This is a genomic window from Mongoliimonas terrestris, from assembly GCF_001927285.1.
GTDB classification, from domain to species: Bacteria; Pseudomonadota; Alphaproteobacteria; order Rhizobiales; family Pleomorphomonadaceae; genus Chthonobacter; species Chthonobacter terrestris.
The window spans coordinates 110,450-223,139 of the sequence record NZ_MSIG01000004.1 but is presented as its reverse complement, the minus strand read 5'-3'; the positions used below and the strand labels follow the sequence as shown (position 1 = coordinate 223,139).

The 112,690-nt window shown below is 70.1% G+C and carries 104 protein-coding genes and 1 other RNA gene (2 of these 105 cut by a window edge); 58 read left to right on the top strand and 47 right to left on the bottom strand.

From position 1 onward, the window contains the following. Nucleotides 1–858: the 3' portion of a ribose-phosphate pyrophosphokinase gene (locus BUQ68_RS07505; protein WP_075215323.1), read on the top strand. The gene continues 75 nt to the left of window position 1, outside the view; the window shows 858 of its 933 coding nt (coding positions 76–933); the start codon falls outside the window, past its left edge; it ends in the stop codon at nt 856–858. Between the two features lie 21 nt (nt 859–879). On the opposite strand, the gene BUQ68_RS07500 is transcribed toward BUQ68_RS07505, so the two are convergent. Then, the gene (locus BUQ68_RS07500) at nt 880–1,968 is read right to left on the bottom strand and encodes a class I SAM-dependent methyltransferase (RefSeq protein ID WP_075215322.1); all 1,089 of its coding nucleotides are present in this window, start codon (nt 1,966–1,968) and stop codon (nt 880–882) included. Between the two features lie 6 nt (nt 1,969–1,974). Next, nucleotides 1,975–2,820: a prolipoprotein diacylglyceryl transferase gene (gene lgt, locus BUQ68_RS07495; RefSeq protein ID WP_075215321.1), complete on the bottom strand. Its 846-nt coding sequence runs from the start codon at nt 2,818–2,820 to the stop codon at nt 1,975–1,977. Between the two features lie 296 nt (nt 2,821–3,116). Between lgt and BUQ68_RS07490 the strand changes: the two genes are divergently transcribed. Further along, the gene (locus BUQ68_RS07490) at nt 3,117–3,446 is read left to right on the top strand and encodes an accessory factor UbiK family protein (RefSeq protein ID WP_075215320.1); all 330 of its coding nucleotides are present in this window, start codon (nt 3,117–3,119) and stop codon (nt 3,444–3,446) included. Nucleotides 3,447–3,920: 474 nt separating this feature from the next. Further along, complete coding sequence (locus tag BUQ68_RS07485; RefSeq protein ID WP_075215319.1) at nt 3,921–4,421, top strand: type III secretion system chaperone family protein; 501 nt, start codon at nt 3,921–3,923, stop codon at nt 4,419–4,421. Nucleotides 4,422–4,674: 253 nt separating this feature from the next. Here BUQ68_RS07485 and fliJ read toward each other — a convergent pair whose 3' ends face one another. Both fliJ and fliI read right to left on the bottom strand, forming a co-directional pair. Next, the gene (gene fliJ / locus BUQ68_RS07480) at nt 4,675–5,088 is read right to left on the bottom strand and encodes a flagellar export protein FliJ (RefSeq protein ID WP_075215490.1); all 414 of its coding nucleotides are present in this window, start codon (nt 5,086–5,088) and stop codon (nt 4,675–4,677) included. Nucleotides 5,089–5,094: 6 nt separating this feature from the next. Further along, complete coding sequence (gene fliI / locus BUQ68_RS07475) at nt 5,095–6,441, bottom strand: flagellar protein export ATPase FliI (RefSeq protein WP_075215489.1); 1,347 nt, start codon at nt 6,439–6,441, stop codon at nt 5,095–5,097. A 437-nt stretch (nt 6,442–6,878) separates the two neighbouring features. Here fliI and ctrA point away from each other — a divergent pair, with 437 nt between their 5' ends. From ctrA to BUQ68_RS07455, 4 genes are all read left to right on the top strand, one after another. After that, on the top strand, nt 6,879–7,574 hold the full coding sequence (gene ctrA, locus BUQ68_RS07470) for a response regulator transcription factor CtrA (RefSeq protein ID WP_075215318.1): 696 nt from the start codon (nt 6,879–6,881) through the stop codon (nt 7,572–7,574). Nucleotides 7,575–7,766: 192 nt separating this feature from the next. Continuing rightward, nucleotides 7,767–8,393: a ParA family protein gene (locus BUQ68_RS07465; protein ID WP_175577759.1), complete on the top strand. Its 627-nt coding sequence runs from the start codon at nt 7,767–7,769 to the stop codon at nt 8,391–8,393. Nucleotides 8,394–8,566: 173 nt separating this feature from the next. Continuing rightward, entirely contained in the window at nt 8,567–9,352 is a 786-nt protein-coding gene (locus BUQ68_RS07460) for an NAD kinase (protein WP_075215316.1), read from the top strand. A 134-nt stretch (nt 9,353–9,486) separates the two neighbouring features. Next, nucleotides 9,487–10,020 (top strand): Hpt domain-containing protein, encoded by a 534-nt coding sequence (locus BUQ68_RS07455; protein ID WP_075215315.1) that lies wholly within the window; start codon nt 9,487–9,489, stop codon nt 10,018–10,020. Nucleotides 10,021–10,137: 117 nt separating this feature from the next. On the opposite strand, the gene BUQ68_RS07450 is transcribed toward BUQ68_RS07455, so the two are convergent. After that, nucleotides 10,138–11,334: a DUF2336 domain-containing protein gene (locus BUQ68_RS07450; RefSeq protein ID WP_075215314.1), complete on the bottom strand. Its 1,197-nt coding sequence runs from the start codon at nt 11,332–11,334 to the stop codon at nt 10,138–10,140. A gap of 203 nt (nt 11,335–11,537) precedes the next feature. After that, complete coding sequence (locus BUQ68_RS07445; RefSeq protein WP_210215596.1) at nt 11,538–12,617, bottom strand: lysozyme family protein; 1,080 nt, start codon at nt 12,615–12,617, stop codon at nt 11,538–11,540. 157 nt (nt 12,618–12,774) lie between these two features. On the opposite strand from BUQ68_RS07445, the gene BUQ68_RS07440 reads away from it, so the two are divergent. Beyond that, nucleotides 12,775–13,275 (top strand): hypothetical protein, encoded by a 501-nt coding sequence (locus tag BUQ68_RS07440; protein WP_139315175.1) that lies wholly within the window; start codon nt 12,775–12,777, stop codon nt 13,273–13,275. A gap of 54 nt (nt 13,276–13,329) precedes the next feature. Here BUQ68_RS07440 and BUQ68_RS07435 read toward each other — a convergent pair whose 3' ends face one another. Both BUQ68_RS07435 and BUQ68_RS07430 read right to left on the bottom strand, forming a co-directional pair. After that, complete coding sequence (locus BUQ68_RS07435) at nt 13,330–13,938, bottom strand: flavin reductase family protein (protein WP_075215312.1); 609 nt, start codon at nt 13,936–13,938, stop codon at nt 13,330–13,332. Between the two features lie 102 nt (nt 13,939–14,040). After that, nucleotides 14,041–14,613, bottom strand: coding sequence for a nitroreductase family protein (locus BUQ68_RS07430; RefSeq protein WP_075215311.1), 573 nt, complete (start codon nt 14,611–14,613; stop codon nt 14,041–14,043). 281 nt (nt 14,614–14,894) lie between these two features. On the opposite strand from BUQ68_RS07430, the gene BUQ68_RS07425 reads away from it, so the two are divergent. Next, nucleotides 14,895–16,040 (top strand): hypothetical protein, encoded by a 1,146-nt coding sequence (locus BUQ68_RS07425; protein WP_083656377.1) that lies wholly within the window; start codon nt 14,895–14,897, stop codon nt 16,038–16,040. Between the two features lie 84 nt (nt 16,041–16,124). Here the strand turns inward: BUQ68_RS07425 and BUQ68_RS07420 are convergent, their stop codons facing one another. The 7 genes from BUQ68_RS07420 to chpT all read right to left on the bottom strand — a co-directional run bounded on the left by BUQ68_RS07420 (nt 16,125) and on the right by chpT (nt 23,316). Beyond that, complete coding sequence (locus tag BUQ68_RS07420; protein ID WP_075215310.1) at nt 16,125–16,457, bottom strand: hypothetical protein; 333 nt, start codon at nt 16,455–16,457, stop codon at nt 16,125–16,127. A 280-nt stretch (nt 16,458–16,737) separates the two neighbouring features. Then, nucleotides 16,738–17,610 (bottom strand): CheR family methyltransferase, encoded by an 873-nt coding sequence (locus BUQ68_RS07415; protein ID WP_075215309.1) that lies wholly within the window; start codon nt 17,608–17,610, stop codon nt 16,738–16,740. After that, nucleotides 17,607–18,761: a protein-glutamate methylesterase/protein-glutamine glutaminase gene (locus BUQ68_RS07410; protein WP_075215308.1), complete on the bottom strand. Its 1,155-nt coding sequence runs from the start codon at nt 18,759–18,761 to the stop codon at nt 17,607–17,609. The genes BUQ68_RS07415 and BUQ68_RS07410 overlap by 4 nt, the downstream gene beginning before the upstream one ends. A gap of 29 nt (nt 18,762–18,790) precedes the next feature. Then, nucleotides 18,791–19,156, bottom strand: coding sequence for a response regulator (locus BUQ68_RS07405; RefSeq protein WP_075215307.1), 366 nt, complete (start codon nt 19,154–19,156; stop codon nt 18,791–18,793). A 43-nt stretch (nt 19,157–19,199) separates the two neighbouring features. Further along, complete coding sequence (locus tag BUQ68_RS07400) at nt 19,200–19,694, bottom strand: chemotaxis protein CheW (RefSeq protein WP_075215306.1); 495 nt, start codon at nt 19,692–19,694, stop codon at nt 19,200–19,202. After that, nucleotides 19,691–22,510, bottom strand: coding sequence for a hybrid sensor histidine kinase/response regulator (locus BUQ68_RS07395; protein WP_075215305.1), 2,820 nt, complete (start codon nt 22,508–22,510; stop codon nt 19,691–19,693). The genes BUQ68_RS07400 and BUQ68_RS07395 overlap by 4 nt, the downstream gene beginning before the upstream one ends. Before the next feature lie 155 nt (nt 22,511–22,665). Then, complete coding sequence (chpT, locus tag BUQ68_RS07390; protein WP_075215304.1) at nt 22,666–23,316, bottom strand: histidine phosphotransferase ChpT; 651 nt, start codon at nt 23,314–23,316, stop codon at nt 22,666–22,668. 342 nt (nt 23,317–23,658) lie between these two features. Here chpT and BUQ68_RS07385 point away from each other — a divergent pair, with 342 nt between their 5' ends. Beyond that, on the top strand, nt 23,659–25,326 hold the full coding sequence (locus BUQ68_RS07385) for a methyl-accepting chemotaxis protein (RefSeq protein WP_075215303.1): 1,668 nt from the start codon (nt 23,659–23,661) through the stop codon (nt 25,324–25,326). Nucleotides 25,327–25,381: 55 nt separating this feature from the next. On the opposite strand, the gene BUQ68_RS07380 is transcribed toward BUQ68_RS07385, so the two are convergent. Next, nucleotides 25,382–25,900, bottom strand: a complete 519-nt coding sequence (locus BUQ68_RS07380; protein ID WP_075215302.1) for a YHS domain-containing (seleno)protein — start codon at nt 25,898–25,900, stop codon at nt 25,382–25,384. Nucleotides 25,901–26,010: 110 nt separating this feature from the next. Between BUQ68_RS07380 and BUQ68_RS07375 the strand changes: the two genes are divergently transcribed. Both BUQ68_RS07375 and BUQ68_RS23620 read left to right on the top strand, forming a co-directional pair. Next, on the top strand, nt 26,011–26,640 hold the full coding sequence (locus BUQ68_RS07375; RefSeq protein ID WP_075215301.1) for a DUF1134 domain-containing protein: 630 nt from the start codon (nt 26,011–26,013) through the stop codon (nt 26,638–26,640). A 206-nt stretch (nt 26,641–26,846) separates the two neighbouring features. Then, nucleotides 26,847–27,983, top strand: coding sequence for a hypothetical protein (locus BUQ68_RS23620; RefSeq protein ID WP_075215300.1), 1,137 nt, complete (start codon nt 26,847–26,849; stop codon nt 27,981–27,983). 117 nt (nt 27,984–28,100) lie between these two features. Here the strand turns inward: BUQ68_RS23620 and BUQ68_RS07365 are convergent, their stop codons facing one another. The 4 genes from BUQ68_RS07365 to BUQ68_RS23230 are packed head-to-tail and all read right to left on the bottom strand — an operon-like array spanning nt 28,101 to nt 31,273. After that, on the bottom strand, nt 28,101–29,126 hold the full coding sequence (locus tag BUQ68_RS07365) for a metal ABC transporter substrate-binding protein (RefSeq protein WP_075215299.1): 1,026 nt from the start codon (nt 29,124–29,126) through the stop codon (nt 28,101–28,103). Between the two features lie 28 nt (nt 29,127–29,154). Beyond that, nucleotides 29,155–29,979 carry a metal ABC transporter permease gene (locus BUQ68_RS07360; protein WP_075215486.1) on the bottom strand — a complete coding sequence of 275 codons (825 nt, stop codon included), beginning with the start codon at nt 29,977–29,979 and terminating at the stop codon, nt 29,155–29,157. A 44-nt stretch (nt 29,980–30,023) separates the two neighbouring features. After that, a complete protein-coding gene (gene aztA, locus BUQ68_RS07355; RefSeq protein WP_075215298.1) occupies nt 30,024–30,863 on the bottom strand; it encodes a zinc ABC transporter ATP-binding protein AztA in 840 nt (279 codons plus the stop codon). Nucleotides 30,864–30,868: 5 nt separating this feature from the next. Next, nucleotides 30,869–31,273 carry a hypothetical protein gene (locus BUQ68_RS23230; RefSeq protein ID WP_139315173.1) on the bottom strand — a complete coding sequence of 135 codons (405 nt, stop codon included), beginning with the start codon at nt 31,271–31,273 and terminating at the stop codon, nt 30,869–30,871. A gap of 517 nt (nt 31,274–31,790) precedes the next feature. Here BUQ68_RS23230 and hpaR point away from each other — a divergent pair. Beyond that, nucleotides 31,791–32,303, top strand: coding sequence for a homoprotocatechuate degradation operon regulator HpaR (gene hpaR, locus BUQ68_RS07345; protein ID WP_075215296.1), 513 nt, complete (start codon nt 31,791–31,793; stop codon nt 32,301–32,303). A gap of 47 nt (nt 32,304–32,350) precedes the next feature. Here the strand turns inward: hpaR and BUQ68_RS07340 are convergent, their stop codons facing one another. Together BUQ68_RS07340 and BUQ68_RS07335 are read right to left on the bottom strand one after the other, a co-directional pair. Then, nucleotides 32,351–33,679 carry a hemolysin family protein gene (locus BUQ68_RS07340; RefSeq protein WP_210215595.1) on the bottom strand — a complete coding sequence of 443 codons (1,329 nt, stop codon included), beginning with the start codon at nt 33,677–33,679 and terminating at the stop codon, nt 32,351–32,353. Between the two features lie 8 nt (nt 33,680–33,687). Continuing rightward, nucleotides 33,688–34,311 carry an exopolysaccharide biosynthesis protein gene (locus BUQ68_RS07335; RefSeq protein WP_075215295.1) on the bottom strand — a complete coding sequence of 208 codons (624 nt, stop codon included), beginning with the start codon at nt 34,309–34,311 and terminating at the stop codon, nt 33,688–33,690. 254 nt (nt 34,312–34,565) lie between these two features. On the opposite strand from BUQ68_RS07335, the gene BUQ68_RS07330 reads away from it, so the two are divergent. The 5 genes from BUQ68_RS07330 (at nt 34,566) to cysW (ending at nt 39,720) form a co-directional block, all read left to right on the top strand. Next, complete coding sequence (locus tag BUQ68_RS07330; protein ID WP_075215294.1) at nt 34,566–35,237, top strand: response regulator transcription factor; 672 nt, start codon at nt 34,566–34,568, stop codon at nt 35,235–35,237. Continuing rightward, a complete protein-coding gene (locus BUQ68_RS07325; protein ID WP_083656374.1) occupies nt 35,230–36,702 on the top strand; it encodes a sensor histidine kinase in 1,473 nt (490 codons plus the stop codon). The genes BUQ68_RS07330 and BUQ68_RS07325 overlap by 8 nt, the downstream gene beginning before the upstream one ends. Nucleotides 36,703–36,882: 180 nt before the next feature. Continuing rightward, nucleotides 36,883–37,887: a thiosulfate ABC transporter substrate-binding protein CysP gene (gene cysP, locus BUQ68_RS07320; protein ID WP_075215293.1), complete on the top strand. Its 1,005-nt coding sequence runs from the start codon at nt 36,883–36,885 to the stop codon at nt 37,885–37,887. A 139-nt stretch (nt 37,888–38,026) separates the two neighbouring features. Beyond that, nucleotides 38,027–38,848, top strand: coding sequence for a sulfate ABC transporter permease subunit CysT (cysT, locus tag BUQ68_RS07315; protein WP_075215292.1), 822 nt, complete (start codon nt 38,027–38,029; stop codon nt 38,846–38,848). Further along, nucleotides 38,848–39,720, top strand: coding sequence for a sulfate ABC transporter permease subunit CysW (gene cysW, locus BUQ68_RS07310; RefSeq protein WP_075215291.1), 873 nt, complete (start codon nt 38,848–38,850; stop codon nt 39,718–39,720). Before cysT ends, cysW begins: the two co-directional genes overlap by 1 nt. Nucleotides 39,721–39,726: 6 nt before the next feature. Here the strand turns inward: cysW and BUQ68_RS07305 are convergent, their stop codons facing one another. Next, nucleotides 39,727–40,803 (bottom strand): DUF3616 domain-containing protein, encoded by a 1,077-nt coding sequence (locus tag BUQ68_RS07305; RefSeq protein WP_083656373.1) that lies wholly within the window; start codon nt 40,801–40,803, stop codon nt 39,727–39,729. Nucleotides 40,804–41,034: 231 nt separating this feature from the next. On the opposite strand from BUQ68_RS07305, the gene BUQ68_RS07300 reads away from it, so the two are divergent. Beyond that, on the top strand, nt 41,035–42,201 hold the full coding sequence (locus tag BUQ68_RS07300) for an MFS transporter (protein ID WP_075215290.1): 1,167 nt from the start codon (nt 41,035–41,037) through the stop codon (nt 42,199–42,201). Between the two features lie 91 nt (nt 42,202–42,292). Here BUQ68_RS07300 and BUQ68_RS22790 read toward each other — a convergent pair whose 3' ends face one another. The 6 genes from BUQ68_RS22790 to coxB form a co-directional block, all read right to left on the bottom strand. Then, a complete protein-coding gene (locus tag BUQ68_RS22790; protein ID WP_083656372.1) occupies nt 42,293–42,463 on the bottom strand; it encodes a DUF2934 domain-containing protein in 171 nt (56 codons plus the stop codon). Nucleotides 42,464–42,547: 84 nt separating this feature from the next. After that, complete coding sequence (locus tag BUQ68_RS07290; protein ID WP_075215289.1) at nt 42,548–43,693, bottom strand: c-type cytochrome; 1,146 nt, start codon at nt 43,691–43,693, stop codon at nt 42,548–42,550. After that, nucleotides 43,690–44,355, bottom strand: coding sequence for a cytochrome c oxidase assembly protein (locus tag BUQ68_RS07285; protein WP_245293189.1), 666 nt, complete (start codon nt 44,353–44,355; stop codon nt 43,690–43,692). The genes BUQ68_RS07290 and BUQ68_RS07285 overlap by 4 nt, the downstream gene beginning before the upstream one ends. Then, complete coding sequence (locus tag BUQ68_RS24190; protein ID WP_075215287.1) at nt 44,352–44,732, bottom strand: hypothetical protein; 381 nt, start codon at nt 44,730–44,732, stop codon at nt 44,352–44,354. Before BUQ68_RS24190 ends, BUQ68_RS07285 begins: the two co-directional genes overlap by 4 nt. Before the next feature lie 8 nt (nt 44,733–44,740). After that, entirely contained in the window at nt 44,741–47,290 is a 2,550-nt protein-coding gene (gene ctaD / locus BUQ68_RS07275) for a cytochrome c oxidase subunit I (protein WP_083656371.1), read from the bottom strand. After that, entirely contained in the window at nt 47,287–48,291 is a 1,005-nt protein-coding gene (gene coxB / locus BUQ68_RS07270; RefSeq protein ID WP_075215286.1) for a cytochrome c oxidase subunit II, read from the bottom strand. Before coxB ends, ctaD begins: the two co-directional genes overlap by 4 nt. A gap of 294 nt (nt 48,292–48,585) precedes the next feature. Between coxB and BUQ68_RS07265 the strand changes: the two genes are divergently transcribed. Together BUQ68_RS07265 and BUQ68_RS07260 are read left to right on the top strand one after the other, a co-directional pair. Continuing rightward, complete coding sequence (locus tag BUQ68_RS07265; RefSeq protein ID WP_075215285.1) at nt 48,586–49,467, top strand: manganese catalase family protein; 882 nt, start codon at nt 48,586–48,588, stop codon at nt 49,465–49,467. Nucleotides 49,468–50,156: 689 nt separating this feature from the next. Continuing rightward, nucleotides 50,157–50,411, top strand: a complete 255-nt coding sequence (locus tag BUQ68_RS07260) for a DUF3297 family protein (protein WP_075215284.1) — start codon at nt 50,157–50,159, stop codon at nt 50,409–50,411. 64 nt (nt 50,412–50,475) lie between these two features. Here the strand turns inward: BUQ68_RS07260 and BUQ68_RS07255 are convergent, their stop codons facing one another. Then, nucleotides 50,476–51,513, bottom strand: coding sequence for an LLM class flavin-dependent oxidoreductase (locus BUQ68_RS07255; RefSeq protein WP_075215283.1), 1,038 nt, complete (start codon nt 51,511–51,513; stop codon nt 50,476–50,478). A 546-nt stretch (nt 51,514–52,059) separates the two neighbouring features. Here BUQ68_RS07255 and BUQ68_RS07250 point away from each other — a divergent pair. Next, the gene (locus BUQ68_RS07250; protein ID WP_075215282.1) at nt 52,060–53,574 is read left to right on the top strand and encodes an MATE family efflux transporter; all 1,515 of its coding nucleotides are present in this window, start codon (nt 52,060–52,062) and stop codon (nt 53,572–53,574) included. Continuing rightward, nucleotides 53,571–54,824 (top strand): DMT family transporter, encoded by a 1,254-nt coding sequence (locus BUQ68_RS07245; RefSeq protein ID WP_075215281.1) that lies wholly within the window; start codon nt 53,571–53,573, stop codon nt 54,822–54,824. Before BUQ68_RS07250 ends, BUQ68_RS07245 begins: the two co-directional genes overlap by 4 nt. A gap of 239 nt (nt 54,825–55,063) precedes the next feature. Here BUQ68_RS07245 and BUQ68_RS07240 read toward each other — a convergent pair whose 3' ends face one another. Further along, complete coding sequence (locus BUQ68_RS07240) at nt 55,064–56,086, bottom strand: LysR family transcriptional regulator (protein WP_083656370.1); 1,023 nt, start codon at nt 56,084–56,086, stop codon at nt 55,064–55,066. A 411-nt stretch (nt 56,087–56,497) separates the two neighbouring features. On the opposite strand from BUQ68_RS07240, the gene BUQ68_RS07235 reads away from it, so the two are divergent. The 5 genes from BUQ68_RS07235 to BUQ68_RS07215 all read left to right on the top strand — a co-directional run bounded on the left by BUQ68_RS07235 (nt 56,498) and on the right by BUQ68_RS07215 (nt 61,520). Next, nucleotides 56,498–57,799 (top strand): NtaA/DmoA family FMN-dependent monooxygenase, encoded by a 1,302-nt coding sequence (locus BUQ68_RS07235; protein WP_075215280.1) that lies wholly within the window; start codon nt 56,498–56,500, stop codon nt 57,797–57,799. 93 nt (nt 57,800–57,892) lie between these two features. Beyond that, on the top strand, nt 57,893–59,200 hold the full coding sequence (locus BUQ68_RS07230; RefSeq protein ID WP_075215279.1) for an NtaA/DmoA family FMN-dependent monooxygenase: 1,308 nt from the start codon (nt 57,893–57,895) through the stop codon (nt 59,198–59,200). 276 nt (nt 59,201–59,476) lie between these two features. Then, nucleotides 59,477–60,019 (top strand): flavin reductase, encoded by a 543-nt coding sequence (locus BUQ68_RS07225; protein WP_245293188.1) that lies wholly within the window; start codon nt 59,477–59,479, stop codon nt 60,017–60,019. A gap of 167 nt (nt 60,020–60,186) precedes the next feature. Continuing rightward, nucleotides 60,187–60,858 (top strand): 3,4-dihydroxy-2-butanone-4-phosphate synthase, encoded by a 672-nt coding sequence (gene ribB / locus BUQ68_RS07220; RefSeq protein ID WP_083656369.1) that lies wholly within the window; start codon nt 60,187–60,189, stop codon nt 60,856–60,858. Nucleotides 60,859–61,001: 143 nt separating this feature from the next. After that, nucleotides 61,002–61,520: a flavin reductase family protein gene (locus BUQ68_RS07215; RefSeq protein ID WP_075215278.1), complete on the top strand. Its 519-nt coding sequence runs from the start codon at nt 61,002–61,004 to the stop codon at nt 61,518–61,520. An 838-nt stretch (nt 61,521–62,358) separates the two neighbouring features. On the opposite strand, the gene BUQ68_RS07210 is transcribed toward BUQ68_RS07215, so the two are convergent. The 5 genes from BUQ68_RS07210 to BUQ68_RS07190 form a co-directional block, all read right to left on the bottom strand. Then, nucleotides 62,359–63,138: an amino acid ABC transporter ATP-binding protein gene (locus BUQ68_RS07210; RefSeq protein ID WP_075215277.1), complete on the bottom strand. Its 780-nt coding sequence runs from the start codon at nt 63,136–63,138 to the stop codon at nt 62,359–62,361. Continuing rightward, nucleotides 63,135–64,004 carry an ABC transporter permease gene (locus BUQ68_RS07205; protein ID WP_075215276.1) on the bottom strand — a complete coding sequence of 290 codons (870 nt, stop codon included), beginning with the start codon at nt 64,002–64,004 and terminating at the stop codon, nt 63,135–63,137. The genes BUQ68_RS07210 and BUQ68_RS07205 overlap by 4 nt, the downstream gene beginning before the upstream one ends. After that, nucleotides 64,001–64,699, bottom strand: coding sequence for an ABC transporter permease (locus BUQ68_RS07200; protein ID WP_075215275.1), 699 nt, complete (start codon nt 64,697–64,699; stop codon nt 64,001–64,003). Before BUQ68_RS07200 ends, BUQ68_RS07205 begins: the two co-directional genes overlap by 4 nt. An 88-nt stretch (nt 64,700–64,787) precedes the next feature. Then, a complete protein-coding gene (locus BUQ68_RS07195; RefSeq protein ID WP_075215274.1) occupies nt 64,788–65,639 on the bottom strand; it encodes a transporter substrate-binding domain-containing protein in 852 nt (283 codons plus the stop codon). Between the two features lie 326 nt (nt 65,640–65,965). After that, complete coding sequence (locus BUQ68_RS07190) at nt 65,966–67,279, bottom strand: NtaA/DmoA family FMN-dependent monooxygenase (RefSeq protein WP_075215273.1); 1,314 nt, start codon at nt 67,277–67,279, stop codon at nt 65,966–65,968. 390 nt (nt 67,280–67,669) lie between these two features. On the opposite strand from BUQ68_RS07190, the gene BUQ68_RS07185 reads away from it, so the two are divergent. The 13 genes from BUQ68_RS07185 to BUQ68_RS07125 all read left to right on the top strand — a co-directional run bounded on the left by BUQ68_RS07185 (nt 67,670) and on the right by BUQ68_RS07125 (nt 82,363). Beyond that, the gene (locus BUQ68_RS07185) at nt 67,670–68,521 is read left to right on the top strand and encodes an alpha/beta fold hydrolase (RefSeq protein WP_075215272.1); all 852 of its coding nucleotides are present in this window, start codon (nt 67,670–67,672) and stop codon (nt 68,519–68,521) included. Between the two features lie 118 nt (nt 68,522–68,639). After that, entirely contained in the window at nt 68,640–68,987 is a 348-nt protein-coding gene (locus BUQ68_RS23045) for a hypothetical protein (protein WP_075215271.1), read from the top strand. Nucleotides 68,988–69,184: 197 nt separating this feature from the next. Continuing rightward, nucleotides 69,185–70,483, top strand: coding sequence for a glycosyltransferase (locus tag BUQ68_RS07175; RefSeq protein WP_075215270.1), 1,299 nt, complete (start codon nt 69,185–69,187; stop codon nt 70,481–70,483). Beyond that, nucleotides 70,480–71,670 carry a lycopene beta-cyclase CrtY gene (gene crtY, locus BUQ68_RS07170; RefSeq protein WP_075215269.1) on the top strand — a complete coding sequence of 397 codons (1,191 nt, stop codon included), beginning with the start codon at nt 70,480–70,482 and terminating at the stop codon, nt 71,668–71,670. The genes BUQ68_RS07175 and crtY overlap by 4 nt, the downstream gene beginning before the upstream one ends. Further along, nucleotides 71,667–73,277: a phytoene desaturase gene (locus BUQ68_RS07165; protein WP_083656366.1), complete on the top strand. Its 1,611-nt coding sequence runs from the start codon at nt 71,667–71,669 to the stop codon at nt 73,275–73,277. Before crtY ends, BUQ68_RS07165 begins: the two co-directional genes overlap by 4 nt. Beyond that, nucleotides 73,274–74,215 (top strand): phytoene/squalene synthase family protein, encoded by a 942-nt coding sequence (locus tag BUQ68_RS07160; RefSeq protein WP_075215268.1) that lies wholly within the window; start codon nt 73,274–73,276, stop codon nt 74,213–74,215. The genes BUQ68_RS07165 and BUQ68_RS07160 overlap by 4 nt, the downstream gene beginning before the upstream one ends. Nucleotides 74,216–74,435: 220 nt before the next feature. Continuing rightward, a complete protein-coding gene (locus BUQ68_RS07155) occupies nt 74,436–75,083 on the top strand; it encodes a thiamine phosphate synthase (protein WP_075215267.1) in 648 nt (215 codons plus the stop codon). Further along, a complete protein-coding gene (locus BUQ68_RS07150; RefSeq protein ID WP_075215266.1) occupies nt 75,080–76,183 on the top strand; it encodes a tetratricopeptide repeat protein in 1,104 nt (367 codons plus the stop codon). Before BUQ68_RS07155 ends, BUQ68_RS07150 begins: the two co-directional genes overlap by 4 nt. 164 nt (nt 76,184–76,347) lie before the next feature. Continuing rightward, entirely contained in the window at nt 76,348–77,142 is a 795-nt protein-coding gene (locus tag BUQ68_RS07145) for an inositol monophosphatase family protein (protein WP_075215265.1), read from the top strand. 250 nt (nt 77,143–77,392) lie between these two features. After that, the gene (locus BUQ68_RS07140) at nt 77,393–78,385 is read left to right on the top strand and encodes a flagellar motor protein MotA (protein WP_175577758.1); all 993 of its coding nucleotides are present in this window, start codon (nt 77,393–77,395) and stop codon (nt 78,383–78,385) included. Nucleotides 78,386–78,389: 4 nt separating this feature from the next. Continuing rightward, nucleotides 78,390–79,418, top strand: coding sequence for a peptidoglycan -binding protein (locus tag BUQ68_RS07135; protein ID WP_075215263.1), 1,029 nt, complete (start codon nt 78,390–78,392; stop codon nt 79,416–79,418). Between the two features lie 547 nt (nt 79,419–79,965). Then, entirely contained in the window at nt 79,966–81,312 is a 1,347-nt protein-coding gene (glmM, locus tag BUQ68_RS07130) for a phosphoglucosamine mutase (protein WP_075215262.1), read from the top strand. A gap of 298 nt (nt 81,313–81,610) precedes the next feature. Beyond that, nucleotides 81,611–82,363, top strand: a complete 753-nt coding sequence (locus tag BUQ68_RS07125) for an outer membrane protein (RefSeq protein WP_075215261.1) — start codon at nt 81,611–81,613, stop codon at nt 82,361–82,363. A gap of 118 nt (nt 82,364–82,481) precedes the next feature. Here the strand turns inward: BUQ68_RS07125 and BUQ68_RS07120 are convergent, their stop codons facing one another. From BUQ68_RS07120 to fni, 3 genes are all read right to left on the bottom strand, one after another. After that, nucleotides 82,482–83,495, bottom strand: a complete 1,014-nt coding sequence (locus tag BUQ68_RS07120; protein ID WP_075215260.1) for a sensor histidine kinase — start codon at nt 83,493–83,495, stop codon at nt 82,482–82,484. 86 nt (nt 83,496–83,581) lie between these two features. Beyond that, on the bottom strand, nt 83,582–84,169 hold the full coding sequence (locus tag BUQ68_RS07115; RefSeq protein WP_075215259.1) for a DUF2585 family protein: 588 nt from the start codon (nt 84,167–84,169) through the stop codon (nt 83,582–83,584). Between the two features lie 151 nt (nt 84,170–84,320). Then, nucleotides 84,321–85,451, bottom strand: a complete 1,131-nt coding sequence (gene fni, locus BUQ68_RS07110) for a type 2 isopentenyl-diphosphate Delta-isomerase (RefSeq protein ID WP_083656401.1) — start codon at nt 85,449–85,451, stop codon at nt 84,321–84,323. A gap of 139 nt (nt 85,452–85,590) precedes the next feature. On the opposite strand from fni, the gene BUQ68_RS07105 reads away from it, so the two are divergent. Next, nucleotides 85,591–86,562, top strand: a complete 972-nt coding sequence (locus BUQ68_RS07105) for a polyprenyl synthetase family protein (RefSeq protein WP_175577757.1) — start codon at nt 85,591–85,593, stop codon at nt 86,560–86,562. A gap of 240 nt (nt 86,563–86,802) precedes the next feature. Then, a complete protein-coding gene (locus tag BUQ68_RS07100) occupies nt 86,803–87,306 on the top strand; it encodes a sterol desaturase family protein (RefSeq protein WP_075215478.1) in 504 nt (167 codons plus the stop codon). Nucleotides 87,307–87,827: 521 nt separating this feature from the next. Here BUQ68_RS07100 and BUQ68_RS07095 read toward each other — a convergent pair. The 3 genes from BUQ68_RS07095 to tkt all read right to left on the bottom strand — a co-directional run bounded on the left by BUQ68_RS07095 (nt 87,828) and on the right by tkt (nt 92,635). Then, complete coding sequence (locus BUQ68_RS07095; RefSeq protein ID WP_075215258.1) at nt 87,828–89,024, bottom strand: phosphoglycerate kinase; 1,197 nt, start codon at nt 89,022–89,024, stop codon at nt 87,828–87,830. A 382-nt stretch (nt 89,025–89,406) separates the two neighbouring features. Continuing rightward, on the bottom strand, nt 89,407–90,414 hold the full coding sequence (gene gap / locus BUQ68_RS07090; RefSeq protein WP_075215257.1) for a type I glyceraldehyde-3-phosphate dehydrogenase: 1,008 nt from the start codon (nt 90,412–90,414) through the stop codon (nt 89,407–89,409). 229 nt (nt 90,415–90,643) lie between these two features. Then, nucleotides 90,644–92,635, bottom strand: coding sequence for a transketolase (gene tkt, locus BUQ68_RS07085; RefSeq protein WP_075215256.1), 1,992 nt, complete (start codon nt 92,633–92,635; stop codon nt 90,644–90,646). Nucleotides 92,636–93,000: 365 nt separating this feature from the next. On the opposite strand from tkt, the gene BUQ68_RS07080 reads away from it, so the two are divergent. From BUQ68_RS07080 to BUQ68_RS07055, 6 genes are all read left to right on the top strand, one after another. Further along, the gene (locus tag BUQ68_RS07080) at nt 93,001–93,282 is read left to right on the top strand and encodes a DUF4164 domain-containing protein (RefSeq protein WP_075215255.1); all 282 of its coding nucleotides are present in this window, start codon (nt 93,001–93,003) and stop codon (nt 93,280–93,282) included. A gap of 3 nt (nt 93,283–93,285) precedes the next feature. After that, nucleotides 93,286–93,657 carry a cell division protein ZapA gene (locus BUQ68_RS07075; protein ID WP_075215254.1) on the top strand — a complete coding sequence of 124 codons (372 nt, stop codon included), beginning with the start codon at nt 93,286–93,288 and terminating at the stop codon, nt 93,655–93,657. A gap of 464 nt (nt 93,658–94,121) precedes the next feature. Continuing rightward, a non-coding RNA gene (gene ssrS / locus BUQ68_RS07070) (6S RNA) lies at nt 94,122–94,278 on the top strand. 126 nt (nt 94,279–94,404) lie between these two features. Continuing rightward, entirely contained in the window at nt 94,405–95,028 is a 624-nt protein-coding gene (locus BUQ68_RS07065; RefSeq protein WP_075215253.1) for a 5-formyltetrahydrofolate cyclo-ligase, read from the top strand. 34 nt (nt 95,029–95,062) lie between these two features. Next, nucleotides 95,063–95,881, top strand: a complete 819-nt coding sequence (locus BUQ68_RS07060; protein WP_075215252.1) for a TIGR00282 family metallophosphoesterase — start codon at nt 95,063–95,065, stop codon at nt 95,879–95,881. 442 nt (nt 95,882–96,323) lie between these two features. Further along, nucleotides 96,324–97,073, top strand: a complete 750-nt coding sequence (locus BUQ68_RS07055) for a YebC/PmpR family DNA-binding transcriptional regulator (RefSeq protein WP_075215251.1) — start codon at nt 96,324–96,326, stop codon at nt 97,071–97,073. Between the two features lie 200 nt (nt 97,074–97,273). Here BUQ68_RS07055 and BUQ68_RS23615 read toward each other — a convergent pair whose 3' ends face one another. Then, the gene (locus BUQ68_RS23615) at nt 97,274–97,447 is read right to left on the bottom strand and encodes a hypothetical protein (protein ID WP_175577756.1); all 174 of its coding nucleotides are present in this window, start codon (nt 97,445–97,447) and stop codon (nt 97,274–97,276) included. A 219-nt stretch (nt 97,448–97,666) separates the two neighbouring features. Here BUQ68_RS23615 and BUQ68_RS07050 point away from each other — a divergent pair, with 219 nt between their 5' ends. Continuing rightward, entirely contained in the window at nt 97,667–99,145 is a 1,479-nt protein-coding gene (locus BUQ68_RS07050) for a methyl-accepting chemotaxis protein (RefSeq protein ID WP_075215250.1), read from the top strand. 1,249 nt (nt 99,146–100,394) lie between these two features. Here BUQ68_RS07050 and BUQ68_RS07045 read toward each other — a convergent pair. The 3 genes from BUQ68_RS07045 to BUQ68_RS07035 form a co-directional block, all read right to left on the bottom strand. Then, entirely contained in the window at nt 100,395–101,735 is a 1,341-nt protein-coding gene (locus tag BUQ68_RS07045; RefSeq protein ID WP_075215249.1) for a globin-coupled sensor protein, read from the bottom strand. 444 nt (nt 101,736–102,179) lie between these two features. After that, on the bottom strand, nt 102,180–103,211 hold the full coding sequence (locus tag BUQ68_RS07040; protein WP_075215248.1) for a PAS domain-containing protein: 1,032 nt from the start codon (nt 103,209–103,211) through the stop codon (nt 102,180–102,182). A gap of 413 nt (nt 103,212–103,624) precedes the next feature. Next, a complete protein-coding gene (locus tag BUQ68_RS07035) occupies nt 103,625–104,374 on the bottom strand; it encodes a sulfite exporter TauE/SafE family protein (RefSeq protein ID WP_075215247.1) in 750 nt (249 codons plus the stop codon). Between the two features lie 372 nt (nt 104,375–104,746). On the opposite strand from BUQ68_RS07035, the gene ruvC reads away from it, so the two are divergent. From ruvC to BUQ68_RS07020, 3 genes are all read left to right on the top strand, one after another. Beyond that, complete coding sequence (ruvC, locus tag BUQ68_RS07030) at nt 104,747–105,271, top strand: crossover junction endodeoxyribonuclease RuvC (protein ID WP_075215246.1); 525 nt, start codon at nt 104,747–104,749, stop codon at nt 105,269–105,271. Then, nucleotides 105,268–105,885 carry a Holliday junction branch migration protein RuvA gene (ruvA, locus tag BUQ68_RS07025; protein WP_075215245.1) on the top strand — a complete coding sequence of 206 codons (618 nt, stop codon included), beginning with the start codon at nt 105,268–105,270 and terminating at the stop codon, nt 105,883–105,885. Before ruvC ends, ruvA begins: the two co-directional genes overlap by 4 nt. A gap of 130 nt (nt 105,886–106,015) precedes the next feature. Further along, nucleotides 106,016–106,693, top strand: coding sequence for a hypothetical protein (locus tag BUQ68_RS07020; protein ID WP_139315172.1), 678 nt, complete (start codon nt 106,016–106,018; stop codon nt 106,691–106,693). Between the two features lie 5 nt (nt 106,694–106,698). Here the strand turns inward: BUQ68_RS07020 and BUQ68_RS07015 are convergent, their stop codons facing one another. Beyond that, nucleotides 106,699–107,715, bottom strand: coding sequence for an ELM1/GtrOC1 family putative glycosyltransferase (locus BUQ68_RS07015; RefSeq protein ID WP_075215477.1), 1,017 nt, complete (start codon nt 107,713–107,715; stop codon nt 106,699–106,701). 139 nt (nt 107,716–107,854) lie between these two features. Here BUQ68_RS07015 and BUQ68_RS07010 point away from each other — a divergent pair, with 139 nt between their 5' ends. The 5 genes from BUQ68_RS07010 to ybgC all read left to right on the top strand — a co-directional run. Beyond that, entirely contained in the window at nt 107,855–108,859 is a 1,005-nt protein-coding gene (locus BUQ68_RS07010; protein ID WP_175577755.1) for a polysaccharide pyruvyl transferase family protein, read from the top strand. 117 nt (nt 108,860–108,976) lie between these two features. Beyond that, on the top strand, nt 108,977–110,017 hold the full coding sequence (gene ruvB / locus BUQ68_RS07005; RefSeq protein ID WP_075215242.1) for a Holliday junction branch migration DNA helicase RuvB: 1,041 nt from the start codon (nt 108,977–108,979) through the stop codon (nt 110,015–110,017). Between the two features lie 102 nt (nt 110,018–110,119). Then, entirely contained in the window at nt 110,120–111,679 is a 1,560-nt protein-coding gene (locus BUQ68_RS24185) for a hypothetical protein (RefSeq protein WP_175577754.1), read from the top strand. After that, nucleotides 111,676–112,254, top strand: coding sequence for a methyl-accepting chemotaxis protein (locus BUQ68_RS07000; RefSeq protein WP_175577753.1), 579 nt, complete (start codon nt 111,676–111,678; stop codon nt 112,252–112,254). Before BUQ68_RS24185 ends, BUQ68_RS07000 begins: the two co-directional genes overlap by 4 nt. Nucleotides 112,255–112,319: 65 nt before the next feature. After that, nucleotides 112,320–112,690: the 5' portion of a tol-pal system-associated acyl-CoA thioesterase gene (gene ybgC, locus BUQ68_RS06995; protein ID WP_075215240.1), read on the top strand. 58 nt of this gene lie beyond the right edge of the window; the window shows 371 of its 429 coding nt (coding positions 1–371); its start codon is at nt 112,320–112,322; its stop codon lies off the right edge, out of view.

Below are 112,690 nucleotides of genomic sequence, written 5' to 3'. Positions count from 1 at the left end.
CGAACCTCCGTCAAGCGCTTCGCCGACCAGGAGATTTTCGTCGAGATCCAGGACAATGTGCGCGGCGAGGACGTGTTCGTCATCCAGCCGACGAGCTACCCGGCCAACGACAACCTGATGGAGCTCCTAATCATCACCGACGCGCTGCGCCGCTCCTCGGCCCGGCGCATCACGGCGGTGCTGCCCTACTTCGGCTACGCCCGGCAGGATCGCCGCGCCTCCGGCCGCACGCCCATCTCGGCCAAGCTGGTCGCCAACCTGATCACCCACGCGGGCGTCGACCGGGTGCTGACCCTCGACCTGCACGCCGGCCAGATCCAGGGCTTCTTCGACATCCCGACCGACAACCTGTTCGGCGCCCCGGTACTCGTGCGCGACATCAAGGAGCGCTACGCGGTGGACAACGTGGTGGTGGTGTCGCCGGACGTGGGCGGCGTGGTGCGCGCCCGCGCCCTTGCCAAGCGCATCGACGCGCCGCTCGCCATCGTGGACAAGCGGCGCGAGCGGGCCGGCGAGAGCGAGGTGATGAACATCATCGGCGCCGTGGAAGGCCGCGACTGCATCCTCGTCGACGACATCGTGGACAGTGGCGGCACGCTCTGCAACGCCGCCGACGCGCTCCTTACCAAGGGCGCCGCGTCGGTCACCGCCTACGCCACCCACGGGGTGCTCTCCGGTGGGGCGGTCGCCCGCATCACCGCCTCGCGGCTGAAGGAGATGGTGATCACGGATTCCATCCAGCCGACCGCCGCGGTGCTGGAAAGCCCGCGCCTGCGCGTCATCTCCATCGCGCCGCTGATGGGCGAGGCCATCGCCCGCACCGCCGCCGAGCAGTCGGTGTCGAGCCTGTTCGACTGAGCGGCACCGGGCGGCGGCGCGTCAGAAGCCCGGCACCGTGAGGCCCGGCCGCGTCACCGCCATCGCCTTGAAGAGCGTGCCCATCTGGTCGGGACCGGCGAGCCGGTCCACGGCGGCGACGATGGCGTCGCGGTCCGCCGCGCCCTTTTCTGCGCCGAGCCGGCCAGCGCGCTCCAGAAGGCCGAGCCGCACCAGGAAATCGCCCTGCCCCACCGGCCCGTGCACGGCCGCGCCCTCGGCCCGGGCCGCGGCGGCGAGCGCCTCGAAGTCCACCTGCACGGTGAGGTCCACGGCGCCCGGGTCGGCGAGCGCGTCGGCGAACCGGTGGCGGGCGACCGCCTGCAGGGTGTCGCCGGCGCCGGAGCGGTCGCTGCCATAGTCGATCGCCAGCACCACGCCGCCGTCGCGTACCACCCGGTGGGCGAGGTCGCCCATGACGGCGGCGGCGACGCGGGCGACCTCCACCACGGTGCCGAGGGGCGCCAGACGCGCGTGCGGCGGCACGAGGTCCGGGTCGACGCCGGCCGCGCCCGCCCCGAAGGCGAGCGACCCGTCGGGCCCGAGCCCCACCACGCGCTCCCGCCAGCCCTCCGCGGTCCGCACCAGCTGGCGCACCGGCAAGGCATCGAAGAACTCGTTGGCGATCACGATCAGCGGCCCCGCCGGCAGCGTGTCGAGCCGGTCGTGCCAAGTGGCCGGCACGCCGGCGCGGGCAAGGACGGCGGCCTGGGCGGCGCGAAGGCGCGGGCTCGTCTCCACCAGGTGGAGGTCGATGGCGCGGCGGAAGCCGGGGCGGACGGCGGCGACCCGAAGGAAATCCCCCATCAGGGTGCCGCGGCCGGGGCCGAGTTCGACGAGGCGCACCGGGTCCGGCGCGCCGAGATCCGCGTGCACCGCCACGGCGAAGGCGCCGACCAGTTCGCCAAACATCTGGCTGATCTCCGGCGCGGTGACGAAGTCGCCGGCGGCGCCGAAGGGATCGCGGGTGGTGTAGTAGCCGTGCTCCGGATCGCCGAGCGCCATCGCCATGAAGTCCGCCACCGAGAGCGGCCCGGTGGCGGCGATCAGGGCGCGGATGCGATCGAGAAGCGGACCGGCGGCGGCCGACATGGAGCGTCAGGCCTTGCGGAGCGCCGGCGCGCGCCAGACGGTGCGGCCGGTGCGGGCATAGAGCACGATGGCGATGCCGAGGATCACCAGCGGCAGCGACAGCACCATGCCCATGGTGAGCATGTCGAAGGCCAGATAGCCGACCTGCGGATCCGGGCTGCGGAAGAATTCCACCACGATGCGCGACAGGCCGTAGCCGATGCCGAACACGCCGGTGACGAGGCCCGGGCGGCGGAGCGCGCCGGCGCGCACCATCACGGTCAGCACCAGGAAGAGCACGAGGCCCTCCAGCGCCGCCTCGTAGAGCTGGCTCGGGTGGCGCGGCTGGTCGTCGGCGGTGGGGAAGACCACCGCCCAGGGCACGTCGGTCGGCCGGCCGTAGAGCTCGCCGTTGATGAAGTTGGCGATGCGGCCGAGGAAGAGGCCGACCGGAACGGCGGCGGCGGCGAGATCGTAGAGCGACCAGGTGTTGAGGCCGCGGCGGCGGGCGAACAGCGCCATGGCGATGGCGGCGCCCGCAAGGCCCCCGTGAAAGGCCATGCCGCCGTGCCAGACCATGAGGATTTCCCACGGATTCTGACTGTAGGCGCCGAAATTGTAGAAGAGCACGTAGCCGACGCGCCCACCGAGCACGACGCCGAGGGTGATCCAGACGAGCAGGTCGTCCACGTCGAGGGCGGAGGGGCGGCCGGCGCCGGTCCACAGGCCGTCGGTGGCGGCGAGCTGGCGCAGATACCACCAGCCGAACAGGAGGCCGGTGACGTAGGCGAGCGCGTACCAGCGGATCGCGAACGGCCCGATCTCGATGAGCACCGGGTCGATGGCCGGAAAGGGCAAGACGAACAGCGGCATCGCGGGTCCTCGTCGGTTGGCGCGCGCGGGACCGCTGGCGGTCGCGGCGGACCCGCGGACGTTTGCGGCAGCGCACGCGCCCCGTCAAGCGCCCGCAAGGCAGAGTCGGCCCGGAACGGGCGGAGCCCGCACGGCGTTCTTCCTTGCGCCGTCGCCCGGAGATCGCCACATGGGGGGTGCGGCGGCCGTTCAGGCCGGCTATGATCAAGCCGTCCGCATGCTATTCGTCAGACCGGCGGACCCGCCTCAGGCGCTTTTTCGCAAAGCGCCCGGCCCGCCATTCGTGGAGTATCGTCATGACCCAGTCCCAAGGCCGCCTGTTCGACGAGTTCGCCAAGCTCATGAACGATGCGGCGGGGGTGGCTCAATCGGCCCGCCGCGAGGTCGAGACGGTGTTCCGCTCCCAGGCCGACCGGGTCGCCTCCGAGATGGACCTGGTGCGCCGCGAGGATCTGGAGATTGCCCAGGATCTCGCAACGCGCGCCCTGTCCGAGGTGGAGCGCCTGTCCGCGCGGGTCGCCGCGCTGGAAGGCCAGATCGCCGCGCTGACCGCCGGGGCGGTCGGCCGGGACACGACGCCCGCGACGCCGCCGCACACGCCCGATGGGGCCTCGGGCGGCGCCTGATCAGCACCTTTCGTCATTGCCCGCGCCACGCGCCGGCCCGGCCGGTCGCGTGCCATTGACGTCTCTATTGTATACGCAAAGCCACTGCCGCTATTGTGACCATGATGCGCTGGAAGGCAGGGGGAACTGGCGCGAGGCTGAACGCCCTTGGGGGCGATCCGAAATCAGTCATTTCGCTGCTCACGATCCACCCTATACTTCAAGGCAGATGAGATTCGCCGCCCGCCCGCCAAGCCGGGTGCGCCGGCGGCGCCGAGGTGGCTTTGTTGAATTCCCGGGGGTTGCGTCGGCGCCCGCGGGTGATGAACCGGTTGGTCGTCCGCACCTCCTCCCGTGGGGCGGCCATCGGGGTGGAGAATGCTCCGACCGGAGCGGCACCGCCCGTTCGACACGAACGGATCGGCCCCGCTTCAGGGCGGGCGTTCTTGAGGAAGCTAGCGTGCTGGGGTCCAGCCGCAACCTTGGAGGTCGACCGTGACCCTCATCGATGTCTCTACCGAGCGACCGAGCAATCCCGTCGATTCGATCGAACTCATCGCCGCCCAGAACGACTGGTCGTTCGAGCGGTCCGGGGAGGACGAAATCACCGTTTCCGTGCAGGGGAACTGGTGCGACTATCACGTCTCCTTCTCCTGGATGGAGGATCTGGAGGCGCTGCATCTGGCCTGCGCGTTCGACATCAAGGTGCTGGAGACCCGCCGCACCGAGGTGGTGAAGCTCCTGTCCCTCGTCAACGAGCAGATGTGGGTCGGACATTTCGATCTCTGGCAGAAGGAGGGCGTGATCATGTACCGGCACGCTCTGCTTCTGGCCGGCAACGCCGAGGCGACGGACGAGCAGATCGCCGCCATGCTGGACAACGCCCTGGAGTCCTGCGAGCGCTTCTACCAGGCGTTCCAGTTCGTGGTGTGGGCCGGCAAGCCGGCGCGCGAGGCGCTGGACCACTCGCTGATCGAGACCGTCGGCGAGGCCTGAGCCGCGGCACGGCCCTTCGGCGGCTCGGACGGACGGACTTTGACGGCGCCCGGCTCCCTCCGGGCGCCGTTTTCCGTTGCGGCCGAGAGGGCGGCGCGGAGACGCACCCAATCTGCCCAATCCGCGCCGGGCGCGGAAAGGGACTATGCTCCGCGCGGCACGCGGGAAGAGACATGCTCCGCGCGGCGCACGAAAAACCCGGCGCCAGGCCGGCACCGGGACCCGTGGGACAGCAGCCTTTTGGCGAAACGCCTCAGGCGGTGCGGAAGGCGAGGCGCGAGGCGACCTCGTCCATCTGGTCCTGCTCGATCGCATCGGCGGTGACGCGATCGCGCATCTGGTCGCGCTCCTCGATGAGCTCTACCTTCTTCATGTCTTCCACGGCTTCCGACAGCGCCGCACGGGCCGCATCGAGCTGGCCCTTCAGGTCGCCGGCCGAGACGAGCAGATTGTCCCGCCGCTGCATGGCCGCCTTGGCGAAGGTCGGGTAGGCGAAATGGGTCACGTCGGTGATGCCGACGCGCTTCTGTTCCGCCAGAATCTGGTCGTCAAGCTCGGACGCCATGCGCTCGAACTCGGCGATCATCATTTCGATCTGGGTCACCTGCCGACGCTTCTCGTCGACCTGGAACCGCTTCAGCCGGATGAGACTGTTACGCGACTTCATCATTCGTTACTCCCCGGATGCTGGGAAGCTTAACCCAATGGTCGTTTCCAAAAGGTTGGCGAGGGAGCGATAACCATCATCACGTCCCGTCCGTTCCTCCTTCCTCTGGTTGAGGAAGGCCTCCAGCGGCCCGTTGAGCGCGATCGCCTCGTCCACCTCCGGGTTGGAGCCCTTGCGGTAGGCGCCGAGGCGGATGAGCTCCTCCATGTCGGCGAAGGTGGCCATCAGGCGGCGGCTTTCCTGGATCAGCGGCCGCCAGCGGGGCTCCACGCAGCCCGGCATGGTGCGGCTCACCGACTTCAGGACGTTCACCGCCGGATAGCGGCCGCGCTCGGCGATGGCCCGCTCCATCACGATATGGCCGTCGAGGATACCGCGAACGGCGTCCGCCACCGGCTCGTTGTGGTTGTCCCCCTCAACGAGCACGGTGAAGAGACCGGTGATGCTGCCCTCCCCCGCCCGGCCCGGCCCGGCGCGCTCCAGAAGCCGCGGAAGCTCGGTGAAGACGGTGGGCGTGTAGCCTTTGGACGTGGGCGGTTCGCCCGCCGCAAGGCCGATCTCCCGCTGGGCCATGGCGAAGCGGGTGACGCTGTCCATCAGGCAGAGCACGTCGCCGCCGCTGTCGCGGAAGTGCTCGGCCACCGTCATGGTCAGGTAGGCGGCCTGCCGGCGCATCAGCACGGATTCGTCGGAGGTCGCCACCACCACGACGGAGCGGGCGAGGCCTTCGGGCCCGAGGTCGTCCTCGATGAACTCCTGCACCTCGCGGCCGCGCTCGCCGATGAGGCCGATGACGGCCACGTCGCAGGCGGTGTAGCGGGCCAGCATGGAGAGGAGCACGGACTTGCCGACGCCGGAGCCTGCGAAAATTCCCATGCGTTGGCCGCGGCAACACGTCGCGTACGTGTTGAGGACGCGCACGCCGAGATCGATCGGCCCGCCGACCCGCGTCCGCTCCGAGGCGGCCGGCGGACTGGCCCGCAAAGGACGCTCCAGCGGGCCCTGTTCGAGCGGTCCCTTGCCGTCGATCGGTTCGCCCAAGGCGTTAACGACGCGGCCGAGCCAGCCTGCCGACGGGCGCATCGTGGCGGCGTTGGAAAGGATTGTGGCCTTGGCCCCGAGGCGCACCCCTTCCATCGAGCCGAACGGCAGGCAAAGCGCCCGTTCTCCGCGAAAACCGACCACCTCCACGCCCACCGTGCGGCCCGCGAACCCGGTGACGCCGAGACGAGCGCCGACGCTCATCTCCTGGACCGGTCCGGCGACCTCCACGAGGAGGCCCTGGACGGCGGCAACCCGGCCGTAGACCTGGCGTTCCGGGATGCCCTGAAGGGCTGCGACCAGTGCGTCCATGCGGGGCTCCATGGGGTCCTCTCCACCACCTGTGACCAGTTTGCGACACTCGCGATTCCGTGAATAAGAACCCCCTCCTGATTCGAGCAGTGTAACGGTTCGTTTACTCCCGGCGTTAATGATTTACCCGAGTGCGATGGACATCCGGATGGCCGGGTGGCCGACCGTGCTGTGGACAACCCGGATGGTTGAGTCGCAGGAGTCGGTTAAGCAGGTTTCTTGACGTGGTTTATGAGCGGTCCAGTGCCGGAATCAGGCTTGAGTCTGAGGGGTTTGGATAGCTTTTTGCAGACTCGGCGCCAATTCTCTTGCGAGGCGGAATCAGAGTTTGTTAACCATTTCGGGGTAGCCTGAACTTCGACGTCGACGGCCCGGCAATGCCGGACCCCGTTCCAGACAGAAGTCGGGACGGGGCCGAAAAACACGAGGGGATTGGCATGCGCGTTTTGCTGATCGAGGACGACAGCGCGACCGCACAGAGCATCGAGCTGATGCTGAAGTCCGAGAGCTTCAACGTCTACACGACGGACCTGGGCGAAGAAGGTATCGACCTGGGGAAGCTCTACGACTACGACATCATCCTGCTCGACCTCAACCTTCCGGACATGTCCGGTTATGAGGTGCTGCGGACGCTCCGTGTGTCGAAGGTGAAGACGCCCATCCTGATCCTGTCGGGTCTGGGCAACATCGAGGACAAGGTCCGCGGTCTCGGCTTCGGCGCCGACGACTACATGACCAAACCTTTCCACAAGGACGAGCTGATCGCCCGTATCCATGCGATCGTGCGCCGTTCCAAGGGCCATGCCCAGTCGGTGATCGTGACCGGCGACCTGATCGTGAACCTCGACACCAAGACGGTGGAGGTCAACGGCCAGCGCGTGCACCTGACCGGCAAGGAATACCAGATGCTGGAGCTTCTCTCGCTCCGCAAGGGGACGACCCTCACCAAGGAGATGTTCCTCAACCATCTCTACGGCGGCATGGACGAGCCCGAGCTGAAGATCATCGACGTCTTCATCTGCAAGCTGCGCAAGAAGCTCGCCAACGCCACCGACGGCAAGAACTACATCGAGACCGTGTGGGGCCGCGGCTATGTGCTGCGCGAGCCCGACGACATCCGCGAGATCGCCTGATCCGGGCCGGCCGCCCTCCCCTCGGCGGCCCGCCCGTTTCGGCCAGCCTTCCAGAACCCCGCTCCGGCGGGGTTTTTTCTTGTCTGCCGGCCGCCCTCAAGGCGCACGATGTGCGCTCGTTCTTGACGCGTGCGGCGGCAGCTTCGATAGTCGGTCCAACCGGGGCCCTCGCCGCCGGCAGGAACGATGCCCGTGCGTGTGATATCCGTGATCAACTCCAAGGGCGGCGTGGGCAAGACGACCCTCGCCACCAATCTCGCCTGCGCGATCGCCCGGACGGATGCGCGTCTCCTCCTGGCCGACGCCGACCACCAGAAGAGCCTGACCCGCTGGAACGCGGCCCGCACCGGCTACCCGGCCATCCTCGGCTGCGTGGACTTCCGCAAGCTCGACACCGGCGTCCTCAAGGGTCACAAGGCCGACGTGCTGCTGGTCGACGGCCGGGCGGGGCTGCGCAAGCAGGCCCTGCAGGATCTGATCACCCTGTCCGACGTGCTCGTGGTGCCGCTCTCCCCCTCCCCGCTCGACGTGGACGCCACCGGCACCCTCATGAAGGCGGTGGCGGAGAACAAGGGCGTGCGCAAGAACCGGATCGCCGTCCATTTCGTGCTCAACCGCATGCGCCGCAGCGCCGCCACGCCGCGTATCGTCGCCGAGCTGGAGGCGACCCTCGGCGCGCCGGTCGCCTGCGTGATCCCGGACAGCCAGGAATTCCAGCGCATGGTGCGCGAGGGCGCGGGCATCCGGGAGAGCCGCCACCCGAGCCGGGCCGCCATAGCCGCCGACCTGGACCGCCTCGCGGCGCTCTGTCTCGGCTGAGATCGGACCCACGCGCCGGCCGGAACCGGACGCACCGGCCGGGGCCTGCGACGGCGCGCGCCGCGCTCGCGCTCCGGTTCGTCGTTTCCTTTTCGAACCCGCCATGTTAGCGGATGAGTGCGGCAGACGACGGACCGCCGGAGACCCGTCCGGCGCTTGCCCCGAGAGGACCGATGGCGCATCGCGTGATCCCCTCCTTCGATCGGCTCGCCTTCGTGGCGAGCGACACGGAAGAGGCGCAGGAGGCGCACAAGCGGCTCGTCGAGCTCTATGGGCACGCCGAGCCGGAGGACGCGGACGTGATCATCACGCTCGGCGGCGACGGCCTGATGCTGACGACTCTCCACGCCTTCATGAACACCGACAAGCCGATCTACGGCATGAACCGCGGCTCGGTCGGCTTCCTCATGAACGAATTCCGCTACGACGCCCTTCGCGAGCGGCTGGCCAATTCGGTGGTCACCGCCATTCACCCGCTGATCATGACGGCGGTGGACGCGGCCGGCACCAGCCACGCGGCGCGCGCCATCAACGAGGTGTCGCTGCTCCGCCAGACCTATCAGGCGGCCAAGCTCCGGATCGCCATCGACGGCAAGGTGCGGCTGGAGGAGCTGATCTGCGACGGCGTGATGGTGGCGACCCCGACCGGATCAACCGCCTACAATCTCTCCGCCCACGGCCCCATCCTGCCGATCCACGCGCCGCTGCTCGCCCTGACGCCGATCAGCCCGTTCCGGCCGCGGCGGTGGCGCGGCGCGCTGATGCCGAACCGCTGCACCGTGGTGATCGAGGTGCTGGAGACGGAAAAGCGCCCGGTGAGCGCCGCGGCCGACTTCACCGAGATCCGCGACGTGGTGAAGGTCACCGTGCGGGAAGACCACAAGCAGCGCAGCCTCATCCTGTTCGACCGCGACCACAATTGGGATGAGCGCATCCTCGCCGAGCAGTTCCGCTACTGACCAAGGCCGGGGCGGAAGCCGGGCCGGATCACCCGCCGGGCCGGTACGGAGAACGCTTCGTTAACGACAGCGTGCCAGCATGCCTGCCAGCGGAGGCCCGCCCGTCGCGGGTCTCCCAGCCGGGACCTGCCCCAATGGCCGCACGCAACGGCGCACCGCCCACCGCTGAGCAGCAGCTCATCCAGCCCCACGTGGATCTCCGCCGCAAGGTGCGGGAGGTGAAGAGCCGTGGCGCGGGCGACGACCCGGTGGCGCGCGCCGAGGCGGCGCTGAAGATCCTCTCGTCCAACTTCGACACCTGGATGAAGGACGAGATCGAGGTGGTGGGCACCCGCTTCCAGGCCTGGGTCTCGGCCGAACGGCCGAACGGCGAGTTGCGCAACGCCTTCTTCCGGGCGGTGCACGACCTGAAGGGCCAGGCCACCACCCTCGGCTATCCCCTGGTCGCCGCGGCGGCCGGCAGCCTCTGCGCCTTGCTTGACCGTCTGCCGGACCGGGACACCCTGCCCTTCGACCTCGTCGACCAGCACGTCAAGGCCATCACGGCCATCTACCGGGAATCCGCCAAGGACGAAGGCGACCGGATCGGGTCGGCCCTCGTGGGCGCCCTCAACGATCTGTCCTACGCCTATCTCGCCGAGCACGCGCCCGAGCCGCCACTGGACTAACGCCAAGCGCGTAAAGTCCCGGCCTGTCGGCGCTCTAAAAGCGCAGGGGAAACCCGAACGGGCGCCGGCCGGTCAGGCTGTAACGGTCGGGCGAATCCGAACGTCACCAGCCAAGCATCAAGCCGCGATATCCACGTGCGGCGCCGCGCGGCCCGACCGCTCGCGGGCCTCGGCGGCCTTGGTGCGGGCAGCCTCCGCCTTGGCGCGGGCGGCCTCGCGGGCCGCGTCGGCGGCAAGCCGGCGCAGGAGCGCGAGGAGATCGTCCACATCGCCGGCGGCCATCCGCTGGTAGCGGGTCAGCACCCGTTCGATCATGCGGCGCGGAAAGGCCGGATCGCCTTCCGTGCATTCTTCCTTGGCAAGGTCGCGCCAGGCGGCGAGCGCCGCCAGGAGCGCCCCGTTCACCCGGTCCGGCAGGCCGGCGCGGGCGAAGAGCGCGGTGACGGCGGCGACGCGCCCGTCGACCAGGATGGCATAGACCCGCTCGGCCGGCAGGCCGGTCAGGCGGGCGATCACCGCCTCCAGGAAGCGGATGTTGCCGGTGCAGGCGGTGCGCACCACGAGCGCGGGGGTCAGCTGGCCGGTCGCCCGAAGATGCTCGACCAGATCCTCCAGCTCCTCCTCGCCGGCCCCGGCCGCCAGCACGACGGTGGCCTTCTCGCAGGCCTCCCGGACGACGTTGCCGGCCTTGCGCTCGCTCATCCAGTCGCGCGAGACCATCAGGCCGTTGAGGGCGAGCCCCAGGCGGGCGATCAGCGACTGGCGCACGGTGATCGGCAGGTCCGGGTGGCGGAAGAGGGCGTCGCGCACATCGGGCACGGTGCCGAACCGTTCCGCCGCGGCCGAGAAGGCCTCGTAGGAAAGGTCGGCGCCGCTGTTGGAGACGAGCGCCGCCACCGCCTCCTCGTCGGCTTCCGCCGCGATCACGTCGGCGACGGCGTAGCTCACCCACGGCCGGCAGGCGACGGCGGTCTGCACTCGCGCGACCCCGCCGCGCACCGCCTCGGCAAGTTCGGCGTCAAGGAGGCAAGGGGAGCGGCGCAGCACCGGTTCGGCCACGAACGGCAGGTCCTGGGCGAGCGCCACCACCAGATGGCGCGGCACCGCCTCGTGGATCGAAAGGGCCTCCGCAAGCGCGCGCCGCACCTCCGGCACCGGATCGTCGAGCAGCAGAGTCATGGCGATGTCGAGGTCGTCGCGGGCCTCGTCGGAGAGGGCCGCATGCACGTAGCTGTTGACGAGCGGCGCCACGGCACCGGCGCGCGCCGGGGCGGGTGCCTTGTCCAACCATGCCAGCAGACGGACCGCGACCATGAACAGCCTCCGAAGCGACCACGGGCCCTTGCCGCCGCGCGCGGAGCGGCAGGGCTTCCTGTCCGTCAGAATGCCAGGGGATGATTAACGAGCCGTTCACCACGCTCGCTAACCCGCTGTTCACCCTGATGAGGGCGAAGCCGCGCGGCAGCGGCGTCTAGCCGAACGGCCGGCGGGGGTGGAGGACGGCGAGGCCGGTCCGGTCAGGACTTGATGTTGAGGAAGCGCGTGAGGTCGAGCGGACCCTTGCGCTTCTGCCGCTCCGACGCCTCGAAGGCCGACGGGCCGGGGGTGGAGAGCGACAGGCCGTCCGGGGCCGTCTCGCCGAGGTCGGCAGTGTCGGCGGCCGCCGCCACGTCGAAGAGGCCGGGTGCGCGGGTGAAGGCGCTGAAGAAGGCGGCCGCGCCGTTGACGCGGGCGGCGGGCTGGTCGGTGCGGAACAGACCCTCGAAGGCGGTCTCCGCGTCGGCGGCGGTCCATCCGGCCTGCACCCGGTCGCCGGGATCGGCGTAACCGAGGGCGGTGCCCTCGCCGTCGCCGGTGCCGGCGGCGAACGGATCGTCCGACGCGGCGGGTGCGGCGGCCGTCATCACGGGGGTGGACAGGGCGGGCGCCGTGCCGCCGTGCAGGCGCACGAGCTCGCCATAGACCGCCTCCACCGTGCGGGGCGAACGGCCGTCGTAGAAGATGGACTTGTTGGCCGCCGCCTGGCGCGGGAAGACGTCGGCGGCGGTGGTGCCCGGTGCCTTCTCGGCAAGGCCGATCAGCGAGGCGGCGCCGCGGGCGCCGAGGAAGTGGGCGATGTAGAGCTCGCCCGCGTTCGCCTCGCGGCCGAGGCGCTCGGCGAGATAAGCGCCGTTGCGCCGGGTGAGGGCCCCGGCCATCATGGAGGCGATGTCGGGGTCGTAGCGAAGATCCAGGATCTCCTTGCGGAGCGCCGGATCCGCCACGCTGTAGCGGCCGTTCGCGCCGCGCTCGATGGCGTCGGCGTAGCGGCCGAGGCCGACGGCGCCGCCGGCGTCCTTCATGGTCTCCAGCCAGGTGCTCTCGATGAACTGGAAGAGACCGGCGGCCGACGAGGTCCGGGCATTGGCGTTGGTGTTGAGGGACGACTCGCGCTGGGCGGTTTTCAGGAGGTACTCGAAAGAGGTGCCGGTGGTGTCGCTCGCGGCGGCGAAGGCCTGTTCGATGCGGTTTTCCAGGCCGGCGGCGGACGGCTCCGTCGAAACCGGTCGGGCCGGCGCCGCGTGCGGCGTATAGACCCATTCGAAGGCCGTTTTCATGGATGCAACCCCGGTCGAAAGCCGATGGACGCACCGTGGAGCCGGTATGGTTAACAAGTGGTAAACTATGAATTATGCAATCGCACGCATATTGGAGGGGTCTTCGGTCTGGGCCGATCTTCCGGCCGGCGCGCCCGCCCCGGCAGGCCGGATCGCCGTGCGCGGCGATGACGGGCTGCCGGCGGATCTGGTCCGCGTGCCCCCCGGCCTCGGTGCGGCCGACCTGGAGGCCGCCGCCGCGCGGGCGCGGCTCGGTCTTCTCCTCACGCACCCGCGGACGACCGACGACATCGGCCGCACCGCCGCCGCGCTGGCGGTTGCCGAGGCGCGCCTCGACCGGCCGGAGGAGAGCCTGGGGCTGGCGGTGCTGGTCGGCGGGGCCGACGGCCTCGCGGCAGTCCTGCGGCTCGCCCCCCCGCGGCGGCTGATCGGCCTCGGGCTCGACACCCCGGCGCTGCTCGCCGCCCTCGGCCTCGATCCGGACGCCGACGCCGCGCCGCCGCTGGTGGTCGCGCGCGGCCAGGTGGTGCTCGCGGCGGCCGCCCTCGGCCTGCCGGCCTTCGAGCGGCAGCGCACCGCCGGACCCGCCGACGCGGAGGCGGCCCGGGCGGCGGGATTCACCGCCGTGCTTGCGCCGCCCGCCGTCATGGTGGCGTGACGGGGCGCCGCTTGACCGGGCCACCGGGAAATCGGCCCGGGGCAAGGGCCTGCCTCAGGCGGGCGGCTTCGGGCGGGCCATGTCGAACACCGTATCCACCACGGCGTAGTCCATGTAGCCGAGGCGGGCGAGCGGCCGCAGCTTGGCCGTATCCACCCGCCCGTCGGTGAGGATGCGCTCGTCCAGATGCACGCCCACCACCTCGCCGAGCACCAGGAAGGCGCCGGGCGCGCCGCCCGCAAGGCCAGTGATCGGCACGACGGCGGTGGTGCGGCACTCCAGGGCGGCGAGCGCCTCGCCGACCCGCGGCGCGTCCACGGCCGTGCCGGGCACGGCGGTGAGGCCGGCGATCGGGAATTCGTCCACCTCCGGCGCAACCGTGACCGAGGACGCGTTCATGGCGTCCTTCAGGTCGAAGGTCGCGATATTGACGATGAAGACGCCCGTCTCCTCGGCGTTCCGTACGCTATCCTTCCGGCCCGTGCTGGAGAAGCCCACCACGTGCGGGCGGGTGGAGAAGGCGTTGAAGAAGCTGTAGGGCGAGAGGTTCGCGATGCCCGCCGCCGATCGGGTGGAGATCCACCCGATCGGCCGCGGCGCGACCAGCGCCAGGAAGGGGTCGTGCGGCAGGCCGTGGTCGGGCTGCCGCGGATCGTAGAACATGCGCGTGGTTCCCTCATTCCCGCCACATGCAGGTCGGACGGGTCCGACCTGCATGTGCGCTACGGCCTCGCCGGCCGGCGCCCGTTCGGGCTAGTCCGTGTATCAGCCGGCCGACCATTCGGTGACGATGTCGGCAAGCGCCGGGCGGGGCCGGTCCTGCGGCGGGGCGGAGGGCGTGCCGATGTGGACGAGGCCGGCGATCCGCTCGCCCGCTTTGACGCCCACGATGGCGGCGGCCTCCGCGTCGTAGCTCACCCATTCGCTCAGCCACGAGGCCGCATAGCCCATGGCATGCGCGGCGGTGACGAGGTTCATGGCCGAGGCGCCGGCGGAGAGCTGCTGCTCCCACACGGGGATCTTCACGTGCTCGGCCGCCCGGCTGATCACCGCCACCACCAGCGGCGCACGGGCGAAGCGGCGGCGCTCGTCCTCCAGGCGCTGGGCGGAGGTGGCGGGGTCGCGGGCAAGCAGGAGATCCGCCAGCCGTTCGCCGAGCATGGTCCGCGCGTCCCCCCGGATCAGGATGAAGCGCCAGGGCGCCAGCTTGCCGTGGTCCGGCACGCGGGACGCGATGGTGAGAAGCGTGGTGATCTCGTCCGCCGAGGGGCCGGGCTCGGCGAGGAAGGCCGGCGGGATCGAGCGGCGGGTGGTCAGAAGCGTCAGGGCGTCGGTCATGTCTCTCTCAAGCGTCGGGCACATGCGTGCGGTGGACGGGACCGTCGGGTGGGGAGCCGTCAGCGATCCTGGGGCGAACCTGCCGTCCAATCCTTCTTAAAGGACGATTGGGCGCGGGAGAAAACCCCCTCCGGCCTTCATCAGACTTGAATTCGCCACGAAATTTCCCGATCAACAGAGACGCGGTTCGCCTGCCCGACGATAGTCCGACCTGCCTTGCCTGGACGACGCCCGCCCGCTGCACGACGCCTTTCCTGGACGATGCCTTTTCCTGGACGAAGATGGACCTGACGACGTTGTCCGCACGGCCGGCTTTCTCCCTCCTGCGCCTCGCGCGCACGGGTGTGACCGCTTTTCTCGTCCTCCTCGGGATCCTCTGCCCGGCGTTTGCCCAGTCGTTCGACGGCGGGCTGAACGGCCCCTTGCCGCCCGCCGACGTTCCCGGCCTCGACGGCGGTCCCGGCCAGCCGCTGGACCTGCCGGCGCTCGGCGCGCCCGCCATCCCAGGCCCGCCCCCGCTCGACGCGGTGCCGCCGCTCGATCCGGCACTGGGGCTCGGCGGCGGCACCGGCCTGCCCGAGGCGGCCGCCCCGTTCGCACCCGCCGACGACCTGCTGCCGCCCGCGTTCGGCCTCGACAAGCTGCGCGTGGGCGATCCGGAGATCATCCTCACCGCCCGGCTCACCGCCGACGGTCCGCCGCTCCGCAGCGGCCTCGTCTGGCGCCTGTTCGGCGCCGAGCCGGGTCCGGACGGCCGGCTGAAGCTGGTCGCCACGGCGGAGGGCGGCGACGCGGTCTTCCAGGTGCCGCCCGGGGCCTACCTCGTGCACTGCTGGTTCGGCTACGCCGACCGCACCGTGCGGGTGGAGGTGACGGGCCCGACGGTCACGGAGGCCGTGGTGCTGGAGGCCGGCGGCCTGCAGCTGACGGCGCTCGCCGACGACCAGCGCCTGCCGGACGCGGACGTACGCTTCGACATCCTCGACATGGAGACGGATGCGCGCGGCGAGCGCAAGATCGTGGCCGGCAACATCAAGCCCGGCGAGGTGGTGCGTCTGCCGGCGGACACCTACCACGTGGTCAGCCGCTACGGCCCGATCAACGCGGTCACCCGCGCCGACGTGGAGGTGACCCCCGGCAAGCTGACCGAGGTGACGCTCTACCAGCGTGCCGCGGAGGTGACCCTGAAGCTCGTCGGCGAACCGGGCGGCGAGGCGATCGCCGATACCCGCTGGTCGATCCTCACCCCTGGCGGCGACGTGGTGACCGAGGGCGTCGGCGCCTTCCCGTCCTTCATCCTGGCGGAAGGCGACTATACGGCCATCGCCAAGCATGAGGACACGGTGTTCCAGCGGGTGTTCGGCGTGGAGACCGGACGCGACACCGAGGTGGAGGTGATCGCCAACCGGGAGAGCATGCAGGAATAGGCGGTCGCCCGTCGTCCGCCCTCCCCTGCCCCGGCCAGGTCGCGGCCTTCCACCGATGCCGCACCCCGACGTCCGTCCGTCCCGTCAGTCGGGCGCCTTGGAGATGGCGATCATGCCGCCGCCGAGGCACGAGATGGTGCCGATGAAGTTCTGCGACGTGCCGAGCCGGTCGGACACCACCATCGGCACCAGCCAGGTCTCGTCCGCATAGGTGATGGCGGCCTCGTCGATCCGCGCGTCGTAGGCGTCGGGGATCTCAGGGTCGACCGGCGCCTGATCGCGCAATTCCTGCAGCATGATCTGCCGCACCTGGGCCGTTTCCCACCCGGCACAGGCGGTGTCCTTGCTGAGAACGTAGAACGCGGCGCCCGCGCCCGCGACAGCCAGGACGACACCGAACAGAGTGCTGGCTTTCATGATGGTCCTTCGGATCCCCGATCGCGATCCTTCCCGACAGCGCGTCGGCGCCCAGGGGACGGTCTACGACAGACGGATCGCTCGATTGCAATGGTTTGGAGAGTATCGGCCCGGGTGAAAGCCTGTCAAACGGGCGACGGGCGATTTCAGGGTGAAACGGCGAAGGCCCGCGGCGCCCAGGTCGACCGGAGCGCTGCGGGCCTTCGAACGTGTCGTCCTTGGCCCTTGAAGTCCCGACGGGTCGAAACTCTACGAGCCTGGTGTCGGATCGAGCCGGGGCCTAGAAGGCGCTGCCGGCCGCGAAGCGGGGCGCGGCGGCGGTGGCGCTGCCGGTCGCCATGCCGGCGGTCGGCGCATAGAGGCCGCGCCGGTCGGCCACCGGCTTGAAGGCGTCGGAGAGGCCCACCACGGTCTCGGCCGCGCCAAGCACCATGTAGCCGTCCGGCGCCATGGCCTTGCCGATCCGGTTCAGGATGTCGGCCTTGGTCGGCTGGTCGAAGTAGATCAGCACGTTGCGGCAGAACACGATGTCGAACTGGCCGAGGCTGGCGAAGCTGTCCAGCAGGTTGAACTTGCGCCACTGCACCATGGAGCGCAGTTCGGCGCTGATGGTCCACTGGTCGCCGGTCTGGGTGAAGTATTTCAGGAGGTTCTGGATCGGAAGCCCGCGCTGCACCTCGAACTGGGTGTAGACGCCGGCCTTGGCCCGGTCGAGCACCTCGTTGGAGATGTCGGTGCCGATGATCTCCACCCGCCAGCCGGCGAGCTTCGGACCCATCTCCTTCAGGCACATGGCGATGGAATAGGGCTCCTGGCCGGTGGAGGCGGCCGCGCACCAGATGCGCAGCTGCCGCCGCGCCGACCGACGCTCCAGCATCTGCGGCAGCATCAGCTGGTTGAAGTGGTCGAACGGCACCTTGTCGCGGAAGAAGAACGACTCGTTGGTCGTCATCGCCTCCACGACCGCGTCGGCGAGCAAGGTCTCGCGCGGGTCGCGCAGCTTGGACACCAGCGCCGCGATGGACGCGAGCCCGGCCTTGCGGGCCACCGGCAACAGGCGGCTTTCGATCAGGTACTGCTTTTCGTTGGAAAGGACGAGGCCGGAACGGGTCTTCAGGAATTGGCGGAGAAAGTCATACTCGGCAGGGCTCATGGACGACCTCCGAGCAGGATCTTCGACACCTTGCGGCCGATTTCCGGCAGCGGCAGCACGTCGGAGCACTGGCCGGTGTGCGCGGCGGCACCGGGCATGCCCCAGACCACGCTGGTCTCCTCGTCCTGGGCGATCACGCTGCCGCCCGCCTGCCCGATCTGCGTCACGCCCTGGGCACCGTCGGCGCCCATGCCGGTGAGCACCACCGCCAGGGTGGCGTTGCCGTAGATCTCGGCCACGGTCTTGAACAGCGGATCCACCGCCGGCTTGCAGAAGTTCACCGGCGCCGTGTCGGTGAGGCGGATCACCGTGTCGTTGCCCTGCTTGGCGAGGATCATGTGCTTGCCGCCCGGCGCCACGTAGATGCGGCCCGCCACGATGGTCTCGCCGTCCTTGCCCTCGGCGGCCGGCCGGCCGGCCGACTTGGAGAGATGTTCGGCCAGGATGGCGGTGAAGGTCGGCGGCATGTGCTGGGTGATCACCACGGGCACCTGGCCCATGGCGGAGCCGATTTCCCCGAAGAGGGCGTTCAGCGCCTGCGGTCCGCCGGTGGAACTGCCGATGGCGAGGATGCGCGGCCGGATGCTGGAATAGCTGCGGATGGTGAAGGCGGCCTTCGGCTTGGCGGCCGGGGACGGCCGGCCGATCACGGGCGGCATTGGCGCCGCGGCGGCGGCACCGGTGCGTCCGCTGCGGCTGCGGGCACGCTGGCCGAGGCTCGTCACCTTCTCCACGAGCTCGCGGCGGAAGTCGACCGACGTGGTGACGCCCGCGTTGGTCTCCGGCTTCGGCACATAGTCGGCGGCGCCGAGCTGCAGCGCCTTCAGGGAGATTTCGGCGTTGCGGCGGGTGAGCGTGGAGGCGACCACCACGACGAGGTCGCGCTTCTTCTCCAGAAGCAGCGGCAGCGCCGTCAGGCCGTCCATGTCGGGCATCTCGATGTCGAGAATGACCACGTCCGGATTGGACCGGTTGACGTCCTCCACCGCCAGTCGGCCGTTGCGGTGGCTCGCCACCACGGCAAGGTTTGGATCCTCGTCGATCCATCGACCGACCATGCCGCGGACGACGACGCTGTCGTCCACCACCATGACCCGGATCGGGTTGGTCACCGCGCCCGCGGCATTGGATTGCCGTGCCATCGCCGACATGTTTTATGCCCCCTCTTTATTCTATGTCGTCAGATCAGGCCGACTTCCTGGAACTTCGCTTCCACGATCTCGCGGTCGAACGGCTTCATGATGTACTCGTTGGCGCCAGCCCGGATCGCCTTGGCGATGTGGCTGACGTCGTTCTCGGTGGTGCAGAACACAACCTTGGGGGCATCGCCGCCGTCCAGCTTGCGCAACTGCGACAGGAACTCCAGGCCGTCCATGACCGGCATGTTCCAGTCCAGCAGGATGGCGTCGGGCATCTGCTGCTGGCAGCAGTCCAGAGCCTGCTGCCCGTCTTCGGCTTCGGTGATGGTGAAGGAAAGATCTTCCAGGATCCGCCTCGCCACCTTTCGGATGACGCTCGAGTCGTCGACCACGAGACAGTTCTTCATTGCATTCTCCCAGGTCCGGTCGGTTACCCCCCGCCGGTGATTGTCAGGCCGCGATCTGATCGAGCATCCGGCCAAGCACGCGTTCCACGTCGAGGATGACCATGAGTTGACCGGACAGGCGATGAACGCCGCCGGAGATCTCGGCCCAGCGGCGGTCGAGGTTGGCCGGGTTGGCCTCCCGGCCGTTGGTCTGCAGGTTCAGGACCTCGCCCACCTCGTCGATGATGAGGCCATAGGATTCGCCGCGGTACTCGATGCCCACCGCCATGATGGACGAGTTGCCCTCGCGCGGCGGCAGGCCGAGGCGGCGGCGCATGTTGATCGCCGTCACGATGCGGCCGCGCAGGTTGAGCACGCCGGCGATCTCGGGCGCCGACAGCGGCACCCGGGTCATGCTCTCGGGCACGAACACGTCGTGCACCTTGTGGATCGGCAGGCCGAACAGCTGGCCGCCGATGAGGACGGTCACATACTGGATGCTGTCCGTCAGGGCCTCGTTGGCGGCGGTGCCGGTGGCATTCACGGGGGTCTTGCTCATGCGGCGAGTCCAACTTCGTGGCTGGTGAGTTCCTTGAGGGAGGCGATGAGACCGGGCCGGTCGAACTTGGCCACGTAGTCGTCAAAGCCCGACTGGCGACCGCGCTCGATGGAGGCCGGCGTGCACAGCGCCGAGAGGGCGATGATGGGCGTGTGCCGGAAGCGCGGGTCGCGGCGGAGCATCTCGGCGAGCTCGAAGCCGTTCACGCCCGGCATCTCGATGTCCGACACGATGATGTCGAAGCGCTCGCCCTCGCCGAGCCGGCGCATCGCCTCCGTGGCGGACGCGCAGGTGGTGACGTCGAAGCCGGCGGCCTTCAGCACCGGACCCAGCATGTTGCGGAAGAACGGCGAGTCGTCGATGAAGAGCAGCGACCGGGTGAGCGCCGCCGAGGAGATCTCCTTGCGGGTGAACCAGTCCTCGAAGGCGAGCGGCAGGAAGTGGCCGATGTCGATGATCTCGGTCGCCTTGCCCTTGATGACCGCCGAGCCGAGCACGCCGGGCATTTCCGAGCCGACCTGGATGTCGAGCTGCTCCTCCACGATGTCGACGATCTCGTCGACGACGAGGCCCATGGAGCGGCCCGAGTCGGAGAACACCAGCATGGGCTGGGTGCCTTCCATGCGCCGCTGGACGCCGTGGTTGAGGTAGACCAGCGGCATCAGCGAGCCGCGGTACTGGACGAGATCGCGGCCGTTGGAGTGCTCGATCTTGTCGATGTCGAACTCTTCGAGGCGGGTGACCAGCGACAGCGGCACCGCCTTCGGCTCCGGGGAACCGGCGCGGAACAGCAGCATGGAGACCTTCGCCGGATCGTCGACGGAGCGCAGCTTGTCGCCGTCCTGCTTCTCGCTGACCTCGGCGGCCACCGCCGTGCCGATGGCGCTCGCCACCCCATTCGGGTCGACGATCATGATGACCGAGCCGTCGCCGAGGATGGTGTTGCCGGAGAACATGGTGATGTGGCGCAGCATCTTGGACATCGGCTTGACGACGATTTCCTCGGTGTGGAACACGCCGTCCACCACCATGCCGAAGGTCACGTTGCCGACCTGCATGACCACGATGAAGCCGTCGTCCTCGCTCTTCTCACCCTCCTCGGCGACGCCGAGGATGCGGGCGAGCGGCACGAGCGGCAGCAGCTTGTTGCGCAGGCGAAGGACCGGGGTGTCCTTGATGCGCTCGATCCGGTGCTCCGAGTTGGACTGCACGCGGACGAGTTCCACCACCGACAGCTGCGGGATGGCGAAGCGGTCGCCGGCGCTCTCCACGATGAGCGTCGACACGATGGCGAGCGTCAGCGGGATCTTGATGGTGAAGGTGGAGCCCTTGCCGGCCACCGACTTCAGGTCGATGGTGCCGCCGATCATCTCGATGTTGGTGCGCACCACGTCCATGCCAACGCCGCGGCCGGAGACGCTGGTGACCTTGGCGGCGGTGGAGAAGCCCGGCGCGAAGATGTACTTGAAGATCTGGCCTTCCGACATCTTCTCCAGTTCGGCCTCGGTGGCGAGGCCGTTCTCCACGACCTTCTGCTTGATGCGCTCCACGTTGAGGCCGCGACCGTCGTCGGCGATGTCGATGATGATGTGGCCGCCCTCGTGATAGGCGGACAGCTTGATGGTGCCCTTCTCCGGCTTGCCCGCGGTCTTGCGGTCTTCCGACTTCTCAAGGCCGTGGTCGGCGGAGTTGCGGACCATGTGGGTGAGCGGATCCTTGATCAGCTCCAGCACCTGGCGGTCGAGTTCGGTCTCGGCGCCGTGCATCTCCAGCTCGATCTGCTTGCCGAGTTCGCCGGCGAGATCGCGAACGATGCGGGGCAGCTTCTGCCAGGCGTTGCCGATCGGCTGCATGCGCGTCTTCATGACGCCCTCCTGCAGCTCGGCGGTGACGTTGGAGAGCCGCTGCAGCGGCACCTTGAACTCGCTGTCCTCGTGACGGCGGACGATCTCGAGCAGCTGGTTGCGGGTGAGCACCAGCTCCGACACCATGGTCATGAGGTGTTCCAGCGTCTCCACCGCGACGCGGATCGACTGGCTGGAGACGGAGCCCTTGCCGTCGCCCTTGGCTTCGGCGTCGGCTTCCTTGTCCTCGACCGACTTCTCGGCCTTCTCCGGCTTGCGCTCGGAGGCGAGGTTGAGACGGGCCTCGATCTCGGCCGCGACCTTGACGAGGTCGATGCCCTGCTGGCCGGTGCCGGCCGGGCTGACGGCGGCGCTGACCCGCTCGGCGACCGGCTCGGCGGCGACGGTGACGTCGGTCTCCACCTCCACCTCGGTCTCGCGGAAGGCGCGCTCCAGTTCGTCAAGGGAGACCTCGCCGATCCGCAGCTCGCGCTCCAGCACCTGGCTGACCAGGGTGCCGGTGGTCTCTTCCTTGGCCTTCTTGGATTCGGCCGGCTTCTTGGCGTCGGCCTTGGCTGCCGCCTTGGCAGCGTCGCCGGCCAGCGACATGGCCTCCAGCTGGGAGATCAGGTCGCCGTCCTCGCCTTTCGGCTCGTCGCCCTCCAGCGCCTCCAGCTCGGCCAGGATGCCCTTGATCCGGTCGATGGTCTGGAGAATGAGGCTCACCGCCTCCTTGGTGACGGGCGCTCCCTCGCGGAACTTGCCCATCAGGGTTTCGGCGGCATGGGCAAGCGCTTCCAGCCGCGGCAGCCCCAGGAACCCGCAGGTGCCCTTGATGGTATGGACCAACCGGAAGATGTTATCCAGAATCCGAGCGTTGTTCGGCTCTTGTTCGAACTTGACGAGTTCGACGTCGACCACGTCGAGAGACTCGTTGGTCTCCGTCAGGAATTCCCGAAGCAGGTCATCCATCTCGCACCCCCAGAAGGTCGACGCCCAATTACGCTGGGATCGACTGTTTCCACGACAGGCGCCACCTGTCGCACTCTGGGGAAGTGTCCCGTCAAACGGTTAAGATAGGTTGAAATCCGAAGGCGTCTTCCGACACACCAGCACTTTTCCGTATTTCAGCCTTCGGATTGCGGGCGCGCTTCGATGATAACTGTCTCTTCATCTTTACGAATAGTTACCACCAGGCCGGCTTCACGCGCCAAAGTGCCCGCATAATAAGGCTGAATGGCGTGGGCATCGAGGCCGTCCGCGATCTCCCCGTTGATGAGGTCGAGCACGCGCGGCGGAATGCGCGACGACGGCCCGGTCGCCTCGATGATCTGCGCCGGCTGCGGCATCGGGCCTTCCGTGCGCACGACGATCTTGCCGCCGCGCGGCACCGCGTGCAGCGACACGAGCAACAGGTTCAGCATCAGCTTCACCTGGTTCTTCGGCATCAGGCGCCGCTCGGCCTCCCAGACGAGGTCGGCCTTCTCGCCCTCCATGTAGCGCTTGGCGACGGTCTCGGCGTCGCCGAGGTCGACCTCCGCGCCGGCGGACCCGGCGGCCCCGAAGGCGAGGCGCGCGAACTGCAGCTTGGCGGACGCGGTCTTGGCGCTCTTGCGGATGAGGTCGAAGGCGAACGCCTTCATCTCGTCATTGTCTTCCTCGTCCAGCACCTCCAGGCCATTGATGATGGCACCGACCGGCGAGATGATGTCGTGGCAGACGCGGGAGCAGAGAAGGGCGGCGAAGTCGAGCGGTTCGATCTTGGTCGGCTCGGTCATGGCGTTCACGCTTCCGGGCGTTGATGTCGCAGGGAGGGACCGCTGCCCCGAATCGAAACATCGGCCGTTTGTTGTGAAATACAGGCCCCCAACCGGCCTGCCAACCGTTGAGTGCCGCCGCACGGCCGACGGGAAGCCTTTATGGCATCGCTCACCTTCGACGAAACCAGGCCGCAAGTTGCAACCAAAGCGGTCGAAAGCAACCGCCCTGATTGTCCTCTGCCGGCACTCAATCACATATTCTAATAGCATAGATTAGGTATTGAGATGCGGAATAGTCGGTCAATTAACGACTGTCGGCTAGTGTGCACGCGGAATTCGATCCGCGGAGTGACTTCCTTCATGACGATACGCCTGAAACTCAACATCGCTCTGGCCATGCTGGGAGCGGTCCTCCTCTCCGTCGCGGCCACCGGCTGGATTGCGTTGTCGCTCTCGTCGGAGCGCACGCGTGCCATCGTTGAGGATCGCGTGGTGCCGACCGCCGACCTGAAGGTGGTCGCCGACATGTATGCGGTGAATATCGTCGACGCGGCCCACAAGATCCGCTCCGGCGCCTTCGGTTGGGTGGAGGGCGACCAGGCGATGCGCATGGCGGCCGAGACGATCGAAGAGAAGTGGAGCGGCTATCTCGCCGGCGACCTGACCCCCCAGGAGCGGGCGCTCGCCGACACCGCGATCGCCGCCATGACGGCGGCGGAGCCCCGGCTCGCACGGCTCTTCGCCAGCGTGGCCGCCAAGGACCAAGCCGCGCTCGACGCCTTCGTGACCGATGAGCTCTACCTCACCATCGATCCCATCGGCACGCCGATCAGCGCCCTCGTCGACCTGCAGATCCAGGTGGCCCAGGAGGAGTTCGCGGCCGCCGAGGCGACCCGCCACACCTCCGTCTTCGTGATGGTGGCGGCGGCCGGGCTTTCCGCGATCGTGCTCTTTGCCGCCTTCTGGACCGTGTCGCGCGGCGTCGCGGCGCCCCTTGCGGCCCTTCAGGGCGCGATGGAACGGCTGGCGGCCGGGGACCTTTCCACCGAGATCCCCGGGGTCGGCCGGCGCGACGAAATGGGCGCCATGGCGGGCGCCGTGCAGGTGTTCAAAAAAAGCGGCCTGGAACGGCGCCGCCTGGAGGCCGAGCAGGCCGCCCAGCGCGCCGCCCGCGACGCGCGCGCCGGCACCGTGGATCGGCTGATCAGCACCTTCGACGCGGACGTGAGCCTGATCCTGAAGACCGTGGCGGCCGCCGCCTCGGAGTTGGAGGCGACCGCCGGGTCGCTGTCCTCCACCGCCGAGGAGACTGCCCAGAGCGCCACCACCGTCGGGGCGGCCTCCGAGCAGGCGTCCGCCAACGTGGACACGGTGGCCGCAGCCTCCGAGGAACTCTCCGCCTCGCTGAACGAGATCACCGGGCAGGTTCAGGCCTCCGTCGCCGTCGCCGAAAGGGCCCTGGCGGCCGCCAGCGACAGCGAGCAGGTGGTCGGCGATCTCGTCACCGCGGCCGGGCGCATCGGCAACGTGGTGGAACTGATCAGCGACATTGCCGGTCAGACCAATCTCCTCGCCCTCAACGCCACCATCGAAGCGGCGCGCGCCGGCGAGGCCGGCAAGGGCTTTGCCGTGGTGGCGACGGAGGTGAAGTCGCTCGCCAGCCAGACCGCCAAGGCGACCCAGGAGATCAGCGCTCAGATCGGCGAGATGCAGGGCTCCACCGCCCAGGTGGCGACGGCGATCCGGTCGATCGCCGAGATCATCCGCACCATCACCGGCACGGTCGCGGCCATCTCCGCCGCCGTGGAGGAGCAGAGCGCCGCCACCGACGAGATCGCCCGCAACGTCTCCCAGGCGGCGGTCGGCACCCGGCAGGTCTCGGCCACCATCGGCAGCGTCACGGAGGCCGCCACCCACACCGGCGCGGGCGCCGCCCAGGTGCTCTCCTCCTCGCGCGAGCTGTCGCGCCAGTCCGAGACGCTGAAGGCCAAGGTGGAGACCTTCTTCGCCGAGATCGGCGCCGCCTGAGCTGCGCCGGATCCGGCCCGCGCCTCGCCCGGCGCGCAGCGTCCCCGACCCGCGCTCAGCGGGACAGGGTCGCGGCGAGCGCCGGCCAGCGCTCCAGGGCCTGGCGGAGCACCGCGTCGGGCGCGGCCGCGAAGGTGGCCGCGTCGCCGGCCGTGGCGAAGAACATGAGCCGCGAGGCGTGGATGGTGAACCGGGTCGGGTCGCCCGCCTGCAGCACCCCGCGCGCCAGACTGGTCACGCAGTGCCCGCCGAACAGCGGCGCGTAGACCGCCGGCGCGTCCGCGAAGGCGGCCGCGTTGCCGATGTTGGCGAAGCGCCAGTAGCCGCCGTCCCACACCACCTCGTGGCGTGCCGAGCCGACCACCGCCACCCCGTCGGTGAAATAGGCGACCGGATCGTAGCCGCCGAGCGCAAGTCCGGTGTAGGGATCGTGCACGATGCGCTCGTTCAGCGCCTCGGAGGCCGCGACCGGCGCGGGAGCGGCCGCGAAAAGCGTCGCGCACGCCGCCAGAACGAGGACCGGGCCCGTGTGGCGCCGTCGCCGCCGCGTTGCCGCCGGATTCGCGCTACACATGACGGTCACTGGCAATTCGATTCGATGATCACGTTGGGTCGTCGACACTAGGGGCCGCCGCGTGACGGTCGGGTTAACGGGCCCGCCGGCGGCGACACGGGAGGGCAGGCATGAGGCGGATCATCGGACGGCTCCAGGTCGCGGCGACGGTTCTTTCCCTGGCGGCTTTTCTGGCGGCAGGACCGGGATCCCTGGTCGGGGCCGGCCCGGCCGTCGCCTTCGCCCAGCAGACGCGGGCGCCGCAGCCCGGCAGCGGCACCAATTTCTCCAGCGAAGAGCTGGTGAATGCCGGCAACGCCTTTTTCGGCGAGGTGTCGAGCGGCCTTGCCACCGTCATCGAGAAGGCGGTGGCCGACTACGGCCAGCCGAACGGATACGTGCTTGGCCAGGAGGGCGGCGGCGCCTTCTTCGGTGGCCTGCGCTACGGCGAGGGCATGCTCTACACCCGCAACGCCGGCAGCCACCAGGTCTACTGGCAAGGCCCGTCGCTCGGCCTCGACGTGGGGGCGGAAGGCTCGCGCACCATGGTGCTCGTCTACAATCTCCCGTCGGTGCCGGCCATCTACAACCGCTACGGCGGCGTCGCCGGCTCCGCCTATCTCGTCGGCGGCTTCGGCATCACGGCCCTGAGGGCCGGCGACGTCACGCTGGTGCCGGTCCGCTCTGGCGTCGGCGCCCGGCTCGGCATCAATGTGGGCTACCTGAAGTTCACGGCGGAACCGACCTGGAACCCGTTCTGACGGCCGGCGCGGGCCTCTCGAAGCCAGCCTGTGACGGTCGAACGCCCCCGATCGTCACGCGCGCGACGGCCCCCTGCGCCGGCGCCCGGTCGAGCTTGGTTTAAGGATCCTTTTCCCGTCCGCCGTTATGGTGCATCGTCCGAAGGGCCGGCGTTTCGTCGACCCCGGTCCCCGCCGACCCGGCATTCGTCTTCTTCGGATCCGATGTGATCGAAAGCGCCCTCGTCTTCACCCTCGGTGCTCTGTCGGCCGGGCTCCTCGCCCTCCTGGTCTTTCCGGCCTTCACCCGGCGCGCCGCCCGGCTGGCCCGGCGGGACGCGGAGGCCCGGCTGCCGCGGTCGCTGAACGAGATCGCCGCCGCCAAGGATGGCGTGCGCGCCGTGTTCGCCGCCCGCACCGCCCGGGTGGAGGTGGAGAACGCCTATCTCGGCGACCGGCTGACCGAGGAGCGGATGGCGCGCGCCGAGGACGGACTGCAGCTCTCCGCCGCGCGTGCCGAGGTGCAGTCGCTCGCCGAAGCGCTCCGGGAGATGGAAGAGAGGCTCACAGCCACCCGTGACCGGCTGCTCGACCGGGACGAGGCGATCGCCCGCCTGACGGTGGAGCGGCGCGACCTGGAACGGCGCTTCGCCGCGCTTGCCGAACGGGCCCGCGCGGCCGAGATCCAGAGCCTGGAGGCCGAGGAGGCGCTGTTCGCGCTCCGCGATCAACTCGGCGCACGGTCCTATGGCCCCGGCTCCAAGACTGCCACCGCGTCGAGACCCAAGCCCCGCGACGACGACGACCTCGTCACCGACGTGGACTATGTGGAGGTCGACCCGGCGCCGGAACCGGCCCCCGCGCCGGACCCGTTTCCGTCGCTTGCCCGGCGCGCACCCCAGGCGATGGACACGCCCGTCAGCCTTGCCGGATTGCGGTCGCCCTTCGCGGCCTCCGTGCCGCCACCCGTCGCCGCGCCGACGCCGCCGATCGCCATGCCGGCGCCTGCCGAGCCGCTGCCAGCCGACGACGCCCCGGCCGTGCAGGAACCGCTGGTGGAGGCAAGCGCCGACAGCCTGACGCTGTCGCACCCGACCCGGATGGACGTGGTTCTGGAGGACGGCATCGCGCCGGACCGGAACGACGGCTCGGGCCAGTCCCCCGCGGCGGCCTTCCCGGCCGCGACCTCCCCGTTGGACATCGGCGCCGCCGCCCCCCAGGCTGACTGGTCCGGCCGGATCGACGAGATCGCCGACCGCATCCGCCGCTTCCGTGCCGCCGTGGGCCAGGGCCGTCCGCCGGCCGAGCGCCACGACCGCGCCAGCGAACCCACGGCCCCGGCCGACGTGCGCCAGGACGCCTGAGGCAACGACAGGCCCGACAGGCGCGTGCGGCGGTCATCGCCGGCGCGGGCGGATCCGCGAGAACGACCGTGCAGTGGCCCGGCCGCGCGGGCCGGGCCACTCTTTTCCGTCGATGGATCAGGAGTTCCGTTCCATGGCGCCCACCAGCATGTCGGCGTTGTGGCGCATCATGTCGAGGTAGGTGGCGCCGGGCTCGGAGGCGGCCGAGAGGGCGTCGGAATAGAGCGCGCCGCCGATGGTGGCGCCGCTTTCGCGGGCGATCTGCTCCAGGAGGCGCGGGTCGGACACGTTTTCCACGAAGAGCACCTTCACCCCCGTCTCGCGCACCTGCCGCACCAGCGCGGCCACGTCCGCCGCCGAGGCCTCGCTCTCGGTGGAGACGCCCTGGGGCGCCAGGAAGGAAACCCCGTAGGCGGCACCGAAATAGCCGAAGGCGTCGTGGCTGGTGATCACCGTCCGCCGCGCCTGCGGGATCGCCTCGACCCGCGACCGGATCTCCGCGTCGAGCGCGGCGATCTCGCCCTTGTAGGCGTCGGCGTTCGCCCGGTAGCTGTCGCAGCCGGCGGCATCCGCCGCGCAGAGACCGTCGGCGATGGCCGCCACATAGAGCTGGGCATTGCCGAGGCTCTGCCACGCGTGCGGGTCGATCGGCCCGTGATCGTGGCCATCCGCCTCCGCATGCTCCTCACCCTCGTGAGCATGCTCGCCCTCGTGCGCATGCTCCGCCTCGTGCGCATGCTCCTCGCCCTCGTGCGCATGCTCGCCTTCATGGGCGTGCTCGTCCTCGTGCGCGCCCTCCTCCTCGTTGGCGAGCGGCTTCACGGCCGCGGCGGCGGTGACGATCGGGCCCTTGTATTCGGAGGCGGTGAGAAGCCGATCGAGGAAGCCCTCGAAGCCGAGGCCGTTGACCACCACCAGGTCGGCGGAGAGCACGGTGCGGGCGTCGGCCGGGGTCGGCTGGTAGACGTGGGCGTCGCCGTTCGGCCCGACCAGCGCGGTGACAGTGACCCGTTCGCCGCCGACGCGGGAGACCATGTCGCCCAGGATGGAGAAGGTGGCCACGACCTTCAGCGGTTCGGCCGCCTGGACGCCAGCCGGGACCGCGAGAAGCGCGGCCGATGCGAGGAGTGCGCTCAGCTTCATGGATGATGCTCCGTTGAACAATCGAACGTCAGCCCGCCCGGTGCGGGGCCGGAAGCCGCTGCGGCACCAGGCCGCCCACCGGCCCGAGCAGCACCGAGACGATGTAGATGCCGCCGGCCACCAGGATGATCGCCGGACCGGACGGCAGGTTGGCGTGGAACGAGACCAGAAGGCCCGCCATGGAGGAGAGCACCGCCACCAGCACGGCGACGGCGCAGAGGCCGCCCACGTCCCGCGCCCAGAACCGGCTGGCGGCCGCCGGCAGCATCATGATGCCGACCGACAGGAGCGTGCCGAGCGCCTGGAAGCCCGCCACCAGGTTCAGCACCACCAGCACCATGAACACCATGTGGGTCGCCGCGCCGCTGCCGCTGACGACCCGGAGGAAGCCCGGATCCACACATTCCAGCACCAGGGCGCGCCAGACGGTGGCGAGCGCCAGGAGGGTGACGGTGGCGATGCCCGCGATGAAGAGAAGGGCCGCGTCGTCGAGCGCCAGCACGGTGCCGAAGAGCACGTGCATCAGGTCCACCGACGAGCCCTTCCAGGAGACGATCAGGACGCCGAGAGCGAGCGAGATCAGGTAGAAGGCCGCAAGGCTGGTGTCCTCGCGCAGCACCGTGGTGCGCGCCACGAGCCCGGTCAGCAGCGCCACCAGAAGGCCCGCCGCGATCCCGCCGACCGTCATGGCCAGAAGGTCGAGGCCCGCGATGAGAAAGCCGATCGCCGCGCCCGGCAGGATGGCGTGGGCCATGGCGTCGCCGGTCAGGCTCATGCGCCGGAGGCTGAGGAAGACGCCGATCGGCGCCGCGCCGACCGAGAGCACCATGACGCCGACGAGCGCCCGCCGCATGAAGCCGAAGTCCGCGAATGGCGCCACCAGGAGATCGTAGGCGGTCACGGTGCGGCCTCGTGCCGGTGCGCGGCGTGCCCGTGGCCCGGCGCGGCGTGCCTATGGTCCGGCCCATCGTGCCGGCAGACCGGCGCGTCGTCGTCCCAGGCCTCCGTCATCTGGCGGGCGGTCCTGAGGGCGGCGGGGGTCAGAACGGTGTCGGTCGGCCCGAAGGCCACCACGCGGCGGGCGATCAGCATCACGGTCGGGAAGGCGGCGCGCACCTGGCCGAGATCGTGGAGCACGGTCAGCACTGTCCGGCCCTCCGCCTGCCAGCGGAGGACGAGGTCGAGCAGCGCCTCGGCGGTGCTGTCGTCGAGGGCGGTGAACGGCTCGTCGAGGAGGATGAGCGGGCTGTCCTGCAGCATCAGGCGGGCGAACAGCACCCGCTGCATCTGGCCGCCCGAGAGGGTGTCGAGCGTGCGCCGCTCGAAGCCGGCGAGCCCCACGGCGCCGAGCGCCTCGGCGACCCGCACGTCCGACGGCCGGCGGAACGCGCCGAACAGGCCCACCGTGCGCCAGAGCCCCATGGCGACGAAGTCGAACACCGGGATGGGAAAGCTGCGGTCGATCTCCGACTGCTGCGGCAGATAGGCGATCCGCCGGCGCGGGCAGCCCTCCACGCGGACCTCCCCGTCGATCGGCTGGATAAGCCCCGCCACCGCCTTCAGGAGCGTCGACTTGCCGGCGCCGTTCGGGCCGATCACCGCCACCAGGCTGCCGGGCTCGATGTCGCCGTCCACGTGGTGCACGGCCGGATGCCGGTCGTAGCCGACGGTGGCGTTGCGGAAGCGCACCGCGGCGGCGTGGACGGCCCCGGGAGCGGCGCCAAGACGGTTCAGCATGGCGTTCACCCGATGACCGCTAAGGTGGCGCCCCAGAGCGCCGCGACGGTCACCGCCGCGATGGCGAGGCGCTGGCCGAGCCCGAACCGCAGGAGCGACGGCGCGATGCGGACCGTGCGGGTTTCGCCCCCGCCCAGGCCAAGCCCGCCGGGCAGCGCCCGAAGCGTCCCGAGCGGACCGCCGATGGACGCGATCGCTTCACCGAGCGGCTGGCGATGGTCGTGACCCTGTCCATGGTCGTGGCCATGAGCATGGTCATGACCGTTCCCCTGGCCGTGCCCATGATCGTGGTCGTGGCCTGCCGTGGCGCGCGCGGGCCCGCCCTCGGCCCGCGCGCCGCCGGGCGGGTGGCGAACGCCGTCAGGTGGAACAGGGGCGTCACCCTGGCGATCGAACACGTCCACTGTCATCCCATCCGTCCCGTCGCAGGTGCCACCAAAAGGGGCCGCCATGCCGTCTTCGGTCGGCAGTGGATGTAACACTATAACAGTTGACGGTCAACAGAACAGCGAATCGACGCACGGCCCAAGACGACGCCACGCGTCTCTTGCGGCCGCCTCCTGCCCCTATTGTCGAATCCCTCTCGGGTCAGTTGCTGATTCCATTTTGTCGTATCTTTGGTTAGGACTGGAATGAAGGCGCGTGTCGGTCGTTCTCCCGAGACAGGCTCGTTTCCGCCGCTTTGACGCCGGGACCGCACGGCGTGGCCATACCCTTGTCGGCCATTCAGGCGGGTCCGGGGTTGCCGAAAAGGCTTGGTCAAGCATGCGGACGTGGCGCGAAGCGACTGCATCGACAGGGAGATTTATTTGTCGTATTTAATCTGCATATTCGGAAACTACGCGCGCGATCGAGGTTGCCTCCGCACCCGTGTGACCGTCTCCGCTTCCGCCCCTTCCCCGCCTTCTTCAAGACCCCGGACGTAAAGTGCATACAAAATACGAGTCCGAGACCAACTCGACCGCAACCGTCGCCGCGCCGACCGACCGGCCCAGCCTCGTCACGGCTCTGCTGCGTGCCCGGGAAGCGGTGATGCGCCAGCTACGGCCCGCCCTGCGCCAGCACGGTCTGACCGAGCAGCAGTGGCGCGTTCTCAGCCAGCTGCAGACCACCACCGAGCTCGCCGCGTCCGACCTTGCGGCGGCCACGTGCCTGCGCGCCTCGTCGCTGTCGCGCATCATCAAGGACCTGGAGATGCGCGGCTACATCAGCCGCCGCTCCCAGATCGACGATCTCCGCCGCACCCTGGTGTCGATCACGGACCGGGGCCGGAAGACCATGAAGGCGCTGGAGCCCGCCACCGGCGAGGTCTACGACAGCATCGCGGAGCGGTTCGGCACCGAGCGGATCGACCTGATGATCGAGCTGTCCGTCTCGCTGGTGACGGCCCTCGTCGGCCGCGCCACCCTGCCGCCCGACGAGAACGGCGGCGAGGACTGAGACCGACCACGTGAGGTCCTGACCCGCCGAACGGACCCTGCGCGGCCTCAACTGACGGCGCGCGGGTCGTTGGCCGGATCCGGCGGCGGCGCGGTCATCAGCACCTTGTCGATGCGCCGGCCGTCCATGTCGACGATCTCGAAGGTCCAGCCGTCCCAGGACAGGATGTCGCCCGTGCTCGGGATCGCCTTGGAGACCGAGAGCACGAAGCCCGCCAGGGTCTCGTAGTCCCGGTCCGGGTCGTCGAGGGCCTGACAGGAGAGCTTGTCGGCGACGAGATCGACCGGCAGGTCCGCGTCCACCAGCCACGAGCCGTCGGCGCGCCGCACGATGGCGCTCGGCTCCTCGTCCTCGTCGGCCGCAAGGCTGCCGACGATCGCCTCCAGGATGTCGGCGGCGGTGACGATGCCCTCCACCGAGCCATACTCGTCCACCACGATGGCCATGTGCACCGGCGCCCGGCGCAACAGCTCCAGCACGCTGAGGGCGGGCGCGGAATCCGGCACCACCTCGACGGCCTTCATGGCCTTCTCCAGGTCGATCCCCTCCCCCGACAGATGGCTGTCGAGAAGGTCCTTGGCCTGCACGATGCCCTCCACCGTGTCGATCTCGCCCCGGTAGACCGGGTAGCGCGAGTGGGTGGAGCCGGTCAGCACCTCGATCACCCGGTCGTTCTCCCAGTCGAGGTCGAGGGCGACCACGTCGCGCCGGGGCGTCATGATGGCCCGGATGGAGCGGTCGGAGAACCGCATCACGCCGGCCATCAGTTCCTTCTCCTCCGGCTCCAGGATGCCCGTCTTGGTGCCTTCCGCGATCACCGCGCGGATCTCCTCCTCGGTCACCGTCTGCTCGGACGCGCCCTTCAGCCGAAGGAGCGCCAACACCAGCTTGGAGGAGATCTCCAGCACCCACACCACCGGCGACGCCGCGACGGCGACCACCGCCATCGGCCCGGCCACCAGGGAGGCCACCCGCTCCGGGTCGGAGAGGGCGATCTGCTTCGGCACAAGCTCGCCGATGATGAGCGACGCGTAGGTGATCGAGCCGACCACGATGGCAATGGAGAGCGCGCTCGCGGCCGAGGCCGAGAGGCCCTGCTCGGCAAGCCAGACGCCCAGCGGCTCGGCCAGCGTCGCGCCCGAGTAGGCGCCGGCCAGGATGCCGATGAGAGTGATGCCGATCTGCACCGAGGACAGGAAGCGGCCGGGGTTGGAGGCGAGCCGGAGCGCCGTCTGCGCACCCTTGCTGCCCTGGTTCGCCAGCGCTTCCAGGCGTGTGCGCCGGGAGGAGACGACGGCCAGCTCCGACATGGCGAAGCAGCCGTTCAGCACCACCAGGACGACCACGATACCGATCTCGAACAGGTAGGACATCATTGTTCCGTTCACGCCAGCGCGTTCTGGATGAGGAATATGCCGATCTTCACGAAACCATAGACCACGCTGGAGGCGATCACGACGCTCCCCACCGCCACCGCGATGCCGACGCCTGCCATCAGGCCATCGTACTCGATCATGGCCAGCGCGATGAAGCAGATCGAAACGGCCGGCAAGAGATTGGCGAGGGGAATGGGCAGGGTGAGGATCACCGCCATCAGAAGCGCGATCGCCGCCAGGATGCGCTCGCCGAACGAGCTGACCAGAGCCCTGAAGCGCGGCCGGAGCAGCCGCTCCACCCGCTTCAGCCAGGGATCGGCCTGCACCACGAAGCGCCGGAAGTCGGCGGTGGCGATCGACCGGTTGCCGAGCACCGCCGGGAACCACGGGCGCGGGCGCCCCATCACCTGCTGCGCCGCCACGATGACGAGCGGCAAGCCCAGGATGGCGGTGATGCCCGGCACCGGGTTCGGGATGGCGCTCGGGATCGCGAAGATCAGGAGCATCAGGCCGTAGACCCGATCACCCAGCATGTCCACGATGTCGGCGAGCCGGACCCGGTCCGAAGCCCATGTGGCGGCGAAGTCGTTGAGGAGGGTGGAAGCCGACGCGGGACGCGTCGGATCGGTCACAGGAGGCGGTTCGCCGAAAGGCACGGGAATGCGTAGGTCCTCGACCCGGTCGTTGCGGACGCGCCCTTATACCCGAATGTCGGACCGGATCAAAAGCGCATGGAGCATAATGAGGGACGGGCGGACCGGTTCCCGGTGAACGGCGGGTTGCCACGGTGCGCTTGCCCTTCCGGTCCAGGCCCGCCACAGTCGACGAACTCCGCCGCCCGAAGCGCCGCAAGGTCGTCGGGGCGCGGCGCTGGGAAACGACGGGCATGCGCATACTCCTGGTGGAAGACGCCGAGGACCTTGGCCACGCGGTCGAACGGCACCTCAGCCGCGGCGGACACGCGGTCGACTGGGTCCGCGACGGCACCGACGGCGGGCACCTCCTGGCCGCGACGCCCTACGACGCGGTGCTCCTCGACCTCAACCTTCCCGGCGCCAGCGGCACCGACCTCCTCGTCAAGGTGCGGGCGGGCGACCGCACGCTGCCGGTCGTCATCCTCACCGCCCGCGGCGACGTGGAGGACAAGCTGCGCCACTTCGACCTCGGCGCCGACGACTACCTGGTCAAACCCTTCGATCTTCGCGAACTCGACGCCCGTCTCGCCGCCCTGCAGCGCCGCCGCCACGGGCTCGGCAGCGGCACCCTCACGCTCGGCAACCTGGCGTTCGACGCCGGCGCCCGGCGGATCACCGTGGACGCGCGCCCGGTGGAGCTGTCCGCCCGGGAGTACCGGCTCCTGGAGTATTTCATCATCGGCCGCGGCCGGGTGCTCTCCAAGGAGCAGATCTTCGACCAACTGTTCAGCCTGGACGGGGACGCGGGCCTCAACGCGGTGGAGCTCTCCATCTCGCGGCTCCGGCGCAAGCTGGAGGGATCGAGCTTCGAGATCCGCACCATCCGCGGCCTCGGCTACGTGGGCGAGGTCCGCCGTGACTGACACGGCCGCCCGGAACGACGACGCGTCGCTGCCGCCGGCCGGCACGCCCGGCCATCCGCGCGCCCACTCCATCGCCCGCCGGCTCGCCCTCGGCGGCGCGGTGTCGGTGGCGGCCTTCCTGGCGGTGATCGCCGCCATCGTGGTGGGGTTCGCCGACCGGGCGTCCGACGAGGCCTACGACCGGCTTCTGATGGCCTCGGCGCTCTCCATCGCCGACGCGATCCAGATCGCCGATGGCGCCATCACGGTGGACGTGCCGACGAGCGCCTTCTCCATGCTCTCCATCGGCAAGGCGGACCGCATCTTCCACCGGGTGCACGACGACCGGAACGTGACGGTCACCGGCTACCCGGACCTTGCCGTCGGCGACCTCCGCTTTCCCCGCGGCGCCGACATGACGGCGGTGAACGGCAGCTACCGGGGCTTTGCGGTGCGCATCGCGGCGAGCCGCCGGCTGATCACCGTCGCCGGCATGCCGCGCTTCGTCACCGTGCTCGTGGCCGAGACGCGCGAGAGCCGGCAGGCGCTGGCGGCGGAGATCCGCACCTACGCCATGGTGCCGCTGGTGCTCGTCGGGGTCGCCGCCATCGTGATGATCCCCTTGTCCATCCGCCAGGCGCTGCGGCCGGTGGCGACCCTCCAGCAGAGCCTGGAGGCGCGCGGCAGCACCGACCTCGGCCCCCTCGCCCTGCCGGGGGTGCCGGCGGAGATCGCCCCCCTCGTCGCGACCCTCAACCACTTCGTCGAGCGCCTGCGCACCACGCTGGAGCGCAACCGCGACTTCCTCGCCGAGGCCGCCCACCAGATCCGAACGCCGCTCGCCAGCCTGATCTCCATGGCCGAGGTCGCCGCCGCCGAGACCGACCCGGCCGCCCTTCGCGACCAGGCCGAGCGCATCCGCCGCAACGCCGAGGTGGCGTCGCGCATCACCAACCAGCTCCTCGCCGACGCCGCCGTCGCCAACCGGCTGATGCTCGGTCGCGCCGCCCCGGTGCGCCTCGACCGGCTGGCGGCGGCGGCCGTCAACGACGCGCTCGCCTACTCGGCCGACCGGGCGATCCGCTTCGACGTGGCGGAGGACGCGGAGGGCGCCGTCATCGCCGGCGACCCGGTGGCGCTCGGCGAGGCGATCCGCAATCTCGTCGACAACGCGCTCGCCTACGCCCCCGCCGAAGCCCGCATCGACGTGACGGTCGCCCGCAGCGGCGCCGGCTTCGCGGTGCTGGTCGCCGACCGCGGCCCGGGCATCCCGGAGGCCGACATGGCAAGGGTGCTGCTCCGCTTCGAGCGGGGCGCCGCACCGAAGGGCAGCGGGTCCGGCCTCGGGCTTGCCATCGCCAACCGGGTGGCGGCCGCCCACGGCGGGCGGATCGGACTGGAGAACCGCCCCGGCGGCGGCCTCGTGGCCGGCCTGCACCTGCCTGCGGCGCCCGCCGAGGCGGAACAGAAAACTCCGGACGGCTGATCGAAACCGGGCCGTCTCGCGCCCGTCGCTGCCAAACGGCCGCTCCTGAGAAGGATTTTCTACGCGGCCGAACAACGGCGCGAGCCGGTGCCTTCGCGGCGGGCGCCACGGCCGGTAGGGTCCGGGACATCGTCGCACCCGATCGGCGCGACCCGCTCTCATCCATCGAAGGACGATCCCATGTCCCGTCTTCTTCTCGTCGGTGCGGCCGTTCTCGGCCTGATGGCCGGCCCGGCCGCGGCCGAGGCGCCCACCTCGCTCCTCAACGCCTCCTACGACATCTCGCGCGAACTGTTCGCCGCCGTGAACAAAGCCTTCGTGGAGAAGCACAAGGCCGAGACCGGCGTCACGGTCAGCATCGACCAGTCGCACGGCGGCTCGTCCAAGCAGGCCCGCGCCGTGCTGGAGGGTCTTGAGGCCGACGTGGTGACCTTCAACCAGGTGACCGACGTGCAGACCCTGGTGGACCGCGGCGGCGCGGTCGCGGCCGACTGGAAGACCGCCTTCCCGAACAACGCCTCGCCCTACTACTCGCTGCCCGCCTTCCTGGTGCGCGAGGGCAATCCGAAGGGCGTGAAGGACTGGAGCGACCTCGTCCGCGACGACGTCAAGGTGATCTTCCCCAACCCGAAGACCTCCGGCAACGCGCGCTACACCTATCTGGCCGCCACCGCCTTCGCCCGCGAGGCCTTCGACGGCGACGAGGAGAAGGTCGACGCCTTCGTCACCAAGCTCTTCGACAACGTGCCGGTGTTCGACACCGGCGGGCGTGCCGCCACCACCACCTTCGTGGAGCGCCAGACCGGCGACGTGCTGATCACCTTCGAGGCCGAGGTGCGTGGCATCGCCAAGGAGTATGGCGAGGACAAGTTCGACATCGTCATCCCGTCGGTGAGCCTGCTCGCCGAGTTCCCGGTGGCCATCGTGGAGACCGTCGCGGAGCGGCGCGGCAGCCGCGATCTCGCCAAGTCCTACCTGGACTTCCTCTATTCCGCCGAAGGCCAGCGCGTCATCGCGGCGAACGGCAACCGGGTGCACGACGAGACCGTGAAGGCCGAAGTCGCCGCCGACTTCCCCGAGGTCCGGCTGGTGACCGTGGAGGACGTGTTCGGCGGCTGGGACAAGGTCCAGGCCGAGCATTTCGCCTCCGACGGCAAGCTCGACGAGCTCTACGGCAGCCGCTGACGCAACCCCACGGGCCGCCGCGCCCCATCCACCCCATCAAATCCCCCCCCGACGAGGAGCGTCCCGCCCGGACGCTCCTCGTCGGCCGTCGAAGCGGTCCGATGGACCGGACGGTTCCCGCACCTGGAGACGATCGGCCTTGGCTCGTCGCGTCCTCCCCGGCCTGCCCCTGACGCTCGGGGTCACGCTCTTCTACCTCGCCCTCATCGTCTGCCTGCCGCTCGCCGCGCTCGTCTACAAGGCGGCGAGCCTCGGGCCGGAGGGCTATTGGCGCGTGGTCACCTCCGCGCGCGCCATCGCCAGCTACCAGGTGACGGTCGGTTCCGCCCTCGTCGCCACGCTCTTCAACGTGGTGTGGGGCTTCGCGCTCGCCTGGATCCTCACCCGCTACCGCTTCCCCGGCCGGCGCCTGCTCGACGCGGTGGTGGACCTGCCGTTCGCCCTGCCGACCGCCGTCGCCGGCATCGCGCTCACCGCCCTCTTCGCCGAGAACGGCTGGTTTGGTGCCATCCTGGCCGACGTCGGCATCACGGTCGTCTACACCCCCCTCGGCATCATGGTGGCGATGGCCTTCACCAGCCTGCCCTTCGTGGTGCGCACCGTGCAGCCCGTCCTGGAGGATCTCGACCCCGCCGTGGAGGAGGCCGCCCAGTCGCTTGGCGCCCGAGACGGGCGGATCTTCACCAAGGTCATCCTGCCGCTCGTCACCCCCGCCCTTCTGGCCGGCACGTCGCTCGCCTTCGCCCGGAGCCTCGGCGAGTTCGGCGCGGTGATCTTCATCGCCGGCAACCAGCCCAACTCAACGGAGATCACCGCCCTCCTCGCCTTCATCCGGCTGGAGGAGTTCGACTACGAGGCCGCCGCCGCCATCGCGTCGGTCATGCTCCTCGCGGCCTTCGTCATGCTGGCGGTGACCAACGTCCTGCAGGCCCGCGCCCTTCGCTTCACGAGGACCGACTGATGGCCGCCACCCCGACCTCCGTCCCCCGCGTGGGAAATGGCCCGCGCCGCGTGGGCGATGGCCCGCTGTTCCGGCGCGCCCTCATCGGCACCGTGGTGACGGTGACGCTGCTGCTCCTCGTCGCCCCGGTCGCCCTCATCGTGGCGCGGGCGCTCGAAGCCGGCGTCGGCGCCTACTGGGCGACGCTCACGTCCCCCGACACGGCGCACGCCATCGGCCTCACGGTTCTGGTCGCCCTGGTGGCGGTGCCGATCAACACGGTGTTCGGCGTCTCGGCCGCCTGGGCCATCACCAAGTTCACCTTCCCGGGCCGGCGGGCGCTGATCACGCTGATCGAGATCCCCTTCTCCATCTCGCCGGTGGTGGCGGGCGTCGCCTACCTGTTCGTCTATGGGCTGCAGGGCCTGTTCGGCCCGGCGCTCCAGGCGGCGGAGATCAAGGTGATGTTCGCGGTGCCGGGCATCATCCTCGCCAGCCTCTTCGTCACCGCGCCCTTCGTCGCCCGCGAACTCATCCCGCTGATGGAGAGCCAGGGCCGCGACGAGGAGGAGGCCGCGCTCTCGCTCGGGGCCGGGGGTCTTCGCACCTTCCTCCTCGTCACGCTGCCCAACATCCGCTGGGCGCTTCTCTACGGGGTGGTGCTCTGCAACGCCCGCGTGATGGGCGAGTTCGGCGCCGTCTCGGTCGTCTCCGGCAACGTGCGCGGCCAGACCAACACCCTGCCGCTCCAGATCGAACTCCTCTACCAGGACTACAACACCGCCGGCGCCTTCGCCGCCGCCTCCGTCCTCGCCCTCCTCGCCCTCGTCACCCTCGTGGTGAAGGTCGTCCTGGAGCGGCGCGGCGCCGGCCGGCGGGGCGGCGGGCATTGAGGCCCCTCACCGCCCCCACACGTCCGCCTTCACGGTGAAGCGGTCGGGGTCGGCGCGGGTGGGGCCGGGGGCGTCGTAGATGACGAGGAGGCCGCCGGGGCCGGCTTCGGGGAAGAGGTCGAGGCCTTCCGGGTGGTCGGTGTCTTCTTCATAGGGCAGTTCGGTCACCCACTCGATCCGCTCCGGCGGCACCACGCCCGACGACGTGTCGGAGACGGCGCCCATCCAGCGGAGCACGTGGGCGCGGCCGTCGAGCGCCATGGTGGGGCCGACCAGGAGCAACAGGTCGTCGCCGTCGAGCCGGAGATCGCGGACGCCGAGGCCGCTGGTGTCGATCACGTGCTTGGCGTAGCGAAGGCCGCCGTCGCGCCGGCGCCCCTTCAGCCGGCCGCGGCCGGTGGCCTTCATGTGCAGGTCGAGCACCACCGCATGACCCCGGAGCACGGGGCCGCGCAGCCCCACCCACACCCGATCGCCGCGCACGGCGAGGCCCTCCGCGTCGAAGCCGTTCTCCTTGGAGGGCACGTCGAGGAACGGGGCGAGTTGCGGGTCGGCGGCGACCCAGCGCCGCAGGCGCCCGCGCCCGCCGCCGAGCTTCACCCAAGCGGCCTTGCGGTCGCCATCCTGCTTCACCGGCAGGACGACGCCCGGCGCCTCCTCCTTCAAGGGCACCCGGCCGAGGAAGGCCCGGTTGGCCTCCCACTCCACGGCGTGCATGCGGTCGAGCGCGCCCGCGCGGCCGTGCTCCTCCACCTTGGGCTTAGTCCGCTTGGTGGAGTGCGAGCCGAGGATCCACAGATAACCGTCGACCGCGCAAAGGCCCTCGATGTCCATTTCGCCCTCGGCGCCCGCCGGCAGGTCGACGATGCCGTCGAGGGCCACGTGCAGGTGGTCGCCGAAGCGGCCGTCGTCCAGCCGGCGCAGGCGTTCCACGCTCGCCGTCTCGTCGCAGGCGACGAACAGGCAGTCGCCGACCAGCGCCACGGCGGACAGGTCCTTGTGCAGCGGGTCGTCCACGTGCTGGAGCGGCCGCCAATCCTTGAAGACGAGATCGATCTGCCGGACGAGCTTCATCGCACCCATGGGCCACCCTTTCGTGCCCGCCCGACCTCGACCGCGAGCGATGCGGACCGGAACGGTCGCCGCGCCCGCCCGGTTCCATCACGCCACACGGTTGCCGCAGAGGGCTTTCGCACCCTGGCTGCCACATCTCACCACCCGGCGCCAGGGCGGCTGCATGGGTGCCTTGAGGAAATCGGCGGCGTCACGGCCGGCCGAGTCGGATAGCGTCCCGTTTCCAATTCGGAGCTCTGAATGCGTCTTCCCTTGCCCCTCCTGGCCCTGGCGGCCGGTGCCTTCGGCATCGGCACTACGGAGTTCGTCATCATGGGCCTCCTGCCCCAGGTGGCGGCCGACCTCGGCGTCAGCATCCCGGACGCGGGCCTCCTCGTGACCGGCTACGCCATCGGCGTGGTGGTGGGGGCGCCGCTTCTGGCCGTCGTCACGGCGAAACTGCCGCGCAAGGCGACGCTGCTCGGCCTGATGGCGCTCTTCCTCGTCGGCAATCTCCTCTGCGCCGTCGCCCCCGGCTACTGGACGCTGCTCGCCGCGCGCGTGCTCACCGCCTTCGCCCACGCGGCCTATTTCGGCATCGGCGCGGTGGTGGCGGCAAGCCTCGTGCCGGCGCACCAGCGCGCCCAGGCCATGGCGCTGATGTTCATGGGCCTCACCGTCGCCAACATCCTCGGCGTGCCCGGCGGCACCGCCCTCGGCCAGGCGTTCGGCTGGCGGGCCACCTTCGTCGCCGTGGCGCTCACCGGCCTCGTCGCCTTCATCGGCGTCGCGCTCTTCGTGCCGCGCGCCCTGAAGACGCCGGAGGGCGACGTGCTGAAGGAGTTCGCCGTCCTCAAGGACCCGCAAGTCCTCACCGGCATGGCCATGAGCGCCGTCTCCGCCGCGGCCTTCTTCAGCGCCTTCACCTACGTGACGCCGATCCTGCGCGACGTCACCGGCCTCGCCCCGGAGACGGTCACCACCTACCTCTTCGTCTACGGCTTCGGCCTCACCCTCGGCAACTACATCGGCGGCCGCCTCGCCGACTGGAGCGTGCACCGGGCGATCGTCGGCGTGTTCACGGCGGTCGGCCTGACGATGGCGACCTTCGCGCTCACCGCGCCATCGCCGGTGCTCGCGCTCGCCACCCTGTTCGTCTGGGGCATCGTGTCCTTTGCCGCCGTGGCGCCCTTGCAGATGCTCGTGGTGGACAGCGCCCGGGCGGCGCCGAACCTCGCCTCCACGCTCAACCAGGGCGCCTTCAACGTCGGCTGCGCCAGCGGCGCCTTCATCGGCGGCGCCGGCCTCAACGCGGGCGTCGGCCTCGGCCAGTTGCCGCTCGTCGGTGTGGCCCTCTCCGCCGTCGGCGTGGCGCTCGCCCTCCTCACCTGGCGGAACGCCCGCGCGGAGCCCTGCCCGGCCGAGTGAGACCACCTGGACCGGTCACGAAAAAGGCTCCCGTCCACATGGGACGGGAGCCTTTCTTTTTCGCGAGGCTTGGCCGCGGCCGGCCCTTGGCTCAGATCGAGGGGCTCGGCGCCGGCATCGACGGCACCGCCGTGTCGTCCCGCACGCCCATGTCCCGGCAGGCCTGGTCCCAATGCTCGGGAGCGCGACCCTCCGGGCGGCCCTCGGCCTCCCAGATCTCGTAGGCGCGGCGCTGCACCCGCTCTTCGGTTTCCTCGTCCATGCGATGTCTCCTTCGTCCAGCACCGGGCGTCATGGCCCCGATGGATCCGCGCGCGCCCCCAGCGCCTGGGGGGCGGTCGCCCCGTCAACCACCGGCCTCCGGCGCCGGTTCCGCCGCGGCCGTTCCCGGCGCGCCGAAGCGGGGCTGGCGGGCGAACCAAGCGGCGACGGCGGCGATCTCGTCGTCCTCGATCTCGTGGACGGCCACGGCCATCACCTTCCAGTAGGGCGAGCCGCCGCGCTCCTCCTCGCGAAAGAGGTGGAGCTGCCGGTCCAGATAGGCCGCGTGCTGGCCCTCGATATGGGGCACGTGGGCGGCCTCCGGCCGGTCCACCCCGTGGCAGGCGAGACAGGCCGGAACGCCCCGGTTCGGCACGCCGCGCGTGGCGATCGCCTCGCCTTGCGCCAGCATCTCCGGGTCGGGCGCGCCCTCCCCGGCCGGCGCGGAGGCCGCCGCCGGCCGCGCCGCCGCGTAGTGCGCCGCCAGCAGGTCGAGCACCGGGGCGGTGGTCTTGGTGGCGGCGAGCTGCATGATGCCGCTCGCCCGGTGGCCCTCCGCATAGGCCCTCAGCGTCGCCGCCAGATAGGGCTGCTTCTGCCCGCCGATGACCGGGATGACGGTGCTCCGCCCGGCCCCGTCCACCCCGTGGCAGCGGGCGCAGTCCGCGAGCGCCGCGTCGAAGTCCGGGTTGGCGGACGTGGGCGGCGTCTCGCCCTCGCCATAGGCGAGCGTGCGGTAGGTGGCCGGATCCATCTCCGGCAGGCGCCGCAGGAAGGCCACCATGCCCCACACCTCGTCGGGCCTGAGCAGGCTCGGCCAGGCCGGCATGCCGGAGTATTTCACCCCATGCTCCACGATCCGGTGCAGTTCCTTGTCGCTCCAGTCCGTGTGCGGCAGCCAGTCGACGAGGCGGGGCGGCGGCGGCGTCATGGCGTTGGCCACGTCCCCCTGGGGCTCGCCCGGTGCCGCGTGGCAGTAGGCGCAGCCTGTCGCGTAGTGGCCGGCGGCGGCCGGCAGCAGCGCCGGATCGTCGAGGTCGGGCGGGCTCTCCACGGTCAGCATGGCGTAGGTGCCGACCGAGTTCTGCATCACCCAGTGCAGGAACCAGGCGGTGACGGGCCAGTGGCCGGTGCTCGCCGCCACGTTGAAGAGGCCGGACCAGGCGAACAGGAGGCCGCCGGCGGCCAGAACCACGACCGCGAGCACGGCCCTGCGCAGGGTGAGGATCATGCCTGTCTCCCCCTCGGGATGGCGGTTGCGGGATCGGGTCCAGGCACTCGGTCGGCGATCAGCCGGTGCATCAGCGCCACCCCGCCCGCCAGATAGACGGCCGCCCCGACGAGCAGCATGGTGACGCCGCCGACCTGCTGGTCGTCGATGGCGTCGAGCGTCAGGCCGAGGCAGGTCACGGTCTCGCTGCCGTAGAGCGGGCGCGGCGTCAGCGCCAGCAGCGCGCCGAGCAGCGTCATGTGGACGGAGGTGAGCAGGAGCCCGAAGGCGCCCGCGGCGGCCCGGCGCGGCCCGTCGCCGGGCGCGTGGCCGACGCAGGCGAACCAGAGCCCGAGACCGACGGCAAGGAAGCTCGCCTGCTCCACCACCAGCCATACCGCCGAACCCTCCGCGAGCGCCCGCGCCGCCGGCGCATGCCAGCCCCAGACGACGAAGAGTTCCGCGACCGAGATCGGCACCGGCGCGAACACCGCCGGAAACCGCGCCGACGGGTCGGCGCGGGTGCCCGAGAGCCCGACGGCGATCAGCGGCGCCGCCACCGCGACGACGCCCATGTGGGCGATCATGTGGGCGGCGAACGAACCGGCGTCGCGGCCGAGCAACGGCCCGCCCCAGACGAGCGCCAGCACCGCGAGCCCGGCGAGGAGCGCGAGCCGCTTCACCAGGTGCACTCCGCGATGAAGAGCGCCGGCAGGCCGACGAAGATCACCGACACGGCGCTGAGGCCGGCAAGGAGCAGGGTGGCGAAGCCGAGGAAGCGGCGCCGGTCGGTCTCCGTGCCCGCCGCATGGGGCGGATCGAACCGGCCGAAGCCCCAGATCTGCCACGCCCGGTAGCCCGCGTAGGCGATCATCGCGAGCGCCACCACGGTGAGGGCGCCGATGCCCCAGCGGGCGGCGAGAAACATGGAATCGTCCGGCGTCGCCTTGGCGCAGGCGACCGCCGCCCACCCGTAGACGGCCGCGAAGTGCAGCGCCCAGACCGTGGGCGGGCCCATCAGCGGCCAGAGGGTTTCGTTGCGTGCGCCGTGCAGGAACATGGCCGCTCTCAGTTGATCAGGGGAAAGAGGCCGACGACCGCGAAGGTCACCACGGCCGTCATGGCCAGGAAGTGCGCGTAGAGCGCCACGTTCCGCATGTCGATGTCGTAGACGGCGGTCATGCGGCCGGCGAGGCTGCGGGCAAGGCAGTAGAGGAGCATGATGACGCCGACGGCCGCGTGGATCGCCGTCCAGATCACCAGAATCCAGACGATCGCCGGATAGACGTCGGTGGTCGGCGCCATGCCGTGGGTGTAGGGCCCCATCAGGCCCGCTGCGCCGCCGGCGCCGGCCAGCACCGCCGCGGTCACCAGCGCGAGCCGGGCCGGCAGGGGCCGGTCGGCGCTGTTCCACCGGCGGGCGAGCAGCGTCACCGCCCAGGAGGCCAGGAGGAGGCCCATGGCGATCATCGGCCAGAGGACGCCCGGTCCCCCGCCGTCGATCACGAAGTCCGCGTGGACGGTCCAGTAGAAGAAGTAGCCGAACACCAGGCTGGCGAAGGCGGTGGCGTCGCCGGTCATGGTGATGAACATGGCCCACCAGCCGATCGAAGCCGGCCCGGACCGGTAGAGCGGCAGCACGAGCCCGCCGCCCACATCCTTCTCCGGCTTCTCCGGAATGAGGCTCGTGCTCGTCCACAGCCAGAACATCAGGACGCAGAAGAAGGCGACGCCGGAGACGAGCGCCGGGATCCACCACTTGAAGGTGAGCGCGATGAAGACGCCGCCGAGCGTGAAGGCGGCGATCATCGGCGACCAGGCGTTGCCCGGCACGCGCAGGCACTGGATCGGCTCCGCGTCGAGCACGGACGTCACCAGCGTCTCCCGCTTCATCTCCTCCGCGTCCGGCAGAAGGCCGCGGCCCTCGTCCACGTCGCGGATCAGGTTGGGCTGGTCCCAGATCGGGTAGCGGCTGGTGATGAAGGGCACCGAGCGCACGCCCCAGTTCTCGCCCGGCATGGTGGTCAGCCACTCCAGGGTGCCGGCGTTCCAGGGGTTGCGGGGCGCATAGGGCTCGCGGCTCTTCGGCCGCACCACGTCCCACACCACCACGCCGACGCCGGCCGCGAACACGAAGGCCCCGACGGTGGAGACCATGTTCAGCCAGTCGAAGCCGAGCCCGCCCGGATAGGTGAACACCCGCCGGGGCATGCCCCGAAGGCCGGTGAAGTGCATGGGCAGGAAGCCCACGTTGAACCCGACGAACATCAGCCAGAAGCCGATCTTGCCGAGCCGCATGGAGAGCATCTTCCCCGACGTGATCGGGTAGAAGTAGTAGATGCCGGCGACGATCGGGAAGAGCATGCCGCCGATCAGCACATAGTGCAGATGCGCCACCACGAAATAGGTGTCGTGCGCCTGCCAGTCGAACGGGGCGAGCGCCACCATCACGCCGGTGAGGCCGCCGATCACGAAGATGGCGAGGCCGCCGGTGGCGAACAGCATGGGCACGGCGAAGATCACCCGCCCGGCGAGCAGGGTGGCGATGAAGACGAAGATCTGCACGCCCGTCGGGATCGCCACCGCCTCCGAGGCCGCCGAGAAGAAGGCGAGCGAGATCGTCGGCAGGCCGGTGGCGAACATGTGGTGGACCCAGAGCCCGAAGCTCAGGAACCCGGTGCCGACGGCGGCGAGCACGATCCACGAATAGCCGACGATCGGCCGCTGGGCGAAGGTCGGCACGATCATGGCGATGAGGGCGATCGCCGGCAGGAAGACGATGTAGACCTCCGGGTGGCCGAAGATCCAGAACAGGTGCTGCCACAACAGCGGGTCGCCGCGCCGCTCCGGGTCGAAGAACGGCCAGTCGAACATCCGCTCCATCTCGAACAGGATGTCGCCGGCGATCAGCGGCGGGAAGGCGAAGAGGATCATCCCGGCGACGATCAGGATGTACCAGGCAAAGAGCGGGATCATGTTGATCCGCATGCCCGGCGGCCGGCACTTCAAGGTGCCGATGATCAGCTCCACCGCGGCGGCGATCGACGCCACCTCGATGAAGGAGAGGCCGAGCAGCCAGATGTCCGCCCCGATGCCGGACTGCTCCTCGTCGGTGGCGAGCGGCGGGTACATGAACCAGCCGGCGTTCGGCGCCGCGTTGAAGAAGATCGAGCCGCAGACGAACACGCCGCCGAGGACGAAGCTCCAGAAGCCGAAGGCGGAGAGGCGCGGGAACGGCAGGTCTCGCGCGCCCAGCATCTGCGGCAGGATGACGATGGCCACCGCCTCGAAGATCGGCACGGCGAAGAGGAACATCATCACCGTGCCGTGCAGGGTGAAGGCCTGGTTGTAGAGGTCCGCCGAGATCAGGTCGTTGTCCGGCACGGCGAGCTGCGCCCGCATCAGGAGCGCCAGCAGGCCGGCGAACAGCATGAACACGAAGGCGGTTGCCGTGTACCAGACGCCGACCTCGGTGTTGTTCACCGCCGTCCAGTAGCGGATGCCCTTCGGCGTCTCCCAGGTCTTGCGCAGCCGCTCCTCCTGCGCCCGCCGCCGGGCGAGGTCCGCCTCGCTGCCCGGGGGCGGCAGACCGGCGGCCGTGTCGGTCGTGGCGGTCATGTGAGGTCTCCGAGGAAGCGGGCGAGGGTCTCGATCTCGGCGGGCGGCAGCATGTCGTAGGCCGGCATGCGGATGCCGGGCTTCACCGCGTCCGGATGGCGGAGGAACCGTTCGCGCGCGGCCTGATCGTTCGGCAGGGTGGCGGCCGCGAGGGTCGGCCGGCTGCCCACGTGGGTGAGGTCCGGGCCGACCGTGCCGGCCGCCGGCGTGCCCCGGATCGTGTGGCAGGCGGCGCAGCCCTTGGCGATGAAGAGGTCCAGCCCCGCGCCCGCCGTCACCGCCGCCGGCCGGGCCTCGGCGGCGATCAGCCGCGCGTGCTCCTCCGGCTCCACCGCCCGCACGGTGAGCGCCATCAGGGCGTGGCTCTCGCCGCAGAACTCCGCGCAGACGCCCCGGTAGACGCCGGGCTTCGTCGCCGTGAAGGTGATGCGGTTGGTGCGGCCGGGGATGAGGTCCATCTTGCCGGCGAGCGCCGGCACCCAGAAGGAGTGGATCACGTCCGGCGAGGTGAGGGTCAGGTGCACCGGCCGCCCGACCGGCACCAGGATCTCGTTGGCGCTCTCAACCGCCCCCTCGGGCAGGTCGTAGCGCACCCGCCACCAGAACTGCTCGCCCGTCACGTGGCCCTTCAGCCCCGGCTCCGCCGCCGCCTCGCGGGTCCACGGCCGAAGCTCCGGCATCAGGTAGAGGCCGTAGACGAGGAGCGCGGCGAGGATCACGGTCGGGATGGCGGCGCCGCACCAGACGATCAGCCGGAAGGCGAAAGCCTCCGACACCGGCTGCCGCTTCAGCCCGCCTGCGTAGACCGCGAGCGCCAGCACGGCCACCCAGATCACCGCGCCGCCGATGGTCATCACCCAGAAGAGGTGCGCCACCGTCTCGGCCTCCCGGCCGGCCGGGTCGAGCGCGGACTGGGGACCGGTGCAGCCGGTCGCCAGGACCGCCGGAAACACGGCCGCCGCGCGCCGGGCAAGGCGACGTTTGCCGATCGAGCTGCCCATCGGTTTGAAACTCACAAGCGATCCGGATCGGGTAAGGCGCGCGCCGTCGGCTCGCGCTCAAGGTGGTCACCCGGGATGAACCGGCGGATCGGGCTTCTGTTCCGGCCTGTGTCACGCCCCGTTGTCGCGCGTCTCGACGCCGGTTCCGGGCCGGCGCGCCGAGCGGCCATACCGCTCAAGTATAAGCTCGCCTACAAGCGCAAGCTGAACAGTATTCGTAGATAAATAATAGGAACAAGCGCGCACCCCCGTTGTTGAAGGGCGGGTGTCAGTTCAATTTCAGGAGCACGAACGATGTTCTACACAGATGGCAAACTGCAGTATCCGGTGCGCGTCGAGCGCCCCAACCCGACTTTCGCCCGCGCCCTGCAGCAGGCGATCGGCGGCGTGGAAGGCGAGATCCGCGTGGCGCTGCAGTACATGTTCCAGGCGTTCGGCGCCCGCGGCCCGGCCAAGTACCGCGACATGCTGCTCAACACCGCCACCGAGGAACTCGGCCACATCGAGATGCTGGCGACCGCCGTGGCGCTCAATCTTGAGAACGCCCCGCTCTCCATCAAGGAGGACGTCTCCAAGGACGCCGTCGGCGGCGCGATCCTCAACGGCGTCGACTTCCGCCACATCCTCTCCACCGGCCTTGCGGCGCTGCCGTCGGACGCCAACGGCGTGCCGTTCGACGCCTCGCACGTCTACGCGTCCGGCAACATCGCCGCCGACATGATGGCGAACGCCACGGCGGAATCCTCCGGCCGCGTGCTCGCCGTGCGCCTCTACAACATGACCGACGACCCGGGCATGAAGGACATGCTGTCCTTCCTCATCGCCCGCGACACCATGCACCAGCAGCAGTGGCTGGCGGCGATCGAGGACATGGGCGGCCTCGCCAAGTCGCTGCCGATCCCCAACAGCTTCCCGCAGGACCAGGAGAACACCGAGTTCTCCTACGTCTACCTCGGCCACATGGTCGACGGCAGCATTCCCGAGGGCCGCTGGAGCAAGGGTCCGAGCCTCGACGGCAAGGGCGAGTTCTCCGCCGCGGTCTCCGAGCCGCTCGGCGGCAAGCCCTCCCTCGCCCCGGCCCGCCCGGACGGCGGCGCGCAGTCCGAGCAGACCTCCAAGTCCGGCATGGGCGGCGTCGTCGGCGCCGTGGAAGGCGCGATCGAGCGCAAGCTCTGACCAACTGAGACGCGGATCCGAGGGTCCTCCCAGAGATCAAAGGGTCATCACAGACAGGGGCGGCGGATCCTCAAGGGCCCCGCCGCCCTTTCGTTCGGATGCCCACCATTCCCCTTCGAACGTCATCCCGGCGAACGCCGGGATCCAACCGACCGCGACCGACCCGCACCGGTGCGGACACCCCCACCTGCGGTTGGGTCCCGGCCTCCGCCGGGGTGACGACCGGGATGGACGTGGACGCAATCCCGACCCGCCTCCACCCTCCCCGTCCCCCTTGAACGTCATCCCGGCGAACGCCGGGATCCAACCGACCGCGACCGACCCACACCGATGCGGACACCCCCGCCTTCGGTTGGGCCCCGGCGTTCGCCGGGGTGACGACCGGGATGAGCGTGGACGCAGTCCCGACCCGCCTCCACCCTCCCCGTCCCTCCCTCCACCCGCCCCGTCCCGCTTGAACGTCATCCCGACGAACGTCGGGATCCAACCGACAATTACGGCCCCCCACGACGCGGACAATCCCACCGTCGGCTGGACCCCGGGCTTCACCGAGGTGACGACCCGGGGGATGCGGGGAGCCCAACACCGCCGGGCATCATCCGCCACCAGCCAGCCCCCGGCCTCTCCCCGCCCTTGTCCCCCGCGCCCGCGCCGTCTATCTCTCCGGCCGACCGAAACGGAGATCCCTCATGTCCGATACCCCGCCAGACCGCCTCTCCAACGACCCCGACAGCCCCTTCTATGACGCGAGCACGCTGGAGCGCGGCGTCGGGATCCGGTTCAAGGGCCAGGAGAAGACCAACGTGGAGGAGTATTGCGTCAGCGAGGGCTGGGTGCGCGTGGCGGCCGGAGCCGCGAAGGACCGCAAGGGCAAGCCGCTCACGCTGAAGCTGAAGGGCCCGGTGGAGCCCTATTTCCGCGACCCGGTCGAGGAGACGCCCTGACCGTCGGCGGCGCGCCGACGAGCGGCCGCCGCCCCTCCGGCGCAAGCCCACGAGTCCCCCAGCCTCAGGCGGCGGCGCGCGGCTCCAGTCCCGCCGCCTCGGCGATCAGCGCATAGGACCGCGTGCGGATCTCCGCCGGATAGCCGGGCGCGAACACCACCATCTCGTCGAGCCCGTAGGCCTCCACCATGGCGCGGAGCGCCGTCACCACTTGGGTCGGCGTGCCGACGAGGGCGAGGCGGCGGAGCTTGTCCACCTGACCTTCCTCGTGGGCGGTGAGGGTCCGCGCCGCGGCCGCGGCGAGGCTCGGGAAGGGCAGGGTGCGGCCCCGGTCGCGGTCGAGCCGCCAGAGCGCATAGGGCCGGAACAGGGCCTCGGCCTCCGCTTCGCTCGGCGCCGCCAGCGCGAACACGCAGAGCGAGGCGGACGGCGTCGCCCGCCGCTGGCTCGGCCGGAAGGTGCGCCGGTAGAGATCCACCGCGTCCGCCGCCCCCATTCCGTCGTTGAAGAAGTGCGCGAAGCAGTAGGGCAGCCCGAAGTGGGCGGCGAGCTGGGCCGTGTAGTTGGTGCTGCCGACGATGAAGCAGTCCGGCGCGGTGGGACCCGCCGGCTGCGCCTTGATGCCGTGGAAGGTGTGGCTGGCGTCCGGCCCGTCGCCGCTCGACCAGGCGATCACGTCCTCCACCCCTTGCGGGAAGGCGTCCATGCCCGACATGGCGAGCGGGTTGTCCATGGCGTCCGGCTTCAGCGCGTAGGTGGTCATCCGGTCCGCGCCCGGTCCGCGGCCAAGGCCGAGGTCCACCCGGCCCGGGGCGATCGCGTCGAGCACGCGGAACTGCTCGGCCACCTTCAGCGGCGCATAGTGCGGCAGCATCACCCCGGCGCTGCCGATCCGGATCGACCGTGTGCTCGCCGCCAGGGCGCCGAGCAGCACCTCCGGTGCCGATCCGGCGATGCCGGCCGTGTTGTGATGCTCCGACACCCAGAAGCGGTGGTAGCCCATCGCCTCGCACGCCCGGCCGAGCGCCAGGGTCTGGCGGATCGCCTCGTCCGGCGTCGTGTCGGCGGCGACGCCCGACTGATCGAGGACCGAAAGGCGCATCGTCTCCTCCCCTGATGGCCCGCGCGGGCGGCGGGCATTCCCGCGCGGGCGGCGGGCATTGTTGTCGAGCCGGCGCATGCGGCGCGGGCGCGCCGGACAACCGCCTCTCCTCGGCGCCCGTCGAATCGCGGCCGCCGTTTCGTCGCCGGAAGGCGAGCAAGACTCATTCCATGTCCGCAAAGGGTGAGGCCGGCTCCGCCGGACGTCAGGGTTTCTCCGGAAGCCGGCCTGCGGAACGGGCGTATCGCCTCCGATCGGAACCACCGGGTGCCGCCGAAAGCGGCGGGCTGCCTGAGGTCCGGGCAACGATGGGTCGGGCCGAGGTGGATCGCGCTTGGCCGTTTGAAGATGGTGTCGGCCGTCGCCGACCGGCTAGTTTCAGGCAAGGTCTTGGATTGACGCTGCTTTTCACGAGCCGCGACCGGCCATCGGCGGCTTTGCCCGACGGCCGGCGGCATCCGCCCCGGCAATCCGCGCCATCGACCGTTCGCCGCCACACCGCCACCGGGCAGGGTCCGTCCGGCCGGCTCCGCCTACCCGAGTGCCATGCCCCCGAGCGACATCCCCGCCCCCACCGCGGTCGTGCCTACCGCCTTCGCCCCCGCCGCACCGCAGCCCGGGCCGCGTCGCACCGTCCAGTCGACCCCGCGCGAGCCCTATCTCACCCACGCGGCCGACACGCTGCGACTGGCCGCGCCCATCTCCATGGGCCACCTCTCCTACCTCGCCATGATGACCGCCACGCTGATGCTGTTCGGGGGCTTGGCGCCCGAGGCCCTGGCGGCCGGCGGCCTGTCGCTGCGGATGGGGCTTAGCACCCACGTGGTGGCCGGCATCCTCCTCTGCGTCGGCGTGCTGGTGGCCGAGGCGCAGGGCGCCCGCGAGACGGACCGCATCCCCGGCCTCTACTGGAACGGCCTCTATCTCTCCGGCGTGCTCTCGGTCGTCTCCTTCACCTGGTTCAGCTTCGGCCACCACGTGCTGATCGCCCTCGACCAGCCGCCCGACGTGGTCGCCCAGACCCGCGACTGCCTGGAGATCATGCGCTGGGCCGAGCCGGCCAACCTCATCCGCCTCGGCCTGATGCGGAGCGTCCTGCCGGCGTTCGGGCTTGCCCGGGTGCTCTACCTGCTGACGCCGCTGTCGCTCCTCCTCTACGCCGGCCTCGCCTGGGCGCTGGTCGGCGGCGAGATGGGCCTGCCGGCCCTCGGCTGGCACGGCATCCCGACCGCCATGGTCATCGCCATGACGCTGAGCGCCCTCGCCATGCTGGCGACGGTCCACTGCACCCGCTTCCGCCGGCAGATCCCGCTCGCCCGGCCAAGCCTTGCCACCCTCGGCGAGATCATGCGGCCCGGCCTGCCGATCGGCCTGCAGATGACCGTGGACGGCCTCTTCTTCCTCGCCATGACGCTGCTCGTCGGCCAGCTCGGCGCCGTGGCGCTCGCCGCGCACCAGATCGTCCACAACTTCGGCACCATCTGCTACGTGCTCGCCGCCTCCTGCGGCGACGCGGCGGCGCTGCGCATCAGCTACCGGCGCGGCGCCAAGGCGTTCGACGACGCCGCCACCGCCGGCTACGTGGCCTTCGTGCTCGGCATGGCCGGCATGGCGGTCGCCGCCACCGTCATCTACGTCACGCCGGAGAGCTTCATCGGTCTCTTCATCGACCTGCAGGCGCCGGAGAACGCCGAGATCCTCGCCTTCGCCCTGTCGCTCATCCCGCTCTGCGCCATCTACGTGCTCGCCGACGGCTTCTACGGGGTCGGCATGGGCCTGCAGCGCGGCCTTGCGGACAACACCTTCACCCTCGGGCTCGTCACCGTCAGCTACTGGTGCCTGGGCTTTCCGATCGGCTACGGCCTGATGTTCTGGGCCGACCTCGGCGCCCCGGCGCTCTGGTGGGGGCTGATCGCCGGCCTCACCGGCATCGGCGCCGGCACCATCTGGCGCTATTCGTGGCTGAGCCGCGAGGCCGCCGAGGGGCGCATGCCGCCGCCGCGCCGCCGGCTCCGGCCGGCCGTCGTCACCCCGGCGCCGGTGGGCATCGACCACGCATGAACGCGCCGCTCGCTCGCGCCGGAGCGCCCGCCGAAGCCGATGCGGGTCCGGAGAATGTGCTCCCCACCACCGCCTCCGCGCTGACCCCGGCGGCGGCCGGCCGTCGCCGCATCCGCACCTACCGGCTCGCCGACCTCACCGCCCTGAAGCAGCGCGGCACCGGCCGCTTCCTGATGGCCTCGCCGAACCTGCAGGGCTCGGTGCTGATGGTCACGTCCATCGTGCTCTTCTGCATCATGCTCGCCGGCATCAAGCTCGTCGGCGACCGCCTGCCGGTCACCCAGATCCTGTTCCTGCGCCAGGTGATCCTGTCGCTCTTCCTGGTGCCGCTCTTCCTCGGCGACATCCGCGGCACGCTCAGGACCAACCACCTGAAGCTCCAGCTCGCCCGCGGCGCCTTCTCGCTCGCCTCGCAGCTCTGCTTCTTCGTCGCCCTCGTCAACATGCCGTTCGCCGAAATGACCGCCCTCGGCTTCAGCCAGGTGGTGTTCATGACCATCCTGGCGGTGGTCATCCTGAAGGAGAAGGTGGACGCCCGCCGCTGGCTGGCGACGGCGGTCGGCTTCATCGGCGTGCTCGTCATCCTGAAGCCGACCGGCGAGGGGCTGAACGCCTTCGGCATCATGGCCATCATGGCGGCGCTGCTCGTCTGCGGCGGCACCATCACCATCCGCATGATGGCCCGCCAGGAATCCACCGCCACCATCCTGATCTACCAGACCCTGGTTCTGGTGCCGGCCTATCTCATCCCCACCATCGTCTGGTGGGTGCCGCCGACGCCCGGCGAATGGGCGATCCTGATCGTCATCGGGGCCATTTCCACCTGCGCGCAATGGCTCTTCACCCGCGCCTCGCAGATCGGCGAGGCGGCCGCCATGGCGCCCCTGGAGTTCACCCGGCTCCTCTTCGCGGTGGTGTTCGGCTATTTCCTCTTCGCCGAGGTGCCGGACGTCTCCACCCTGATCGGCTCGGGGATCATCATCGTGGCGACCGTCTACACCATGCGCCGCAACGCCGCGATCCAGGTGCCCCTGCCGGGCGAGAGCGGCCGCGCGCGGCGGCACCGGCTCGGCCCCGCCGTCCGGGCGCGGCTCGCCGGGCTTGGCCGAAGCGCCCAGGCGCTGACCCGGACATCGTTGTCCGCCACCGCCCCGGCCCTTGCGGCGATCCGCCGTTGGCCCGCCCGCCCGCTCCCGGACCGCCCCCACGGCATCCTCGCCCGCCCGTTCGGGACGGTGGACGACGTCTAGGCCTACCGCCTCGCTCTTGAAGTCCGGATTCGGCCGACCATCCCGCGCGTCACGGCCTCACCGGTCGGGCTTGCCTGCGGTCGCAAAGCCCCGACAGGGCAGGACTTTGCGAGCTTGATATCAGGCCGGCATCCCGTGCCCGCAGCGCTTCTCGCACCGGGCCCGACCTGCCGAAGACGACGCGCACGTCCGGCCGCGCCTGACCGCGCCCGGCGTCATTCTGGCCGTGTGACGACCCGTCAGCGTGCCGAGCACTTGATGTCGAACGTGTCCCGTTCCTCGCTCCGCGCCGCCGGCCGCGGCGTCTTCATGCGGGCGGCCGCCAGGGTGGAGACGTTGGGATCGGCCGCGGCCTCCATGTGCAGGTCGATCAGGCAATCGACGAAGCGGCGGGCGAGCTTGAAATCACTGGAGCTCGGCCCCGTGATGGCGGTGATCGGGTTGACCAGATGCGTCATGTCCGAGCGCAGCACGCGCAAAAGCCCCTGTTCCACGTAGCGCTCCGCCATGTGGCTCGGCAGGTAGCCGATGTTGCGGCCGGAGAGGATCAGCGCCAGATGGGCCTGGGCGCCGTGGCCGATGTCGCCGCGCGTCTCCGACTGGCGCACCCGCTCCGGATGGAAATACTCCAGATGGCCGCGGTGGCAGTAGGTGGCCGTCTCGATCATCTCGCGCGTCAGGTCCTCGTCCGCCACATGAAACAGCGGATGCTTCGGCGCGCAGCAGATCCAGGCGTGCTCGTCGTAGAGATGTTCGAAGGAAAGCTGGTGGAACTGGTCGTTGATGAGGCCGATGCCCACGTGGATCAGCCCGTCCGCCACCCGGCCGATCATCTGGAAGCCCAGCATGATCTCCACCTTGAAGCGCACGTTCGGATAATATTCGGAGAAGCGCTCCATCGCGTCGGCGATGCGGCACTTCGGATTGTCCACGATGCCGTCCTGGATACCGAGGGAGAGCTCGTAGATCGTTCCCTCGTTGATGTTGGAGGCGCGCTGCTTGAACGTTTCAATGGAGGCGAACAGCTCCTTGGCGGCCTGGTAGACCACCTCGCCTTCGCGGAACAGCTTGAACCCCTTCGGCCCGCGCTGGCAGAGCCGGGTCCCGAGACGGATCTCCAGCGACTTCAGGTATTCGCTCAGCATGGACTGCGACAAATTGAGTGTCGCCTGTGCGGCAGTGAAACTGCCCTCCTCCACAATGGTGCAGAAGCAGCGGAGAAGCTTCAGATCGACGTCATAGATCTGGCTGAGGTTCGACATGGCGGTCCGATCCCTCCGGGCAAGGCCTTCGCGTGTTCGAAAAAACAGCATCGCAACCTTCGTGCCAGGGCGCCCGCGACATGGAGTCAATCCGGACAACCTCTTAAGTCGCCACTTAATTCGCGCCGCAGTATGGCTTTCCTGCAATGCGGCATACCGGAAGTCCCGTAGGCCGTCGGACGATCTGCCCAGAATGCGACCGAAAAACAGGGCATCTGCCTAAAGGGTCATCTGTCGTTCCGCGGATCGGCGCTTCCCGCTTTCCAGATGGTTCGCCCCCGACCGTTGCGGTTCACTTCCCCTCACGAACCGGAGCACCGGGTTCGGCCGGCCGACGGAGCGCCGACCGCCCCCGCGAAGCCTTCACCCTCGAAGGCTTCCCGCTCGCCCGTCGATTGCTGGGGACCTGCCATGCCGAAGCCGTTTCACCTCGCCTGGTTCATGAATTTCGCCGTGGACGATTGGAACACCACCTATTCCGCCGGCGGCAAGCCGTGGGACGGGTCCTTCTACGTGGACATGGCGCTCTCCATGGAGCGGGCCGGCTTCGACTTCATCATGATCGAAGACACGCTGATGATGTCGGAGGCCTACGGCGAATCCAGCGAGGCGTACCTGAAGTACGCCCTGATGGGCCCGAAGGGCGACCCGGCGCCGCTCGCCGCCCTGATCGGTCAGAAGACCTCCAAGATCGGCGTCGTCGCCACCATGTCGACGCTCGGCTACCCGCCCTTCATGCTGGCCCGCCTCTGCGCCACCCTCGACCACATCTGCAAGGGCCGGTTCGGCTGGAACATCGTGACGAGCGGCGAGGACCTCGCCGCCCAGAACTTCGGCATGGATCATCTGCCCCCGCGCGAGGTCCGCTACGAGATGGCGGACGAATACGTCCAGCTCTGCCTGAAGCTCTGGTCGAGCTGGGAGCCGGGTGCCGTGGTGCGCGACCAGGCCACCAACACCTACGCGGACTACACCAAGGTCAAGCCGATCAACCATGAAGGCAAGTACTTCAAGGTGCGCGGCCCGCTCAACACCACGCCGATGCCGCAGGGCCGCCCGGCCTTCGTACAGGCTGGCGGCTCGCCCCGCGGCCGCCAGTTCGCCGCCGAGACCGCCGACTCGATCATCGTGGCCGCCACCGGCATCCCGGCCATGAAGGAGTTCCGCGACGACATCCGCCGCCGGGCCGAGGGCGCGGGCCGCAATCCGGACGACGTGAAGGTCTTCTTCATCGTCCAGCCCATCCTGGCCGAGACCATGGACGAGGCGAAGGACCGGCACGACCGCTACTTCAACTCCGACACCTACATCGAGATGACGCTCGCCTCGATCTCCTCGGTCACCGACATCGACTTCTCCAAGTTCGACCTCGACGCCGAGCTGCCGCGTCTCACCACCAACGGCGAGCAGGGCTCGCTCGACGCCTTCGCCCAGTGGGGCAAGGGCAAGACGCTCCGCCAGCTCGTCAAGGACCGGGCCACCCGCGGCCTCGACGGCGTGATCGGCACGCCCGACTCGGTCGCCGAGCGCCTCGGCGACGTGATGGAGCAGGTCGGCGGCGACGGCTTCCTGATCTCCTCGCCGTTCCAGAAGGTGAACCGCCAGTACATCAACCAGATCTGCGAAGGCCTCGTTCCGGCCCTGCAGCGGCGCGGCCTGACGCGGACGACCTACACCAAGTCGACCCTGCGCGAGACCATGCGCGAATTCTGATCGACGGGCGGCGCGCCGCGCCCCCGTTCCCGACCGACCCGACATGACATGCGAGCCCGACCACCGCGGGCCACTTCGAGAAGGAAGCTTCCCATGGCGCCCACGCGCTTTCACCTCGGCTGGTTCACCAACTTCACGCCCGACGAGTGGAACAAGCCCTTCGCCAACGGCGGCGAACCCTGGGACGGCCAGTTCTTCATCGACTTCGCCCAGGCCATGGAGCGCGCCTGCTTCGACTACATCATGCTGGAGGACACCCTCATGATCTCGGATGCCTACGGGCATTCGACGGAGGCCTACCTCAAGCACGCCATCATGGGCCCGAAGCACGATCCGGCGCCGCTCGCCGCGCTCCTCGGCGCCAACACGCGGAACATGGGCGTGGTCGCCACTATGTCGACCATGTCCTACCCGCCCTTCATGCTGGCCCGGCTCTGCTCCACGCTCGACCACATCTGCAAGGGCCGGTTCGGCTGGAACATCGTGACCAGCGGCGAAAACCTCGCCGCGCGGAACTTCGGCATGGACGAGCTGCCGCCCCGCCAGGCCCGCTACGACATGGCCGACGAGTTCGTGGCCCTCTGCAAGCAGCTCTGGAACTCCTGGGAGCCGGACGCGGTGGTGCTGAACCGCGAGACCAACACCTACGCGGACCACACCAAGGTCAAGCCGATCAACTTCAAGGGCACCTACTTCCAGTGCCGCGGCCCGCTCAACACGGCACCCTCGCCTCAGGGCGAGCCTGTGTACGTGCAGGCCGGCGGCTCGCCCCGCGGCCGCCAGTTCGCCGCCGAGACAGCCGACAGCATCATCGCGCCGGCCTCCGGCATCGAATGGTGCAAGGCCTATCGCGACGACGTGCGGGCCCGCGCCGCCGCCGCCGGCCGCAACCCGGACGACATCAAGATCCTCTTCCTGGTCGCCCCGATCCTCGGCGAGACCGAGGCCGAGGCGAAGGCCAAGTTCGAGCGGATCCACACCGCGCCGGACTATCTGGAGAAGGTGCTCGCCTCCATCTCGTCCATCACCGACATCGACTTCTCCAAGTTCGATCTGGACGCCGAACTGCCGAAGCTCACCACCAACGGCGAGCAGGGCTCCCTCGACGCCTTCGCCCAGTGGGGCAGCGGCAAGACGCTCCGCGAGCTCTGCATCGAGCAGGTGTCGCGCGGCCTCGACGGCCTCGTCGGCACGCCCGACCAGGTGGCGGACCGCATGGGCGAGATTGCCGACGCCATCGGCGGCGACGGCTTCCTCATCACCCGGCCGTTCACCACCATCATCAGCCGCCAGTACATCAACGAGATCTGCGAGGGCCTCGTGCCGGCCCTGCAGCGGCGCGGCCGGGTGCGCACCGAGTACAAGGGCAGCACGCTGCGCGAAGTGCTGCGCGAATTCTGAGCCGGCGACCGGCGCCGCCCCCCGGGCGGCGCCCGCACCACCCCGTTGCCGCCGCGGTCCAGGCGGTTGGACGGAACCTTGCATGACGAGACCCGGTCGGCACCCGCCGATCGGGTCGCCCGAGTTGAGAGGCGGCCGGATCCGGCGTCGCTTCCCCACCCATCCCTCCCCGCGCCCCGTCACCGGCGCCGGGCCAATCCCGCCGCCCGGTCCAGCAGGGCGATCGTTCCGCCGGAGCCCGGCTCGCCGGGTTCCCGTTTCGCCAGGAGAGCCTTCGTGACCTACTCCGCCACCATCGCCACCCCGGCCGAGCCGCTCGACATTCCGGTCGAGCCGGTGGACCGCCAGGCCTATCGGAACGGCATGTCCAAGCTGGCCGCGGCCGTGAACATCATCACCAGCACGGGTCCGGACGGCCCGGTCGGCTTCACCGCCTCCGCCGTGACCAGCGTCACCGACAGCCCGCCGACGCTGCTCGTCTGCATCAACAAGACCGCCCAGTCCCGCTCGGTGATCCGCGACAGCAAGGTGCTGTGCGTCAACACCGTCGCCGGCCCGCACGAGGACCTCTCCATGCTGTTCGCCGGCGCCGGCGGCAACAAGGACATGGCCGCGCGCTTCGCCGCCGGCGAGTGGAAGACCCTCTCCACCGGCTCGCCGGTGCTCGTCGGCGCCACCGTGTCGTTCGACTGCCGGGTGGTCGAGGTCGCCGAGATCGGCACCCACGACGTGCTCTTCTGCGAGGTTCTCGCCGTGGAGGACGGCGGCGTGCCGGAAGGGCTCGTCTACTTCTCCCGCAAGTTCCACCGCGTCGCTTGAGCGCGCCGGCCCCGGCCGGGCCAGCGCCGACTGGCGCCCCGCCGGCCGGCGCCGGCCACGGTCCGGGTGTCCCGGCGGTCCATCCGCCGGCCTCCCCCGGCCCCGATATCCAGATCGATGACCCGACCGGGACGGCCACCCCCGGTCACGAGCATGCCGAGGTTTCGATGAACAGCTTCGCCCGCCGCGCCGACTACGTGCCCGAGGTTCCGCTCGCCCCGCTCTCGTCCGCCGAGGAGATCATCGCGGAGGCCCGCGCGGGCCGGATGGTGATCCTGGTCGACGACGACGACCGGGAGAACGAAGGCGACCTGATCATCCCGGCCGACTGTGCCACCCCCGAGGTGATCGCCTTCATGGCGCGCAACGCCTGCGGCCTGATCTGCCTGTCGCTCACCCGCGCGCGCATCGACGCCCTCGGCGTGCCGATGATGCGGCACGGTCCGACGCACCGGTTCGAGACGGCCTTCACCATGTCGATCGAGGCCCGCGAGGGCGTCACCACCGGCATCTCGGCCGCCGATCGGGCCCATACGGTGGCGGTCGCCATCGACCCGGCCTACGGTCCGGCCGACATCGTGGTGCCCGGCCACGTCTTCCCGCTCGCCGCCCGCGACGGCGGCGTCCTGGAGCGCCCCGGCCACACCGAGGCGGCCGTGGACCTCGCTCGGCTCGCCGGACGCGCGCCCGCCGGCGTCATCTGCGAGATCATGAACGAGGACGGCACCATGGCCCGCCTGCCGGAGCTGATGGCCTTCGCCTGGCATCACCGGCTGAAGATCGGCACCATCGCCGACCTGATCGCCTACCGGCGCCGCACCGAAGGCGCCGCGTCCTGACCATCGCCCCGGCCGACATCGCCCCCGGCCTGCCGCCGGGCCGGCGGTCCCGCGCGCGCACCGGCCGGACCCGTTCCGGCCGCGGCCTCGGGATCGTCGACCGCCTCCCGGCCCCCCGAGACCTGACCGCTGGAGACCTGCCCATGACCGACACGCCCGCCGCCCTGCCGCCCATCGACGTGAAGACCTTCTGGCGCGTGCTCGGCGAACGCGCCACCGGCATGACCATCGTCACCGCCATGTCCGACGAGGGTCCGACCGGCTTCCTCGGCCTTTCGGCCGCCCACGTGACGGCGGATCCGGCCACGCTCCTCGTCTCCATCGACAAGAAGACCAGCGCGCTCGCCGGCGTGCTTTCCAACCGCCACTTCGCGGTCAACTTCCTGCCCGCCACCGCGACCGCCGTCGCCGACGCCTTCAGCGGCAAGGCCGGCCTCTCCGGCGCCGACCGCTTCTTCGAGGGCGACTGGACCACCCTCGCCTCCGGCGCCCCGGTCTACAAGGCGGCCCTCGGCGTGTTCGACTGCGTGGTCGACGACGTCATCGAGCGCGGCGCTATCTCCATCGTCATCGGCACCGTGGTCGGCGCCACCACCGGCGAGGGCGACCCCCTGGTCTTCTTCCGCGGCAAAACCCGCCCCGGCGTCCTCCCGGCGGCGTAAGGGCGAGGCAGCCTGACCACGCCCTGGCGCGGTTGCCGGCCGAGCCCGCGGGTTGGGTAGAGCTGCGCCAGGCAAGCGGCAGGTCACCCCCTTCTCCACACCCGCCGCCCTCGCTCGTCATGGTCCGCGCAGGCGGACCACCCACGCATTCCCCCAGCCAAGCGCCCCCGGACAAGCTTGCGTGGTCCGCCTGCGCGGACCATGACGATCGCGGAGGATGGGCCTCCGTAGAGCGAGAACTCCCGCAAGCATCAATCGATAACCCCCGCAGCTGGCAGGCCGCGCCCTCTCCTCCCGCACTGCACTCGTCATGGTCCGGTTCAGCCAGACCACCCACGCATTCCCCCCTGGTCAAAGGTCCCCGGAAAAGCGTGGGTGGTCCGCCTGCGCGGACCATGACGATGAGGAAGAGTGGGGCGCCCTTAGAGCGCAAGCTCCCGCATGCATCAACCGGTCACCCCCGCCCCACGGCAGGCTGCGCTCTCTCCTCCCGCACCGTGCTCGTCAGGGTCCGGTTCAGCCGGACCACCCACGCATTTCCCCTGCCAAGCGCGCCCCCGGACAAGCGTGCGTGGTCCGCCGGCGCGGACCATGACGATGAGGGAGAGTGCGGCCTCCGTAGAGCGCAAGCTTCCGCAAGCATCAACCGCTCACCCCCGCCCCACGGCGGGCTGCGCCCTCTCCTCCCGCACCGCGCTCGTTATGGTCCGGTTCAGCCGGGCCATCCACGCATTCCCCCCTGGTCAAACCTCCCCGCCCCTTTACCTCCCCCCCAAACGCACAGCGGCCGCCGGATCCCCTCGGATCCAGCGGCCGCTTCCTATCCCCTCGACTCCCCTCAGTGCAGGATCTGCGCGAGGAAGTTCTTCAAGCGGTCGCTCTTCGGCGTCTCGAAGAACGCGTCGGTGCCGGCCTCTTCCACGATCTCGCCCTGGTCCATGAACACCACGCGGTTCGCCACGCGGCGGGCGAAGCCCATTTCGTGGGTCACGCAGATCATGGTCATGCCGTCCTCGGCGAGGTCCTCCATCACCTGGAGCACCTCCTTGATCATCTCCGGGTCGAGGGCGGAGGTCGGTTCGTCGAACAGCATGATGGGCGGCTCCATGCAGAGCGCGCGGGCGATCGCCACGCGCTGCTGCTGGCCGCCGGAGAGCTGGCTCGGGAACTTGTGCGCCTGCGCGCCGATGTGCACCCGCTCCAGATACTTGGTGGCCACCGCCTCGGCCTGCTCCTTGGAGAGCTTGCGCGTCAGGCGCGGCGCCAGCATGCAGTTCTCCAGGATGGTCAGGTGCGGGAAGAGGTTGAACTGCTGGAACACCATCCCGCACTCCAGCCGCACGTCCTGCACCGAGGTGGGCGAGCCGTCGAGCGTGATGCCGTTGACCACGATGGTGCCGCCGTCGTGCGGCTCCAGGCGGTTGATGGTGCGGATCAGGGTCGACTTGCCGGAGCCCGAGGGGCCGCAGATGACGATCTTCTCGCCCTTGCGGACGGTCAGGTCGATCCCCGACAGGGCCTTAAACTTGCCGTAGTACTTGTCGACCTTGGTCATCTGCACAGCGACGGGGCGAGGGGCGGCGACGGCCGTCAGATCCGACGTCTGGAGGGCGCTCATACGGCATGCTCCTTGGGCGTGGCGGTGGAGAGGGCGGGCGCCGGGGCCTTCACGGGGGCGGTGCGGCGGCCGAAGTTGGCCATGCGGCGGAGCGGCGGCACGGGCGCCGCCGGGGCGGCGCCGTCGATCGGCAGCGCCGCGCCGGGCGCCGGCTCCTTCACGGTCGCTTCCCGGACATTGTGGCGGTTGAGGTGCCGTTCCAGCGCGTTGAAACCGAGCCGGATCAGGTTCACGAAGCACCAGTAGAAGGCCGCCGCCGTCAGGATCGGGGTGAACGGGTCGTAGGTCTCCTCGAACAGCTCGTTGGCGACCGCCGTCAGGTCCACCACCGTGATCACGCTCACCACCGCCGTGCCCTTGGCGAACATCACCACCTCGTTCTGATAGGCGGCGAGGCCGTAGCGCATGGCAAGCGGCAGGCGGATGTAGGTGAAGGTCTCCCGCGGGGTAAGGCCGAGGGCCGAGCTGGCCTCGATCAGGCCTGCCGGGACGGCGGAGAGCGAGCCGCGCACCACGTCGACCATGAAGGCCACGTGGTTGAGCGTCAGGCCGATCACCGCGCAGGCGAAGGCGCTGCCGAAGATCACCCAGAGCGGCCCTTCGCGAAGCGCCTCGATCTGCCCGAAGCCGTAGTAGACGAGGTAGAGCAGGATCAGGAGCGGCGCGCCGCGGAAGAACACCACGAACAGCGCCGCCGGAACCGCCAGCAGCGGGCTCTTCGACATGCGGGCCAGCGTCACCAGGATGGAGAGCGGCAGGCCGATGGTCAGCACCAGGACCGTCAGAAAGACGGTGGTCATCAGGCCTTCCGCCATCTGCGGAATGCTGTCCCAGGCAAGAGCCAGGTCGATCGGAAGCGCACTCATGCTTTGACCTCCGCGATGCCGCGGTTGAAGCGGGTTTCAAGCCGAGCCGACAGACGCAGCGTCAGGGCGCTGAAGGCGATGAAGAAGAGGGACGCGGCGATGAAGAAGATGAAGGGCTCCTTGGTGGCCCCCGCCGCGATCTTGGCGTTCGCCACCAGGTCGTTGAGACCGGCCAGCGAGACGAGCGGCGTGTCCTTGAGGACGATCATCCAGATGTTGATGAGGCCCGGCAGGGCGAGCCGGGTGAGCTGCGGCAGGATCACGTGCCGCCAGGCGGCGATCGGCCGGATGGCGAGGGCCGAGCAGGCCTCGAACTGGCCCTTGGGCAGGTTCATCACCGCCCCGTGCACCAGTTCGGCGATGTAGCAGGCATAGACGATGGTCAGCGCCGCCACGCCGGCGCCGAACGGCGTCACGTCGAACGAGCGGTCGGTGCCGAAGATGCCCGACAGCATGGCGCTGCCGCCGTAGTAGAGCAGGAAGATGATCAGGAGCGACGGCACGCCCATGATGATCGACGAGTAGACCTTCCAGAAGGCCTGGATCACGATGTTCTTGGACAGGGTGATGATGCCGACCAGCACACCGATCACCAGGGCGAGGCTGAAACCCGCGGCGAACAGCTGGAGCGTGACGTAGGCACCCTGGGCCATCTGCCAGAGGTAGCCGTTGAATTGATCCGAGAACAATTCCATCGCGGAAGCCTCCTTGGCCTTGCGCAAGGGGGCGGGGAGCGGCGCGCGCCGGTCTCCCCGCCGCTGGGGAACGGGACGGGATGCCCGCTCAGTTGGTCTTGGCCTCGCAAGCCGCGTCGGCCGGCATGGTGGTGATGTCGAGGTACTTCTTGCGGATCTTCGTGTAGGTGCAGTCCGCGATCATCTCGCTGAGCGTCGCGTCGATGCGGGCGAGAAGCTCTTCCTTGCCCTTGGGCACCGCCCACGACAGGCCGCGCTCGGCCTCCGGCACGCTCTCCTCGCCGATCCAGTACTCGCCGCCGTAGAGCTTGTAGTCCTTGCCTTCCGGCTTGTTGATCAGCTCCAGGGTGACGTTGATCTTGGCTTCGAACAGCATGTTGATGCGGCCGGCCAAAAGGTCCATGCGGGTCTGGTCCGGGTTGTCGTAGAAGGTGTACTCGATCGAGTCGCCGAGCCAGTTCTCGATGTACTTGATGTGGGCGCCGCCGCGCTGCATGCCGATCTTCACGCCCTTGCCGGCGAGCGCTTCCTTGGTGAGCTCGTACTCGAAGTTCGCCGGCACCACGAAGGTCATCGGGTTGGCGACGACGCGCTGGGTGAAGAGCATCTTCTCCTTGCGCTCGGGCGTCGGCGTCAGCTGGCTGATCAGGACGTCGAACTTGCCCTGCAGCATGGACGGCACCAGGGCCTTGAAGTCCATGACCAGGATCTCGCACTCAACCTTCATGCGGGCGCACATCTCGCGGGCGAGATCGGGCTCCACGCCCGTCAGGTTGCCGGCCGAATCGACCATGCTGAAGGGCGGGTAGACGCCTTCGTTGCCGAGCTTCAGGGTCTCGGCGCGGGCCGAGACGGCGGTGCCGGCAAAGAGGCTGCCGGCGATCGCGAGCGATCCCAGGAAGGCGGCGAAACGGCGGGCTGCGGACGGATGAGCGGACATGACGGTGGACCTCGACGGCCAGGAGAAATGTGGCGGTTAGCGGGTGACGGGCCGGCTTTCCGGCCTTTGAAGACAGGTCCCCGGGCTTTTCGCCTCGTCCGGGACAATGCTGGTCGGCGTATCCTCCCCCGCCAGCCACTCGCACCAGTGTGCACCATTTCGAACAACGGTCAAGTATAATTACGTATTTTGAGGGTTTCGAGACCAAACAATTTCCGCGTTCTTCTTCAGGAATCCTGAGACTGACATCGGAAAAACGCAGATAATGCCGGCGTTCCTGGCATCAACCTGGAACGCCGGCACGGTTTATCTTGGCAACGGCGCGCTCAGAACTCCAGCAGGTTGTCGCGAAGCTGCTCGTGCGCATACTTGGTCCGCACCAGGCCGCGCTGCTGCAGGGCCGGCACGAGGCCGTCGCAGATGGTCGCGATGGATCGCCGGGAGACGTCCGGCAGGTTGATCAGGAAGCCGTCGCCGCCGACCTCCTCCATGGCCTCGGCCATCTGGCCGGCGACCACGTCGGGGGTGCCGACCAGCTCGGTGGAATAGCCGCCGCTGGCGTGGGCGATGATCGCCTCGCGCAGCGTCTTCTTGCCGGCCTTGGTGACGAACTGGGCGAGCGACGACTGGTGGCCGTTGGTGGTCAGTTCGCCCACCGGGGCGTCCAGGTCGTGGCCGGAGAAGTCGATGTTGGTGCTCCAGCCGAGCTGGGCGAGGCAGCGGTCCACGTTGTTGGAGGCCCACACGGCGCGCTGCTCGGCGCGCCAGTTGGCCTCGTCCATGGTCTCCGCCACGATGGGCGTCACCAGGAACAGCGTCTTGCAGCTGTTCGGGTCGCGGCCCATGGCGGTCATCTGGGAGCGGATGTCGTCGCGGTAGGCCTTCATGGCCGGAATGCCCCGGGGCGCGGCCACGATGGTGTCGGCGTAGCGGGCCGCGAAGGTCTTGCCCTTCACCGATCCGCCGGCCTGGGCGATCACCGGCTGGCCCTGCGGCAGCGGGCCGGAGTTCAGCGGCCCGCGGCAGCGGTAGTATTCGCCCTCGAAGTCGATGGTGTGGACCTTGGTGTGGTCGATCAGGATGCCGCTCTTGCGGTCCGCCACGATGGCGCCCGGCTCCCAGCTACCCCAGAGCTGCTTGCAGATCTGGATATACTCCTCGGCCATGTCGTAGCGCTTGTCGTGGTCCGGCAGCCGGTCGGCGCCGAAGTTCATGGCCGAGAGGTCCGACGAGCCTGTCACCATGTTCCAGCCGCCGCGGCCGGACGAGATCTGGTCGAGCGTGCCGACGATGCGGGCGGTGAGGTAGGGCGCGTAGGCGAAGGTGGAGAGCGTCGGCACGATGCCGAGGCGGGTGGTCGCCGCCGCCATGATGGAGGCCACCACGGACGGCTCCTGGCGCGGCACCGACATGCCGTTCTCCAGGAACATCTGCCGGGAGTCCTTCCAGTTCTGGCCGATGTAGATGGAGTCCTCGATCAGGATGTAGTCGAAGCCGGCCCGCTCCATGTTGCGGACGAGGTCGAGGAACATGGAGGCCGTGCCCCATTCCTCGCTGATGTTGCCCGTCCACGGGCTGCCCCACGCCTGGATGCTCGATCCCTGCAGAAACCAGGCAAGGTGAAACGGATTGGCGGCCATGGCGACGGGTCCTTCCGGCATTCGCTCCGAGCGGATCGAACCGTCCGGTCCGCCCCGATCCTTTGATCATGGGCACCAGCCTAGACGCCGCACCGCAGCATCGACCATCAACAAGGGGCAATGCATCGTTTCGGCCCCACCCTGCCGCAGGCTGCCCGTGCTTTTCGCCACAACGGCTAAAAACGCGGCAGACACCTTGGGGAATGGGCTTTAACCGCCTGTTTTAAATTGAGTATCTGCATATCGTCAGGCGTCGCCGCGGCTGATCACCTGATAAGCGGACACTTAACGCGGTACCGGGCGAGCGCCCCGCTGCAACCCGAAGCCGGGTTCGCGGATTGAGGGACCGGGGGCGAGTCAATCGGGTGTTCCCGCATCCTCGGGTGATCGATGTCAGACCCTCTCCTCGGCCGGACCGTCGTCGTCGACGGCCGCCGGATCCACTTCCATGTGCGCGGCAACGGCCCGCCGGTCCTCCTCCTGCACGGGCTCGGGAGCCTCGCCGAGGAGATGCTGCCGGCGTTTCAGGCCTGCCTGCCGGGCCGGCGCCTCATCGCCCCGGACCGTCCGGGCTACGGCTACAGCGACCCGCTGCCGGAGGCCGAGGCCGGTCCGGACGGCCAGGCCGACCGGATCGCCGGCTTCCTCGCCGTCCTCGGCATCGACCAGGCGACCGTCGTGGCCCACTCCATCGGCGCCGGCACCGGGCTCGCCCTGGCGGCGCGCCACCCGGCGCGGGTGTCGGCGCTCCTACTCCTGGCGCCCTTCTGCCGGCCGACGCCGCACGCGTCGATGCCGCTCCTTCGCACCGCCATCACGCCCCTCATCGGCAAGGTGGTGCGGAGCGCCGTGGTGCCCCTGATCGCGCCGCTGATCGGCCCCGGCGTCATCGCCGCCGCGCTCAGTCCGAACCGGGTGCCGGACTACCTCTCCGATTTCCCGTACGGCCACGCCGGCCGCGACAGCGCCATCCTGGCCATGGCGGCCGAACTCCTCGCCTTCAACGACGCCATGGCGCTCATCGCCCCCCGGCTCGCCGAAGGCCGGGTGCCGATCGCCGTCCTGGTCGGCGACGCGGACGAGATCGCCCTGCCCGACTGGCACCTCGCGTGGCTGTCGGCGCTCCGGCCCGACACCCGCGTCACCACCTTGGCCGGCATCGGCCACGCGCCCCACCACGCGGCCGGCGCCGCCGTCTCGGCGCTCGCCGCCGACCTCACCCGGCGCGCCGCGCCGATCTGACGACGGCGTGACAACACGGCCCCGCGCCCCGGCGCCCGGTTTCGCGGCACCCCGGGGGGAACAAAGCCGCCCGGCCGGGTGTCTCACCGCCACACCCCTTCCGCCGGAGACACGACCCATGACGAAGGACATCCGCACCGCCGACCGCCTCCGCCACGACATCGACAGCAGCGCCTCCTCCGGCAAGGTCGCCTTTCCGGACCCCGCCGCCTCGCCGCTCGGCACCGACGACGAGGCCGGCGGACGGCCCAACTCGGTCGAGGCGGTGCAGGAGGCGGCCAGCCACGAGCTGAGGGGCGGCACCGGCACCGCCCACGGCCAAAGCACCTCCGAGACCGGCCGCCTGATCAGCGGCGAGCCCGGCCGCACCGCCAACGCCACGGCGACGCCCGGCTTCATCCTCCCCCTCGTCGGCGTCCTGGTGCTCGCCGCGATCGTCGGCGTGATCGGCTTCCTCGTCGTCTGAACCGCGCCCGGCCGCGCGCCGGCCGGTCGAACCGCGATGCCATGCGTGTTCCCGCCCTTTCGGCGGTTCTCCGCGGCTTCTTGCCTCCGGCAACGGCCGGTCACGGAACCGTGGGCCATGCGATGCGAAAAATCCGGAACCGGAAGGCGAAGCGTGAGCGTTGAAGGGACAGACTCCCTGACCAGACCGGCGGCCCCTTGCACTTCGCCTTCTTCGCCCCGTCCTTTCCCAGCCACGTGGCCGCCCTGGAGGCGATCGCCATGGTGCTGGTGGCGCGCGGCCACCGGGCGACGCTCGTCCATCGGCCGGACGTTGCGGCCTTCATCCGCGATCCGCGCTTCGCCTTCGAGCCGGTCGGCGCCGACACCCACCCGCCCGGCTCGCTCGCCCCGGTCCTCGCCCGGGCGGCCCGGCCCGGCGGCCCGCTCGGCATCCGCCGGGTGGTCGCCGACATGGTGGAAGCCACCGACCTCCTTGCCGCGCAGGCGCCGGACGTCCTTCGCCGCATCGGCGCCGACGCGGTGGTGGCCGACCAGATGGAGCCGGCCGGACCGCTTGTCGCCGCCTATCTCGGCCTGCCCTTCGTCTCCGTCGCCTGCGCCCTGCCGGTGGAGCGCGAGCCCGCCGTGCCGCTTCCCGTGCTGCCGTTCGACTACGACCCCTCCCCGCGCGGTCTCAGCCGCAACCGGATCGGCGAGCGGATCAACACGCTCCTGATGCGCCCGCACGAGGCCGAGGTCGCCCGCTGGGCCGATCGGCTGGGCGTGCCGCCCCGGCGCGCGCTCCACGAGGGCCTGTCGCCGCTCGCCGGCATCGTGCAGCTGGTGCGCCGGTTCGACTTTCCCCGCACGGCCTTGCCAGCCCACGTCCACCACGTCGGCCCCTTCCGGGCGACCGAGGGCGACGCGGTGCCGCTGCCGGCCGATCTCCAGCGCTTCCTCGTCGACGAGGTCGATGGCCGGCCGCTCGTCTTCTGCTCCCTCGGCACCTTGCAGGGCGGCCGCCTCGGCCTCTTCCAGACCGTCGCGAAGGCCGCGCGCCGGGCCGGCGCCGCGACGCTGGTCGCCCACTGCGGCCTCCTCTCCGCCGCCGAGGCCGCGCGCATCGGCGCCGACCGGGTGGTGGCCTTCGCGCCCCAGCGGGCGGTGATCGCCCGCGCCGCCGTGGTGGTCACCCACGCCGGCCTCAACACGGTGATGGACGCGCTCTCCTTCGGCGTGCCGCTCCTCGCCCTGCCGATCGCGTTCGACCAGCCCGGCATGGCGGCCCGCATCCGCCACGCCCGGGTCGGCCTCTCCGTCGACCCGCGCCGCGCCACCGTGCGCCGCATCGAAGCCGCGCTCCGCACCCTCCTCGCCGATCCCGGCTGGCGCGGCCGCGCCGCGAGCTTTGCCGCCGATATCGCGGCGGCCGGCGGGGCCGAGCGCGCCGCCGACATCATCCTCGCCGCGGTCCGCGGCCGGGCACCCGTCCTCGTCGAAGGAACCCGTCCATGAGCCGGCGCCCCGCCGCCCTTTCGCCAGATCCGCGCCCCGACGTGCTCCTCGTCGGCGGCGGCCTCGCCAACGGGCTGATCGCCCTCGCCCTCGCGGCCCGCCGGCCGGACCTGACGGTGCGCATCCTAGAGGCCGGCGACCGGCTCGGCGGCAACCACACCTGGTCCTTCCACGATACCGATCTCGACACGGACGGCGACGCTCTCGTGGCCCCGCTGGTCGTCCACCGCTGGGCGTCCCAGGCCGTGCGCTTCCCCGGGCTCAACCGCGCGCTCTCCAGCGGCTACGCCACCGTCAGCGCCGAGCGCTTCGACCAGGTGATGACCCACCGGCTCGGCCCTGCCATCACCTGCGGCGCCCGCGCCGTGTCGGTCACGCCGACCAGCGTCACTCTCGCCGACGGCCGCACCCTCGAGGCCGGAACGGTGATCGACGGCCGCGGCCCCACCGCCATGCCGCACCTGACGCTCGGCTGGCAGAGCTTTCTCGGCGAGGAGATCCGCCTCGCCCGCCCGCACGGCCTGACGGCGCCCGTCATCATGGACGCCACCGTGCCCCAGCGCGGCGGCTACCGCTTCGTCTACCTCCTCCCCTTCGGCCCCGACCGCCTCCTGGTGGAGGACACCGCCTACGCCGACGACCCGGACCCGACCGGCCTTGCCCATGCGGAGAGCCTTGCCGCCTACTGCCGCCTGCACGGCCTTCAGGGCGACGTGATCCGCCGGGAGGACGGCATCTTGCCGATCACCCTCGACGGCGACGTGGAAGCGCTCTGGCGCGCGGCCGCCGGCGTGCCGCAATCGGGGCTCCGCGCCGGGCTCTTCCACCCGACCACCGGCTATTCCCTGCCGGAGGCCGTCCGCCTCGCCCTCCTCGTCGCCGCCCTGCCGGATTTCTCCGCCCCGGCCGTGTTCGAGGCGATCCGCCATCACGCCCGCAAGCGCTTCGCCGAAGGGCGGCTCTTCCGGGCGCTCAACCGCATGCTCTTCCGCGCCGCACGGCCGGAGGAGCGCGTCGGCGTCATGGAGCGCTTCTATCGCCTGCCGCAGCCGCTGATCGAGCGCTTCTACGCCGGCCGGCCGACCCTCGTCGACACGGCCCGCCTCCTCACCGGCAAGCCGCCGGTGCCGGTCGGCCGGGCGCTCGTCGCCATCACGGCCCCGTTCGCCCGAGGACACCGCGCATGACCGCCGCCGCCGCCGCTTCCCCGCGCCCCACCGCCGGATCGCCCCGCACCGCCGTGGTGATCGGCGCAGGCTTCGGCGGCCTCGCGCTCGCCTGCCGGCTGCAGGCCGCCGGCATCCGCACCACGCTCCTTGAAAAGCGCGACAAGCCCGGCGGCCGCGCCTACGTCTACGAGGACCAGGGCTTCGTGTTCGACGCCGGCCCCACCGTCATCACCGATCCGGCCTGCCTGGAGGAGGTGTTCGCCGCCGGCGGGCGCCGTATGGCCGACTATGTGACGCTCCTGCCGGTCACGCCCTTCTATCGTCTGGCCTGGGAGGACGGCTCCCACTTCGACTACCTGGACGACCAGGAGGCCCTCGACCGTCAGATCGCCGCCCGCAACCCGGACGACGTGGCGGGCTACCGCCGCTTCCTCGCCTATTCGGAGGCGGTCTTTGAGGAGGGCTACGTCAAGCTCGGCGCCGTGCCCTTCCAGTCCTTCGCCGACATGGTGCGCGTCGCCCCGCAGCTCGCCCGGCTGGAGGCCTGGCGCAGCGTCTACGGCATGGTCTCGCGCTTCATCAAGGACGAACACCTGCGCCAGGTCTTCTCCTTCCATTCGCTCCTCGTCGGCGGCAATCCCTTCGCCACCTCGTCCATCTACACGCTGATCCACGCGCTCGAACGGCGCGGCGGCGTCTGGTTCGCCAAGGGCGGCACGGGGGCGCTGATCGCCGGCCTCTGCCACCTGTTCGCCGACCTCGGCGGCACCCTCCGCCTCGGAACGCCCGTGGAGGCCATCCTCACCGAGGGCGACCGGGTCACCGGCGTCGCGGTCGGCGGCGAGACCATCCCGGCCGATCTCGTCGCCTCCAACGGCGACGTGGTGCACACCTATGGCCGCCTCCTTTCCGGCCACCCGCGCGGGCCGGCCCAGGCGAAGGCGCTCGCCGCCAAGCGGCACAGCATGTCGCTCTTCGTCGTCTACTTCGGCCTGAAGCGGAACCACACCCAACTCGCCCACCACACGGTCTGCTTCGGCCCGCGCTACAAGGGCCTCATCGACGAGATCTTCAAGCGCGACAGCCTCGCGGAGGACTTCTCGCTCTACCTGCACGCCCCGTCCGTCACCGACCCGACCCTCGCCCCGGCCGGCGCGGGCAGCTACTACGTGCTCGCCCCGGTGCCGCACCTCGGCAACGCGCCGATCGACTGGGAAGCCGAAGGCCCGCGCTACCGCAACCGCATCCTCGCCTATCTGGAGGAGCGCTACATGCCGGGGCTCCGGGACGACCTCGTCACCGTCCGCCACTTCACGCCCTTCGACTTCCGCGACGAACTCAACGCCCACGTGGGCTCCGCCTTCTCGCTGGAGCCCATCCTCACCCAGAGCGCCTGGTTCCGGCCGCACAACCGCGACGACCGGATCGGCAACCTCTACATCGTCGGCGCCGGCACCCATCCGGGCGCCGGAGTGCCGGGCGTCGTCGGCTCCGCCAAGGCGACCGCCGGCCTCATCCTCGCCGACCTCGGCATCACTGCTCCGACGCCGCGTCCGGGAACGCCCGACACGGCCGCGCCCGGCCGGTCCGCCGCCGCCGTGCCGGAAACCGGACCCGCCGCATGACAGCCACCGCCGCCCACACCACCGCCGACGCCGTGATGGCGGCTGGATCGAAGAGCTTCGCCGCCGCCGCCCGCCTGTTCGACCCGCCGACCCGCCAGAGCGCCGTCCTCCTCTACGCCTGGTGCCGCCACTGCGACGACGTGATCGACGGCCAGGTGCTCGGCCACGGCCGCGCCGGCGCCGCCGCCCATCCGGCCGACCGGCTCGCCCGGCTGCAGGACCTGACCCGCCGCGCGCTGTCCGGCGAGCCGATGGCGGACCCGGCCTTCCGCGCGCTCCAGACCGTCGCCGCCACCCACGCCCTGCCGCACCGCTGGCCGCTCGACCACCTGGAGGGCTTCCGCATGGACGTGGAGGGGCGCACCTACCGCACCCTTCCCGACCTCCTCGCCTATTGCCACGGGGTCGCGGGCGTCGTCGGCCTGATGATGGCGCACATCATGGGCGTGCGCGGCGGCGACCCGGTGGGGGACGACACGCTCGACCGGGCCATGGACCTCGGCCTTGCCTTCCAGCTCACCAACATCGCCCGCGACATCGTCGACGACGCGGAGGTCGGCCGCTGCTACCTGCCGCTCGACTGGCTCGACGAGGCCGGCATCCCGCCCGCCGACGCGGCCGCCGCGCGCCACCGCCCGGCGCTCGCCACCGTCGCCCGCCGCCTCGTGGAGGCGGCCGAGCCCCATTATGCGTCCGCCGCCATCGGCATCGGCCGGCTGCCCACCCGCTCCGCCTGGGCGGTCGCCACGGCCGCCGAGGTCTACCGGGCGATCGGCACCAAGGTCGTCGCCGCCGGCCCCGCCGCCTGGGACGGCCGCATCGCCACCGGCCGCACCGAGAAGCTCCGCCATGCGGCCTCCGCCGCCGTCGTCGCCCTGGTGCCGCGCCGCGACTGGCAGGCCCGCCGCCCCGCCGACCTCTGGCCCCGCCCGCGCTGACCGTCCCGCGCCGGATCTACCCGCCCCGGCGGGCGGGGACGCTGCCGCCTCTCCGTCTCCGGGATGGATGCACCGGACGAACCGGCGTGATAAAGCCTCGCTTCAAGGCGGCCCCGCCGCCCGGGCCGGGCTCGCGCGGCGCTGCCGCCTTCCCGGTTTTGCCGCAATCGGATCGCATCACTTCCGCCGATCCGACCCTTGAAGAAAGCCAGCATCCGCCGTGCCGCGCGCCCGTCTTTATCTCGTCACGCCCCGCACCCTCGACCTCGCCACCTTCCCGGCGCTCCTGGAGGCCGCCCTCTCCGGCGGCGACGTCGCCTCTCTGCTGATCGCCCCGGAGGTCTCCTCGGAGGCCCACCTGCAGCGCATCGCCGAGGCCCTGACGCCGATCGCCCAGGCCCGCGACGTGGCGGTGCTCGTCGTCGACGACACCCGCGCCATGGGCCGCGCCAAGGCCGACGGCCTCCACGTGGAGGCCGGGCCGGAAGCGCTAGAGGAGGCGATCGAGCGCTTCGAGGGCAAGTCCATCGTCGGCGCCGGCAACCTGAAGACCCGCCACGAGGCGATGGCCGCCGGCGAGGCGGGCGTCGACTACGTGATGTTCGGCCTCCTCTCCCGCGACGACGACCCGGAGGCGCACCGCAAGACCCTCGACCTCGGCGGCTGGTGGGCCGGCCTCTTCGAGCCGCCCTGCGTGGTGCTCGCCGGCACCACGGCGGAGAGCATCGAGGACTGCGCCGAGACGCGGGCGGAGTTCGTGGCCGTGCGCGGCTTCGTCTGGGACCACCCGGACGGCCCGGCCGCCGCGGTCGGAGCCGCCAACGCCCTCCTCGACGCGGTCCATGCCCGGATCGGAGAGCCCGCATGACCCGCCGCCTGCGCCACGCGGTGATCGCCGGCGCCGTGGCGATGGCGGCGACGCTCGGCCCGGGCGGCATCCACGCCGAGGGCGCCGGCCCGGAGACCCATGCGCCGCAGCCGGGGTCCGACCCGGACGCCCGGTCGGTCCGCACCCTCAGCCTCGGCCGCGACTCCGTGTCGATCGACGAGGCCGCCGCGCCGGACGTGGAGCCCTTCCTGCCGCCGCCGACCGACTTCGATCCGACGCTGGAACTCCCCAACGCCGACACGGTCGACTACGCCTACGGCGCCTTCCAGCGCGGCCTCTACCTGACGTCGCTCGCCATCGCGCTGGAGCACGCCACCGACGGCGACGCCACCGCGCAGACCCTCGTCGGCTTCATCTACGCCAACGGCTACGGCGTGCCGAAGAACCCCAAGGAAGCCGCCATCTGGTACGACCTCGCCGCCAAGGCGGGCGACGCCGGTGCCATGATGGAGCTCGCCAACCTCTACGCCCTCGGCGTCGGCGTCGCGCGCGACCAGGCCCGCGCGCGCACCCTCCTGGAGGCGGCCCTCGCCAAGGGCCGCAAGGAGGCCGCCTACGGCCTCGGCCTCCTCTACCTCGACCCGGAGAACGACGAGGCGGACCTTGCCAAGGCCGCCCGCGTGTTCGAGACGGCCGCCGCCGCCGGCAACGCGGACGCCGACTACGCGCTCGCCACCATGTTCGCCGAAGGCCGCGGCGTGGTGCGCGATGCGTCCGAGGCGGCCCGGCGCATGAGCCGCGCAGCCCGCGGCGGCCACATGGGCGCGCAGGTCGAATACGCCATCATGCTCTTCAACGGCAACGGCGTGGAGAAGGACGAGCGCACCGCCGCCGCCTGGTTCCGCCTCGCCGCCCAGGCCGGCAACCCGGTGGCCCAGAACCGGCTGGCGCGCCTCTACGCCGCCGGCCTCGGCGTGCCGCTCAACCTCGCCGAGGCCGCGCGCTGGCACCGCAAGGCGCGCGCCGCCGGCATCTCCGACCTCTGGCTCGACGGCATGGTCGGCGGATCCGCCCCGCCGTCCGCCGCCGGGGTGCCCACCGCAACCGCACCGGCCGAGCCCGATACCGCGAAGAACTGAGCGGGCCAACCCGCCAGCCTCGCCGCCAAGGCTTTTCGCTTGAACTCGCCGGTCGTTTGTGGTGGATGCCACAGCCCAGCATCTTTTCTCCCGGACCCGCCGCCTCCGGCCGTTTCGGCCGCCCGGCGGCCCGCGTTCCCCGACTTCACCAAGGATCTCCCCCGATGGCCCGCTCCGCTCTCCTCAACGTCATGGTGGCGGCCGCCCGCAAGGCCGGGCGCGGGCTCGCCCGCGACTACGGCGAGGTGGAGAACCTGCAGGTCTCCATGAAGGGCCCGGGCGACTTCGTGTCGGCCGCCGACAAGAAGGCCGAGGAGGTGCTCCTGGAGGAGCTCCGCCGGGCACGTCCCACCTTCGGCCTCCTGATGGAGGAATCCGGCGTCCACGAGGGCACCGACACGGACAACACCTGGGTGGTGGACCCGCTCGACGGCACCACCAACTTCCTCCACGGCATCCCGCAGTTCGCCATCTCCATCGCCCTGGAGCGCGGCGGCGTGCCGGTGGCGGGCGTCATCTACAACCCGGTGACGGACGAACTCTTCACTGCCGAAAAGGGCGGCGGCGCCTTCCTCAACGACCGGCGCCTGCGCGTCGCGGCGCGCAAGGACATGGTCGACTGCGTCATCGGCACCGGCGTGCCGCACCTCGGCCGCGGCGACCACGGGGCCTATCTCAACGAGCTCCGCCAGGTGATGGCCAACTCCGCCGGCATCCGCCGTATCGGCGCCGCCGCGCTCGACCTCGCCTGGGTGGCCGCCGGCCGCTACGACGGCTTCTGGGAGAACGGCCTCAACGCCTGGGACGTCTCCGCCGGCTGGCTGATGATCAAGGAGGCCGGCGGCTACGTGACCGACATCAACGGCCGCGAGAAGATCCACGAGACCCGCACCATCGTGGCCGGCAACGAGCACATCCACCGCCAACTGCTCGCCACCCTCGCCAAGGCCCGCGGCTGAGCGGGACCCTTGCAGACGGCCCGGCTTTGGGACGGTGAACGCCGTGGCGACTCGCCCGTTTCCCCGCGCCCGGCCGGCGACGGTAAGGGTGCTTTGCAAGGTTCCGCGGCCACCTGTGCCGTAACGGCACGGATCACCGTCGTCTTTCCCCGTCATTCTTCCGTGGCCGTCGACAAGATCCAAAACCGTTTTCCATTCGCCTTGAATGCCGGTTAGAGTGCGGCTCACCGAACCGGGACCACGAGACGCCATGGCGAGTGACATCGAAGGGACCAAGCTGTCCTCCCCGTTGGTTTATTTGCTGCGGATGGTCGTCTTCCTGGTCATCGTCGCGTTTCTGCTGATGCTGCTCTATCGCCAGCTGCAGACCGCCTTCGTGGCCAACCCCGGGCTCAACGGGCTGATCCTCGCCGTCGGGGTGATCGGCATCATCCTGTCGTTCCGGCAGGTGATCCGCCTCTTCCCCGAGGTGCGCTGGGTCAACTCCTACCGCTACGGCGAGCCGGGCCTGGAAGTCCGGCGCGCGCCGGTGCTCCTCGCCCCCATGGCGACGCTCCTCGGCGACCGGCTGGGGCAGACGTCGATCTCCACCACGGCCATGCGGTCGATGCTCGATTCGATCGCCAACCGGCTCGACGAGGCGCGGGAGATCTCCCGCTACATGACCGGCCTCCTGGTCTTCCTCGGCCTCCTCGGCACCTTCTATGGCCTCATCTCCACCGTCTCGTCGGTCGGCAACACCATCCAGGCGCTCGACGTCGGCTCCGGCGCCGCCGGTGTCATCTTCGAGGACCTGAAGGCCGGCCTGCAGGCGCCGCTCGCCGGCATGGGCACCGCCTTCTCGTCGTCCCTCTTCGGCCTTGCCGGCTCGCTCATCCTCGGCTTCCTCGACCTCCAGGCCGGGCAGGCGCAGAACCGCTTCTATCTTGATCTTGAGGACTGGCTCTCCACCCAGGCCGAACTGGAGGGCATCAACTCCGCCGATTCGCGGACCCCCGGCGGAGCGCCGGACCAGCTGCGCCTTGCCATCGAGCGGCTGACCCGCACCCTGCAGGACGGCGGCGGGCGGCTGCAGAGCCACGCGCTCGCCAACCTCGCAGAGGGCGTCCAGGGCCTCGTGCAGCACATGCGGGCCGAGCAGCAGCTCGTCCGCTCCTGGGCCGACGCCCAGGCGGAACAGCAGAAGGAGATCCGGCGCCTGCTGGAACTCCTGACCGGTGCGGTCGAACGCACCAGGGATTGATGCCATGGCCCTCAGCCGCCGCCGGTTCACCGCCCAGCAGGACTATTGGCCGGCCTTCGTCGACATGCTGTCGACGCTCGTGCTCTCCATCATCTTCCTTCTCTCCGTGTTCATGCTGGCGCAATTCTTCCTCAGCCAGCAGATCACCGACCGCGACACGGTGCTGACCCGCCTCAACGCCCAGATCGCCGAGCTGACCGAACTGCTCGCCCTGGAGCGGGCGAACAACCGCGACCTGCAGGACAACATCTCGCTGCTGCAGTCGAGCCTGACCGCCGCCGAGGCCGCCCGCAGCGAGTTGCAGGGCGCGATCGAGGAGAGCGCCGGCTCGGAAGACCAGACGGACCGCCAGATCGCCGTGCTCTCCGGCCAGCTGTCGGACGAGAAGCGGTCGAGCCAGCGGGCGCTCGCCCAGGTGGAGCTTCTCAACCAGCAGATCTCCGCGCTCCGTCGGCAGATCGCCGCCCTGGAGGACGCCCTCAACGCCTCCGAAAGCCGCGACCGGGAGAGCAGCGCCAAGATCGCCGACCTCGGCCGCCGCCTCAACGTCGCCCTCGCCCAGCGGGTGCAGGAGCTCGCCCGCTACCGCTCCGACTTCTTCGGGCGCCTGCGCGAAATCCTCTCCCAGCGCTCCGACATCCGCGTCGTCGGCGACCGCTTCGTGTTCCAGTCGGAGGTGCTGTTCAACTCCGGGCAGTCCGACGTGAACGTGGACGGCCAGGGCGAACTCGACAAGCTGGCGGCCGCCCTCGTGGAGCTTGAGGGCCAGATCCCGGACGAGATCGCCTGGGTGCTCCGCGTCGACGGCCACACCGACGCCCGCCCCCTCTCCGGCACCGGCCGCTTCCGCGACAACTGGGAGCTCTCCGCCGCCCGCGCCATCTCGGTGGTCAAGTACCTCGTCTCGCAAGGCGTCTCCCCGGAACACCTCGTCGCCGCCGGCTTCGGCGAATTCCAGCCCCTGGAACCCGGCGACGACGACACCGTCAACGCCCGCAACCGCCGCATCGAGCTGAAGCTGACGGAGCGGTAGGGCCCTCGCGGGCGATCGCCACGGTCGGACTACACCGCGCCGCGTCCGCCGTGCTCGTTGCGTTTCCGCATCCTCCATCCTCGACCGTCATGGTCCGCGAAGGCGGACCACCCACGCATTCCCGGCGTTCCCTCGCCACCCGACCGGATGCGTGGCTGGTCCGCCTGCGCGGACCATGACGGGGATGGCGCTGCGGGCCACACCATCGACCCCGCCCGAGGAACGCGCTCCCGCTCGTCGTCGTCCCGCTCGCCCAGCCAAGATCGTCACCCCGGCGAACGCCGGGGCCCAACCGACGGTCGTCCATCCTCACGGGCGAGGCTCGCAACGCCGTCGGCTGGATCCCGGCCTTCCGCCGGGATGACGTCGAGGGCGCCACCCCAACGGCACGCCCCCTCCCTGCACCCGCCGAACGGCCGGGCCTTGCGGCTGACCGTTACGGATGCTCATAATTTGTGAACCAATTTTGCGGACGGTTTGCATTAAGAGAGGGCAGGCACAGGCTCGGCCCTTCCGCCCGATTGTTCTCACGAGTACGGCTTTTCCCATGTCCCGCACCTATTTCGGCACCGATGGCATCCGCGGCACCGCCAACCGCTTCCCCATCACGCCCGACATCGCCCTCAAGGTGGGCATGGCGGCCGGCCTTGCGTTCAAGCGGGGCAAGCACCGCCACCGGGTGGTGATCGGCAAGGACACGCGTCTTTCCGGCTACATGATCGAGCCGGCGCTGACCGCCGGCTTCACCGCCGTCGGCGTGGACGTCTTCCTCACCGGCCCGGTTCCGACCCCGGCGGTCGCCATGCTGACCCGGTCGCTCCGCGCCGACCTCGGGGTGATGATCTCGGCCTCCCACAACGCCTTCGCGGACAACGGCATCAAGCTGTTCGGGCCGGACGGCTACAAGCTTTCCGACGACGTGGAGACGGAGATCGAGGCGCTGATCGACGGCGACCTCTCCGGGCGGCTCGCCGGCCCGCAGGACCTCGGCCGCACCAAGCGCGTGGACGGCGACCGCGCCCGCTATGTGGAGTTCGCCAAGCGCACCCTGCCGCGCCACCTGTCGCTCGACGGCCTGCGCGTGGTGGTCGACTGCGCCAACGGCGCCGCCTACCGGGTCGCCCCGGAGGTGCTGTGGGAACTCGGCGCCGACGTGGTCACCCTCGGGGTGGAGCCGAACGGCTTCAACATCAACAAGGAATGCGGCTCCACCAGCCTCGACGCGGTGGTCGCCAAGGTGCACGAGGTGCGCGCCGACATCGGCATCGCCCTCGACGGCGACGCCGACCGGGTGATTCTCATCGACGAGAAGGGCCAGATCGTCGACGGCGACCAGCTGATGGCCGTGGTGGCCCATTCCTTCAAGGAGGACGGCCGGCTCGCCAAGCCCGGCATCGTCGCCACCATCATGTCCAACCTCGGGCTGGAACGCTATCTCGCCGCCGAGGGCCTCGACCTCGTCCGCACCAAGGTGGGCGACCGCTACGTGGTGGAGGCCATGCGGGCGAGCGGCTACAACGTGGGCGGCGAGCAGTCCGGCCACATCGTTCTGTCCGACTACACCACCACCGGCGACGGCCTGGTGGCGGCCCTCCAGGTGCTGGCCGTCGTCAAGCGCTCCGAGCGCCCCATGAGCGACATCTGCCACCGCTTCGACCCGGTGCCGCAGATCCTGCGCAACGTCCGCCATGCCGGCGGCAAGCCGCTCGAACGCGACACCGTCCGCCTCGCCATCGCGTCCGGCACCGATCGCCTCGGCTCCGGCGGCCGGGTCGTCGTGCGCCCCTCCGGCACCGAGCCCCTGATCCGGGTGATGGGCGAGGGCGACAACGAGAGCCTCGTCTCGGCCGTGGTCGACGACATTATCGAGGCCATCTCCTCGGCCGCCGCCTGATACCGAGCCCGACCGGGCGCCGGCCGGTCCGACCTTCAAGCGGCTCCCATGCGCCGCCGCGCCGGCGGCAGGATCCGGCCTGCCGCCCGTCCGCCTTCGGTGCATCCTGCACGTCGCCAAGCCCGCCAACCGGCGGGCTTTTTCGTGTTCCGACGTCCATTCACCGATCGGCAACCATAACCGGCGTGGTTAAGGAATGTGGTTAAGCAGCCATTAACCCTCTTCGATCATGGTGAATCACGAATGAATTCACGAGCGGCCCCCCGGGGCCGGTGCGCGTCGCGAAGGGACCGATCCGATGAAATTTCTCGTCTTCGTTGCATCCGGGTCCGTGTTGGCCCTGGCCGGTCTGATGTCGCCGGTGCTGGCCGCCGACATGCCGGAATACCCCATCATCGAAACGCCCGAGCCCCTGCCCCTGCCGTCGGCCGGCGGCTGGTACCTGCGCGGCGACATCGGCTACAAGGCCTACTCGGACCCGAACGCCGACTTCGACGAGACCGGCTACGAGCCCTTCTGGGGCGAGTCCCTGGACGACACGGCGGTCATCGGCGCCGGCGTCGGCTACCAGTTCAACAACCACCTGCGCATGGATGCCACGCTCGACTACGAGTTCAAGTCCACCTTCGAGGGCAACCTGAACTGCCGCGCCCCGTGCGTCGGCGGCGGCGCCGGCTTCAGCGAGGAGGCGGCGGACATCGACGCCTGGAGCGGCCTCATCAACGCCTACGTGGACATCGGAACCTGGTACGGCTTCACGCCCTACGTCGGCGCGGGCATCGGCGCCAGCTACCTGACCACATCCAACGTGCGCACCGTCAGCGCGCCGACCGCCGAATACGACGGCGACGGCACCTGGAACTTCGCCTGGGCCCTGATGGCCGGCACCTCGTTCAAGATGACCGAGAACCTGCTCCTCGACATCAACTACCGCTACATGAACCTCGGCGACGCCAAGAGCGACACCATCCCGACGTTCACGGCGCCGCTGGAATACAACGACATCGAGGCGCACGAAGTGCGCGTCGGCCTGCGCTACAACCTGTTCTGACACCGGATCGGTTCAAGCGAACGGCGGGCGGCCCCTCGGGCCGCCCGTTGGCGTTTCGGGCTGCCGCCCATAACCGGCTGATGAAGGTCGGAGGAGGCCGACCTTCATCAGCCGGTTGTCACGTCTGCATGCGGAAGCGCAGCGCCGCGCCCACGTCGGAGGGCAGCGCCTCCACGTTGCCGCCGCTCTGGCGGATGAGCCGGGTGAGGAGGCGCAGGCCAAGCGTCCGCGGCCGGTGCAGGAGATCGGGCGTCGGCAGCCCCACGCCGTCGTCCGTCACCCGGATCGCCAGCGTGCCGTCCGCCTCCGCTTCCAGACGCACGCTGACGCGCCCCTTGCGGCCGTCCGGGAAGGCGTGCCGGGCGGAATTCATCAGCGCCTCGTTGAGGGCGAGCCCGATCGACAGGCTGCGGTCGAGGGTCAGGCGCACCGGCCCGCCGACCGAGGCGTCCGTATAGTCGAACGACGCGCCGCCCGGCTGCAGCGCGCCCGCCGCCTCCACCAGCGCCCGCAGGTAGGCGGAGAGGTTCACGGCGGCGAAGCTGTCGCCCTCGTGCAGCATGGCCTGGATCAGCGCCATGGCCTGCACCCGCTGGGCGGCGTCGCGCAGCGCCGTGCGGGCGACCGGATCGGCGGCCGCGTCCGCCTGCATCACGAGCAGGCTGGTGATCATCTGCAGGTTGTTGCGCACCCGGTGATGGAGCTCGCGGGTGAGCGCGGCCTTCTCGGTCGCCAGCCGCTCCGTCTCCGACAGAGCGACGATCATGTCGGTGATGTCGATGCACGATCCGAAATAGCCCGCGAACGCCCCGTTCCGGTCGAACGGCCGCCCGTTGTCCCTCAGCCAGCGGTATTCTCCGTCGTGGCGGCGGAGGCGATAGTCCATCGAGAACGACTCGCGGGCCTGGAACGCCCGCGTGTAGATCTCCACGCAGCGCGCGTGGTCGTCCGGATGCACGCCCTCCGCCCAGCCGAACCCCAGTTCCAGGTCCAGCGGCCGGCCCGTGAAGGCGAGCCAGGGCGCGTTGAAATAGTCGCATCCCATGTCGAGGTCGGAGCGCCAGATCATCACCGGAGCGCCGTCGGCCAGCATCCTGAAGTCCGACTCGCCTCCGTCCACCGCCGCCGCCATGTCGTCCCTCCCGCCGGATCCGACCGCACCCTAGCATGATCTCTTACGTAGTATCGCCTATACGACGCTGCGTTCCGCGCACCGTTTCAGGCCGCGCCGGCGAGCACCTTCCAGGTGGCGCCGATGAGCCCGTCGAAGCCGATCGCCATCATCACCCCTTCGACGACCGCCGCCGCCGCCAGCGTGGCGCCGAAGGGCAGCCGGGCCGCCAGGCCGTAACCCGCCAGCGCGGCGGTCACATCCCCGAACGCGTTGAGGAGGGTGTCGCCGCCATAATCGCCGGCCGCCTGGTCGAGGGTGAAGGCGGCGGCGATCGCCGGCATGTTCTCCACCGCCTCCCAGAGAACCGCGGCCGCCAGGGCGACGATCACCAGCCACGGCTTCGGCCAGTGGGCGGACGTGCGCCAGAGGAGCACGCGAAGGCCCATGCCGTAGATCACGTGCAGCGTCGTGTACCAGTCGAACAGCGCGCTCGATCCGGACGACCCGGCCGAGGGTCCGAAGAGGGCGAAGCCCGTCTCCGGCAGCAACGGCCGGCCATAGGCGACGAGCAGCAGGAAGAGCCCGCCGACGAGCACGGCGGCGACTGCCCCGTAGCCAGCCGCGGAGAGCGGCGGCGGCGAGCGCTTGCGGCGGGCCGGCAGCAGACGTTTCACGGCAGCGGGCAGGAACATGGGCGCGGTCGTCCGTCATGCGGCAACACCGGTGGTTCGGCCCAGCCGCCGGTCGGCGGCCGCTCGACCAAGCCGCCGGTCGGCGGCCGCTCGACCAGACCGCCGATCGGCGGTGCCGGGCTTCGGTAATGCCGAAGGGGCGCCGCCGGTTTCACCGGGCATCGCCCGTTTGCCCCGAAGCGCTCCCGGCGGCCGGTCCCGGCTCCAGCAGCGGCGCCTTGGCGAGCGCGGCGAGGTCCGCCGAACCGGTGCAGAAGCACGCGACCGCCAGCTGGCGGATCATCACCGTCATGTGGTCGATCACCGCCTCGGTGGAGACGGTCGCCTCGCGCAGCACCCCCGCGGCCTGCCCCACCAGGTCGGCGCCGAGCCGGATCGCCTTGGCGGCGTCCACCCCGTCGCGCACCCCGCCGGAGCCGATCACCACTGCCGTCGGGCAGGCGGCCCGCACGTCCGCGATGGCGCGGGCGGTCGGAATGCCCCACCCGGCGAAGGCGAGCGCGACCGCCCGGTCCGCCGGCGACACGGCCCGCTCCGCCTCCACGGCGGCCCAGCTGGTGCCCCCGGCCCCGGCCACGTCGATCACCGGGACGCCCGCGTCCACCAGCCGGCGGGCGAGCGCCCCCGAGATGCCGCCGCCCACCTCCTTGGCGACCAGCGGCACCGGAAGCGCCCGGGCGAGTGCCGCGACGGCATGGAGCACCCCGCGCCAGTCCCGGTCGCCCTCCGGCTGCAGCGCCTCCTGCAGCGGGTTGAAATGGATGATGAGCGCGTCCGCCTCGATCATGTCCACGGCCCGCCGCGCCTCGTCCGGGCCATAGCCGCCGACGAGTTGCGCGGCGCCGAGATTGGCCAGCAGCGGCACGTCCGGCGCCAGCCGCCGCAGCGCCCGGGTGAGGCCGGTGGCCGCCTCGCTCTCCAGGGCCACCCGCTGCGACCCGACCGCGAGGGCGATGCCCAGATGCTGGGCGGCTTCCGCCAAATGGCGGTTGATGGCCGCGGCGCGCAGCGGCCCGCCCGTCATGGAGCTGATGAGCAGCGGCGCGCGGAGCCGCCGGCCGAGGAAATCACGCGAAAGATCCACCGCGTCGAGGTGAAGCTCCGGCGCCGCCGCGTGGGCGAAGCGGATCGCGTCGAACCCGGTCTCCACGCCGCGCGGGGCGGCGAGACCGCCGAGCACGATGTCCAGGTGGTCGTCCTTGCGGGCTTCCAGCGGGCCGGTGCGGCCCGCCTCGGCTGGCCTGTCGGGAAGGCGCTGGTCGGGCAGTCCGGACGCAACCATCATCAACTCCCCGCGTTCCTTCTCGAACTCAAGGTTCGGCTTCGCACTGGTGACAACGCCGCCGCGCCGCCAGGGTTCACATAGGGCGCCGCCGGGCCATGTCGCGGTCGGCGCCGCCGCCATGAAGGTGACAGTCCCGATGATCAGCGAGCCCGCGTCCGCTTTCGTCCCGCAACCGGAAGACGCCCCGGCCGCCGCCGCCGACGGGTTCGACCTGGAGACCCGCGCCTTCCGCCGGATGATCGACGCCCGGCTCGCCCGGCTGATCGGCCCGGTCGGCACCGGCGACCTGGTGCGCGAGGCCATGCGGACCGCGCTCCTGTCGCCGGGCAAGCGGCTCCGTCCCATGATGGCGCTGCTCGCCGCCCGCGATCTCGGCGCCGACGAGGCGGCCGTGCTCGATGCCGGCTGCGCCCTGGAGATGGTCCACACCGCCTCGCTCATTCTGGACGACCTGCCGTCCATGGACGACGCCGCCCTCCGGCGCGGCCAGCCGGCGGTGCACGTGCGCTTCGGCGAGGACATCGCCATCCTGGCCTCCATCGGCCTGCTCGCCCAGGCTTTCGGCACCATGACGGCGGTGCCGCGGGTCACCGGCGACCAGCGCGCGCGCCTCGTCGCCATCCTGTCCGACACCGTCGGCGTCAACGGCCTCGTCGGCGGCCAGTACGCGGACCTTCGCAGCGGCCGCGACCGGACGCCCGCCGATGTCGCCATCGCCAACGACCGCAAGACCGGCTCGCTCTTCACCGCGGCCATCGACAGCGTCTGCGTGATCAGCTGTTCCGACGACAGCTGCCGCCGGCGCTTGCGCGAGTTCGCCCGCGAACTCGGCCAGGCCTTCCAGATCCTCGACGACATCCTGGACAACACCGGCGACGCGAGCCTCCTCGGCAAGGACGTGGACCAGGACCGGGACAAGGCCACCATGATCGCCCTCGTCGGCGTCGACGGTGGACGCCGCCGCCTCGCGCACCATGTATCCAAGGCGATCGGCGCCCTGAAGGACCAGCCCCGCGGCGCCGGCCGCCTCGGCCACCTGGTCCGCTGGGTGTTCGGCGAAGCCATCGAGGCCCGCCGCGAACGGGTCGGCGAAGCCCGCGCCGGGTGAAGCACGGGGGTGCGCCCGGAGGTCGATGCGACGACGTCCGGATCCGGTTCGGCGCAGGCCGATCACCGGCGCCGCATGAGCCTTCCCCGGCTCGGGATCGTCCGTTGTCCTGCGGCGCACGGGCCGATCCAGGCCCGGCGCGCGGATCCACCGACCCGCGCCGGCCGATCCCTCCCTTCCGGGTCGATCGACGGCGCTCCGCCGGCCGATCACCGGCTCGAACGAAAGGACCTTGAACCCGTGTCGGTTGTCGTTGCGCTGTTGATCGTGGTCGCCACCGTGGTGGTGATGGAGGCGGTGGCCTGGGCCTCGCACCGCTACATCATGCACGGCTGGGGTTGGGGCTGGCACCGCTCCCACCACGAGCCGCACGACGGGGCGTTCGAGAAGAACGACCTCTACGCGGTGATCTTCGCCCTCGTCCCTGTGGCCCTCTTCGCCGTCGGCTCGGCCTGGTGGCCGCCCCTCTTCTGGGTCGCCGTTGGCATCACCGTCTACGGCCTTCTCTACTTCTTCGTCCACGACGGCCTGGTGCACCAGCGCTGGCCGTTCCGCCACCAGCCGAAGAACCCCTACCTGAAGCGCCTCGTCCAGGCCCACCGCCTGCACCATGCCGTGGAAGGCCGCGAAGGCTGCGTCTCCTTCGGCTTCCTCTACGCCCCACCCCTCCGCCGCCTCCGCGACGACCTCCGCACCCGCCACGGCGGCAAGGTCCGCCGCGTCCTCGGAGACGACCCTGGCTGAGGGGTTGGGGGACCGTTCGTCAGGGGAGGCGCTAGGGCCGCATCCCGACGCTCCCCATCGTCATGGTCCGCGCGGGCGGACCCGCCACGCATTTCGTGCCGTCGACAATGCGTGGATGGTCCGGCCGAACGGGACCATGACGAGCGCGGTGGGCGAACGGCGCATAAGCGCCCTCCACCCTTCACCCACCCCACCCCCATCGTCATGGTCCGCGAAGGCGGACCATCCACGCATTCCCTAACGTCGCAAACGCGTAGATGGTCCGGCAGAACCGGACCATGACGAGCGTGGCGGGCGAGGGCCAATGACGGGCGGCGAGCGAACCCTCTCCACCCCGCCGCCACCGTCGGGGCCAGATCGTCACCCCGGCGAAAGCCGGGGCCCAACCGTCGGCGGCCCCATCCGCACCGTCCGTGCGATTACCCGGTCGGCTGGATCCCGGCTTTCGCCGGGATGACGGCGTGGCAGGGGGTTGGCCCCGCGTGCAAGCCACCCCGCCAACCACCCCACCCCCCTTCCCCTCACCCCTCCATCAGCGCCTTCACGCCCGGCAGGTCCTTGCCCTCCAGCCACTCCAGGAAAGCACCACCCGCCGTCGACACGTAGGTGAAGTCGTCCGCCGCGCCCGCGTGGTTGAGGGCCGCGACCGTGTCGCCGCCGCCTGCCACCGAGAGCAGCTTCCCGGCCTTCGTGCGGGCCGCCGCGTGGCGGGCCGCCGCGACCGTCGCCGCGTCGAAGGGGGCGATCTCGAAGGCGCCGAGCGGGCCGTTCCAGAGCAGCGTCGCGGCGGCGTCGATCTTCTCCGCCACCACGGCGACGGAGGCCGGGCCGGCGTCGAGGATCATGGCGTCCGCCGGCACCTGGTCCACCGGCACCGTCTCGTTGGCGGCGTTCGCCTTGAACTCGCGGGCGATCACCGCGTCCACCGGCAGCACGATCTCCTTGCCGTCCGCCTTGGCCTTGTCGAGGATGCGCCGCGCCGTCTCGGCGAGGTCGTGCTCGCAGAGCGACTTGCCGACGTTCACCCCTTGCGCGGCGAGGAAGGTGTTGGCCATGCCGCCGCCGATGACGAGGATGTCCACCTTGGCGACGAGGTTCTCCAGAAGGTCGATCTTGGTCGACACCTTGGCGCCGCCGACCACCGCCAGCACCGGCCGCTTCGGCGTGCCGAGGGCCTTCTGCAGCGCGGTCAGCTCCGCCTCCATGGTGCGGCCCGCATAGGCCGGCAGCGCGTGGGCGAGGCCCTCGGTGGAGGCGTGCGCCCGGTGGGCCGCCGAGAAGGCGTCGTTCACATAGGCGTCGCCGAGCTTGGCCATCTCGGCGACGAGGCCCGCGTCGTTCTTCTCCTCGCCCTTGTGGTAGCGGGTATTCTCCAGGAGCAGGATCTCGCCGTCCGCCAGCATGGCGACGGCGGCGGCGGCGGTCTCGCCCACGCAGTCGTCCGCGAAGGCGACCGGCCGGCCCACCGCGTGGGCGAGCGGCGCCACCACCGGCTTCAGGCTGTCCTCCGCCTTGCGCTCGCCCTTCGGCCGGCCGAAGTGGGCGAGCAGGATCACCTTGGCGCCCCTGTCGGAGAGGTCGCGGATGGTCGGCACGATGCGGTCGATGCGGGTCGTGTCGGTGACGACGCCGTTTTCCATCGGCACGTTGAGGTCCACGCGAACGAGCACGCGCTTGCCGGCGAAATCGCCGTCGTCGAGGGTCTTGAAGGCGGACATGGGGGGAGAGCCTCCGGGAACAAGTGTCAGAGCGGGATCGTCATGCGGGTGGGCTGTGGTCGGGGAGACGCGCTTACCGAGGGCGGTGGCCCGGGGCCGTTGAGCAAGGGCCAATCACCTGGGGCCGTGGTTCACCCCTCACCCCAACCCTCTCCCTCAAGGGGAGAGGGGGCGCGTCGAGATTGAGGGCGAGCCGTTGAGCCGAACCGGTACCAGGACAATCCCCGAACCACCCCCGCACCCCCTCCCCCCTGGAGGGGGAGGGTTGGGGAGAGGGGGAGAACCGCCAACGCCGGACGTTCAGCCGCCGACACCCGTCGCCCGCGCCCTACCGCCCACCACAAGCGAAAAGCCCCGCCTCGCGGCAGGGCTCGTCGTCGTTTCAGAGGGTCTTGCCGAGCGCCACGGCGGTGTCCGCCATGCGGTTGGAGAAGCCCCATTCGTTGTCGTACCAGGAGAGGATGCGCACGAGCACGCCGTCCATCACCTTGGTCTGGTCCATGTGGAAGGTGGACGAGTGCGGGTCGTGGTTGAAGTCGATCGAGACGTTGGGCTCGGTGGTGTAGCCGAGCACGCCCTTCAGCGGGCCGTCCGCCGCCGCCTTGATGGCCGCGTTGATCTCTTCCACGCTGGTCGCCCGCTTGGCGGTGAAGACGAGGTCCACCACCGACACGTTCGGGGTCGGCACGCGGATGGCGACGCCGTCCAGCTTGCCCTTCAGCTCCGGCAGCACCAGGCCGACGGCCTTGGCGGCGCCCGTCGACGTCGGGATCATGGACATGGCCGCCGCGCGGGCGCGGTAGAGGTCCTTGTGCATGGTGTCGAGCGTCGGCTGGTCGCCGGTGTAGCTGTGGATGGTGGTCATGAAGCCCTTCTCGATGCCGACCGCATCGTTGAGGACCTTGGCGACCGGCGCGAGGCAGTTGGTGGTGCACGAGGCGTTGGAGATCACCACGTGCTCGCTGGTGAGCTTGTCGTGGTTGACGCCGTAGACGACCGTCAGGTCGGCGCCGTCGGCCGGGGCCGACACGATCACCCGCTTGGCGCCGGCCGTCAGGTGGGCGGCGGCCTTCTCGCGCGAGGTGAAGATGCCGGTGCATTCGAGGGCGATCTCCACCCCGAGGTCCTTGTGCGGCAGCTCCGCCGGATTACGGACCGCCGTCACCTTGATCGGGCCGCGGCCCACGTCGATGGTGTCGCCCGACACGGTCACGGTGCCGGGGAACTTGCCGTGGACGCTGTCGTAGCGCATCAGGTGGGCGTTGGTCTCGACGGGGCCGAGGTCGTTGATGGCCACCACCTCGATGTCGGTGCGACCCGACTCGATGATGGCGCGCAGCACGTTGCGCCCGATGCGACCGAACCCGTTGATGGCGACCTTGACAGCCATGCGCGTCACTCCTTGATCCAAGACTTCGCGCCCGGCTTGTTGCGGGCGGCGGCGGGTCCGCGCCTCGGGCGCGGGATGGGGGGCCGAGGGCGTGGATGGCCAGGGTTTATCCCCGTGCCGGTTTGCAGTCCACACCCCGTGGCGAAATTGCCTAACGCTACACCGGCGCCGGGGCGTTGTGCGGCGCGACAATAGTCGCGTCGGCAACCGCCCCGGAACCGGCTATCCCTCACGCCTTTGCAAGCGCGGCCTGCGCCTTGTCGGCCACCGCCTCAACGGTGATGCCGAAGTGGGCGTAGACCTTCTCCGCCGGGCCGGAGAGGCCGAAGCCCGACATGCCGACGAAGATCCCGTCCGAGCCGATGACCGCGTCCCAGCCCTGGCGGATGGCGGCCTCCACGGCGACCTTCACCTTGGCCGTGCCGATCACCGCGGCCCGATAGCCCTCCGGCTGGGCGGCGAAGAGCTCGAAGCTCGGCACCGAGACCACGCGCGTCGGATGGCCGGCGGCCTCCAGGATCGCCTTGGCGGCGACCGCGAGCGACACCTCCGAGCCGGTGGCAAAGAGCGACACCACCGCCTCGCCAGCCGCCGGCGCGATCTCGTAGGCGCCCTTGGCGACGAGGTTCTCCGCCGTCTCGGTCGTGCGGAGCGCCGGCAGGTTCTGCCGCGAGAGGGCGAGCACCGACGGCCGGGCCCGCTCGGTCACCGCCACCTCCCAGGCCTCCAGGGTCTCCACCGCGTCGGCCGGGCGGAACACGATGAGGTTCGGGATGGCCCTAAGCGCCGCCAGATGCTCCACCGGCTGGTGGGTCGGGCCGTCCTCGCCGAGGCCGATCGAATCGTGGGTGAGCACGTGGATCACCCGCTGGTGCATCAGCGAGCCGAGACGGATCGCCGGGCGGGCGTAGTCGGAGAAGACCAGGAAGGTGCCGCCGTAGGGGATCAGCCCGCCGTGGAGCGCCAGCCCGTTCATGGCCGCCGCCATGCCGAACTCGCGGATGCCGTAGTGGATGTAGCTGCCGCTGTAGTCGCCCGGCATCACCGGCGGCTGGCCCTTGGTCTTGGTGAGGTTGGAGCCGGTGAGGTCGGCCGAGCCGCCGATCATCTCCGGTACCGCCTTGTTGATCACCTCCAGCGCCATCTCGGACGACTTGCGCGTGGCGACCTTCGGCTTGGTGGCGACGAGCTCGGCCTTGTAGGCCGCAACCGCCGCGGCGAAGTCCGCCGGCAGGCCGCCCTTGATGCGCCGCTCGAACTCGGCCCGCACCGCCGGGGCCGCCGCCGCGAGCCGGGCCTCCCAGGCCGCCCGCGCGTCGGCCGAACGCCGGCCCGCCGCGCGCCAGTCGGCCAGGATCTCCGCCGGCACCTCGAACGGCGCCGCGGTCCAGCCGAGCGCCTGCCGGGCGGCCGCGATCTCGTCGCCGCCGAGCGGCGCGCCATGCACCGCGTGGCTGCCGGCCTTGTTCGGCGCGCCCTTGCCGATCACGGTCTTCGCCGCGATCAGCACCGGCTTGTCGGAGGTCTTGGCCGCCGCCAGCGCCGCCGCGATCTCGCTCGGGTTGTGGCCGTCGATGCGCGAAGTCGCCCAGCCGGCCGCTTCGAAGCGCTTCAGGATGTCGCCGGTCTCCGACAGCGACACCGGGCCGTCGATGGAGATGCCGTTGTCGTCCCAGATCACCACCAGCTTGTTCAGCTTCAGGTGGCCGGCGAGCGAGATGGCCTCGTGGCTGATGCCCTCCATCAGGCAGCCGTCGCCGGCGATCACATAGGTGCGGTGGTCGACGAGGTCGTCGCCGAAGCGGGCGTTCATCAGCCGCTCGCCGAGGGCGAAGCCGACCGACATGGCGAGCCCCTGGCCGAGCGGCCCGGTGGTGGTCTCGATGCCGGCGGCGTAGCCGAACTCCGGATGGCCGGCCGTCCTGGAGCCGAGCTGGCGGAAATTGCGGATCTCGTCGAGGCTCATGTCGGCGACGCCGATCAGGTGCAGCACCGAGTAGAGCAGCATGGAGCCGTGGCCGGCCGAGAGGATGAAGCGGTCCCGGTCCGGCCAGTAGGGGGCGGCGGCGTCATACTTGATGGCCTCTCCGAACAGCACGGCGGCGATGTCCGCGCAGCCCATCGGCATGCCCGGATGGCCCGACTTGGCCTTCTCCACCGCGTCCATGGAAAGGGCCCGGATGGCGTTGGCCATGGCCGGAATGGAGGACAGATCGGTCATGCTGGATCCTATCTCGCGCTAAGCGGTCAGTGGCGGACCGCCGTCATCCGCGTCCTTCGGAAGAACCCACCCGCGGCGGGGGCTTTCCCCTCGCGCGGGCGGCCTTCCGCGCCGCCGGCGAAGGCGCGGAGCGGCGGAAAACACGGACCAGAGCCTTGTTCGGCCGGATCAATAGCAGGCGGTAACAACCTGTCAACGCCGCGCCTTCGCGCCTCTTCCCGGCTGGCGCCACCAAAAAGGGTGACTTATCATATGTTTCTGACGTCCGGTTCGACCCTTGCGCGAGTGCGCCGGTGGCAACGCGGCGAGAATCGTGGTCAAACAGACGAGGACCGTCGTCGTCCGACGGTCGACGGAGGCATGGCATGGCCGATACGGTGTCGCTGGACGCGGCCCTTGCGACTCTCGACCGGGCGGTCGACCGTCTGGAAGCCGCTGTCGGGCGGCGTCAGGGCGCCGACCGCACCATCGCCACGCTGGAGGACGAACTGGCTCGCCTCGGCGAGGACCGCTCGCGCCTCGCGATGGACCTCGACGGCGCCATGGCGCGCTCCGGCCGCCTGGAAGACGCCAACCGCGAGGTGTCGCGCCGCCTCGTCGCCGCGATGGAATCCATCCGCGCGGTCCTCGACGCGCACGGCGGGTGATCCATGGCCCAGGTGACCGTCACCATCGCCGGCAAGACCTACCGCATGGCCTGCGACGACGGCCAGGAGGAGCACCTCCTCGGCCTCGCGAGCCGGCTCGACCAGACCATCGACCAGCTGCGCGGCGTGTTCGGCGAAATCGGCGACCAGCGGCTCACCGTGATGAGCGCCATCACGGTGCTCGACCGCATGGTGGAGACCGAACGCCGCCTCGACGCCCTCACCGCCGACCTCGCCGAGGCCCGCGCCGAGAGCGACCGCATGGCCGAAGCCCACGCCCTCCTGGAATCCCGCCTCGCCGACGCCCTCCTCACCACCGCCACCCGCATCGAATCGCTCGCCGAGGCGCTGGCAGGGGGCAAGCGGGAGGGGTGAGGCGAAGGAGCGGAGGGGGAGGCGGGAGGTCTGAAGGGAAGGGGCGGTGCGGGGACGCGAGAGGGCTGAGGCAAAAGGCGGTACGGAACGCGCAAGATCCGGCCCGATCCGGCGCCAACTCCTGGAGACCTTGGCGCTTCGAACGCCAAGCGTGCTGGAGAGCAGAGGTCGCTCGGTCGTATCCTGTCCATGTAATCCCGATCGTCACCCCGGCGAAGGCCGGGGCCCAACCGTCCCGTCCCCCTCCTCAACGTCACACCCTGCATCCGCGTCGGCTGGATCCCGGCTTTCGCCGGAATGACGCCGAACCGAACGCACCATTGCCACCATCGAGAAGCGCTTACGACCCTCCTTCATCGCCATGATCCGCGAAGGCGGACCACCCGCGCTTTCCTACCCACCTCGATCCACTCCTCATCCCCCCTCTTCCACTCCCCCCTCCGACCCCCTATATTCACTCCGTGACGTTGCTGCGCTTCGCGTCAGGAACTCTAATATCCCCGGGGCCTTACGATTCCCAAAGGGGGCTGTACCTGACCGGGCTCGTGGGCTCGGACAAACGGCTCCCACCTACGCTGTAGGTTCCCGGGATCGAACTTCCAACGGTCGCCGCGGGACGTCACACTCGCTACATCCGCCCGCCGGTCGCGCCGGTCAGGCGCGACACAGCGCATCGGCAGTCCCATCGTGCCGCCCGCCGGCCCCAGCGGCCTCGCGCCCGCCGACCGATCCCGCGGAGACCCGCCCTTGGCCGACCAGCCCGCCAGCCCCTCCCCGTCTGCTGATCCCACCGCCGAGGCTCTCGCCGTCCGCAAGGCGGCGCTCCGGGCCGAGAGCCTCGCCCGCCGCGACGCGCTGACACCCGCCGCGCGCGAAGCCGGATCGCGCGCGATCGCGGATCGGATCGCGGCGCTCGACCTTGCCCCCGGCACCGCCGTGTCGGCCTTCCTGCCGATCCGCTCGGAGGTGGATCTTCGCCCGCTGATCGAAGCGCTCCACGCCGCCGGCCACCCGGTCGGCCTGCCGATCATGCGCAAGCCCGACCTCGTCTTCCGCCGCTGGCTGCCCGACGTGGACCTCGTCCCCCTCGGCTTCGGCACCTACGGCCCGCCGCCGGAGGCCCCGGAGGTGGTGCCGGACGTCATGCTGGTGCCGCTCTCCGTGTTCGACCGCGCCGGCGGCCGGATCGGGTACGGCAAGGCCTTCTACGACATCACGATCGCGCGGCTTCGCGCCGAGGGGCGCGATCCGCGCTTGATCGGCGTGGGCTTCTCGGTGCAGGAAGCGGAGGCGGTGCCCATGGAGGCGCACGACGTGCCGCTTCACCTGGTGCTCACCGAGCGCGAGATCATCCGCCCCGCCGGCCGCTGAGCCGGACCCGTTCGACCAAGGAGCCCACCGTCCCATGCGCATGCTTTTCGTCGGGGACGTGGTGGGCCGGTCCGGCCGGACCGCCATCGCGGACAAGCTGCCGGGCCTCGTCGCCGACTACCGCCTGGATTTCGTGGTGGTGAACGGGGAGAATTCCGCCGGCGGCTTCGGCATCACCGAGGAGATCTGCCAGACCATCCTCGACGCCGGCGCCGACGCGGTCACCACCGGCAACCACATCTGGGACCAGCGCGAGACCCTCGTCTACATCGAGCGGGTCGACCGCCTCCTGCGCCCCGCCAACTTCCCCGCCGGCACGCCGGGGCGCGGCGCCAACCTCTTCGTCGCCCGCAACGGCGCGCGCGTGCTCGTCGCCAACGTCATGGGCCGCGTCTTCATGGACGCCCTCGACGATCCCTTCCAGGCGATCGAGCGCGAACTCGCCGCCTGCCCGCTCGGCGAGCAGGCCGACGCGGTGCTTGTGGATGTGCACGCGGAGGCGACCTCCGAGAAGCAGGCCATGGGCCACTTCCTCGACGGGCGGGCGAGCCTCGTCGTCGGCACCCACACCCACGTGCCGACCGCCGACCACCAGATCCTCTCCGGCGGCACCGCCTACATGTCCGACGCCGGCATGACCGGCGACTACGACAGCGTGCTCGGCATGGAGAAGGAGGAGCCGGTCAGCCGGTTCCTGCGCAAGATCCCCGGCGGCCGCTTCCAGCCCGCCATGGGCGAGCCCACCCTCTCTGGCGTCTGCGTGGAGGTCTCCGACCGCACCGGCCTCGCCGAAAAGATCGCGCCCCTGCGCCTCGGCGGGCGCCTCAGCGAGACCCGGCCGGATTTCTGGTAGGGCGTTGCCTCGGGTCTCCGACTAGAGCGCTTTCCGACCTGACGGAATCATCAGGTCGATAAGAAATCGCTCCAGATTCAATATCCTGGAGCATTGTCTCATCGACCAAGTCTTTCAACTTGGTCGGACATTGCTCTAGGAGATCCCGTCATCCCGGCGAAAACCGGGATCCAACCGTCCTTGTCCGTGGGCGTATTGGAACAAATGACATCCACCGTCGGCTGGATCGCGGCTTTCGCCGGGATGAGGGTTCGGGCGGGTGCCAGGGCAATGCAAACACTGACGGCCACAAGCCCCCCTTCGCCGTCTCTTTATTTCCGAAGGTCCAGCGCCTATAAGTCCGCCATTCCACGCTGGGCCGGACCGGCCCTCGACCTTGCCGCGGGCCGACGGGGGCCGACGCCCGTTCGCCCTCGCGGCTCAACATCATGCCGAGGCTCCGATGGCCGGACACAGTCAGTTCAAGAACATCATGCACCGCAAGGGCGCCCAGGACGCCCGGCGGTCGAAGATCTTCTCCAAGCTCGCCCGAGAGATCACCGTCGCGGCCAAGCTGGGCGGCGCCGATCCGGCCATGAACGCGCGCCTGCGCCTCGCCATCCAGAATGCGCGCGCCGACAACATGCCGAAGGACAACGTGGAGCGCGCCATCAAGAAGGCGGCCGGCGCCGACACGGACAACTACGACGAGGTCCGCTACGAGGGCTACGGCCCCGGCGGCGTCGCCGTCATCGTGGAGGCCCTCACGGACAACCGCAACCGCACCGCCTCCGCGGTCCGCTCCTACTTCACCAAGTCGGGCGGCGCCCTCGGCGAGACCGGGTCGGTCGCCTTCATGTTCGACCGGGTCGGCCAGATCACCTACAAGCCGGAGGTCGGCAGCGCCGACGCGGTGCTGGAGGCGGCCATCGAGGCCGGCGCCGACGACGTGGAATCCGGCGAGGAGGGCCACGTCATCCTCTGCGCCTTCGAAAGCCTCGGCGAGGTGTCGAAGGCGCTGGAATCCGCCCTCGGCCAAGCCGAAAGCGTCAAGAGCGTCTGGCGGCCGAAGACCGGCACCTCCCTCGACGAGGAGAAGGCGCAGTCGCTGATGAAGCTGATCGACACCCTGGAGGACGACGACGACGTGCAGAACGTCTACTCCAACTTCGAGGTGTCCGACGACGTGCTCGCCAAGCTGACCGCCGCCTGAGCAGAGCCGCACGACGCGCCCTTGGCCGCTCGAAGGCGGAGCGGCCGCCGCCGGCGTCCGGAGGCCCCGTGCGTGGGACCCGTCCGGACACCGGGGCGGCGGCGCGCATCGCCAGAACCAGTCAAGTCCGCGATGGGGACCGGCTTCGCCGTCCCGTCCCGCGATCGCGCACTGGCCGGGCCGCAGGGCCCGGGTCCGGCCTAGACGTCGGTGATCTTCATCGTGGCCAGGCGGCGTGCCAGGCGTCGATAATCCTCGGCGAGACTGCTGATCGTGTGCGAGACGGCGTTCACCGTTTCGAACTGGCGCGCGATGCCGTCCTGGCGCGCCTGCTGCGCATTGCTCGGCATGGAATGTCTGTAGGTCTCCGGCATGGGAACTGGCCTCCCTCAGGTGTCAATACCCGAGGTCTACGCGCCAACCACGCACCTGGATCGACAGCATTGACGTATATGTTGGCACTATAGGATTTGTGATTAATATCAACTGAATCTTCACTCCGCGCAAACATAGTGGACCTCGGCGGGAAGACACCTGCCGGCCGAGGTCGCAAGACGACGGTCGATCCCCTCCAAGCCTCGGATACTCCGTCGATGTCGCTCCTCAGCTTCCGTTCCACCTCGGATCGACTGTCTCCCACTCACTTCCGCGGGGTTGCCGACGCCTTGCCGGTGGCGGTGATGACCTGCCGGCCGACCGACTTCATCATCGACTACGCCAACCCGGCGTCGCTCGCGATGCTGGAGCGCATCCGCCACCTCATCAAGGTGGACCCGAAGGCCATCGTCGGCACCTCGATCGACATTTTCCACCGCAATCCGAGCCACCAGCGGACCATGCTGGCCAACCCGGCGAACCTGCCGCACAAGGCCACCATCAATCTCGGCGAGGAGATCCTGGAGCTCGACATCGCGGCCCTGCGCGACGCCCGGGGCTTCTACAGCCGCGCCGTCCTCGTCTGGCAGATCGTCACCGCCAAGGTGCGCGCCGACCAGGAGGCCGCCCGCCTCCTCCAGATGGTCGACAAGATGCCGGTCAACGTCATGACCTGCGATCCGAAGACCTACCGGATCAACTACGTCAACGGCACCAGCAAGGAGACGCTGAAGCGCATCGAACAACACCTGCCGGTGAAGGCCGACAACATGATGGGCACGTCCATCGACGTCTTCCACAAGCGGCCGGAGCACCAGCGCGCCATGGTCGGCGAGGGCACCCGGGCGCTCCCCCACAAGACGGTCATCACCGTCGGGCCGGAGCATCTGGAACTCAACGTCTCGCCCATCACCGGTCCGGACGGGCGCTATGTCGGCCCCATGCTCACCTGGTCGATCGTCACCGACCGGGTCAAGATCGCCGAGGACGTGGGCCAGATCGTCAGCACCATGAACGGCGTCGCCGCCAGCCTGGAGAAGGCGTCCGGCGAACTCGGCGCCGTCGCCCGCGACGCCCAGTCCAAGTCCTCCGCCGTGTCGGCCGCCGCCGAGGAGATGAGCGCCTCCATCCGCGAGATCAACCTGCGCATGAACGAGACCGCCCGCGTCAGCGAGGACGCCGAGCACCAGGCCCGGCTCTGCACCGAGCGCATGAGTAGCCTCTCCACCAACAGCGCGCGCATCACCGAGTTCACCGGCCTCATCGAGGCGATCGCCGAACAGACCAAGCTTCTGGCCCTCAACGCCACCATCGAGGCCGCCCGCGCCGGCGAATCCGGCAAGGGGTTCGCCGTGGTGGCCGCCGAGGTGAAGGCGCTCTCCGAGCAGACCGCCCGCGCCACCGAACAGATCCGCGCCCAGATCGTCGCCATCCAGACCGACACCGCCGCCGCCGTCACCGCCAACACCAACGTCAGCGAGGTGATCGGCAAGATCCGCGAGTTCACCACCGCGGTCGCCGGCGCCATGGAGGAGCAGCAGGCCGCCACCCAGGAGGTCGTCTCCCTGATCGGCGGCGTCAACCAGGCCGCCGCCTCCACCATCGCCTCCGCCGTCCAGGTCTCCGGCGTGATCGCCGAAGTCCAGACCGCCAACCAGGCGAACGCCCGCATCGAGACGTATCTGAAGCGGGAGTGAGCGGGCGGCAGGGGGGCTTCGGCAGTCGGGATTCGGGCTTCGGCGGTCGGGGTTCGGCAGTCGGGCTTCGGCAGTCGGGCTTCGGGAGTCGGGCTTCGGCAGTCGGGCTTCGGCAGTCGCGGTTCGGCAAAGTCGCGCATCGGACTTGAAACTCCGGAACCTCCAACCGTCATGGTCCGGTTCAGCCGGACCACCCACGCATTCCGCACAGTCACGGCGCCCACCCCCGCCGAAAAGCGTGGGTGGTCCGCCTGCGCGGACCATGACGATCGCGGCGCCCGCGCCATCCCCTTCGCATCCTGCCGGCGAACGGTGGACTCCGTGCCGAGCCCACAACGCTCACCCCCCACCACGACCAGCCGCCCTCCCCCCGTCTCCCCACCCGCCCCCGCTCGTCATGGTCCGGTTCAGCCGGACCACCCACGCATTCCGCACAGTCACGGCGCCCACCCCCGCCAAAAAGCGTGGGTGGTCCGCCTGCGCGGACCATGACGGTCGAGGCCCCCGCGCCATCCCCTTCGCATCCTGCCGGCGAACGGTGGACTCCGTGCCGAGCCCACAACGCTCACCCCCCACCACGACCAGCCGCCCTCCCCCCGTCTCCCCACCCGCCCCCGCTCGTCATGGTCCGGTTCAGCCGGACCACCCACGCATTCCGCACAGTCACGGCGCCCACCCCCGCCGAAAAGCGTGGGTGGTCCGCCTGCGCGGACCATGACGATCGCGGCGCCCGCGCCATCCCCTTCGCATCCTGCCGGCGAACGGTGGACTCCGTGCCGAGCCCACAACGCTCACCCCCCACCACGACCAGCCGCCCTCCCCCCGTCTCCCCACCCGCCCCCGCTCGTCATGGTCCGGTTCAGCCGGACCACCCACGCATTCCGCACAGTCACGGCGCCCACCCCCGCCGAAAAGCGTGGGTGGTCCGCCTGCGCGGACCATGACGAGCGCGGCACCCGCGCCATCCCCTTCGCATCCTGCCGGCGAACGGTGGACTCCGCGCCGAACCCACGACACTTCCCCCCCGACCAGCCGCCTCCCCCGTCTCCCCACCCGCCCCCGCTCGTCATGGTCCGGTTCAGCCGGATCACCCACGCATTTCCCCGGCCACAGCCCTCCCCCCAACCCACCGCCCGGATCGCCCGCCCGCACGCGCTCCCCGCACCCCCTCCCTCCCAAAACACCTGCGGCGGGACGCGCTCCCTGCGCGTCCCGCCGCATCGCGTCCGACTCGCTTGCCCGTGACCGGTCAGGCGGCTCTCACCGTGGAGAGGAAGCGCGTCACCTCCGTGCGCAGCCGTTCGGCCTGGGTGGCCAGGGTCTGCGACGAGGTCAGCACGTCCTTGGAGGCGGTCGCGGCTTCGCTTGCCGCCTTCGACACCCCGGTGATGTTGTTGGACACGTCCTCGGTCCCGCGGGACGCCTGATTGACGTTCTGGGCGATTTCGCGCGTCGCGGCGCCCTGCTGCTCCACCGCCGAGGCGATGCTGGTGGAGATGTCCTTCAGCTGCGAGATCACGCCGCTGATCTCCGTGATCGCCGTGACGCTGTCCGTAGTGGACGACTGGATCCCGGTGATCTGCGTGGCGATGTTGGACGTCGCCTTGGCGGTCTGGTCGGCCAGCTGCTTCACCTCGGCGGCCACCACCGCGAAGCCCTTGCCGGCCTCGCCCGCGCGGGCCGCCTCGATGGTGGCGTTCAGCGCCAGCAGGTTGGTCTGGGCGGCGATGTTGTTGATGAGCTCCACCACCTCGCCGATACGCTGGGCGGCGTTCGACAGTTCGCGGATCTGCGTCGCGGTCCGCTCCGCGTCGCCCGTCGCCTTCAGCGCCACCTTGGCGGCATCGTCCACCTGACGGCCGATCTCGTTGATGGACGAGGCCAGTTCCTCCGAAGCCGACGCCACGGTCGCCACGTTGGCCGACGCCTCCTCCGAGGAGGCCGCCACGGCGGACGATTGCGCCAGGGCCTGCTGGGCGCTCGCCGACATGGTCTGGGCCGTCATCTTGAGGCCGTTCGAGGCGGTCGCGATGCCCTCCACCACCGTTCCCACGGCCTGCTCGAACCCGGCGGCAAGCCCTTCCAGCATGCGGCTGCGCTCGGCCGCCGCGGCGATCGCGTAGGCCTCCATCAGCACCTCCACGTCCAGCCAGGCGGCGCGGCCGAGAGCGTCGAGCAGCGTGTCATGGTCCTTCATGGCACTGGTGGTCCGCCCGAACGCGCCCCGCGGCCGCTTGGCGTTCAGCTTCCGGGTGGTCACGTCGAGCACCGCGTTGTGGCAGAGCACGATGGAATGGGCCGGGATCTTCTGCTCCACGAAGGCCGTCGCGAAGCGGAGCGCCGAGTTGACGAACTCCTGGTCGAACGACCCCGTGGCGGCGCGCATCCAGTGATCGTAGCGCGCCCGGTGCATGGCCGGCGCCGACAAGGCCGTCACCACATCGGGCCAGTCGGCAAAGTGCTTCCGGCTCTCCACCAGAATGCCTTCCAGTTCCGCTTGCAGCGTCGGTGCCAGCGACTTGAGCACCGCGATTTCCGGTTGTCCGATCCTGAATGCGCGCAGCTGGCGAGTCACATCGATGGTGTTCATGAATCCCTTGCCCCGGTCGACTGTCTGGCCCAGGCACGACCAGTCCGGAAGGTGCCGCGCGGCCTTTCCGCATGGCCCCGAATCCTCCCGAACGTTGCCTGTCCTCGCTGACAGGATCGTCGGTTTATGTTGCCCGATGCTTTCCACCCGCTGATCTCATCGTCAGATTTACCGTGAAGAGAGATCGGAATTTAGTCAAACCGACGCTGTTCGTGGGTCACCGGTGAACCATTTCGGCCCAGATTGCGAAATCTCACAAAGACTACGTAGAAATACTTGAGAACGAAAACGCAGCGCGCCCGTTCGTGCGATCGCGCCGCCGCCCGCAAGACGATTTGTAAGACATTGGTTAACCATGATCGACTTGAGGTGCGTGTGCGTTGCGCCATCGCGCCCTTGGGTTGAGGCACGCGCCGCGGCGTCCCCGTCCCGGAACCGGGCCGTTCAGCGCGACGGAGGGCCGAGGGAGACACCCCGATGGCCGGCGCCATCCTCATGGAAACACACGCCTTCCCGCAGGAACGCCTCCAGGATGGCGGTGCGGGCCGCCTCCCCGATCGAGGCGATGCCGGTCGCCTCGGCCCGGCGCACCGTGGAGAGCGATACGCCGGCGGCCGCGGCCAGATCGGTCAGCGACCAGTCCAGGAGCCCGCGGGCCGCCCGCAGTTGAGCGGGCGCCAGACGGTCCGGGGCCGTTTGCGTGCGGACGGACGGCGCTTCGCCCGGCTCGGCGCTGATCGCGCCCACCCACATCTCCAGCGCGCCGCCGTCGCCCCGGACCGGGCGCGCCCGGCTCAGCACCGGCCCGTAGCGCCCGTCCGCCAGGCGCGTGCGATAGCGCGCCTCGAAGTGCTCCCCGTCCGCAACGGCCCGCCGCCAGGCTTCCAGCACCTGGGTGCGATCGTCCGGGTGCACCGCGTCGAGCCAGGCCCAGCACTTCCGCCCGCCCGCCCGGTCGAGGGGTCGCTCGCTCGCGTCGGCCGAAGCCGCCGCGCCCATGCCCGCCCCGTCCGGCCCCGCGGTCCACACCTCCACGCCGAGAAGATCGGCCAGGATGTCGAACCGTCGCCTCAGCTGCCGGTTCGCCCATTCCACCGCGTGCTCGGTGGTCACGTCCCGCACCACGCCCACCACCTGCGCCGGGTCGCCGGGCGTGCGGTAGAGGACCTCCGTCCGGCCGGCAAGCCGGCGCAGGCTGCCGTCCCGGCGGAGCACGCGGAAGCGTTCGCGGCTGAACCCGCCGTGCACCAGGAGATCGAGCGGATCCGACCAGGCGTCCCGGTCGTCCGGATGCAGCATGTCGGCGAAGAGCGTGAGGCTGACCGGCTCGCCAGGGTCTATTCCGAGCAGGCGATAAAGACCGACCGACCAGGACATGGTCCGATCCTCGACCGTCCAGATCCAGGCACCGAGGCCGGCATCCTCTTCCAGCAGCTTCAGGAGTTCGTAGGACGAAACGCGTCGCAGCGAATGCAAGCTCTTCCCCTCCTGGCGGGCGCGGATGGGTGGATGCCCGCGCGCACTCTCCGATCACCTTGCACGACGAGATCGATGAGAAAGCGCTCCGGGCTTCTGCCTCTGAAGCGATTTCCGATCGACCGGACGAACTCGTCAGAAAGGGACAGGCGCCCGAAAGGGCGCCGGTCGTTCCCATCGACGAATCAGCCGTGATCTACGCAAAATAGTGCATAAAACTTACATGAATCTACGATTGGATGTTCGATCCTGGCAAGCAGCACAAATCATGGGCGGTATACGCCTATTGAATGTCACTTGTGAGGACGATCCGCTTCGGCCGTGTAGGATGCCCCGCGGGCCCATCGGCCTCCATGCGGCACAAAAGCCGGACCGCAATCAATCGCTTGGTTCGAATGTCCCGCTTTCGGGACTCACCAGACCGGCAAGCCGAGCAGTCCGGCCACAGTGATCAACGCATAGGCAACACGCCGGTAGACGACCGGACTGGCAAGGCCGAAGAGCCCCGCGCCCATGGTCATGGCCACCGCGAAGACCGGCGCCATCAGCACCACCTTCAGCATCACCGCCCGGTCGATGAAGCCGCCCACCAGATAGGTGGCCAGCGTCGCCACCGTGCCGATGGCGAAGAACAGCATGGCCGACGCCCGGATCGTCTCCGGCGGCACCGATCGTCCGAGCCAGTAGAGGATGAGCGGCGGTCCGCCGATCTGGGCGAGCCCATTCAGAAAGCCCGATGCTCCGCCGACCGCGACGGCGGTGCCGGTGCCGGCCGCGGTCGGCACCTTCAGGCCGGCGGCGATCAGCGCCACGCCGGCAAGGACGGCGACGGAAATGGCCCAGCGCACCGTCACCGGGTCCGCATGGGCGAGAGCCACCGCGCCAAGCGGCGTCATCACGACGGCGCCCGCGGCAAGCGGCATCACCTCCCGGACGTTCGCCTTCGGCAGGAGGCGGATCACGAACGGGACGGCCACCGGAATGTCGAACAACAGGATGGTCGCCGCCGCCACCTTCGGCCCGAACAGGGCCGAGGCGATCGGCACGTAGAGGAGACCCGCGCCGAAGCCGGAGAAGCCGCGCACCAGTCCGGCCACGAACACCACCAGAAGCGCGATCTGCATGGATGGGTCGTGCAGGAGGGCCGCGAGGTCGGAAAGCATCGGAGGTCTCGCATGTCACCAGCCGCCGGCACGGACGGCCCGGTCTTCCTAGAGCGCTTTCCGACCGGACGGAATCGTCGGTCGAAAAGAAATCGCGCCAGACACGGAAATGAGCGTGCGTGCGAGTTGAGGAGCGGACGTCTTTCCCTCGCCGAGGGTCGAGAAGGCCGGTTCAGCGGCGCAAGTCGCGGCGAGGCCCGCCGGCCATGGCTACACCGGGCTACACCGGGCTACATCGGGCTACAGGGGCGGCGACATCGGGCTACAAACGCCACGACATCGCCCGCCCAAACCGACGACAAACGGCGACATCGGACGCTTGTAGCGGGGCATGGTCCTGTACGAATCAAGAACACCACGCTATGGGGACCCATGAGCACCGTCACCCGCATCATCGGCATCGACCCGGGCCTCCGCCGCACCGGATGGGGCGTCATCGACACGGTGGGAAATTCCTTGCGCTTCGTCGCCTCCGGCACGGTCACCTCCGACGGGGACGACGAACTGGCCCGTCGGCTCGTTTCCCTGCACGACGGGCTGGAGGCGATTCTGGAGACATTTCAACCGGATGAGGCCGCGGTCGAGCAGACCTTCGTCAACAAGGACGCGGGCGCCACGCTGAAGCTCGGGCAGGCCCGCGGCATCGCGCTCCTCGTCCCGGCCCGGCGCGGCCTCGCCGTCGCCGAATACGCGCCGAACGCGGTCAAGAAGGCGGTCGTGGGCGCCGGTCACGCGGAAAAACAGCAGATCCGCCTGATGGTTACGGTCCTCATGCCAAAGGCCGAATTCAAGACCGACGACGCCGCCGACGCCCTTGCGATCGCCATCACCCACGCCCATCATCGCGGCTCCGCGCAGGCCCGCATGGCCCTCGCCCTCAAGGTCGGACATTCATGATCGGCAAACTGAAGGGTGTCGTCGACAGCGTCGGAGACGACTGGGTTCTCCTCGATGTGAACGGGGTCTGCTACCAGGCCTTCTGCTCCGCCCGCACCCTCCAGCGCCTGCCGAGGGCCGGCGAAGCTGCTGTTTTGTCTATCGAAACTTATCTCCGCGAGGACATGATCCGGCTCTACGGCTTCGCCAACGACCTGGAGCGGGAGTGGTTTCGCCTGCTGATGACCGTCCAGGGCGTCGGCGCCAAGGTCGCCCTCGGCGTCCTCTCCGTGCTCGATCCCGGCGCCCTCGCCACCGCCATTGCCATGCGCGACCTCACCGCCCTATCCCGCGCCCCCGGCGTCGGCAAGCGGGTGGCCGAGCGCCTCGCCACCGAACTCAAGGACAAGGCCCCCGCCTTCTCCAACGCCGACCCGGCGGTGCTGAAGACCGCCATGGACGTCGCCGAGGCCCGCGCCTCCGGCCCGGTCGCCGAGGCGGTCTCCGCCCTCGTCAATCTCGGCTACGCACAGTTGCAGGCCGCCGCCGCCGTCACCGCCGCGGCCAAGACCGCCGGCGAGGAACCGACCACGACAACCTTGATTCGCCTGGGATTAAAGGAACTGGCGCGCTAGCCGCTGGCCCATCGAACTACAACCTGCGGTCATGGCGCATCGACATGGACTCCGCAGTTCAATCAAGGTGCGGCCGACGCGCCGAGGCTGTAGAAGTCTTCTGACACGCGGCTGCGGGCGGGAGGTCCGGATGGGTTTCTTCAGGGGACTGATGGTCCCGATCTCCTTTCTGCTCTTCCTCGCCCTCTTTGGTGCCACCGCGCTCGCGGTGATCGCCGGCGGCCCCCTCTCGCAGGGGGTTCAACCCGCTGATCTGCCGACGCTTTTGCCGACCGGCGCCGGGGCGCCGAACCCGTTCGTGATCGCCGCCGGCCTCGCGCTCGTCGCCGACCTCTTCATCGGCATGATCGCCATGCTGATCTCCGAGAAGGTCACCACCGTCGGCAGCTTCCTGTCGTCCCTCCTGAAGACGACGTTCTGGTTCGGTCTCCTGTTCGCCGGCGGATTGGCCTTCTACCTCAATGGTTTGGAGGGTGACGTCTACGAGAAGTTCCTGCCAGCGGCGCTGCTCTTCGCCGGCCTCATCGCCGCCGCGGTGGTCTCGGGGATCGTGCTCGGTCTGCCCTTCCTCTGGTGGGTGAGCGAGCGCCCGCGCCAGAAGCGCCGCCGCACGGTCCACCGTCCCCGCCCGGCTCCGGTGCCCACCCCGGTGGCCGCCCCCGTCGCCGTCGAACCGCTCGCGCCGGAACCGCAGCACCCTTCGTCAGAACCGGAGCACGCCATGGCCGAACCGGCGCGTCCCTCCGAACCTAACCCGCGCGAAACACCGCCCTCGCCCGCCGGCGCGCCTCCCCCGCCGGCGGCCTAAGCCGCTCAGGATCTTCTGTATTTTGCCACGACAGGCTCGATCGCCGACCAGATCTCGGCACGAATGTCGTGGCTGTCCGGTGTCAGCCGCGTCAGCTCGCGGGCGAAGAGATCCGGCGTCAGGCTGGCAAGCGGCAGCACGCTGACGGCCCCGCGGGCATACATCATCGCCACCGCCTCGTCGTTCATCGACGCCTCCACCTTGTCGGGCTTCAGGGCGATCACCGGCCGGCGGGCGGTCACCGCCTCGGTGATCATGGAGAGGCTGTCCTCCGTCACCACGATGGCATCGAGGGCGAAGAGCGCCGCCGCCGACCCGGCGCCGCCCTGGCGGTAATCCACGAAGGTCTCCAGCACGCCCCGCGCCGCCTGTCCGGCGAAGAGATCGGCAACGGCCGGCGGCGTCCGCCTCGACGTGGACACGCTCCAGCGGATGCCGAAGGCCGCCGCGCTCGCCTCCACGAAACGCACCACCGCCTGCCATTCGTCGTCCCGGAACCGGTGACCGTGCGACTTGCCGCCGAGCAGCAACGCGATCCGCGCGCCGGCAAGATCCTCGTTGTTTTTCAAGGGCTTGGGTGAAGGCAGACGGTCCGGTTCGACGGTGCAGGGGATGGGCGAATAGGTGCTTTGGGGCTCCGCCGCATAGCGCGGGAAAGGCACCAGCATGCGGGTGAAATCCGCCCGGTCGTAGCCGGTCGCCCGCCCGGTGTAGACGAGGTCGGCTCCGAAATGGCGGGCGAGGAAGATCCCCGCCGCGATGGTGGGCCGGCCGGACGCGAGCACGACATCCGGCCGCGCCAATCCGGCGACGTCCACACCGTAGAGGAGGCCGAGCCACCAGGCCGGATCCTTTGCGAAATGCTTCAGCGCCATCCGCCGCACGAAGGAGTGGGCGAGCCGCCGCGGCTTCACCGGCAGCCGGTCGATCTCGGCCGGAACCCGTTCGGCGATGAGCCGGGCGAGGCCTTCGGTCTGGTGGAAGTGACCGGGCTTGCGGTCCCGTACGATCAAAAGGCGCAACGAAATCAAGCCCCACAGGTCCGCACGCGACGGAAGGCGACCGTCGCTTGGCCGGCCATGCAGCCGCAGATATATAGTAACGTCAAATATCGTGTCGAACGCTTTGGACCGGGCCGCCGCCAGGCTCGCGGGGATGATGATGAAGGTTGCGCTGGTCCACACGACGTCGCAGATCGGCCACCACGGCTGCACCCTGGTCAACCGGCGGATCGAGGCGCTTTCCGCCGCCGCCGGCCTTCAGATCACCCGGCGCTTTCCGCTTCAGTTCGACGAGACGGCCGAGGACTGGGGCCGCTACGACGCCATCCTCCTCAACGGCGAAGGCTCGCTTCACCACGACCGCCGGGCCGCGAAGCGAATCGCCGCGCTCGGCGGCGTGTTCGAACGGGCCGGCCGGCCGGCCTACCTGATCAACACGATCTACGAGGAGAACGGGCCCGAGGTGGCCGAGGGCGTCGCCCGCTACCGCCGCGTCTACACCCGCGACGGCGCCAGCCAAGCGGCGCTCGCCAGGGCCGGCATCGCCGCCATCGTGGTGCCGGACCTCTCCCTCACCTGGGAACCCGGGACCGCGCTCGCCCCGAAAGGCGGCCGGCTGGTGGTGGGCGACAGCGTGCACAAGCACGTCTCTGCCGCCCTCTGGGGCTTCGCAAGGGCCAAGCACGCGCCCTTCTTCTCCATGATGACCACGCCGCCGGTGATCCCCGATTTCGCCGACCGCAACCGCAAGCACCGCCTGCGCCACGCCTGGCGGCGGGCGACCGGGCTCGTGTCGCCGAAGGGCGCAACCCGCGCCCGGTTCTGGAACGAATTCAAGTCGTTCGAGGACTACACGGCCTTCCTGGCGAAGAGCGCCGCCCTGGTGGTGACCGGCCGTTTCCACCAGCTTTGCATCGGCTTCGACATGGAGATCCCGGTGGTCGCCGTGTCGTCGAACACGCGCAAGCTGGAAAGCCTATGCGCCGACGCCGGCATCGCCGGCCGCGTGGTGCCGACCGCGGCCGAAGCCGCCGCCCTCGTGGAGCGGGAGGGCCTTTCCGGCCTTGCCTACACGCCCGACGAGATCGCCAACCTCCGCCGTTTCCGGGCCGGTGCCCGCGACCGGGCCGCCGCCATGTTCCGGACGATCGCCGGCGGCGGCTGACCACGTCCGCCCGTCCGGCGCCTCTTCCCTCCACCGCCGGTTCCGTGCAAAACGAAAGGCGAACGCTTAAGGGGGCGCACCGCTCCCCGAATCGCCCGCTCCAGCACCGGATCGCCGATGACACCGCCCAAGCGCCTGGTCACAGGCGAAAAGCGCGAAGAGGACGTCGAACAGTCGATCCGCCCCTCGGCGCTGAACGACTTCGTCGGCCAGGCGCCGGCGCGGGCCAATCTCCAGGTCTTCATCGACGCCGCCAAGGCGCGCGGCGAAGCGCTCGACCACGTGCTCTTCGTGGGCCCGCCGGGCCTCGGAAAGACCACGCTCGCCCAGATTGTCGCCCGCGAGCTCGGCGTCAACTTCCGCGCCACCTCAGGCCCGGTGATCGCCAAGGCCGGCGATCTCGCCGCCCTCCTCACCAACCTGGAAGAGCGCGACGTGCTCTTCATCGACGAGATCCACCGAATGTCGCCGGCCGTGGAGGAGATCCTCTATCCGGCCATGGAGGACTACCAGCTCGACCTCATCATCGGCGAAGGCCCGGCGGCGCGCTCGGTGCGGATCGATCTCGCGAAGTTCACGCTGGTCGGCGCCACCACCCGCCTCGGCCTCCTGACGACGCCGCTCCGCGACCGCTTCGGCATTCCGATCCGCCTGGAGTTCTACACCACCGAGGAGCTGGAACTCATCGTCCGCCGTGGCGCCCGCATCTTCGGCATCGGCATGACCGATGACGGCGCCACGGAGATCGCCCGCCGGGCGCGCGGCACACCGCGCATCGCCGGCCGGCTCCTCCGCCGCGTGCGCGACTTCGCCATCGTGGCCGGCGCCGAGAACGTGGACCGGCGCGTCGCCGACGAGGCGCTGACCCGGCTCGACGTGGACCCGATCGGCCTTGACGCCCTCGACCTTCGCTACCTCAACACCATCGCGCTCTCCTTCGGCGGCGGCCCCGTCGGCATCGAGACCATCGCGGCGGCCATCGCGGAACCGCGCGACGCCATCGAGGACATCGTGGAGCCCTACCTGATCCAGAAGGGCTTCGTGCAGCGCACCCCGCGCGGCCGCGTCCTTACCCCCCACGCTTTTCGGCACATGGGCCTCGCCGTGCCGAACGGCCCGGAGGCGCCGCAGTTGGGGCTGTTGTTCGGGGACGACTAGGACCTGGGCGGATCCGCGCCTCGACGGCGCGGCTCCTGATCGCAGGGGTATATGTATTCCGTATTAATATGCATTTAATTGTATAATTCAACATTGTCCCTCATGATGACGGCCGACCATAAGGGCCGATCGAATCAGAGGAGACCAGCCATGATCGACTCGATAAAGATCCGTACGCTTGCCGCTGTCTTGACCGTTGCGCTCGGTGGGGTGGCGCTCACGGGCGAGCGGGCTTTTCATGCGTGGCAGGAGCGCGAGGCGGCCATCGCCCTCGTGACGGCGTCCGATCTGCGGACGACGCTCAGCGCGGGCACGATCGAACTGTCACTGGAACGCAGCGTCAGCCAGGTCGCTCTCGCCTTGGACGGTCCGATCACGCCAGACCTTGCGAGCCTTCGCGATCGGCAGCGGCAGCTGTCGAACGCTCGGTTCGACGATGTCGCCGCGAAGGCGGCCACCATCTCGACGGGCAGTGTCGATGCCTTTCGCCATGGCTTCGCCGAGGCGCGCGACGTGGTCCGGCAGGTTCGAGCCGAGATCGACGATCTGGCCGGGCGGCCACGGGCCGAGCGCCCGGCCGAGCGTGCCGCCGCGCTGCCCAACGACCTCAAGGCCTCCGTGCTCGCGCTCCAGGCGCACCGTCTCCTGCTCCAGGACGCCAGCTTTTCGGTTCCAAGCGAAATCAGCATGCTGGAGACGCTCCAGGAGAAGGCCTGGCAGTTGCGCGAGTTCGGCGGTCGGGAGCGCACCTACATGGTGATCGCGGTCGCGCGCGGCGAGCCGATTTCCCCCGCGGTGCGTGCGGAGATGACCATCCTCCACAAACGCGTGGAGGAGATCCGCCAGGAGATGGCCCGGCTTGCCACCGTGGCCCGCTTTTCCGGTCCGGTCATGGACGCGATCCGCGCGGTGGAAGCCGGTTACTTCGGCACATACGCGCGGTTGCGCCAGGCGGTGCTTGCCGAGGCCGATCAGGCGCGACCGGTCTATCCCACCGATTTCGGCGGCTTCTTCGCCGCCTCCGGCGAGGCACTAGCCGCCGTAGAGAAGATCGCGCCGGCGGCGGCAGCGGAGATTCATGAGCGCCTAGCCGCCGTGACCGAGGACGCCACCCGGTCCATCGTGATCGACGCCGTCATCCTGGCGGTCTTCGTCGCGGGTGCCGCGTGCGCGACGCTGCTGGTCCGCTCCGCCTTCGTGCGCTTCGACGACCTGCGCCGGTCCATGGAAGGCCTCGCCGAGGGCGACCTGGAGACCAGCATTCCGCACCAGGACACCCGCAACGAGGTCGGTCGGATGTCCGCCACCGTGGCGGTGTTCAAGTCCAGCATGCTGGAGAACCGCCGCCTTGCGGCCGAACGGGCCGCCGAAAGCGCCGCGAAGCTGCATCGGGCGGAGCACCTTGACGGTCTCACGCGGGCATTCGATCGCGCCGCATCCGACATGTGCCGCCACCTGACCAACTCGGCCGCCCAGATGGAGGAGAGCGCCAAGGTCCTCGGCGTCGTGGCGGAGGAGGCGAAGACCCAGTCCGTCGCCGTGGCCTCGGCGGCCGAGCAGACCACGGCCAACGTCCAGAGGTCGCCGCCAGCACCGAGGAGCTCACCGCGTCCATCTCGGAAATCACCAACCAGGTCAACCGATCTGCCGCCGAAGCGGTGAAGGCGAAAGGCACGATCCAGGACGCCAAGGCGAAGGTCGCATCGCTGGACGACCTCGCCGCCCGAATCGGAACCGTGGTGGACCTGATCAACAGCATCGCCGAGCAGACCAACCTCCTCGCTCTCAACGCCACCATCGAGGCGGCACGGGCCGGTGAGGCCGGCAAGGGGTTTGCGGTCGTGGCGTCCGAGGTGAAGCAACTCGCCACCCAGACCTCGAAGGCGACCGAGGAGATCAGCCGGCAGATCGGCGAGATGCAGGCGTCCGCCGGGGATATGGTCGGGTCGATCGACACGATCGCGAATTCCGTCGCCGAGATGACCCGGTTGGTCGAGGAGGTGAACACCGCCATGGAGCAGCAGCGCCAGGCGACCGACCAGATCGCCCGCGGCGCCCATGAGGCGGCCGTCGGCACGCAGCAGGTGACGCGGAGCATCAACACCGTGGAAGCCGGCTCACGGCGCACCGGCGAAGCGTCGGAGGGCGTCCTTGCCGCCGCCGTCGACCTCGCCCGCTCCGCGGACGCACTGCAGGCGCAGATCCGGACCTATCTCGCCGACATGAAATCCGCCTGAGGAGGGCCCGACAGACCCGGCGGCCGGAGACTTTCCGCCGCCGGCCGGTCGTGGCAGAAGGAGGCATGAGCGAAGCGCCAGCACCCTCCCCCCACACCCACCCGATCCGCGTCTACTGGGAAGACACCGACGCCGGCGGCATCGTCTACCACGCCTCGCACGTGCGCTTCTTCGAGCGGGGGCGGACGGAGCTGTTGCGGGCGATGGGGGTGCACCAGTCGGCGACCGTGGACCGGTCGGAGGAGACGGCGCTGCTCTTCACGGTGCGGCGGATGGAGATCGACTACCTGAAGCCCGCCTTCCTGGACGACCTTCTCGCAGTGGAGACCTCGGTGCAGGACCTCGGCGGCTCGCGCGTGACCCTCCTTCAGCGCCTCACGCGCGGCGAGGACCTTGTCGCGGAAGCCGTGGTCACGGTGGTGGCGGTCGGCGGCAA

Bases quoted from the DNA above. Each gene is read 5' to 3' on its own strand.
- BUQ68_RS07500 (WP_075215322.1), bottom strand. From the start codon at position 1,968: ATGTCGGCCGCCGCCGGTCCGCTTCTCGATCGCATCCGCGCCCTGATC.
- lgt (WP_075215321.1), bottom strand. From the start codon at position 2,820: ATGCCGCTGTTCGTCTTGCCCTTTCCGGCCATCGACCCGGTGCTCATC.
- BUQ68_RS07490 (WP_075215320.1), top strand. From the start codon at position 3,117: ATGACCCAGTCCCAAGGCCGCCTGTTCGACGAGTTCGCCAAGCTCATG.
- fliJ (WP_075215490.1), bottom strand. From the start codon at position 5,088: ATGAAGTCGCGTAACAGTCTCATCCGGCTGAAGCGGTTCCAGGTCGAC.
- fliI (WP_075215489.1), bottom strand. From the start codon at position 6,441: ATGGACGCACTGGTCGCAGCCCTTCAGGGCATCCCGGAACGCCAGGTC.
- ctrA (WP_075215318.1), top strand. From the start codon at position 6,879: ATGCGCGTTTTGCTGATCGAGGACGACAGCGCGACCGCACAGAGCATC.
- BUQ68_RS07460 (WP_075215316.1), top strand. From the start codon at position 8,567: ATGGCGCATCGCGTGATCCCCTCCTTCGATCGGCTCGCCTTCGTGGCG.
- BUQ68_RS07455 (WP_075215315.1), top strand. From the start codon at position 9,487: ATGGCCGCACGCAACGGCGCACCGCCCACCGCTGAGCAGCAGCTCATC.
- BUQ68_RS07450 (WP_075215314.1), bottom strand. From the start codon at position 11,334: ATGGTCGCGGTCCGTCTGCTGGCATGGTTGGACAAGGCACCCGCCCCG.
- BUQ68_RS07445 (WP_210215596.1), bottom strand. From the start codon at position 12,617: ATGAAAACGGCCTTCGAATGGGTCTATACGCCGCACGCGGCGCCGGCC.
- BUQ68_RS07435 (WP_075215312.1), bottom strand. From the start codon at position 13,938: ATGTTCTACGATCCGCGGCAGCCCGACCACGGCCTGCCGCACGACCCC.
- BUQ68_RS07430 (WP_075215311.1), bottom strand. From the start codon at position 14,613: ATGACCGACGCCCTGACGCTTCTGACCACCCGCCGCTCGATCCCGCCG.
- BUQ68_RS07425 (WP_083656377.1), top strand. From the start codon at position 14,895: ATGGACCTGACGACGTTGTCCGCACGGCCGGCTTTCTCCCTCCTGCGC.
- BUQ68_RS07420 (WP_075215310.1), bottom strand. From the start codon at position 16,457: ATGAAAGCCAGCACTCTGTTCGGTGTCGTCCTGGCTGTCGCGGGCGCG.
- BUQ68_RS07415 (WP_075215309.1), bottom strand. From the start codon at position 17,610: ATGAGCCCTGCCGAGTATGACTTTCTCCGCCAATTCCTGAAGACCCGT.
- BUQ68_RS07410 (WP_075215308.1), bottom strand. From the start codon at position 18,761: ATGTCGGCGATGGCACGGCAATCCAATGCCGCGGGCGCGGTGACCAAC.
- BUQ68_RS07405 (WP_075215307.1), bottom strand. From the start codon at position 19,156: ATGAAGAACTGTCTCGTGGTCGACGACTCGAGCGTCATCCGAAAGGTG.
- BUQ68_RS07400 (WP_075215306.1), bottom strand. From the start codon at position 19,694: ATGAGCAAGACCCCCGTGAATGCCACCGGCACCGCCGCCAACGAGGCC.
- BUQ68_RS07395 (WP_075215305.1), bottom strand. From the start codon at position 22,510: ATGGATGACCTGCTTCGGGAATTCCTGACGGAGACCAACGAGTCTCTC.
- chpT (WP_075215304.1), bottom strand. From the start codon at position 23,316: ATGACCGAGCCGACCAAGATCGAACCGCTCGACTTCGCCGCCCTTCTC.
- BUQ68_RS07385 (WP_075215303.1), top strand. From the start codon at position 23,659: ATGACGATACGCCTGAAACTCAACATCGCTCTGGCCATGCTGGGAGCG.
- BUQ68_RS07380 (WP_075215302.1), bottom strand. From the start codon at position 25,900: ATGTGTAGCGCGAATCCGGCGGCAACGCGGCGGCGACGGCGCCACACG.
- BUQ68_RS07375 (WP_075215301.1), top strand. From the start codon at position 26,011: ATGAGGCGGATCATCGGACGGCTCCAGGTCGCGGCGACGGTTCTTTCC.
- BUQ68_RS07365 (WP_075215299.1), bottom strand. From the start codon at position 29,126: ATGAAGCTGAGCGCACTCCTCGCATCGGCCGCGCTTCTCGCGGTCCCG.
- BUQ68_RS07360 (WP_075215486.1), bottom strand. From the start codon at position 29,979: ATGCGGCGGGCGCTCGTCGGCGTCATGGTGCTCTCGGTCGGCGCGGCG.
- aztA (WP_075215298.1), bottom strand. From the start codon at position 30,863: ATGCTGAACCGTCTTGGCGCCGCTCCCGGGGCCGTCCACGCCGCCGCG.
- BUQ68_RS23230 (WP_139315173.1), bottom strand. From the start codon at position 31,273: ATGACAGTGGACGTGTTCGATCGCCAGGGTGACGCCCCTGTTCCACCT.
- BUQ68_RS07340 (WP_210215595.1), bottom strand. From the start codon at position 33,679: ATGATGTCCTACCTGTTCGAGATCGGTATCGTGGTCGTCCTGGTGGTG.
- BUQ68_RS07330 (WP_075215294.1), top strand. From the start codon at position 34,566: ATGCGCATACTCCTGGTGGAAGACGCCGAGGACCTTGGCCACGCGGTC.
- cysP (WP_075215293.1), top strand. From the start codon at position 36,883: ATGTCCCGTCTTCTTCTCGTCGGTGCGGCCGTTCTCGGCCTGATGGCC.
- cysW (WP_075215291.1), top strand. From the start codon at position 38,848: ATGGCCGCCACCCCGACCTCCGTCCCCCGCGTGGGAAATGGCCCGCGC.
- BUQ68_RS07305 (WP_083656373.1), bottom strand. From the start codon at position 40,803: ATGGGTGCGATGAAGCTCGTCCGGCAGATCGATCTCGTCTTCAAGGAT.
- BUQ68_RS07300 (WP_075215290.1), top strand. From the start codon at position 41,035: ATGCGTCTTCCCTTGCCCCTCCTGGCCCTGGCGGCCGGTGCCTTCGGC.
- BUQ68_RS22790 (WP_083656372.1), bottom strand. From the start codon at position 42,463: ATGGACGAGGAAACCGAAGAGCGGGTGCAGCGCCGCGCCTACGAGATC.
- BUQ68_RS07290 (WP_075215289.1), bottom strand. From the start codon at position 43,693: ATGATCCTCACCCTGCGCAGGGCCGTGCTCGCGGTCGTGGTTCTGGCC.
- BUQ68_RS24190 (WP_075215287.1), bottom strand. From the start codon at position 44,732: ATGTTCCTGCACGGCGCACGCAACGAAACCCTCTGGCCGCTGATGGGC.
- ctaD (WP_083656371.1), bottom strand. From the start codon at position 47,290: ATGACCGCCACGACCGACACGGCCGCCGGTCTGCCGCCCCCGGGCAGC.
- coxB (WP_075215286.1), bottom strand. From the start codon at position 48,291: ATGGGCAGCTCGATCGGCAAACGTCGCCTTGCCCGGCGCGCGGCGGCC.
- BUQ68_RS07265 (WP_075215285.1), top strand. From the start codon at position 48,586: ATGTTCTACACAGATGGCAAACTGCAGTATCCGGTGCGCGTCGAGCGC.
- BUQ68_RS07260 (WP_075215284.1), top strand. From the start codon at position 50,157: ATGTCCGATACCCCGCCAGACCGCCTCTCCAACGACCCCGACAGCCCC.
- BUQ68_RS07255 (WP_075215283.1), bottom strand. From the start codon at position 51,513: ATGCGCCTTTCGGTCCTCGATCAGTCGGGCGTCGCCGCCGACACGACG.
- BUQ68_RS07250 (WP_075215282.1), top strand. From the start codon at position 52,060: ATGCCCCCGAGCGACATCCCCGCCCCCACCGCGGTCGTGCCTACCGCC.
- BUQ68_RS07245 (WP_075215281.1), top strand. From the start codon at position 53,571: ATGAACGCGCCGCTCGCTCGCGCCGGAGCGCCCGCCGAAGCCGATGCG.
- BUQ68_RS07240 (WP_083656370.1), bottom strand. From the start codon at position 56,086: ATGTCGAACCTCAGCCAGATCTATGACGTCGATCTGAAGCTTCTCCGC.
- BUQ68_RS07235 (WP_075215280.1), top strand. From the start codon at position 56,498: ATGCCGAAGCCGTTTCACCTCGCCTGGTTCATGAATTTCGCCGTGGAC.
- BUQ68_RS07230 (WP_075215279.1), top strand. From the start codon at position 57,893: ATGGCGCCCACGCGCTTTCACCTCGGCTGGTTCACCAACTTCACGCCC.
- ribB (WP_083656369.1), top strand. From the start codon at position 60,187: ATGAACAGCTTCGCCCGCCGCGCCGACTACGTGCCCGAGGTTCCGCTC.
- BUQ68_RS07215 (WP_075215278.1), top strand. From the start codon at position 61,002: ATGACCGACACGCCCGCCGCCCTGCCGCCCATCGACGTGAAGACCTTC.
- BUQ68_RS07210 (WP_075215277.1), bottom strand. From the start codon at position 63,138: ATGAGCGCCCTCCAGACGTCGGATCTGACGGCCGTCGCCGCCCCTCGC.
- BUQ68_RS07205 (WP_075215276.1), bottom strand. From the start codon at position 64,004: ATGAGTGCGCTTCCGATCGACCTGGCTCTTGCCTGGGACAGCATTCCG.
- BUQ68_RS07200 (WP_075215275.1), bottom strand. From the start codon at position 64,699: ATGGAATTGTTCTCGGATCAATTCAACGGCTACCTCTGGCAGATGGCC.
- BUQ68_RS07195 (WP_075215274.1), bottom strand. From the start codon at position 65,639: ATGTCCGCTCATCCGTCCGCAGCCCGCCGTTTCGCCGCCTTCCTGGGA.
- BUQ68_RS07190 (WP_075215273.1), bottom strand. From the start codon at position 67,279: ATGGCCGCCAATCCGTTTCACCTTGCCTGGTTTCTGCAGGGATCGAGC.
- BUQ68_RS07185 (WP_075215272.1), top strand. From the start codon at position 67,670: ATGTCAGACCCTCTCCTCGGCCGGACCGTCGTCGTCGACGGCCGCCGG.
- BUQ68_RS23045 (WP_075215271.1), top strand. From the start codon at position 68,640: ATGACGAAGGACATCCGCACCGCCGACCGCCTCCGCCACGACATCGAC.
- crtY (WP_075215269.1), top strand. From the start codon at position 70,480: ATGAGCCGGCGCCCCGCCGCCCTTTCGCCAGATCCGCGCCCCGACGTG.
- BUQ68_RS07165 (WP_083656366.1), top strand. From the start codon at position 71,667: ATGACCGCCGCCGCCGCCGCTTCCCCGCGCCCCACCGCCGGATCGCCC.
- BUQ68_RS07160 (WP_075215268.1), top strand. From the start codon at position 73,274: ATGACAGCCACCGCCGCCCACACCACCGCCGACGCCGTGATGGCGGCT.
- BUQ68_RS07150 (WP_075215266.1), top strand. From the start codon at position 75,080: ATGACCCGCCGCCTGCGCCACGCGGTGATCGCCGGCGCCGTGGCGATG.
- BUQ68_RS07145 (WP_075215265.1), top strand. From the start codon at position 76,348: ATGGCCCGCTCCGCTCTCCTCAACGTCATGGTGGCGGCCGCCCGCAAG.
- BUQ68_RS07140 (WP_175577758.1), top strand. From the start codon at position 77,393: ATGGCGAGTGACATCGAAGGGACCAAGCTGTCCTCCCCGTTGGTTTAT.
- BUQ68_RS07135 (WP_075215263.1), top strand. From the start codon at position 78,390: ATGGCCCTCAGCCGCCGCCGGTTCACCGCCCAGCAGGACTATTGGCCG.
- glmM (WP_075215262.1), top strand. From the start codon at position 79,966: ATGTCCCGCACCTATTTCGGCACCGATGGCATCCGCGGCACCGCCAAC.
- BUQ68_RS07125 (WP_075215261.1), top strand. From the start codon at position 81,611: ATGAAATTTCTCGTCTTCGTTGCATCCGGGTCCGTGTTGGCCCTGGCC.
- BUQ68_RS07120 (WP_075215260.1), bottom strand. From the start codon at position 83,495: ATGGCGGCGGCGGTGGACGGAGGCGAGTCGGACTTCAGGATGCTGGCC.
- BUQ68_RS07115 (WP_075215259.1), bottom strand. From the start codon at position 84,169: ATGTTCCTGCCCGCTGCCGTGAAACGTCTGCTGCCGGCCCGCCGCAAG.
- fni (WP_083656401.1), bottom strand. From the start codon at position 85,451: ATGGTTGCGTCCGGACTGCCCGACCAGCGCCTTCCCGACAGGCCAGCC.
- BUQ68_RS07105 (WP_175577757.1), top strand. From the start codon at position 85,591: ATGATCAGCGAGCCCGCGTCCGCTTTCGTCCCGCAACCGGAAGACGCC.
- BUQ68_RS07095 (WP_075215258.1), bottom strand. From the start codon at position 89,024: ATGTCCGCCTTCAAGACCCTCGACGACGGCGATTTCGCCGGCAAGCGC.
- gap (WP_075215257.1), bottom strand. From the start codon at position 90,414: ATGGCTGTCAAGGTCGCCATCAACGGGTTCGGTCGCATCGGGCGCAAC.
- tkt (WP_075215256.1), bottom strand. From the start codon at position 92,635: ATGACCGATCTGTCCTCCATTCCGGCCATGGCCAACGCCATCCGGGCC.
- BUQ68_RS07080 (WP_075215255.1), top strand. From the start codon at position 93,001: ATGGCCGATACGGTGTCGCTGGACGCGGCCCTTGCGACTCTCGACCGG.
- BUQ68_RS07075 (WP_075215254.1), top strand. From the start codon at position 93,286: ATGGCCCAGGTGACCGTCACCATCGCCGGCAAGACCTACCGCATGGCC.
- BUQ68_RS07060 (WP_075215252.1), top strand. From the start codon at position 95,063: ATGCGCATGCTTTTCGTCGGGGACGTGGTGGGCCGGTCCGGCCGGACC.
- BUQ68_RS07055 (WP_075215251.1), top strand. From the start codon at position 96,324: ATGGCCGGACACAGTCAGTTCAAGAACATCATGCACCGCAAGGGCGCC.
- BUQ68_RS23615 (WP_175577756.1), bottom strand. From the start codon at position 97,447: ATGCCGGAGACCTACAGACATTCCATGCCGAGCAATGCGCAGCAGGCG.
- BUQ68_RS07050 (WP_075215250.1), top strand. From the start codon at position 97,667: ATGTCGCTCCTCAGCTTCCGTTCCACCTCGGATCGACTGTCTCCCACT.
- BUQ68_RS07045 (WP_075215249.1), bottom strand. From the start codon at position 101,735: ATGAACACCATCGATGTGACTCGCCAGCTGCGCGCATTCAGGATCGGA.
- BUQ68_RS07035 (WP_075215247.1), bottom strand. From the start codon at position 104,374: ATGCTTTCCGACCTCGCGGCCCTCCTGCACGACCCATCCATGCAGATC.
- ruvC (WP_075215246.1), top strand. From the start codon at position 104,747: ATGAGCACCGTCACCCGCATCATCGGCATCGACCCGGGCCTCCGCCGC.
- ruvA (WP_075215245.1), top strand. From the start codon at position 105,268: ATGATCGGCAAACTGAAGGGTGTCGTCGACAGCGTCGGAGACGACTGG.
- BUQ68_RS07020 (WP_139315172.1), top strand. From the start codon at position 106,016: ATGGGTTTCTTCAGGGGACTGATGGTCCCGATCTCCTTTCTGCTCTTC.
- BUQ68_RS07010 (WP_175577755.1), top strand. From the start codon at position 107,855: ATGAAGGTTGCGCTGGTCCACACGACGTCGCAGATCGGCCACCACGGC.
- ruvB (WP_075215242.1), top strand. From the start codon at position 108,977: ATGACACCGCCCAAGCGCCTGGTCACAGGCGAAAAGCGCGAAGAGGAC.
- BUQ68_RS24185 (WP_175577754.1), top strand. From the start codon at position 110,120: ATGATGACGGCCGACCATAAGGGCCGATCGAATCAGAGGAGACCAGCC.